The organism is Rhizobium mulingense, assembly GCF_029194105.1.
GTDB classification, from domain to species: Bacteria; Pseudomonadota; Alphaproteobacteria; order Rhizobiales; family Rhizobiaceae; genus Rhizobium; species Rhizobium mulingense.
Window position 1 is genome coordinate 55,109 of record NZ_JARFVE010000006.1, and the last position, 111,091, is coordinate 166,199.

112 protein-coding genes, 8 tRNA genes and 6 pseudogenes (1 of these 126 only partly in view) are annotated in these 111,091 nt (G+C 60.8%); 75 read left to right on the forward strand and 51 right to left on the reverse strand.

Annotation, left to right across the window (positions count from 1 at the left end; genetic code table 11):
* Both PYR71_RS15205 and PYR71_RS15210 read left to right on the forward strand, forming a co-directional pair.
* Positions 1-471 (forward strand): annotated as a pseudogene (locus tag PYR71_RS15205) (cupin domain-containing protein) (it extends 174 nt beyond the left edge of the window).
* Positions 472-569: 98 nt separating this feature from the next.
* Positions 570-1,403, forward strand: coding sequence for an SDR family NAD(P)-dependent oxidoreductase (locus tag PYR71_RS15210; RefSeq protein WP_275619942.1), 834 nt, complete (start codon positions 570-572; stop codon positions 1,401-1,403).
* On the opposite strand, the pseudogene PYR71_RS15215 reads toward PYR71_RS15210, so the two are convergent.
* Positions 1,404-1,601: pseudogene (locus PYR71_RS15215) on the reverse strand (class I SAM-dependent methyltransferase); the annotation flags it as partial.
* An 84-nt stretch (positions 1,602-1,685) separates the two neighbouring features.
* Positions 1,686-2,012: a hypothetical protein gene (locus PYR71_RS15220; protein ID WP_275619943.1), complete on the reverse strand. Its 327-nt coding sequence runs from the start codon at positions 2,010-2,012 to the stop codon at positions 1,686-1,688.
* 197 nt (positions 2,013-2,209) lie between these two features.
* Here PYR71_RS15220 and PYR71_RS15225 point away from each other — a divergent pair, with 197 nt between their 5' ends.
* Both PYR71_RS15225 and PYR71_RS15230 read left to right on the forward strand, forming a co-directional pair.
* Positions 2,210-2,530: a hypothetical protein gene (locus tag PYR71_RS15225; RefSeq protein WP_275619944.1), complete on the forward strand. Its 321-nt coding sequence runs from the start codon at positions 2,210-2,212 to the stop codon at positions 2,528-2,530.
* 116 nt (positions 2,531-2,646) lie between these two features.
* Complete coding sequence (locus tag PYR71_RS15230) at positions 2,647-3,324, forward strand: HAD-IA family hydrolase (RefSeq protein WP_275619945.1); 678 nt, start codon at positions 2,647-2,649, stop codon at positions 3,322-3,324.
* A gap of 28 nt (positions 3,325-3,352) precedes the next feature.
* On the opposite strand, the gene PYR71_RS15235 is transcribed toward PYR71_RS15230, so the two are convergent.
* The 7 genes from PYR71_RS15235 to PYR71_RS15265 form a co-directional block, all read right to left on the reverse strand.
* The gene (locus PYR71_RS15235) at positions 3,353-6,010 is read right to left on the reverse strand and encodes a nitrate reductase (RefSeq protein WP_275619946.1); all 2,658 of its coding nucleotides are present in this window, start codon (positions 6,008-6,010) and stop codon (positions 3,353-3,355) included.
* On the reverse strand, positions 6,010-6,345 hold the full coding sequence (gene nirD, locus PYR71_RS15240; protein WP_020921100.1) for a nitrite reductase small subunit NirD: 336 nt from the start codon (positions 6,343-6,345) through the stop codon (positions 6,010-6,012). The genes PYR71_RS15235 and nirD overlap by 1 nt, the downstream gene beginning before the upstream one ends.
* Before the next feature lie 4 nt (positions 6,346-6,349).
* Positions 6,350-8,800: a nitrite reductase large subunit NirB gene (gene nirB, locus PYR71_RS15245; protein ID WP_183916163.1), complete on the reverse strand. Its 2,451-nt coding sequence runs from the start codon at positions 8,798-8,800 to the stop codon at positions 6,350-6,352.
* Between the two features lie 18 nt (positions 8,801-8,818).
* Complete coding sequence (locus tag PYR71_RS15250; RefSeq protein WP_183916161.1) at positions 8,819-10,060, reverse strand: MFS transporter; 1,242 nt, start codon at positions 10,058-10,060, stop codon at positions 8,819-8,821.
* 390 nt (positions 10,061-10,450) lie between these two features.
* Entirely contained in the window at positions 10,451-11,734 is a 1,284-nt protein-coding gene (locus PYR71_RS15255; protein ID WP_275619947.1) for a CmpA/NrtA family ABC transporter substrate-binding protein, read from the reverse strand.
* 34 nt (positions 11,735-11,768) lie between these two features.
* Positions 11,769-12,356, reverse strand: a complete 588-nt coding sequence (locus tag PYR71_RS15260; protein WP_064825174.1) for an ANTAR domain-containing response regulator — start codon at positions 12,354-12,356, stop codon at positions 11,769-11,771.
* Between the two features lie 83 nt (positions 12,357-12,439).
* Positions 12,440-13,444, reverse strand: coding sequence for a LacI family DNA-binding transcriptional regulator (locus PYR71_RS15265; RefSeq protein WP_275619948.1), 1,005 nt, complete (start codon positions 13,442-13,444; stop codon positions 12,440-12,442).
* Positions 13,445-13,668: 224 nt separating this feature from the next.
* Between PYR71_RS15265 and PYR71_RS15270 the strand changes: the two genes are divergently transcribed.
* From PYR71_RS15270 to PYR71_RS15300, 7 genes are all read left to right on the forward strand, one after another.
* Positions 13,669-14,808: a sugar ABC transporter substrate-binding protein gene (locus PYR71_RS15270; protein WP_275619949.1), complete on the forward strand. Its 1,140-nt coding sequence runs from the start codon at positions 13,669-13,671 to the stop codon at positions 14,806-14,808.
* 76 nt (positions 14,809-14,884) lie between these two features.
* Positions 14,885-16,417, forward strand: a complete 1,533-nt coding sequence (locus PYR71_RS15275; protein ID WP_183916152.1) for a sugar ABC transporter ATP-binding protein — start codon at positions 14,885-14,887, stop codon at positions 16,415-16,417.
* Positions 16,414-17,409 (forward strand): ABC transporter permease, encoded by a 996-nt coding sequence (locus tag PYR71_RS15280; RefSeq protein ID WP_183916150.1) that lies wholly within the window; start codon positions 16,414-16,416, stop codon positions 17,407-17,409. The genes PYR71_RS15275 and PYR71_RS15280 overlap by 4 nt, the downstream gene beginning before the upstream one ends.
* Positions 17,406-18,389: an ABC transporter permease gene (locus PYR71_RS15285; RefSeq protein WP_183916148.1), complete on the forward strand. Its 984-nt coding sequence runs from the start codon at positions 17,406-17,408 to the stop codon at positions 18,387-18,389. The genes PYR71_RS15280 and PYR71_RS15285 overlap by 4 nt, the downstream gene beginning before the upstream one ends.
* Before the next feature lie 380 nt (positions 18,390-18,769).
* A complete protein-coding gene (locus PYR71_RS15290) occupies positions 18,770-19,429 on the forward strand; it encodes a peroxiredoxin (RefSeq protein WP_097579062.1) in 660 nt (219 codons plus the stop codon).
* Between the two features lie 155 nt (positions 19,430-19,584).
* Complete coding sequence (locus tag PYR71_RS15295) at positions 19,585-20,541, forward strand: lytic transglycosylase domain-containing protein (protein ID WP_275619950.1); 957 nt, start codon at positions 19,585-19,587, stop codon at positions 20,539-20,541.
* Positions 20,542-20,639: 98 nt separating this feature from the next.
* On the forward strand, positions 20,640-21,593 hold the full coding sequence (locus PYR71_RS15300) for an NAD-dependent epimerase/dehydratase family protein (RefSeq protein WP_275619951.1): 954 nt from the start codon (positions 20,640-20,642) through the stop codon (positions 21,591-21,593).
* A 12-nt stretch (positions 21,594-21,605) separates the two neighbouring features.
* On the opposite strand, the gene PYR71_RS15305 is transcribed toward PYR71_RS15300, so the two are convergent.
* The gene (locus PYR71_RS15305) at positions 21,606-22,871 is read right to left on the reverse strand and encodes a glycerate kinase type-2 family protein (RefSeq protein WP_275619952.1); all 1,266 of its coding nucleotides are present in this window, start codon (positions 22,869-22,871) and stop codon (positions 21,606-21,608) included.
* Between the two features lie 193 nt (positions 22,872-23,064).
* Here PYR71_RS15305 and PYR71_RS15310 point away from each other — a divergent pair, with 193 nt between their 5' ends.
* Positions 23,065-23,364: a DUF6074 family protein gene (locus tag PYR71_RS15310; RefSeq protein WP_183916140.1), complete on the forward strand. Its 300-nt coding sequence runs from the start codon at positions 23,065-23,067 to the stop codon at positions 23,362-23,364.
* A 149-nt stretch (positions 23,365-23,513) separates the two neighbouring features.
* Positions 23,514-23,921: a low affinity iron permease family protein gene (locus PYR71_RS15315; RefSeq protein ID WP_183916138.1), complete on the forward strand. Its 408-nt coding sequence runs from the start codon at positions 23,514-23,516 to the stop codon at positions 23,919-23,921.
* A gap of 15 nt (positions 23,922-23,936) precedes the next feature.
* Here PYR71_RS15315 and PYR71_RS15320 read toward each other — a convergent pair whose 3' ends face one another.
* The 4 genes from PYR71_RS15320 to PYR71_RS15335 all read right to left on the reverse strand — a co-directional run bounded on the left by PYR71_RS15320 (position 23,937) and on the right by PYR71_RS15335 (position 26,440).
* The gene (locus PYR71_RS15320; RefSeq protein ID WP_275619953.1) at positions 23,937-24,296 is read right to left on the reverse strand and encodes a low affinity iron permease family protein; all 360 of its coding nucleotides are present in this window, start codon (positions 24,294-24,296) and stop codon (positions 23,937-23,939) included.
* A gap of 186 nt (positions 24,297-24,482) precedes the next feature.
* Entirely contained in the window at positions 24,483-25,403 is a 921-nt protein-coding gene (locus PYR71_RS15325) for a hypothetical protein (protein ID WP_275619954.1), read from the reverse strand.
* 198 nt (positions 25,404-25,601) lie between these two features.
* Positions 25,602-25,871 carry a hypothetical protein gene (locus PYR71_RS15330; protein ID WP_275619955.1) on the reverse strand — a complete coding sequence of 90 codons (270 nt, stop codon included), beginning with the start codon at positions 25,869-25,871 and terminating at the stop codon, positions 25,602-25,604.
* Positions 25,868-26,440, reverse strand: a complete 573-nt coding sequence (locus tag PYR71_RS15335; RefSeq protein ID WP_275619956.1) for a hypothetical protein — start codon at positions 26,438-26,440, stop codon at positions 25,868-25,870. Before PYR71_RS15335 ends, PYR71_RS15330 begins: the two co-directional genes overlap by 4 nt.
* Here PYR71_RS15335 and PYR71_RS15340 point away from each other — a divergent pair.
* From PYR71_RS15340 to PYR71_RS15355, 4 genes are all read left to right on the forward strand, one after another.
* Positions 26,439-26,648, forward strand: a complete 210-nt coding sequence (locus PYR71_RS15340) for a hypothetical protein (RefSeq protein ID WP_246720377.1) — start codon at positions 26,439-26,441, stop codon at positions 26,646-26,648. The two genes, PYR71_RS15335 and PYR71_RS15340, sit on opposite strands and share 2 nt — an antisense overlap.
* 269 nt (positions 26,649-26,917) lie before the next feature.
* Positions 26,918-27,097 carry a hypothetical protein gene (locus PYR71_RS15345; RefSeq protein WP_275619957.1) on the forward strand — a complete coding sequence of 60 codons (180 nt, stop codon included), beginning with the start codon at positions 26,918-26,920 and terminating at the stop codon, positions 27,095-27,097.
* 197 nt (positions 27,098-27,294) lie between these two features.
* Positions 27,295-27,498 (forward strand): CsbD family protein, encoded by a 204-nt coding sequence (locus PYR71_RS15350; protein ID WP_011425094.1) that lies wholly within the window; start codon positions 27,295-27,297, stop codon positions 27,496-27,498.
* Positions 27,499-27,784: 286 nt separating this feature from the next.
* Positions 27,785-28,099 carry a hypothetical protein gene (locus PYR71_RS15355; RefSeq protein ID WP_275619958.1) on the forward strand — a complete coding sequence of 105 codons (315 nt, stop codon included), beginning with the start codon at positions 27,785-27,787 and terminating at the stop codon, positions 28,097-28,099.
* A 153-nt stretch (positions 28,100-28,252) separates the two neighbouring features.
* On the opposite strand, the gene PYR71_RS15360 is transcribed toward PYR71_RS15355, so the two are convergent.
* Positions 28,253-28,327: transfer RNA gene (locus PYR71_RS15360), tRNA-Asn, on the reverse strand.
* Between the two features lie 117 nt (positions 28,328-28,444).
* Between PYR71_RS15360 and PYR71_RS15365 the strand changes: the two genes are divergently transcribed.
* A complete protein-coding gene (locus tag PYR71_RS15365; protein WP_183915983.1) occupies positions 28,445-28,762 on the forward strand; it encodes a hypothetical protein in 318 nt (105 codons plus the stop codon).
* A gap of 94 nt (positions 28,763-28,856) precedes the next feature.
* On the forward strand, positions 28,857-29,144 hold the full coding sequence (locus PYR71_RS15370) for a hypothetical protein (RefSeq protein WP_183915981.1): 288 nt from the start codon (positions 28,857-28,859) through the stop codon (positions 29,142-29,144).
* 54 nt (positions 29,145-29,198) lie between these two features.
* On the opposite strand, the gene PYR71_RS15375 is transcribed toward PYR71_RS15370, so the two are convergent.
* Positions 29,199-29,537, reverse strand: a complete 339-nt coding sequence (locus tag PYR71_RS15375) for a KTSC domain-containing protein (protein ID WP_275619959.1) — start codon at positions 29,535-29,537, stop codon at positions 29,199-29,201.
* A 208-nt stretch (positions 29,538-29,745) separates the two neighbouring features.
* A tRNA-Cys gene (locus PYR71_RS15380) sits at positions 29,746-29,819 on the reverse strand.
* Positions 29,820-30,338: 519 nt separating this feature from the next.
* On the opposite strand from PYR71_RS15380, the gene PYR71_RS15385 reads away from it, so the two are divergent.
* The 6 genes from PYR71_RS15385 (at position 30,339) to exoR (ending at position 38,345) form a co-directional block, all read left to right on the forward strand.
* Positions 30,339-31,004: a protein-L-isoaspartate O-methyltransferase family protein gene (locus PYR71_RS15385; protein ID WP_183915978.1), complete on the forward strand. Its 666-nt coding sequence runs from the start codon at positions 30,339-30,341 to the stop codon at positions 31,002-31,004.
* A 359-nt stretch (positions 31,005-31,363) separates the two neighbouring features.
* Entirely contained in the window at positions 31,364-32,230 is an 867-nt protein-coding gene (locus PYR71_RS15390; protein WP_275619960.1) for a PopZ family protein, read from the forward strand.
* A 117-nt stretch (positions 32,231-32,347) separates the two neighbouring features.
* Entirely contained in the window at positions 32,348-35,191 is a 2,844-nt protein-coding gene (locus PYR71_RS15395; protein WP_275619961.1) for a valine--tRNA ligase, read from the forward strand.
* A gap of 397 nt (positions 35,192-35,588) precedes the next feature.
* Positions 35,589-36,836 (forward strand): OmpP1/FadL family transporter, encoded by a 1,248-nt coding sequence (locus PYR71_RS15400; RefSeq protein ID WP_275620212.1) that lies wholly within the window; start codon positions 35,589-35,591, stop codon positions 36,834-36,836.
* Positions 36,837-37,063: 227 nt separating this feature from the next.
* Entirely contained in the window at positions 37,064-37,528 is a 465-nt protein-coding gene (locus PYR71_RS15405; protein ID WP_275619962.1) for a hypothetical protein, read from the forward strand.
* Positions 37,529-37,547: 19 nt separating this feature from the next.
* Positions 37,548-38,345: an exopolysaccharide production regulator ExoR gene (gene exoR, locus PYR71_RS15410; protein WP_275619963.1), complete on the forward strand. Its 798-nt coding sequence runs from the start codon at positions 37,548-37,550 to the stop codon at positions 38,343-38,345.
* A gap of 59 nt (positions 38,346-38,404) precedes the next feature.
* Here exoR and xth read toward each other — a convergent pair whose 3' ends face one another.
* A complete protein-coding gene (xth, locus tag PYR71_RS15415) occupies positions 38,405-39,196 on the reverse strand; it encodes an exodeoxyribonuclease III (protein WP_275619964.1) in 792 nt (263 codons plus the stop codon).
* Positions 39,197-39,321: 125 nt separating this feature from the next.
* The gene (erpA, locus tag PYR71_RS15420; protein WP_183915966.1) at positions 39,322-39,654 is read right to left on the reverse strand and encodes an iron-sulfur cluster insertion protein ErpA; all 333 of its coding nucleotides are present in this window, start codon (positions 39,652-39,654) and stop codon (positions 39,322-39,324) included.
* A gap of 219 nt (positions 39,655-39,873) precedes the next feature.
* Here erpA and PYR71_RS15425 point away from each other — a divergent pair, with 219 nt between their 5' ends.
* The 13 genes from PYR71_RS15425 (at position 39,874) to PYR71_RS15485 (ending at position 55,311) form a co-directional block, all read left to right on the forward strand.
* Positions 39,874-41,091 (forward strand): deoxyguanosinetriphosphate triphosphohydrolase, encoded by a 1,218-nt coding sequence (locus tag PYR71_RS15425; protein ID WP_183915964.1) that lies wholly within the window; start codon positions 39,874-39,876, stop codon positions 41,089-41,091.
* A gap of 62 nt (positions 41,092-41,153) precedes the next feature.
* The gene (argS, locus tag PYR71_RS15430) at positions 41,154-42,911 is read left to right on the forward strand and encodes an arginine--tRNA ligase (protein ID WP_275619965.1); all 1,758 of its coding nucleotides are present in this window, start codon (positions 41,154-41,156) and stop codon (positions 42,909-42,911) included.
* A 61-nt stretch (positions 42,912-42,972) separates the two neighbouring features.
* A complete protein-coding gene (locus tag PYR71_RS15435) occupies positions 42,973-46,197 on the forward strand; it encodes an SPOR domain-containing protein (RefSeq protein ID WP_275619966.1) in 3,225 nt (1,074 codons plus the stop codon).
* Positions 46,198-46,307: 110 nt separating this feature from the next.
* Entirely contained in the window at positions 46,308-47,321 is a 1,014-nt protein-coding gene (gene nagZ / locus PYR71_RS15440; RefSeq protein WP_275619967.1) for a beta-N-acetylhexosaminidase, read from the forward strand.
* 19 nt (positions 47,322-47,340) lie between these two features.
* On the forward strand, positions 47,341-48,198 hold the full coding sequence (locus PYR71_RS15445) for a segregation and condensation protein A (protein WP_275619968.1): 858 nt from the start codon (positions 47,341-47,343) through the stop codon (positions 48,196-48,198).
* Positions 48,195-48,899 (forward strand): SMC-Scp complex subunit ScpB, encoded by a 705-nt coding sequence (gene scpB, locus PYR71_RS15450; protein ID WP_275619969.1) that lies wholly within the window; start codon positions 48,195-48,197, stop codon positions 48,897-48,899. Before PYR71_RS15445 ends, scpB begins: the two co-directional genes overlap by 4 nt.
* A gap of 180 nt (positions 48,900-49,079) precedes the next feature.
* On the forward strand, positions 49,080-49,271 hold the full coding sequence (locus PYR71_RS15455) for a twin-arginine translocase TatA/TatE family subunit (RefSeq protein WP_003538990.1): 192 nt from the start codon (positions 49,080-49,082) through the stop codon (positions 49,269-49,271).
* A gap of 50 nt (positions 49,272-49,321) precedes the next feature.
* On the forward strand, positions 49,322-49,948 hold the full coding sequence (gene tatB, locus PYR71_RS15460) for a Sec-independent protein translocase protein TatB (RefSeq protein ID WP_183915951.1): 627 nt from the start codon (positions 49,322-49,324) through the stop codon (positions 49,946-49,948).
* On the forward strand, positions 49,945-50,772 hold the full coding sequence (gene tatC / locus PYR71_RS15465) for a twin-arginine translocase subunit TatC (RefSeq protein ID WP_016732894.1): 828 nt from the start codon (positions 49,945-49,947) through the stop codon (positions 50,770-50,772). The genes tatB and tatC overlap by 4 nt, the downstream gene beginning before the upstream one ends.
* 98 nt (positions 50,773-50,870) lie before the next feature.
* Complete coding sequence (gene serS / locus PYR71_RS15470) at positions 50,871-52,154, forward strand: serine--tRNA ligase (RefSeq protein WP_275619970.1); 1,284 nt, start codon at positions 50,871-50,873, stop codon at positions 52,152-52,154.
* Positions 52,155-52,158: 4 nt separating this feature from the next.
* Positions 52,159-52,932 carry a 5'/3'-nucleotidase SurE gene (surE, locus tag PYR71_RS15475; RefSeq protein ID WP_275619971.1) on the forward strand — a complete coding sequence of 258 codons (774 nt, stop codon included), beginning with the start codon at positions 52,159-52,161 and terminating at the stop codon, positions 52,930-52,932.
* Positions 52,929-53,582, forward strand: a complete 654-nt coding sequence (locus PYR71_RS15480; RefSeq protein WP_275619972.1) for a protein-L-isoaspartate(D-aspartate) O-methyltransferase — start codon at positions 52,929-52,931, stop codon at positions 53,580-53,582. The genes surE and PYR71_RS15480 overlap by 4 nt, the downstream gene beginning before the upstream one ends.
* Positions 53,583-53,721: 139 nt before the next feature.
* Positions 53,722-55,311, forward strand: a complete 1,590-nt coding sequence (locus PYR71_RS15485; RefSeq protein ID WP_275619973.1) for a peptidoglycan DD-metalloendopeptidase family protein — start codon at positions 53,722-53,724, stop codon at positions 55,309-55,311.
* A 57-nt stretch (positions 55,312-55,368) separates the two neighbouring features.
* Here the strand turns inward: PYR71_RS15485 and PYR71_RS15490 are convergent, their stop codons facing one another.
* Complete coding sequence (locus PYR71_RS15490) at positions 55,369-56,241, reverse strand: ATP-binding protein (protein ID WP_275619974.1); 873 nt, start codon at positions 56,239-56,241, stop codon at positions 55,369-55,371.
* Between the two features lie 202 nt (positions 56,242-56,443).
* Here PYR71_RS15490 and yajC point away from each other — a divergent pair, with 202 nt between their 5' ends.
* The 5 genes from yajC (at position 56,444) to PYR71_RS15515 (ending at position 61,166) form a co-directional block, all read left to right on the forward strand.
* Complete coding sequence (gene yajC / locus PYR71_RS15495; RefSeq protein ID WP_004678848.1) at positions 56,444-56,791, forward strand: preprotein translocase subunit YajC; 348 nt, start codon at positions 56,444-56,446, stop codon at positions 56,789-56,791.
* Between the two features lie 44 nt (positions 56,792-56,835).
* A complete protein-coding gene (gene secDF, locus PYR71_RS15500) occupies positions 56,836-59,376 on the forward strand; it encodes a protein translocase subunit SecDF (RefSeq protein WP_275619975.1) in 2,541 nt (846 codons plus the stop codon).
* Positions 59,377-59,380: 4 nt separating this feature from the next.
* On the forward strand, positions 59,381-59,767 hold the full coding sequence (locus tag PYR71_RS15505) for an Mth938-like domain-containing protein (protein WP_097579095.1): 387 nt from the start codon (positions 59,381-59,383) through the stop codon (positions 59,765-59,767).
* A 2-nt stretch (positions 59,768-59,769) separates the two neighbouring features.
* A complete protein-coding gene (locus PYR71_RS15510) occupies positions 59,770-60,627 on the forward strand; it encodes a phytoene/squalene synthase family protein (RefSeq protein WP_275619976.1) in 858 nt (285 codons plus the stop codon).
* 71 nt (positions 60,628-60,698) lie between these two features.
* Positions 60,699-61,166 (forward strand): hypothetical protein, encoded by a 468-nt coding sequence (locus PYR71_RS15515; RefSeq protein WP_010028810.1) that lies wholly within the window; start codon positions 60,699-60,701, stop codon positions 61,164-61,166.
* A gap of 9 nt (positions 61,167-61,175) precedes the next feature.
* On the opposite strand, the gene trmFO is transcribed toward PYR71_RS15515, so the two are convergent.
* From trmFO to PYR71_RS15530, 3 genes are all read right to left on the reverse strand, one after another.
* Complete coding sequence (trmFO, locus tag PYR71_RS15520; protein ID WP_275619977.1) at positions 61,176-62,609, reverse strand: methylenetetrahydrofolate--tRNA-(uracil(54)-C(5))-methyltransferase (FADH(2)-oxidizing) TrmFO; 1,434 nt, start codon at positions 62,607-62,609, stop codon at positions 61,176-61,178.
* A gap of 100 nt (positions 62,610-62,709) precedes the next feature.
* The gene (locus tag PYR71_RS15525) at positions 62,710-62,853 is read right to left on the reverse strand and encodes a DUF1127 domain-containing protein (RefSeq protein ID WP_183915929.1); all 144 of its coding nucleotides are present in this window, start codon (positions 62,851-62,853) and stop codon (positions 62,710-62,712) included.
* Positions 62,854-63,151: 298 nt separating this feature from the next.
* Entirely contained in the window at positions 63,152-63,298 is a 147-nt protein-coding gene (locus tag PYR71_RS15530) for a DUF1127 domain-containing protein (protein WP_004678838.1), read from the reverse strand.
* Positions 63,299-64,182: 884 nt separating this feature from the next.
* Here PYR71_RS15530 and PYR71_RS15535 point away from each other — a divergent pair.
* From PYR71_RS15535 to PYR71_RS15555, 5 genes and pseudogenes are all read left to right on the forward strand, one after another.
* Positions 64,183-65,286 (forward strand): DUF2157 domain-containing protein, encoded by a 1,104-nt coding sequence (locus PYR71_RS15535; RefSeq protein WP_275619978.1) that lies wholly within the window; start codon positions 64,183-64,185, stop codon positions 65,284-65,286.
* The gene (locus PYR71_RS15540) at positions 65,283-65,873 is read left to right on the forward strand and encodes a GDYXXLXY domain-containing protein (RefSeq protein WP_275619979.1); all 591 of its coding nucleotides are present in this window, start codon (positions 65,283-65,285) and stop codon (positions 65,871-65,873) included. Before PYR71_RS15535 ends, PYR71_RS15540 begins: the two co-directional genes overlap by 4 nt.
* Before the next feature lie 152 nt (positions 65,874-66,025).
* Positions 66,026-66,110 (forward strand) — tRNA-Leu (locus PYR71_RS15545).
* Positions 66,111-66,313: 203 nt separating this feature from the next.
* Positions 66,314-67,798, forward strand: coding sequence for a trigger factor (gene tig, locus PYR71_RS15550; RefSeq protein WP_275619980.1), 1,485 nt, complete (start codon positions 66,314-66,316; stop codon positions 67,796-67,798).
* Between the two features lie 154 nt (positions 67,799-67,952).
* Positions 67,953-68,375: pseudogene (locus PYR71_RS15555) on the forward strand (nuclear transport factor 2 family protein).
* A 64-nt stretch (positions 68,376-68,439) separates the two neighbouring features.
* On the opposite strand, the gene PYR71_RS15560 reads toward PYR71_RS15555, so the two are convergent.
* From PYR71_RS15560 to map, 7 genes are all read right to left on the reverse strand, one after another.
* Positions 68,440-70,209 carry a B12-binding domain-containing radical SAM protein gene (locus tag PYR71_RS15560; protein WP_275619981.1) on the reverse strand — a complete coding sequence of 590 codons (1,770 nt, stop codon included), beginning with the start codon at positions 70,207-70,209 and terminating at the stop codon, positions 68,440-68,442.
* A gap of 158 nt (positions 70,210-70,367) precedes the next feature.
* Complete coding sequence (locus tag PYR71_RS15565; protein ID WP_275619982.1) at positions 70,368-71,171, reverse strand: endonuclease/exonuclease/phosphatase family protein; 804 nt, start codon at positions 71,169-71,171, stop codon at positions 70,368-70,370.
* A 55-nt stretch (positions 71,172-71,226) separates the two neighbouring features.
* Positions 71,227-72,633 carry a Si-specific NAD(P)(+) transhydrogenase gene (gene sthA / locus PYR71_RS15570; protein ID WP_275619983.1) on the reverse strand — a complete coding sequence of 469 codons (1,407 nt, stop codon included), beginning with the start codon at positions 72,631-72,633 and terminating at the stop codon, positions 71,227-71,229.
* Between the two features lie 96 nt (positions 72,634-72,729).
* Positions 72,730-72,912 (reverse strand): JAB domain-containing protein, encoded by a 183-nt coding sequence (locus tag PYR71_RS15575; protein WP_416340336.1) that lies wholly within the window; start codon positions 72,910-72,912, stop codon positions 72,730-72,732.
* On the reverse strand, positions 72,881-74,068 hold the full coding sequence (locus tag PYR71_RS15580; protein WP_275619984.1) for an alpha-hydroxy acid oxidase: 1,188 nt from the start codon (positions 74,066-74,068) through the stop codon (positions 72,881-72,883). The genes PYR71_RS15575 and PYR71_RS15580 overlap by 32 nt, the downstream gene beginning before the upstream one ends.
* Positions 74,069-74,171: 103 nt before the next feature.
* Complete coding sequence (gene radC / locus PYR71_RS15585) at positions 74,172-74,996, reverse strand: RadC family protein (RefSeq protein WP_275619985.1); 825 nt, start codon at positions 74,994-74,996, stop codon at positions 74,172-74,174.
* A gap of 7 nt (positions 74,997-75,003) precedes the next feature.
* Positions 75,004-75,840, reverse strand: coding sequence for a type I methionyl aminopeptidase (gene map, locus PYR71_RS15590; protein ID WP_275619986.1), 837 nt, complete (start codon positions 75,838-75,840; stop codon positions 75,004-75,006).
* Positions 75,841-76,076: 236 nt separating this feature from the next.
* Between map and PYR71_RS15595 the strand changes: the two genes are divergently transcribed.
* The 3 genes from PYR71_RS15595 to PYR71_RS15605 all read left to right on the forward strand — a co-directional run bounded on the left by PYR71_RS15595 (position 76,077) and on the right by PYR71_RS15605 (position 77,369).
* Positions 76,077-76,736 (forward strand): TetR/AcrR family transcriptional regulator, encoded by a 660-nt coding sequence (locus tag PYR71_RS15595; protein ID WP_275619987.1) that lies wholly within the window; start codon positions 76,077-76,079, stop codon positions 76,734-76,736.
* A gap of 130 nt (positions 76,737-76,866) precedes the next feature.
* Positions 76,867-77,040 carry a hypothetical protein gene (locus PYR71_RS15600; protein ID WP_275619988.1) on the forward strand — a complete coding sequence of 58 codons (174 nt, stop codon included), beginning with the start codon at positions 76,867-76,869 and terminating at the stop codon, positions 77,038-77,040.
* Positions 77,037-77,369: a DUF6105 family protein gene (locus PYR71_RS15605; RefSeq protein ID WP_275619989.1), complete on the forward strand. Its 333-nt coding sequence runs from the start codon at positions 77,037-77,039 to the stop codon at positions 77,367-77,369. Before PYR71_RS15600 ends, PYR71_RS15605 begins: the two co-directional genes overlap by 4 nt.
* Here PYR71_RS15605 and ruvX read toward each other — a convergent pair.
* The gene (gene ruvX / locus PYR71_RS15610) at positions 77,306-77,800 is read right to left on the reverse strand and encodes a Holliday junction resolvase RuvX (protein WP_275619990.1); all 495 of its coding nucleotides are present in this window, start codon (positions 77,798-77,800) and stop codon (positions 77,306-77,308) included. The genes PYR71_RS15605 and ruvX overlap by 64 nt on opposite strands.
* 112 nt (positions 77,801-77,912) lie before the next feature.
* Here ruvX and PYR71_RS15615 point away from each other — a divergent pair, with 112 nt between their 5' ends.
* From PYR71_RS15615 to PYR71_RS15635, 5 genes are all read left to right on the forward strand, one after another.
* A complete protein-coding gene (locus PYR71_RS15615) occupies positions 77,913-78,617 on the forward strand; it encodes a metal-dependent hydrolase (protein ID WP_275619991.1) in 705 nt (234 codons plus the stop codon).
* Positions 78,618-78,686: 69 nt separating this feature from the next.
* A complete protein-coding gene (gene gatC / locus PYR71_RS15620) occupies positions 78,687-78,974 on the forward strand; it encodes an Asp-tRNA(Asn)/Glu-tRNA(Gln) amidotransferase subunit GatC (RefSeq protein ID WP_183915902.1) in 288 nt (95 codons plus the stop codon).
* Between the two features lie 59 nt (positions 78,975-79,033).
* Positions 79,034-80,515 carry an Asp-tRNA(Asn)/Glu-tRNA(Gln) amidotransferase subunit GatA gene (gatA, locus tag PYR71_RS15625; protein WP_275619992.1) on the forward strand — a complete coding sequence of 494 codons (1,482 nt, stop codon included), beginning with the start codon at positions 79,034-79,036 and terminating at the stop codon, positions 80,513-80,515.
* Positions 80,506-81,006 carry a GNAT family N-acetyltransferase gene (locus PYR71_RS15630; protein WP_275619993.1) on the forward strand — a complete coding sequence of 167 codons (501 nt, stop codon included), beginning with the start codon at positions 80,506-80,508 and terminating at the stop codon, positions 81,004-81,006. The genes gatA and PYR71_RS15630 overlap by 10 nt, the downstream gene beginning before the upstream one ends.
* A gap of 22 nt (positions 81,007-81,028) precedes the next feature.
* A complete protein-coding gene (locus tag PYR71_RS15635; protein ID WP_275619994.1) occupies positions 81,029-81,304 on the forward strand; it encodes a hypothetical protein in 276 nt (91 codons plus the stop codon).
* Between the two features lie 51 nt (positions 81,305-81,355).
* Here PYR71_RS15635 and PYR71_RS15640 read toward each other — a convergent pair whose 3' ends face one another.
* On the reverse strand, positions 81,356-81,613 hold the full coding sequence (locus PYR71_RS15640; RefSeq protein ID WP_097579117.1) for a YjhX family toxin: 258 nt from the start codon (positions 81,611-81,613) through the stop codon (positions 81,356-81,358).
* Between the two features lie 310 nt (positions 81,614-81,923).
* Between PYR71_RS15640 and PYR71_RS15645 the strand changes: the two genes are divergently transcribed.
* Positions 81,924-82,430 carry a GNAT family N-acetyltransferase gene (locus PYR71_RS15645; RefSeq protein ID WP_064683537.1) on the forward strand — a complete coding sequence of 169 codons (507 nt, stop codon included), beginning with the start codon at positions 81,924-81,926 and terminating at the stop codon, positions 82,428-82,430.
* Positions 82,431-82,508: 78 nt separating this feature from the next.
* Here PYR71_RS15645 and PYR71_RS15650 read toward each other — a convergent pair whose 3' ends face one another.
* Both PYR71_RS15650 and PYR71_RS15655 read right to left on the reverse strand, forming a co-directional pair.
* Positions 82,509-82,883: a VOC family protein gene (locus PYR71_RS15650; RefSeq protein ID WP_275619995.1), complete on the reverse strand. Its 375-nt coding sequence runs from the start codon at positions 82,881-82,883 to the stop codon at positions 82,509-82,511.
* 7 nt (positions 82,884-82,890) lie between these two features.
* The gene (locus tag PYR71_RS15655) at positions 82,891-83,067 is read right to left on the reverse strand and encodes a hypothetical protein (RefSeq protein ID WP_275619996.1); all 177 of its coding nucleotides are present in this window, start codon (positions 83,065-83,067) and stop codon (positions 82,891-82,893) included.
* A 263-nt stretch (positions 83,068-83,330) separates the two neighbouring features.
* On the opposite strand from PYR71_RS15655, the gene gatB reads away from it, so the two are divergent.
* From gatB to PYR71_RS15680, 5 genes and pseudogenes are all read left to right on the forward strand, one after another.
* Positions 83,331-84,833, forward strand: coding sequence for an Asp-tRNA(Asn)/Glu-tRNA(Gln) amidotransferase subunit GatB (gene gatB, locus PYR71_RS15660; protein WP_275619997.1), 1,503 nt, complete (start codon positions 83,331-83,333; stop codon positions 84,831-84,833).
* A gap of 3 nt (positions 84,834-84,836) precedes the next feature.
* Complete coding sequence (locus tag PYR71_RS15665; RefSeq protein ID WP_275619998.1) at positions 84,837-85,340, forward strand: GNAT family N-acetyltransferase; 504 nt, start codon at positions 84,837-84,839, stop codon at positions 85,338-85,340.
* Positions 85,341-85,343: 3 nt separating this feature from the next.
* A pseudogene (locus tag PYR71_RS15670) lies at positions 85,344-85,817 on the forward strand (GNAT family N-acetyltransferase).
* 102 nt (positions 85,818-85,919) lie between these two features.
* On the forward strand, positions 85,920-86,318 hold the full coding sequence (locus tag PYR71_RS15675; RefSeq protein ID WP_004671258.1) for an NADH:ubiquinone oxidoreductase subunit NDUFA12: 399 nt from the start codon (positions 85,920-85,922) through the stop codon (positions 86,316-86,318).
* Between the two features lie 112 nt (positions 86,319-86,430).
* Positions 86,431-86,871: a DUF2155 domain-containing protein gene (locus PYR71_RS15680; protein WP_183915889.1), complete on the forward strand. Its 441-nt coding sequence runs from the start codon at positions 86,431-86,433 to the stop codon at positions 86,869-86,871.
* 224 nt (positions 86,872-87,095) lie between these two features.
* On the opposite strand, the pseudogene PYR71_RS15685 reads toward PYR71_RS15680, so the two are convergent.
* From PYR71_RS15685 to PYR71_RS15710, 6 genes and pseudogenes are all read right to left on the reverse strand, one after another.
* A pseudogene (locus PYR71_RS15685) lies at positions 87,096-88,024 on the reverse strand (DUF2167 domain-containing protein).
* A gap of 76 nt (positions 88,025-88,100) precedes the next feature.
* The gene (aat, locus tag PYR71_RS15690; protein WP_275619999.1) at positions 88,101-88,715 is read right to left on the reverse strand and encodes a leucyl/phenylalanyl-tRNA--protein transferase; all 615 of its coding nucleotides are present in this window, start codon (positions 88,713-88,715) and stop codon (positions 88,101-88,103) included.
* Positions 88,716-88,722: 7 nt separating this feature from the next.
* Positions 88,723-90,078, reverse strand: coding sequence for an acetyl-CoA carboxylase biotin carboxylase subunit (gene accC / locus PYR71_RS15695; RefSeq protein WP_183915886.1), 1,356 nt, complete (start codon positions 90,076-90,078; stop codon positions 88,723-88,725).
* A 4-nt stretch (positions 90,079-90,082) separates the two neighbouring features.
* Complete coding sequence (accB, locus tag PYR71_RS15700) at positions 90,083-90,556, reverse strand: acetyl-CoA carboxylase biotin carboxyl carrier protein (protein ID WP_275620000.1); 474 nt, start codon at positions 90,554-90,556, stop codon at positions 90,083-90,085.
* Positions 90,557-90,576: 20 nt separating this feature from the next.
* Positions 90,577-91,014, reverse strand: a complete 438-nt coding sequence (gene aroQ, locus PYR71_RS15705; RefSeq protein ID WP_275620001.1) for a type II 3-dehydroquinate dehydratase — start codon at positions 91,012-91,014, stop codon at positions 90,577-90,579.
* A 151-nt stretch (positions 91,015-91,165) separates the two neighbouring features.
* Complete coding sequence (locus tag PYR71_RS15710; protein WP_183915880.1) at positions 91,166-91,924, reverse strand: DsbA family protein; 759 nt, start codon at positions 91,922-91,924, stop codon at positions 91,166-91,168.
* A 209-nt stretch (positions 91,925-92,133) separates the two neighbouring features.
* Here PYR71_RS15710 and PYR71_RS15715 point away from each other — a divergent pair, with 209 nt between their 5' ends.
* Positions 92,134-93,300: a pyridoxal phosphate-dependent aminotransferase gene (locus PYR71_RS15715; protein ID WP_275620002.1), complete on the forward strand. Its 1,167-nt coding sequence runs from the start codon at positions 92,134-92,136 to the stop codon at positions 93,298-93,300.
* 204 nt (positions 93,301-93,504) lie between these two features.
* Positions 93,505-94,029 (forward strand): hypothetical protein, encoded by a 525-nt coding sequence (locus PYR71_RS15720; RefSeq protein WP_275620003.1) that lies wholly within the window; start codon positions 93,505-93,507, stop codon positions 94,027-94,029.
* A gap of 81 nt (positions 94,030-94,110) precedes the next feature.
* Here PYR71_RS15720 and PYR71_RS15725 read toward each other — a convergent pair whose 3' ends face one another.
* On the reverse strand, positions 94,111-95,454 hold the full coding sequence (locus PYR71_RS15725) for a DUF2778 domain-containing protein (protein ID WP_275620004.1): 1,344 nt from the start codon (positions 95,452-95,454) through the stop codon (positions 94,111-94,113).
* 208 nt (positions 95,455-95,662) lie between these two features.
* Positions 95,663-97,528 carry a PHA/PHB synthase family protein gene (locus PYR71_RS15730; protein ID WP_416340335.1) on the reverse strand — a complete coding sequence of 622 codons (1,866 nt, stop codon included), beginning with the start codon at positions 97,526-97,528 and terminating at the stop codon, positions 95,663-95,665.
* A gap of 149 nt (positions 97,529-97,677) precedes the next feature.
* Here PYR71_RS15730 and PYR71_RS15735 point away from each other — a divergent pair, with 149 nt between their 5' ends.
* The 5 genes from PYR71_RS15735 to recJ all read left to right on the forward strand — a co-directional run bounded on the left by PYR71_RS15735 (position 97,678) and on the right by recJ (position 103,301).
* A complete protein-coding gene (locus PYR71_RS15735; protein WP_275620005.1) occupies positions 97,678-98,091 on the forward strand; it encodes a hypothetical protein in 414 nt (137 codons plus the stop codon).
* Between the two features lie 222 nt (positions 98,092-98,313).
* Entirely contained in the window at positions 98,314-99,531 is a 1,218-nt protein-coding gene (locus tag PYR71_RS15740; protein ID WP_064683553.1) for an LL-diaminopimelate aminotransferase, read from the forward strand.
* A gap of 61 nt (positions 99,532-99,592) precedes the next feature.
* The gene (locus PYR71_RS15745) at positions 99,593-100,918 is read left to right on the forward strand and encodes a homoserine dehydrogenase (protein ID WP_275620006.1); all 1,326 of its coding nucleotides are present in this window, start codon (positions 99,593-99,595) and stop codon (positions 100,916-100,918) included.
* A gap of 255 nt (positions 100,919-101,173) precedes the next feature.
* Entirely contained in the window at positions 101,174-101,419 is a 246-nt protein-coding gene (locus PYR71_RS15750; RefSeq protein WP_275620007.1) for a hypothetical protein, read from the forward strand.
* 79 nt (positions 101,420-101,498) lie between these two features.
* Positions 101,499-103,301, forward strand: a complete 1,803-nt coding sequence (gene recJ / locus PYR71_RS15755; RefSeq protein ID WP_275620008.1) for a single-stranded-DNA-specific exonuclease RecJ — start codon at positions 101,499-101,501, stop codon at positions 103,299-103,301.
* A 47-nt stretch (positions 103,302-103,348) separates the two neighbouring features.
* Here the strand turns inward: recJ and PYR71_RS15760 are convergent.
* The 5 genes from PYR71_RS15760 to PYR71_RS15780 form a co-directional block, all read right to left on the reverse strand.
* A tRNA-Glu gene (locus tag PYR71_RS15760) sits at positions 103,349-103,423 on the reverse strand.
* 280 nt (positions 103,424-103,703) lie between these two features.
* Positions 103,704-103,778 (reverse strand) — tRNA-Glu (locus PYR71_RS15765).
* A gap of 327 nt (positions 103,779-104,105) precedes the next feature.
* Positions 104,106-104,432 (reverse strand): hypothetical protein, encoded by a 327-nt coding sequence (locus tag PYR71_RS15770; protein ID WP_275620009.1) that lies wholly within the window; start codon positions 104,430-104,432, stop codon positions 104,106-104,108.
* 5 nt (positions 104,433-104,437) lie between these two features.
* Positions 104,438-104,632 (reverse strand): hypothetical protein, encoded by a 195-nt coding sequence (locus PYR71_RS15775; RefSeq protein ID WP_275620010.1) that lies wholly within the window; start codon positions 104,630-104,632, stop codon positions 104,438-104,440.
* Positions 104,633-104,634: 2 nt separating this feature from the next.
* Positions 104,635-104,841: a hypothetical protein gene (locus tag PYR71_RS15780; protein ID WP_275620221.1), complete on the reverse strand. Its 207-nt coding sequence runs from the start codon at positions 104,839-104,841 to the stop codon at positions 104,635-104,637.
* Here PYR71_RS15780 and PYR71_RS15785 point away from each other — a divergent pair.
* On the forward strand, positions 104,795-105,481 hold the full coding sequence (locus PYR71_RS15785; protein WP_275620011.1) for a tyrosine-type recombinase/integrase: 687 nt from the start codon (positions 104,795-104,797) through the stop codon (positions 105,479-105,481). The genes PYR71_RS15780 and PYR71_RS15785 overlap by 47 nt on opposite strands.
* Before the next feature lie 79 nt (positions 105,482-105,560).
* Here the strand turns inward: PYR71_RS15785 and PYR71_RS15790 are convergent.
* The 3 genes from PYR71_RS15790 to gloA form a co-directional block, all read right to left on the reverse strand.
* Positions 105,561-105,635 (reverse strand) — tRNA-Glu (locus PYR71_RS15790).
* Between the two features lie 198 nt (positions 105,636-105,833).
* Positions 105,834-106,904, reverse strand: coding sequence for a D-Ala-D-Ala carboxypeptidase family metallohydrolase (locus PYR71_RS15795; RefSeq protein ID WP_275620012.1), 1,071 nt, complete (start codon positions 106,902-106,904; stop codon positions 105,834-105,836).
* Positions 106,905-107,070: 166 nt separating this feature from the next.
* The gene (gloA, locus tag PYR71_RS15800) at positions 107,071-107,511 is read right to left on the reverse strand and encodes a lactoylglutathione lyase (protein ID WP_275620013.1); all 441 of its coding nucleotides are present in this window, start codon (positions 107,509-107,511) and stop codon (positions 107,071-107,073) included.
* Between the two features lie 195 nt (positions 107,512-107,706).
* On the opposite strand from gloA, the gene PYR71_RS15805 reads away from it, so the two are divergent.
* Together PYR71_RS15805 and PYR71_RS15810 are read left to right on the forward strand one after the other, a co-directional pair.
* On the forward strand, positions 107,707-108,285 hold the full coding sequence (locus PYR71_RS15805) for a cold-shock protein (RefSeq protein ID WP_004675946.1): 579 nt from the start codon (positions 107,707-107,709) through the stop codon (positions 108,283-108,285).
* A gap of 1 nt (position 108,286) precedes the next feature.
* Positions 108,287-108,769, forward strand: a complete 483-nt coding sequence (locus PYR71_RS15810; RefSeq protein ID WP_275620014.1) for a DUF192 domain-containing protein — start codon at positions 108,287-108,289, stop codon at positions 108,767-108,769.
* 70 nt (positions 108,770-108,839) lie between these two features.
* On the opposite strand, the gene PYR71_RS15815 is transcribed toward PYR71_RS15810, so the two are convergent.
* Positions 108,840-108,916 (reverse strand) — tRNA-Pro (locus PYR71_RS15815).
* 628 nt (positions 108,917-109,544) lie between these two features.
* Here PYR71_RS15815 and PYR71_RS15820 point away from each other — a divergent pair.
* The 3 genes and pseudogenes from PYR71_RS15820 to PYR71_RS15830 all read left to right on the forward strand — a co-directional run.
* Positions 109,545-109,850, forward strand: coding sequence for an ETC complex I subunit (locus PYR71_RS15820; protein ID WP_010004800.1), 306 nt, complete (start codon positions 109,545-109,547; stop codon positions 109,848-109,850).
* A gap of 57 nt (positions 109,851-109,907) precedes the next feature.
* Positions 109,908-109,984, forward strand: a tRNA-Arg gene (locus PYR71_RS15825).
* Positions 109,985-110,499: 515 nt separating this feature from the next.
* Positions 110,500-110,610, forward strand: a pseudogene (locus tag PYR71_RS15830) (IS66 family transposase); the annotation flags it as partial.
* Positions 110,611-111,091 lie beyond the last annotated feature (481 nt).

Below are 111,091 nucleotides of genomic sequence, written 5' to 3' on the forward strand. Positions count from 1 at the left end.
GGAAGCCGCCATTGCCGATCGCGACCAGCGGCTTGCTGCGACCTTTTCCTCTGCGCCTCCTGACCCCGAACGCCATGTGTCCACGAGGCCAGAAAGGGCGCTGTTTCCGCAGGCTTTGCGCCATCTCCTTGGGTTCGAAGCCGAGGACGTGCCCTCGCGCAGGCGCTTGCCCGGCTTCAAGAAATATTCGTTCGGCATGGAGGGCTGCGAGGTCAGCCTGACATGGATCCGTCTGGGCCGGGCCTTACCGGCTCACACTCATAAGGCATGGAACTGATCCTGATCCTTGACGGTGCGTTCATCGATGAACGCGGCCGTTTCGGTCCCGGCGACATCTCCATTGCTGACGAGACGGTCGAGCATCGGCCGTTCGCCGAAAAGGACAGGCCCTGCATCGCCTTTGCCGTTTCCGACGGGCCGATCAAGCTCGCCGGATCCCTCCGTCAGATGATCGGCGACCTGATCGGCTGAAAGCAGCCACAATGGTGTGATAGAGCCGTAAATCCGGGAGGAGATGTGAACTTCCGGATCTGTCTCGTGTTGGTCAGGCTGAGCCGGAGGAACATGTCATGCGTGATTTCATCGCCCGTCCCGAACATGGTATCGTCTGGATATCGGGCGCGAGTTCCGGCATCGGCCGGGCGCTTGCGCTGAAGCTCGCCGGCGAGGGATACAAGGTCGCCGTCACCGCCAGAAGCCATGAAAAATTGGTCGAACTGCAGGCCGAAGCCAGCGGCCTTGACGGCAGCATCGTCGTTCTCGACGGCGACGTCACCGATGCCGAGGACATGGAGCACGTCATGGCCTCCATCGAATACGAGCACGGGACGCTCGCCATGGTGATCCTCAATGCCGCCGTCTATCTGCCTGTTCATGCCGAGGACCTGCACCGCGCCGATTTCGAAACGAGCTTCGCAGTCAATCTTTCCGGCGTCGTCAACTGTCTCTTGCCGGCGATCCGCCATATGAAGGCGAAAGGGCAGGGGCAGATCGCCATCGTCTCCTCCATCACTGGCTATGGCGGCCTGCCGATGGGCGCTGCCTATGGCGCCACCAAGGCGGCGCTGATCAACATGGCCGAAAGCCTGAAATTCGATCTCGACAAGATGGGCATCCGCATCCAGCTCGTCAGCCCGGCCTTCATCGATACCCCGGCGACAGACAAGAGCGCCTTTCCGATGACGGCGCTGGTGTCACCCGAGGAGGCTGCCCGGCAGATTGCAGCCGGACTGAAATCGCAGGCGTTCGAGATCACTTCCCCCGGGCGATTCACCACGCTGCTGAAGCTTGCGCGTCTGCTTCCCTACGGCGCTTATTTCCCGCTGCTGAACCGCTTGACCGGCTGGCGCGAACGGCCGTCATCGGCAGGTCGCCATCCGGCGACACCGCATCCGGCGGAATGATCAGCTGCGCGAGAACACCACCTGGCGTACATCGATATTGCAGGCCCGGAAGCCGGCTTCGCAATAGAACAGATAGAATTCCCAGAGCCGCTTGAAACGCTCGTCGAAGCCCATCGGGCGGATGCGTTCCCAGACCCACCGGAAGCGCTCGCGCCATGCGACAAGCGCATGGGCGTAATCGAGCCCGAAGCTATCGTCCGAAGAGAAAAGCTTTTGGTGATCGCCGCGACATGAAAAAGGCCGGCGTGAACCGGCCTTTTCTCAAAGCGGGCGACGGTCTGCTCAGTTGTCGTATTCGCGGCAGGCTTCGCTGATCGAAGCGCCACTCTCGCCGCCACGCGTGTCGACGCCGGACATCTGTTGTGGCATGCCGGGGCATTCCATCGTCTGGGTTCGGCCGATGCTCTGTGTCGTGGTCGGATCGACCGGGGCGACCTGCACAGGATGCATGCCATTGTCGCTGTTGGTGTAATCGGACGAATAGTTACCCGAACTCGGATCGGTCGAGCCGCCATTCGTCGGCCCGATCGGATCGGGATTCGACTGGGCAAAGGCCGACGATGCCATGCCGATCGCGAGCAGCGAAGCGGCGATAAGAGATCTGGTCATGAGGATATCCTCCTTTGATTTTCATCTTGGATGACCTTGGTGTAACTGCGTCACGGAATCATTGTTCCGAAATTCGCGAAAAACCTGCACGCTCGCCTTGCATGTTACGCATAAACCTTAACGGGCGAAGCCGCTGGATCACTGCCACTGCCTGTCTTAGGGCATGACGAAACGCCGATCCGTAGCATGAGGCCACTATGTTCGTTTCTGCCCGTGAGGCCGCAGATATCGGTCTGCAGATTGCGCTTTCACTTGCGTTGACGGCAGGTGGCATGGCAATCGCCTCCGCGGCTATGGGCGGCGAAAAAGCCGGTATGTCCGCGATCGACGTCAGCCGCCCCTTGTTATGGGCCGCCATTCCGACGCGCGTCGATCCGACAGCACAGTCCTATCTCCGGGCCGACGCGCCGGCCGAACTGGAGCTTGCCGGCCGCACCGGCGACCGCTGCCATGACCGGATCGGCCTTCGTCTCTCCTGCGACCTGATCGCGGCTTCTGGCGCCGCCGCTTCTTTTTAGGATAGATTTGCGACATCGTCGCCGTCACGATCGTAAGCTTGCAAAACATGGCGATTTGCCGTTTCATCCCGTCCAGCGATCGTCACCCGACTCTTTTTCCCGAAGGATTCAGCCTTTTGTCCCAGCCGATGCGTCATGGCTTCGAGAAGCCTTATGCCGCCTTCCTGTTCGATATGGACGGCACCATCCTTAATTCGATTCGTGCGGCCGAACGTGTATGGAGCGACTGGGCAAGGCGCCAGGGGCTCGATGTCGCCGACTTTCTGCCGAAGATGCATGGATCGCGCGGCGTCGACACGATCGCCCGGCTGAATTTGCCGGGGGTCGATCCCGAACATGAAGCGAGGCTGGTGACCGAGGCCGAAATCGCCGATGTCAGCGATGTCGTCGCCATATCAGGTGCGGCGGCATTCCTGAGTTCGCTACCGCCGGATCGCTGGGCGATCGTGACCTCCTCGCCCTTGCGTCTTGCCCGCCGGCGGCTGGAGGCCGCAGGCCTGTCGCTGCCGAAATTCATGGTGACGGCGGAGGACGTCAAGGTCGGAAAGCCCGATCCGCAATGCTATATTCTGGGCGCCGAACGCCTCGGCGTTAGCACGCAGGACTGCCTGGTGTTTGAGGATGTCGCAGCCGGCATCATCGCCGGTGAGGCGGCGGGCGCCGATGTCATGGTGGTGACGGCAACCCATCATGCCCGGATGGAGACGGCGCATCCGACCCTGTCATCCTACGATGAGATCTCGGTGCGCATCTCGGCCGACCATAAGATGCTCATCGTCCCGAACGCGGCCTGATCTCAGGCCGCGCAACCGTTTCTGCCTTTCACTCCGCGGCCGCGGCCAGACAGCGATCGATGATTCTGCCGATTTCGCCGCGGCAGGAGCCGCAATTGGTTCCGGCGCTCGTTTGCTTGCCGACCGCCTGGACACTGTGGCATCCCTCGCGTACGGCGGCGGCGATCTGGTTGACACCGACGCTGAAGCAGGAGCAGACGGTGGCGCCCGGATCCGGTCTGCCGGCCCCGGGACGGCCCGCGACGAGCGCGAAGCGCTTCCTGAGGTCGCCATGCACGGCGGAGAGCTGAGAGATCGCCCAGTTGCGCGCCACGGCAACCGGCTCGCGGGCGAGGAACAGCGCGGCGAGCAAGGTCTCGCCGTCGAAGAAGGCGAGCCTGAGGTCGCCGGATTGCCGGTCGGCATAACCCAGCGGTTCGATCTCATCAGGAATGGCGAAAACCGCCCGGCACCAGGCCGTCCAGTCTTCGACAGTCTGGTCGAAGGCGAGCTCCAGCCGCCAGCCGCCGTCGGCTTTCGCCAGCGCCCAATAAGCCGCGTCAGGCGTGGCCGGTCTGACGGCCGAGACTGCGAAGCCGTAATGCGCGGCACGGAAGGGGCGAACGGCGACCGCAACATTCTTCGATGCGGGCTGACCGGAAATCGGATCGGTGATCGGCGCGACCACGGCGTCGATCCGCGCTTTTGCAGCGAGCTGGTCGTTCCAGTGCATCGGCGCGAAAATGCCGCCGCGCGCCTGGCGATCGGTCACCAGCGCCCGGACGATCGCCTTGCCGTGCGGGCTGTCGATCTCGACGAGGCCGGCGCTCGATATCCCGATCTCGATCGCGTCGCGCGGATGGATCTCCGCAAAGGGTTCGGCGATATGGGCGGAAAGCCGCGCGCTCTTTCCGGTACGCGTCATCGTGTGCCACTGGTCGCGGATGCGCCCGGTATTCAGCGTGAAGGGGAAGTCTGCATTGGTGCGATCGGTTGCCGGCGCTTCCACTGCAACGAAACGCGCCTTGCCGTCGGCATGGTAGAAACCGCCATCGGCGAAGAAGCGGGTGACGCCGGGCGCGCTTCCTGCCGGCTGCGGCCACTGGAACGGCGACAGTTCGTCATAGGCGGCGCCGGTGATGCCGGCGCGGGCGCCGATATCGAAATCGCGGCTGCCGTTGTTTTCAAAGGCGGACAGGGCGGCGTGTTCGGCGAAGATTTCGGCCGGCGCATCGAAATCGAAGGCGGCGGCAAATCCCATGCGGCGTCCGACCTCCGCAAGCTGCCACCAGTCGGCCTTCGCATCGCCGGGCATGCCGAGAAACGGCCGCTGCCTGGAAATGCGCCGTTCGGAATTGGTGACGGTGCCGTCCTTCTCGCCCCAGCCGAGCGAGGGTAGAAGCACCTGCGCGTGCCGGGCCGTATCCGTCTCTCTCAGTATGTCGGAGACGACGACGAAAGGACAGGCGGCGATGGCGCTTTCGACGCTGTTTGCATCCGGCATCGAGACGACGGGATTGGTGGCCATGATCCAGAGTGCCTTGATGCGTCCGTCGGCGACTGCGCGGAACATGTCGACCGCTTTCAAACCAGGCTTTGCAGCGATGACCGGCGATTCCCAAAAGCGCTGAACGCGGTCACGGTCTTCTGGATTTTCGATCGCCATATGGGCGGCGAGCATGTTGGCGAGACCGCCGACTTCGCGCCCGCCCATCGCGTTCGGCTGGCCGGTCAGCGAGAAGGGGCCCATACCCGGGCGGCCGACGCGGCCGGTCGCCAGATGGCAATTGAGGATGGCATTGACCTTGTCGGTGCCGGAGGAGGATTGATTGACGCCCTGGCTGTAGCAGGTCACCACCTTCGAGGTCATCTCGAACAGGCGGAAGAACTCCCGGATCTGCATGGCCGGCAGGCCGGTCCGCTCGAGGAGATCGTTGCTATCAAGTGCTGAGGCGGCCGCAAAGGCGCCGGCGAAGCCTTCCGTATGGGAGGCGATATAATTCTGGTCGATCGCAGAGCTTGTCGAAAGATGGGCGAGCAGCCCCATGAACAGCGCGACATCGCCATCCGGGCGGATAGCCAGATGCAGGTCGGCGATATCGCATGTCATCGTCCGGCGCGGATCGATGACGACGATGCGCATGTTCGGCCGCGCCGCTTTTGCGGCGGCCAGCCGCTGGTAGATGACGGGATGACACCAAGCGAGGTTGGAGCCGGTGAGCACCACCAGATCCGCAAGTTCGATATCCTCATAGGTCCCCGGCACGGTATCGGCGCCGAAGGCGCGGCGATGCCCGGCCACCGACGAGGACATGCAGAGCCTGGAATTGGTGTCGATATTGGCCGAGCCGATGAAGCCCTTCATCAGCTTGTTCGCGATGTAGTAATCTTCGGTCAGCAACTGGCCGGAGACGTAGAAGGCGACGGAATCAGGCCCGTGTTCGGCGATCGTTTCGGAGAAGCGCCGGGCGACCAGATCGAGCGCCTCGTCCCAGCCGCTGCGTTCACCTGCGATTTCGGGATAAAGTAGCCGGCCGTAGAGATCGATGGTTTCGGCAAGCGCCGAACCCTTCGAGCAAAGCCGGCCGAAATTCGACGGATGCTCCGGATCTCCCTTGACGCTGACCGCGCCGGTTTCGTCAACCGTGGCGATAACGCCGCAACCGACGCCGCAATAGGGGCAGGTGGTCTTGACCTCAGCCGCCATTATTCAGCCGCCATCAACAGGCTTTCGAGCGCGATAAACAGGGCGCCGTCCTCGTTGCGGACCGGTATGGTCCGCACTTCGCCCTCGTCGGCGCCGAGTGCCTTGCCCGTTTCGAGGGAGATCACCCAATTATGCAGGGGGCAGGTGACGGCCTTGGCATGCACGATGCCCTGGGATAGCGGGCCGCCCTTATGCGGGCAGTGATCCTCGATGGCAAAGACCTCGTTTTCGGCCGTACGGAAGACGGCGATCTTGCCTTGCGGCGTCTTCACGCAGCGCGCGCCGCGCAGCGGAATATCGGAGATGTCACCGATTGCGATCCAATTCATGTCCATCTCCTTACTCGGCTGCCTGCGGATAGCCGATCGTCGCCATCGGCTTGAATTCGTGCTTGTCCTTGCCGGAAACACGCTCCGACCAGGGATCAACCTGGGCAAATTTCTGGGAGAAGACGAAGCGGTCGTAATAGGCCTTGCGCTTTTCACCATCATCCATGATCTGGCGGCGGATTTCGTCCAGACCGACCCGCTTGGCCCATTTGTAGATGCGCTCGAGATAGCGGGCCTGCTCGCGATACATCTGCGTCAGCGCCACGATATGCTCCAGCGCCTCGTCCTCGGTCTTCACCAGGCCGAGCACCTCGGTGCCCTTGATGTCGAGACCGGCGGCACCGGCGAAATGGATCTCGAAACCGGAATCCACGCAGATCACCCCGATATCCTTGCAGGTCGCTTCGGCGCAATTGCGCGGGCAGCCGGACACGGCCATTTTCAGTTTGGCCGGCGTCCATGATCCCCACATGAATTTCTCAATGCGGATGCCGAGACCCGTCGAATCCTGGGTGCCGAACCGGCACCAGTCCGAACCGACGCAGGTTTTCACCGTACGCAGGCCCTTGGCATAGGCCTGGCCGGAGACGAAGCCGGCCTTTCCGAGATCGGCCCACACGGCGGGCAGGTCTTCCTTCTCGATGCCGAGCAGATCGATGCGCTGGCCGCCTGTCACCTTGACCATGGGGATCTCGAACTTGTCGACGACATCGGCGATGGCCCGCAGCTCGTTCGAATTGGTGACGCCGCCCCACATGCGCGGCACGACGGAGTAGGTGCCGTCCTTCTGGATGTTGGCGTGGACGCGCTCATTGATGAAGCGCGACTGGTAGTCATCGGCGTATTCGTCCGGCCAATCGCAGACAAGGTAATAGTTGAGCGCCGGCCGACACTTGGCGCAGCCGCAGGAGGTCTTCCATTCCAATTCCTGCATGACGGCGGGAATGCTCTTCAGACCCTTTGCCTTGATCAGGCGGCGAACATCGTCATGGCCGAGTTCGGTGCAGGTGCACATCGGCTGCACGGCGGCCGGATTGTAGCCGTCGCCGAGCGTCAGCGCCATCAGCTGTTCGACGAGACCAGTGCAGGAGCCGCACGAGGCCGATGCCTTGGTATGGGCGCGCACATCGTCGAGCGACGTCAGTCCTTTGCTCGTGATCGTCGAGGTGATCTTGCCTTTACATACGCCGTTGCAGCCACAGATTTCCGCGTCATCCGGCAAGGCTGCAACGGCCGCCATAGGGTCCAGCGGTGACCCTCCCTGATAGGCCTGACCGAAGATCAGCGTCTCGCGCATCTCCGAAATATCGGTCGCCTTCTTCTTCAGATCGTTGAACCACGCGCCGTCGGCGGTCTCGCCGTAAAGCACGGTGCCGATGATCTTGTTGTCCTTAAGCACCAGGCGCTTGTAGACGCCGGCGCTGGCATCGCGCAGCACGATCTCCTCGCGGTCGTCACCGTCGGCAAAATCCCCGAGCGAGTAGAGTTCGATGCCGGTGACCTTGAGCTTGGTCGGCGTGTCCGCATGCACAAAAGCCGGCGAACGGTCGCCGGAGAGATGCGCGGCGGCGATGCGAGCCATTTCGTAAAGCGGCGCGACCAGGCCATAAACCATGCCGCCGACCTCGGCGCATTCGCCGAGCGCAAAGATATCGCCGTCCGAAGTCTGCATGCCGTTATCGACGACGATGCCGCGATTGACCGCAAGGCCGGCGTCCTTCGCCAGGCCGACGCTCGGACGAATGCCGACGGCCATGACGACGAGAGTTGCCGGGATGATGCGGCCATCGTCAAGTTCGATGCCTTCGACCTTGCCATTGCCAATGATCGCCTTGGTATTGGCCTTGCAGATGACCTTGATGCCGCGTTCCTCGACCGCCTTCTGCAAGAGATAACCGGCGGCGGGATCGAGCTGGCGCTCCATCAGCGTCGGCATGACGTGCAGAACGGTGACGTCCATGCCGCGCTGGGCGAGGCCGGCCGCCGCTTCGAGGCCAAGCAGACCGCCGCCGATGACGACCGCCTTTTCGCGCGACTGGGCGGCAAGCAGCATGGCCTGCACGTCGTCGAGATCGCGATAGGTGATGACGCCGGGCAGATCCTTGCCGGGAACCGGGATGATGAAGGGCACGGAGCCGGTGGCAATCACCAGCTTGTCGTAGCTTTCGGTGACGCCGTGGTCGGAGGTGACCGTCTTGGCGGCACGATCGATGTTGACGATCTTGTGGCCCTTGTAGAGCATGATGCCATGCTTGATGTACCAGCCGTCACCGTGAATGATGATCTGCTCGTAGTCCTTCTCTCCCGAGAGAACCGGCGACAGCATGATGCGGTCGTAATTGACGCGCGGCTCGGCATTGAAGATCGTGACTTCATAGCGTCCGGGCGCCCGTTCGAAGAGGTGCTCCAGCATGCGCCCGGGCGCCATGCCATTGCCGATGATGACGAGTTTTTCGGTCATGCGTTCAAGTCCCTTGGATTAGGTTGCAGCCACGGGCGCGGAGTGCCCTTGACGCGACAATTGCTTGACGGACAGGTGCATCCAGATCAGCGAGATCGCGACGATCGCGAAGAGCAGCAGGAAGCAGCTGGACCAGAGGCCGGTCATGTCCTTGAGGAGGCCGAAGGCGATCGGCAGGATGAAGCCGCCGAGACCGCCCATCATGCCGACGATGCCGCCGACGGCGCCGACGCTGTCGGGGTAATAGGCCGGAATGTGCTTGTAGACGGCGGCCTTGCCGAGGCTCATGAAGAAGCCGAGCACGAAGATGACGACGATGAAGATGACGGGCGTGATGGTCGCAGCCGGCAGCGACAGAATGAGCGTGGCCACGGCCGACACGGCAAACATCGCATACATCACGCTGCGTGCGCCCTTCTTGTCCGACAACACACCACCGAAGGCGCGGAAGATGCTGCCCGGGATGGAGTAGGCGGCCGCGATCATGCCGGCAGTTTCGAGGTTGAAGCCGTAGACGCCGACCAGATAACGCGGCAGCCACAGCGACAGGGCGACGAAGCCGCCGAAGGCGAAGAAATAGTAGAGCGAGAAGCGCCAGACCTGGACGTTCTGCAGTGGCGCGAATTCCTGGGCGAGGCTCTTCGAGGAGACGCCGCGCTCGCGGCGAATACGGAAGGCCGGATCGTCCGTGGTGGTGAACCAGAAGACGATGGCCATCACCGCCAGACAGACGGCCCAGATTTCCGCAACCGCCTGCCAGCCCCAGGCGAGCAGAACGAAGGGAGCGGCGAATTTGGTCACAGCCGCGCCGACATTGCCGGCGCCGAAGATGCCGAGCGCCGTGCCTTGCTTTTCCGCCGGGAAGAAGGGCGAGACATAGGCGACGCCGACCGCGAAGGAGCCGCCGGCAAGCCCGACGCCGAGGCCGGCGATCAGCATCTGCGTATAGGTGTGGGCATAGGAGAGCAGAAAGGTCGCCACTGCGGCGGCAAGCATCGTCAGCGTGTAAACGAGACGGCCGCCGTAACGCCCTGTCCAGATGCCGAGGACGATGCGCACGAGCGAACCGGTGAGAACCGGGGTGCCGATCAGCAATCCGAACTCGGCCTCGTTGAGGTTGAGCTCCTGTTTGATGCGGACGCCGATGATCGCAAAGATCGTCCAGACGGCGAAACAGAGAGTGAAGGCGACCGTGGAGATCCACAATGCTTTGGCTGGTTCGCCGGCGGACATGGGCTGCGCTTTCTCGATGACAGACATGGCTTCTCCGTGGCCCGACAAAGTCGTGCCGATCCATCGCTGGGGGTTAAAAACAAAAAGCCGCTGGTCAGGCTGCGCTGCACGAAGTGCGCGAATATCCTGATCAGCGGCTTTGCTGGTGGCGCCCTCCGTTGGACGCCGAATTCATGGTCTTCTGTGAGGGCTAGTGCGCCCTCATACTGCGCTGATCGCCATTGATCTGTGCGTTAAAAGCCTTGCAAGCTGCGTGCCAGTTCTGTTTCTTTGCTTTAAGCGCTTGAACAGATACAGAATTCGAACGGCTACTCGTCTGCACGTTTTTGCGGCTACCAAGAAACGTGCAAATCTTTTGTGCGTTGCGATGATGGGGAGTGTCGAACTTTGCTGGCGTTTTGTGCAGGCCGGCATGGATCAGGTCTCATCGCTATGGGAGTCGAGGGGCAGGGCGCTCTTGACGGCAAAGCGCGCCACATAGTCCGGCAGTTCGGTCGGATCGAAAACGTGGCCGTCCATGAAGCGGTCGCCTTCGTCATTGCCTTCGATGCGGATATCGGCGTCGTCAGGTGCGTTGGCGTCGCCGAGAGCCGTGCGATAGAGATCCGGGCGGTAGGCGGATGCGGCGGCCCGCGCCTTGTTGAGGCTGGCCTCGGCCTGCCCCCAGCGTATCATCTGGCTGTAGATCCAAAGCGCATGGCTCGGCCTCGGATAATTGGCGAAGGCGGAATGAAACTGGAAATAATCGGCGATGATGCGCCGGTTTCCCCTTCCATCGAGGCTGAATTCGCCGGCGAGAACGCGGCGAATGATATCGTCGGGGGCGGCAATGTATCGCGGATCGGCGAGAGCGGCGGCCAGCGCATCGTGATTGTCCGGACGGTCACACCAGCGGGCTGCCGCATCGAGCGCCACGATCAGCCGGGAAACAGTCTCCGGATGGCTTTCCGCCCAATCCGGCCGCATGCCGATCACCTTTTCCGGCGCCGACGGCCAGATATCATGTTTGGCGGCGACGATGCGGCCGAGACCCCGCTCCGAGGCGACCATGTTCCAGGGAGCGCCGACGCAGAAACCATCGATTGCCCCGGCTGCCAGTGCGTCCGATGTCAGCGGCGGCGGCACGACGACGAGCCTGACATCCTTGTCGGGATCGATGCCGCCAGCCGCCAGCCAGTAGCGGAATTCGTAATTATGCGAGGAGAAGGGATAGGTGACCCCGAAGGTCGGCAGCGGCTCGCCGCGCGCCTTTATCGCCGCGATCGTTTTTGCCAGGGCATGCGCGTTATCCAGCGCGGTTGCCGGTTCCGGCAAGCCGGCGTCATCGCGCATCCTCTGGAAGAGCTGCGCCGACAGCGTGATCGCATTGCCGCCGCGCCCAAGGGAAAACGGCGTAATTGTCGGCGAGGGATTAGAGCCGAGGCCGAGCATGGAGGCGACCGGCATCGGCGACAGCATATGGGCGATATCGAATTGGCGGAATGCCAGACGGTCACGGACATTCGCCCAGGAGACGTCCTTGACGAGATCGAGCGTCAGGCCTTCCTTCTGCGCGAAGCCGAATTCCGCCGCCGCGATCAGCACCGACGCATCGACGAGCGGAATGAAACCGGCCCGCAGCACTTTCGGCCCTTCATGGTTGATATGCGCGGGCGAGGGCAGCCCGCCGCTGGAACTGACGGTCTTCGTCATCATATCCACTCCGGTTTCCTCCGGAAATTTAGGCGGCCCGCCATCACATCAAAAGTCCCGCGGCGGTGACCACGCTCTGGGCGATTTCCGACATCTTCTTCTTTTCGTTCATCGCCGTCTGCCGCAGCAGGGCGAAGGCCTCTTCCTCGGACAGGCCGCGTTTCTTCATCAATATGCCCTTGGCGCGCTCGATGAGCTTGCGTTCTTCCAGCGCCGAGCGGGCATCGGCAAGCTCCCGCCGCAGCCGGCTGAAGGCGTTGAATCGGCTGACGGCCATGTCGAGGATCGGTTTGACGCGTTCCTTCTTCAATCCGTCGACGATATAGGCGGAGACCCCGGCATCGACCGCAGCCTCGATCGAGGCCGTGTCGGAGCGATCGACGAACATGGCGATCGGACGGCTGACCGTGCGCGTCAACTGGAACAGATGCTCCATCATGTCGCGGTTGGGGTTTTCGATATCGATGATGATCACGTCCGGCATTAGCGTTTCGATGGTTCGGGCGATACCATTGACCTCATGCACCACGGTGACGCGCGCATGCCCTGCCTCGCGCAGCCCTTCTTCGATGATGGAGGCGCGAATGGCATTTTCGTCGATCACCAGAATCGTCAAATCGAGATGCGTCATTGCTCTATTTATGACGCACTGCAGCAATTTTGGCAAGGTGGCCGCCTCAAAACTGTGCGGAAAAACCAGTGCACAAATAATAATCAGACTGCCGTACTTTCGCGCGCAATCAGCGTGTAGCCCAGATCAATTTGCTCCGCCGCGGGCGTCCGGGAGGAGTTCAGGGCGGCAAGCACGCGCTCTGCAGCCAGCTTTCCGGTCTCGAATCGCCGGGTCGCGATTGAGGAGAGGGAAGGAGCGGCGCAGGCGGCGAATTCAAGATCGTGGAATCCCATGATCGCGATGTCATCGGGCACGCGCATCCCGCGTTTGCGGCATTCCTGCATGGCGCCGAGTGCTAGATTGTCGTCCGTGCAGAAGATGGCCTCCGGCATGTCGCCGCTTTCGTGCGTCATCGCGAAAAGATCGGAACCCAGCGCAACGGAGCTATGGCGCGGCTTCCGCGCAATGATCTCGGCAGGTCGTAGTCCCGCCTGCTCCATTGCCAGCCGACAGCCGTCCAAACGTGACTGTGCACGGTGATCGAGATTGCCGGTCAGAAAGGCGATCCGCCGGAGGCCGAGTCCAATCAGGTGTTGTGTGGCCGTCTGTCCCGCGTTTTCCTGCGACATACCGATATTCAGATCGATGGGTTCCGGTGAAAGTTCGAAGGTTTCGACCACCGGCAGGCGTGCCTGGGAGAGAAGCTGCCGCGAGAGCGGTGTGTGATGGGTGCCGGTGATGATGATCGCCTCCACCCTTTGCCCGAGCAGAGCCTTGATGGCATTTTCCTCCTCGATCTGGGAATAACGGCTGTTAACGACGAGCACATGAAAGCCGGCGGCCACCAAAATGTCGTGCAGCGCGAACAAATATTCGGCAAAAATCACGTTGTAGAGGGTCGGAACGATCACACCGATTGTATGCGTGCGCGAGGAGGCCAGTCGGCTTGCCGCAAGATTGGGAACATAGCCAAGTTCCTTGACGGCGGCGTTGACGCGCACGCGCAGGGCCGGAGAGACCGCATCGGGCTTGCGCAATACCCTTGACACCGTGATCGGGCTAACGCCGGCAAGGCTTGCCACATCATCGAGTGTTATTCGCCGCATCGAAGCCTCACCGTGGTTATAGAATATTGATTCTCATATTCTTTCGACGTCAAGAATATTTTCTGATCTACAGTTGGTAGCGCTAGCAAATGCGATTTGACAGCGCTGTCAACTATGTTAGTTTCAAATTGTACCGGAAATGACGGGATGGAGCCTTCCGGGACCAAGAAGCCAATCAAAAGCATAGGAGAGGCGGCTCGGTCCGCCTGAGGAGGAGGACATTTATGCAAAAGGTGAAAAAAGCCAAGTTGGCCCGTATTGCCGCGTTTTCCGCGCCCGCGCTCATTCTGTTCTGCGGCACGGCCGGCGCGGAACCGAAGATCGTCTCCGGCCCCGCCGCCGACCCCGGCTGCATGGTGCCTTGGGCCGCGGACACGCAGTTCCTGCAATATCCAAAAAAGAACGGCCCTTACCGCATCGCGCTTGCCAATGGCTATATCGCCAATACCTGGCGTATCCAGATGGTACAGACGGCTAAGGCCTATGCTGCTCAGCCCGATGTCGCGGCCAAGCTGAAGGAATTCAAGGTCGTTTCGACCGGCGAGGACGTGCCGGCGCAAATTTCTGCCATCAACAACTTCATCGATGCCGGTTACGACGCCGTCGTGGTCAACGCGCAGAATCCCACCGCCTTCGGCCCGGTAATCAAACGCGCTAAGCAGGCCGGCGTCATCCTCGTCGCCTTTGACAATATCCTCGACACCAAGGATGCGATCAACGTCAATGTCGATCAGAAGGGGCTCGGCGTCATCTGGGCCGACTGGCTGATCAAGCATCTGCCAAACGGCGGCAAGGTGCTGGAAGTGCGCGGCGTCGCCGGTACTTCCGTCGATACGGATCGTCACAATGGCATTCATGAAACTCTCGATGCTTCAGGCAAGAAATTCACGGTAACGGAGGTGGTTGGAAAGTGGGACGACGGCGTTGCCCAGAAGGCGACCGCCGATGCGATTGCCACCAACGGTCCGTTCGACGGTATTACCGCCCAGGGCGGCGATACCGGCGTCGTGCAGGCCATGATCGACGCCAAACATCCCTTCGTGCCATTCGGCGGCGAGACGGAAAACGGCTTCCGCAAATTCTGTGCAGCCCATGCCGCCGATGGCCTGAAGTGCTCATCCGCCGGCACAGGTCCCGCCCAGGTCGCTGTTGCCATCAAGACTGCGATCGCTGCCCTCGAAGGTCAAGTGGTGCCGCAAGCGATCAAGCTGCCGACCGCACTTGTGTCCGACCCGGACTTCAAGGAAGGTCAGGACTATTATCCCACTCAATCCGACAACTTCTTCGTCGGCAATTCCTTCCCCACCTGCGGCATCAATTTCACCGCCCAGGAGATCATGGGGCAGTCCAAAGAAAATCAATAGCAGCCGTCCTCGGATGTGATTGCGGGTGTTCGCGCCCGCAATCTCGACCATGGTAGACCGAAGGGAGGCTGAACGTATGACTTTGCCCGAACCGCTTTTCCGCATGGAAGGCATATCGAAGCGCTATGGCGGAGCTGTTGCGCTCAAGAATGCCGATATCGTCGTTCGGCCGGGCGCGATCCATGCCGTCCTCGGCGAGAACGGCGCGGGAAAATCGACGCTGATCAAGATCATGGCCGGCGTGGTGACGCCGGACGAAGGGCGCATGTTGCTCGATGGCAAGGAGATCACCTTTGCCTCGCCGGCAGCCGCCAATGCGGCGGGCATCGTCTGTGTCTTCCAAGAGCTTTCGCTCATTCCCGATCTGTCGGTTGCCGACAATATCGTCATCAGCAATCCGCCGCAGAGGTTCGGCATGATCGACCGGCGCAGGCAGCGGAGGATCGCCGAGGAAGCGCTGGCGCGCGCCGGCGCCTCCGACATTCATCCCTCCGTTTTGGTCAAAGACCTGCCATTGTCGCGGCGGCAAATGGTCGAAATTGCCAAGGCGCTCGCCCGAAAGCCGCGGCTGATGATTCTCGACGAGGCGACGTCGGCGTTGACACAATCGGATGTCGAAAAGGTATTTGCCGTGCTGAAGCGCCTGCGGGCCGAAGGGATGGCGCTGATCTACATCTCCCACCGCATGCATGAAATCGCCCAATTGGCGGATGAGTGCACGGTCTTCCGCAACGGCCGCAGCATCGAATCCTACCCGGCCGGCACCAAAACCGATCAGCAGGTGGTCGAACTGATGATCGGTCGGGAATACAACAATGTTTTTCCGCCGAAACCGCCGCACCGACGGGAAGAAAAACCGATCCTTTCGTGCCGCGATCTTTCCTGGGGCGAGCGGCTCTCCGGCGTCACCTTCGGCATCAGGCCCGGCGAGATCATCGGATTTGGCGGTCTGGACGGGCAGGGGCAGCGCGAATTGCTCCTGGCCCTCTTCGGCGTACTGCGCGAAGTCAAGGGGGAAATCGTAATCGACGGCAGACGGATCAGGCTCAAGAGCCCCCGTGATGCCAAGTCCGCCGGTATTTCGATGGCGTTGATTCCCGAGGACCGGAAAACCGAAGGCTTGATGCTGCCGATGACAGTACGCGAAAATCTATCGATTGCCGCGCTCGATCGCATTTCGCGCAATGGCGTCATTGACCGGGCCGCCGAGCGACGCGAAATCGATGAACTGTTCAAGGTCCTGGCGATCAAGGCCGCGAACTTCGACATGCCCGTTGCCGCCCTGTCAGGCGGAAACCAGCAGAAGGTCGTCATCGCCAAATGGCTGATGAACCGGCCACGTATCATCTTGCTCAACGATCCGACACGCGGCATCGACGTCGGCACCAAACAGGAAATCTATCTGCTGCTGCGCAGGCTTGCGGATGCGGGAGCGGCGGTCATCTTTTACTCCACCGATTATGACGAGCTGATTGGCTGCTGCGACCGCGTCCTCGTCATGTATGACGGCAGCATCATCCGCGAGCTTGAAGGCGCAAACATCAACGAACATGAGCTGATCAGCGCGGCTCTGAACATCGCCGGCGACCAGCGAAGGACAGTTCAATGAACAGACTTGTTCTCGGCGAACGGCGATTCTGGTATGCGCAGCAGAAGGGAACGCTGTTTGCCGCTCTCCTCTTCGTCACGATGTTTGCCCTCTATGTCTCAAATCACCCGGCGGGGTTCACGCCCAACGTCGTGCAAACTGCCTCTAACAAGGCGACGCTGCTAGCATTCGTCGCGATGGCACAAAGCCTTGTCGTCATTACTGCCGGCATTGATCTCTCTGCCGGGATGGTTTTGGTCCTGTGCAATTGCCTCGCCTCCTGGCTGGTCGTCGGCACGCCGCTGCAGACGGGCGCGGGTGTCGTCGTCGTGCTGCTTGCCGGGCTTGGCTGCGGCATGTTGAATGGGCTCATTATCATCTTCGGCCGGCTGCAGCCGATCGTCACGACCATCGCTACCAGCGCGATCTTCTACGGTTTGGCGCTGCTGCTGCGTCCAACGCCCGGCGGCTCGGTCAATGAGGAGTTGGCCGACGCGTTCACATCCAAGCTTTTCGGGATCGTTCCGGCCAGCTTTGTCGTGCTTCTAATCACGATCATCGTCATTTGGGTGCCATTCAGCCGCTCGGCGATCGGCAGGGCGGCTTACGCCGTAGGCTCGGCCGAAAATGCTGCCTATATGTCGGCAATGCCCGTCAAGCTGGCAAAATTCGCGGCCTATGCGCTCGCGGGATTGCTTTCGGCGATTGGCGGTCTGTATCTCACCTTTTTCTCCTATACCGGCGAGGCGGCACTTGCCAGCGGCAACGCCTACACCCTCTACTCTATCGCGGCGGTGGTGCTCGGCGGCGTGTCCCTTGCGGGTGGCAAGGGAAGCGCCGTCGGCGCCGTCTTCGGCGCCCTGGCATTTCGGACGATCGGCGACTTGCTGTTCGTCTTCGATTTCGATCCGCTTTGGCAGCCGCTGTTCCAGGGCGTGGTTTTGATGCTGGCGATCAGCATCGGCTGCATCGGGCTTGTACGGGTTCGCAATCGGCTGGAGTGGTTTCAATGAGCGAGGAAGCGTCCTCCATGCGCCAGCTTCGAGTGCCTGCCCGCCTGCGCGGCGTCGATCCGGCGGTGGCTACTGCCTTCGGCTGCATTATCCTGCTCCTGCTCGCAGGATCGATCTATTCGCCGAATTTCCTCTCGCCTGATTATCTGTTGCAGCAGTTGAAGGTGGCCTCATTCCTCGGCGTCATTGCCACCGGCATGATGGCCGTCATCCTGCTCGGCCAGATCGACCTGTCAGTGCCGTGGGTCGTAACGACAGGCGCGATGATGGCCTGCGCTGCGACCGCTTACGGCACGGCAGGCTCGGTTCTGGCCATCCCGTTCGGCATCCTGTGCGGCGCCGCGATCGGTCTGGTTAACGGTTTGGCGGTCGGCTATCTCCGTATTCCCTCAATGATCATCACGCTGGCGACCAACGCGGTCGCTCAAGGTCTTATGGTCGTCTATACCGGCGGCTTTTCTCCACAAGACTCGGCCTCATCGGCCATGCGGTTCCTGGCCACCGGCTATACTATTTCCGGCCTTCCGAACGGTGTTCTCGTCTGGCTGGCCGTCGGTCTGGTCGCCGTCTTCGTTTTGACGCGCACGACCTTTGGGCGGTCGCTCTACGCCATCGGAAACCGAGAGCGCGCCGCCTATCTGTCCGGCATCGACACCCGGTGCATCACCTTGCTAGCCTTCGTCATGTCAGGCGGGCTGAGCGCACTCGGTGGCGTCCTGCTGGCAGGCTATGCGTCAAAGGCGTCGCAATCGATGGGGGATGCCTATCTCCTGCCCTCGATTGCTGCCGTGGTCCTCGGCGGTACGCATGTGCTCGGCGGCAAGGGTTCCTACCTCGGAACCGTGGCAGGGGTCATCCTGATCACGCTCCTCCAATCGATCCTTTCGGTGATGCAGATCGAAGAGGCTGGCCGTCAGCTCATCTACGGCGCCGTCATCATCGGCATGCTTCTGCTCTACGGTCGTCAGAAGTTGGCCTGATTGTGTCGCCCCTCGGCAATTGTTTGCGCGTCGTCAAAGTCTCCTACAGCCGACGGTCCGTTCAACCATGTAAAGGACGCAGCCCCGTCCGCGCGTTCAGTGGCTTGTGCAGGATCGATATTTGCTGCCGTGGTCTCTTCATCGCGCCAGCCTGCCGGAAAAATAAATGCCGGCGCAGGCTGCAAATCGAAAGAGCATGCCTTTGGTTCTCGTGCTATATACTTTAAAGAAATGCAGCGAAAACCTTGGGATCGGGGGAGTTTTTTTGCTCGCAGCTGATGCGTCGTTGGCGATCGTAATTTTATCACGACTGCGGCAGGCAGTTCCCATGACCGCCATCTGAGATAACGAAATCCAACAACGGCTTTGGAGGGCCGACCATGAGCTTACGTATCAACGACATCGCTCCGGACTTTACTGCCGACACCACGCAGGGACCGGTCAGCTTCCATGACTGGATCGGCAACGGCTGGGCCGTTCTGTTCTCGCATCCGAAGAATTTCACGCCTGTCTGCACGACCGAGCTCGGCGTCATGGCAGGCCTCGCAGGCGAATTTGCCAAGCGCGGCGTCAAGATCATCGGCATCTCGGTCGATCCGGTCGAAAGCCATGCCAAGTGGAAGGGCGATATCAAGACCGCGACCGGCTTCGACGTCGATTATCCGCTGATCGGCGACAAGGACCTCAAGGTCGCCAAGCTCTACGACATGCTGCCGGCCGGCGCCGGCGAGAGCTCTGAAGGCCGTACGCCCGCCGACAATGCGACGGTGCGTTCGGTCTTCATCATCGGCCCGGATAAGAAGATCAAGCTGATCCTGACCTATCCGATGACGACCGGCCGCAATTTCAACGAGATCCTGCGCGCGATCGATTCCATCCAGCTGACGGCAAAGCACCAGGTGGCGACGCCGGCAAACTGGAATCAGGGCGAGGATGTCATCATCACCGCGGCAGTGTCCAACGAAGACGCGATCACGCGCTTCGGCTCCTTCGATACGGTTCTGCCCTATCTCAGGAAGACGAAGCAGCCGACAGCCTGATGGCTGTTTTTATTCAAGCTGTTTGCAAGCCGCCGCGGCCATATGGTCCGGCGGCTTTTTTCATGCCGGCATTGCGGAAAATGGGGAAGCTTCACGCCTCGATTGATGTTATCTAGGGTCAGCGTCGCGATGGAAGTCGAACCTGCCGAGATCCGATGATAGGGCGAAAACGTCAGTCCGACATGGGGAGGAGATTGGCGAAGGCCCTGCTTTCGCTCTGCTTCCTGTTTTCCACGGCGGAGACGCCAAAGGCCCAACCGGAAGGAAGCGACGCGCCACCGGCCTGCCTCTATTCCGGGCCTGCTGCCTCGGGATCAGGCGAGATGCTCTGCATCCGCCAGGACAGTTTCAATCGCGACCTCTGCGCTGCGATCGAGCATTTCGCCGAGGCCAATCAATTGCCGCCGGCTTATTTCGCCCGCCTCATCTGGCGCGAAAGCACCTTTCGTCCTGACGCGGTGAGTTTCAAAGGAGCACAGGGCATTGCGCAGTTCATGCCCGGAACGGCGAAACTGCGCGGTCTCGAAGACAGCTACCAGGTGCTGGAAGCCCTGCGGAAATCGGCGCAATATCTCGACGAATTGCGCAATCGTTTCGGCAATCTCGGCCTTGCCGCCGCCGCCTATAATGCCGGCGAAAACGGCCTTGCGGCTTATCTTACGTCAGGAAGATTACCTCACGAGACGCGCGGCTATGTGATGGCGATCACCGCCCATACGGTCGAGGAATGGAAGGATAATCCGCCGGAAAATGCGGCAGCCCCGCTCGACAAGGAGAAGCCCTTTCTCGATGGTTGCGTGGCGCTTGCCGAGAGGCGGACGTTGAAAGACACGCCCTGGCGTCAGGAAGGCAACTGGGCGCCGTGGGGCGTCCAACTGGCGGCAAACGCCGATGTCGCGGTTGCCCGGCGTCTGTTTCTGGAGGCCCTGCAAGATCTGCCCGCGCCGTTGGATGCGGAACAGCCGCTGATCCTGCGCCAGCGCGACCGCAGCTTCGGCTTTCGCCCGCGTTATGTCGCCCGCATCGCTCGGCAGACGCGTGTGGAAGCCAACCATGTCTGCAACCAGATCCGAAAGCACGGCGGCACCTGCCTTGTCTTCAAAAATCGATAGCAGGGGCGGCTTCCGCATTCTGAGACGAAAAGTCCGCTTGCGGCATCGCCGGATGGAGCAGCATAGTCTCGCGGGATCGCGGCTAAGGAGGAACGACAATGCGGGTGTTGGTCATCGGGGCGACGGGCCATGTCGGAACCCATCTCGTTCCCCGTCTGGTGGAGGCCGGTCACGACGTCGTCACCATTAGCCGCGGTGCGGCAAAGCCTTATACGGCAAGCCGCGCCTGGGCCTTCGTCGATCAGCGGCAGATCGACAGGGCGGCCATGGAGCGGACGGGTGCTTTCGGCCAGGCCGTACGCGCATTGAAAGCCGATATCGTCATCGACATGATCTGCTTCACGCTGGAAAGTGCCGAGCAGCTGGTGACGGCCCTGTCCGGGCATGTCGGCCATTTCCTGCACACCGGCACGATCTGGACGCACGGCTACCCCACGACGGTGCCGACACGCGAGGAAGTCCCGAAGTCCCCGTTCGGTGACTATGGTATCCAGAAGGCGGCGATCGAAACCTATCTGCTGCAGCAGGCAAGGCTGCAAGGCTTCCCGGCAACCATCATCCATCCCGGCCATATTGTCGGCACCGGATGGGCGCCGCTCAATCCGGCCGGCAATTTCAATCTGCAGGTCTTCTCGACCCTTGCCCGCGGAGACACCCTGGCCCTGCCCAATTTCGGGTTGGAGACCGTTCATCACGTCCACGCCGATGACGTGGCGGCGATGTTCATGGATGCAATTGCCCACTGGAACGCGTCGATCGGTGAGAGTTTCCATGCGGTTTCCGAGCAGGCGCTGACCCTTCGCGGTTATGCGGAAGCCATGTCGCGCTGGTTTGGGCGGGAGCCGAACCTCACCTTCGCGCCGTTCGACGCCTGGGCCGTAGGTCAGACGGCCGAGGATGCGGAGGCGACATGGGAGCATATCGCCCGCAGTCCGAATTGCTCGATCGCCAAAGCCGCACACCTGCTCGGCTACACGCCGCGATATACGTCGCTGCAGGCGGTGCAGGAATCGGTCGGCTGGCTGATCGGGCAGGGGCGGATCAAGACCTGATCCGGCCGGGTCTTATGCGATCAGGATAGCCCTGAAGTCATTGACGTTGGTTCCGGTCGGGCCGGTTTCGAAGAGATCGCCGACGGCCGCAAAGCCCGAATAGCTGTCATTGCCGTCGAGCAGTCGGCGCGCATCGAGACCGGCGGCGCGAAGGCGCTTGAACGTGCCGCCATCGGCAAAGGCGCCGGCATTGTCTTCCGAACCGTCGATGCCGTCCGTGTCGGCGGCAAGGACATGAATGCCCTGCTGTCCGTCGATCGCGAGCGCCATGGCGAGCGCGAATTCGCCGTTTCGTCCGCCCTTGCCGCCCTTCGCCCGCAGCGTCACCGTCGTCTCGCCGCCGGACAGGATGACGACCGGCTTCGAAAAAGGCCTGTTACGGCCGAGCACCTCGCGGGCGATTGCCGCATGCACCAGCGCCACATCGCGCGATTCACCTTCGATCGCATCCGAAAGGATCGCCGGTTCGATCCCTTGCGATTTGGCCAGGGCGGCAGCAGCCTCCAGCGATACGCCGGCCGAGGCAATGATGTGGTGCTCGTGCCGTGAAAACACCGGATCATCCGGCCGCGGCGCATCGGCCTTTGGCGAGTTCAGATGATCAAGGGCGGCCCGCGGCAGCTGCAATCCATATTGCTTGATAATCTCCAGCGCTTCGTGCCGCGTTGAATCATCAGGAACCGTCGGCCCGGACGCGACATGGGCTGGGTTGTCGCCCGGAATGTCGGAAACAATCAGGCTGACGACTCTCGCTTTCGTCGCTGCCGCCAGCCTTCCGCCCTTGATAGTGGAGAGATGTTTTCGCACGACGTTCATCGCCGAGATCGGCGCGCCCGAAGCAAGCAGCATTTCGTTGAGCGCAATTTCGTCTTCGAGCGTCAACCCTTCCGGCGGGGCGGGCAGCAGTGCCGAGCCGCCGCCGCAGATCAGCGCGATCATGAGATCGTCTTCCGTCAGCCGGTTCACCGTTTCCATCAACCGTCTCGCGGCAGCAAACCCAGCAGCGTCGGGCACCGGGTGGGCTGCCTCGATGATCTCGATGAAGCGCGTTTCGCAGCCATAGCCGTATCGGGTAACCACCAATCCCTCGATCGGTCCCTCCCATGCGCTTTCGAGCGCCTGCGCCATTTGCGCCGCACCCTTGCCGGCGCCAATCACCACAGTTCTTCCTTTCGGTTTCTCCGGCAGGTGCGATTTGATGCCGGTCAGCGGATCGGCCGCGCGAACCGCCGCGTCGAACAGGCTTTTCAGGAAATCGCGGGGGGCGGTTATCGTCATCGGTGGTCTCTGCTGCCTCAATCTGTCAATTATGATGGAGACTGTCGGCGCATCGGCGTGGCGGCGTCAAGGGCGAAGATGCGATGATCTGACGGCAGTGACGCAGAGTCTGCAATTGAAAGAGGCGAACGAATAGAAAGCATTAACCATCGTCCCGTAGACAGCATATAGGATCAAAGGAAACCTGTGTTCGATGGCCACTGAAACGACCTGCCGCCCCGCCGCCTCTCACGAAGGCAAGGTTATTGCCTTTCCCTCCGCAACCGGAACTGCCAATGTCGAGCGCTGCGCTCGGGAACTCGGCCGCCGGCATGGCGCGGAGGCGATCGAATTCTGGAAGGCCGAGTGCCGCAGGCTTGCCGATCAGCTTCTAGCCGCGGGAATGCCGGAGAGCGATGTCGGCCAGCGGGTGATGGAGTTTCAACAAGATGTCCAGATCGAACTGGTCCTCAGCCACCAGAAACAGGCCGTTGCCAAATCGCGGAAACGTTGATTCATCAGGTTGAATCCAACGCCTCTGACCTGCAATCTCATGCATCGAGCATGCGGTCCGGATCGACCTCGTCAGCATGAGGAACTTCCGCCCGGATCTGGAGTTGATGTTGTCGATTGACAGCATTGACGCTGCGGGAGCCTTCTCGAATGTCGAACAAATCTAACTTTTTCTCATCCTTCGCAACCGCCGTCGCCGAACTGTCGGGAAGGCCATTCACCTTTGTCGCAGCTCTGATGCTCGTACTCCTCTGGGCGATTTCCGGGCCTTACTTCGACTATTCCGAAACGTGGCAGCTTGTGATTAACACCACGACCACCATCATCACGTTCCTGATGGTGTTTGTGTTGCAGAACAGCCAGAATCGAGACGGAAAAGCTCTGCAGGCCAAGCTTGACGAACTCATTCTCACGAGCCAAGCCGCCAACAAATTTGTCGGCATCGAGAAGCTGGACGAGGGCGAGCTCAGAGAAATGAGCAAGGCGCTTGCAGAAAAGGCTGAAAGCGTTGAAGAGAAGGCGGACGAGAAATCTACGATAGAGGCGACAGCTGATTAAATGCGCGGCACTACGTCAGGCTCGCTTCTGTAAAACTTGGTCTTGATGCTTCTGCCGCATGCCTTCAATCGCGTCGACATCTTTCTTCTCCGCCGCGATCCAATGGTTTCCTGCCTCACTTGATCGGATCAGTTCGTCGACCTTGGTATGGAGCGCCTTCATGTCCCGATTTTGAGAATGCTGCACTAGTAGCAAGATGAAGAATGTGATGAGTGTCCCCGCCATGTTGGTCAGCAAAAACCACTGCCGGGGGAAGGAAAAGCTCAAACCCACCGCGATCCATATAGCTGTGAATGCGATCAGCGCGGCAAGAAGCACGCGATGCCCTGCCCATGCTACGGCGAGGTCGGAAATCAGTCGAAAGCTCCAGCGCATATGGCTCTCCACAGCCCGTACGAGGGAAGATGGAGCAGATCGGACTCGTTTCCATTACCAGGCATGTCGCGATTTTTGAAATTGCTTGTGCCGCTTCTAGCGTGACGCGTATTCTTACTCCTAGGCTCATTGCAGAGCCGAGGTATTCAAATAACGGGGCGCAGCAAAGCCAGCGCCCCCGCTTAATTAAAGGCGGGAAGTGACGACGAGATCTTCCTCTGCGTCGCGTTGCGACCCTCCCAGAGCTGCGGCCGCAGCGGCTATGAAAGCGCCCACCAGAAGCGACAAGGACCCAAGCAATGCCGTGGTCGAGGCGGCTTTTCGTGCCTCGTCGGCAGCCTTCTGGGTGGCCACCTTGGCGTCTTCGATACGTTTCAGCACCGTATCGACCCGGGTGCGTGCATCGGCTTCGGAAAGACCGGTCCGCGCAGAGACGATTGTCGCAAGATAGGCCTTGTCGTCATCTGGAATTTGCCCTTCGGCAGCGCCATTGAGGAGGATGCGGGAGACTTCCGATGTTGCCGCAGCATCGTTGGATGTCGCTGCCGCGCGCGCCTGATCGGGACGCAGCAAGGCGTCGGTAAAATAGGCGGTGGAAAGATCCAGCGGCGAGTTTGCCGACGACGCCGCTGCCGTACCGGCGGCCGCGGCGGTTGAGCCTACCGCTGACGCGGCCGATCCCACCGCCTGCGCACCGGCACCCGCCAGCGCTGTCAGCGACGATGCAAGGAACCCGGCGACAAAGATCGTCGCCAGAGCCCAGCTTATGAAACCATGCGCGGTGTCGCGGAAGAAAACCTCATCAGTGTGGACGGCCGCCCATTTTGTGCGCAGGCGGCCGGTAACATAGCCTCCGAGCGCCGAGGAGAGCCATTGCACCAAGACGAGCCAGATCGCCGCCGTAATGCCGAGTGTTCCGAGCGAACTGCTTTGTCCTGACCAGGGCGACACCATCGTCAGCCCAAGCCCGGATCCCAGAAGCAGAAGGATGAGGGTCACTCCGATCGCGGCGGCTGCGCCACCGAAGATGGGCCCCCATGTCATGGCTGAATTGGAGGATTCGACCGGAGCAGCAACCTCTCCGGACTCTGTCATTGAAACCGACATGATCCGTTCCTATCGCATAAACAGAGCCAAAAGGATGATGATAGGCAGTGGAACGCCGAGCAGCCAAAGTAGAATACCGCGACCCATGAGAGACCTCCTGTTAAAGGCGACGTTACGTGGTTGATGCCACACAACTTTTAAGCACGGCATTTGTTCCCGGCCGGTGGGAGCGGTCGGTTTGAAGTGGGCGATTTCCTGTCAATCGCGCGGCAGCATTTGAAGGAGCAGCAGATTGCCGGAGCGGTTGCCGCATCCTTGGCATTGAAGGCGTTTGGCCAGACTGGCGAGAGACAGGTTCTGGCCGCAGCGCCGGGCAATATCCCAGCGGTCGATAAACATCTGGCGGCGACATGCGCGGCAACGGGCATAAATGATGCACCACTCCGGTAACGTCGCCAATGTTGCCTTTTCGATTTCGACGGCATGGCGATCAGGGGGCGCGAGGCCGATGCCACGACGATGTCTCATGGCCCTTCAAAACGTGTTGTCCGTTCACATGCGATGGCGCGGCTCACGTCTTTATCTCGCAGGGCAAGCTGAAGTCGCAGATGATGGCAATCCAGCAGCAGCGTCGTAATGGCGGCACGGACGTCCCCTTGATGAAAAGCGACAACTGCGTCGACTTCTTCTCTCAATGTTTCTTCTGCCAATTTCTCGGCTGCCTGCGGACGCACGACCTCGATCTCCTTCAGAGCTTTCAATCCGATTTTCACCTGCCGCCTCGCCGATGTTCCTATTATGTTCTCATCGACCTCCGAGTCAAGAATGAAGGCGTTTCCGCGGACCTTTCGGTCAGCCACGGAGGCGGTGCGCGACGCAGGCACGTTCCTGTACGCTTCCGAACCGAAACAATCTCTAGAGGCTTTTGTTTGCTGCCTATCGGCAATGAAGCAGCGAGGAGGATATCCAATGCTTCTGAAAGTGATGGCAGTAACAGCAATCACGATTGGTCTGGCAACGTCGGCAATGGCGCAATCAGGTGGAGGCTCGGGATCGGGCAGCGGCAGCGGAGCTTCAGGTTCGGGCAGCGGCACCATGTCTGGTTCGGATACTGGCGGTTCCGGCAACACCAACTCCAACGGTGCCGGCGCAAATACGACTATCGGCGCCGGTGGGACCGGTGCGACCGGCTCCGGCGGCGATCCGAACGATTGTCAGCGCCAACAGGCCGGCGGCACCGGTAACCCGGCTCCCACCTCCGGCAATAACTCGACACAGCCTGATGCGGCAAATGCTTGCCGGTGAAAGCTCGCCTCGCTTATCAACTTGCCCCGGAAGTCAGTACCGCTTCCGGGGCAGATGCGTCGGGTGCTCTAGCTGGCGATATCCTGCTGTCTTGCATAGTTTTATAAAGGTCGGCAAGAATTTTTGCGGCTGGAGCTGACGTCCGTCGAGGCGAGCGCCTATATCTAATCGCAGAGTGACTTCAGGGGATGAGCTCGGGAAACGCTTCCACTTTTCTCGAGGGAGGCGCTCTCGCTTACCGAGCGAAGCGGCGATGGGAGAAGTAATTTATGAACAAATTTCGGGCATCTTTGACAGCCGCAACAGTTATTCTGACGGTCCTTGCTTCAGCCTGTTCGACGCCGCCAAATTCCTATGGCTCGGCATCAGGGTATCAGCCGGGCGATTCCATGAACCGCGCCTGCGACGACGGCTTCCGACCCGGCGACGGGCGTTCGTGCAGCTATTAGAGACGGCCGCTTCAATCCGATGCCGAGCAACTCAACGCCATGTCGAACGCTCCGGCGGCATGACCGACCGACGGCAAACTTTATCACTCGATGCCCCTATGAAAAAATGTCGGTTCCTCGATGGTCAGCGGCTTGCCGAAGCGGAACCCTTATCGCTCCTCTCCGTTCCTCTATCCTAACGAACAGGAGGAATACGCATGGATTGGAACCGCGTCGAAGGTAATTGGAAGCAGATGAAAGGCAAGGTCAAGGAGCAGTGGGGCAAGCTGACGGACGACGATCTTGACGTCATCAACGGTAAGCGCGATCAGCTCGAAGGCAAGATCCAGGAGCGCTACGGCTACGAGAAAGACCGTACCCGCAAGGACATCGATGATTGGTACAATCGCCAGACCTGGTAAGTCGCATCAGGGAACGGATTGGAACTCGGCACGCCCAATTTGATGGGCGTGTCATTTTCACATCTTTATCCAACAGATACCAGCGGCAAGGCAGCAGCGCACTGCGCGCAGCGTAGATAGGGGGCCGCTGACTAACCGTGCGCTTGCTCTCTCGCCTGCGCGCAGCATGAAACACCAATGGCTCGGCTCTAGCACCACCCGCGACCACACCAGCGGCGCGTCGGGCAGTCGTTCATCGAAGGTTAATGCTTATTAACCCAGAATCGCATCTTGAAAGGATGCGCCGATGAAGATGCTTTTTTCCTCGCTTGCAGCCATTGTCATGTCTGCATCTTTCGCCCTGCCGCTAAACGCCACGCCGATTGTCGTGCCGAAAGCGGTAGCTATGCACACCGCCGACGTCGAGCAGGTCCATTACCGTCGCCACGGTCATGGTCATGCGTATGGCCACTGGAAAAAACACCGATACGCTTACCGCCACTGCCGGTATTACGGCTCGTGCTATCGTGCGCGGTATTACGGCAGTCGCGACTATTACGGCTATCGCGACCACTACCCCTATCGCCGTCGGTCAGGTGTGACCGTGTATTTCGATTTTTAGTCGGCAGTGCCACGGAAGCCAACCTTGGCGCTCTACAAGCGCGCCGCCGGACTCACCTGCCGGGCGGGGGTTCTTTTGCATTTCGGCCGTCTTGGAAAGCGGGAAGTAAGTGCCTGCTTTCGGATCAAACAAAAACAGCACTTATTCTAGAAATGGCTCCCCGGGCCGGATTCGAACCGGCGACCTGTCGATTAACAGTCGAATGCTCTACCGCTGAGCTACCAGGGATCACTGCTTGGCGCGGTGTGAGTGGGCTAATACAAATGCTTGCCCGATTTGCCAAGCGGTTTTTTCAAAAAAATGAAATGAACTTGTAATTGGACGGTCTGCGCCCATCTCTGGGAAATGACAAATAGCAATGATCGCCAAGAGACAAGGGGCAACGAGAAGCGCAGACGGCGGGCAGGGCGCTTCGGTATCGACCACATAAACCACAGGCTTGTGCTCGGCTCCTTCAGCATCGACATGCCGCGCTCACGCATCGGGCGGATGGCAATCGGTGCGGCCCTCGTCTTGTGCGGCTTGCTGGGCTTTCTTCCGATCCTCGGTTTTTGGATGCTGCCGCTCGGCCTCCTGGTGCTCTCGCATGATCTTTCCATAGCGCGCCGGCTTCGGCGCCGGCTGGCCGTCTGGTGGCACCGGCGGCGAGGACCGGCCGGGTAACGGCGGCGCCGCAGAGCTCCGCGGAACTGTGGATCGCTTTTCGCACTCGTAATTTATGGAGCTCCAAACGCGCCGCAAACCCCGGGGTGAGGTAATGAAGGTGTTCTTGATTGTCGTCCTGTCAGCGGCGGCGATTCTTTCTGCAAGCTCCGCCGGAGCCCAGGCCGTCGACAGCCGTGGATTTGATGCCAGCGGTATCTGCCGTCGTCCGGAAGGCTGCGTTATCGACCAAGGCCAGGGCGGCGGCTATAGCGGGCCTCGCAACTATCGCAATTTTAACGGCCGCAATGAGCGCGATGGCGAGAACGACCGCGGCCGGGACGATCGCCGCTACCGCTCCCGGAGCAGGAGTTCGCTTGCAACGGTCAGCATCGTTGCCTGATTGCGCCCTGACGGCTGTCGGGATCGAGAGGCATGGATCCCGGCGCATGCGGTTCTAATTCGATCTCAGTTGGCTTTCCTCGAAAATCCCGCCATGGCCCGGATCGAGGTCGGTTGCCATCAACAGGCTGCAGGCGGCCAGAAGCAGAACGAGCTTCAGTCCGTAGGAGACCATTGAGATCGGCCCTCGACGCGCCGGCGAGACGCGTGATGGCGCGATATAGTACTGGTAGTAGAAATGTGGATCGTTCGTTTCCAGCAGGTTCTGGTAGACATGCGGGGGAATGTCGGCATGTCGTACCGCCGCGGATCCGGAGAACTTCACGCGGAGATCGCCGGTTTCGGCATTATACGCCGCACGTCCCTGATTTGACTTGAGGGCAGCCCATTCCATACAGCAGCTCCTATACCCTCCCGGGGCGGAAGATGGCGGGCAAGCGTTCGAAGTCAAGTTAAGAGTTGGTTCAAATGCTGTGGTTGGTTCGAAACAGGGCGTGATCGCCGAGAGGAAGTTTCAGCGCCGGCCGAGCGGCGGCTGCATTCGGGCGATCGTCTCGAAATTATCGAGGTTTCACAATTATTTATCAGCGGTGGGGAGAAATTGGAGGCCTCGCCCGGAATTGAACCGGGGTACAAGGATTTGCAGTCCTCTGCGTCACCACTCCGCCACGAGGCCTCACGTGCTCATTATCTGAGCCGTGGCGAGCGTTTAGAATGATCGTAAGGAAATCGCAAGAGGGCATTTTGCAAAAACGCCATTCCGCGGCAGCCGAGAAGACCATTTTTCCATCAGGGACAGGCCTCGCTCCAGCTTATTGCAAGCGGCGTGCGTAGCACACCTCCGCCCGCATGAGATTGCGGCTGGCAGAGCCATGCCTGAGCGCGCGCTCCTCAGGTCGTTTCACCGTCCAGCAGGCCGCAGCAGAAGATGCCGATGAGCGCTGCGAGGATGAAGAAATCGAACAGCGTGAGATATTCGAAAATCGCAGACATGGGCTCCTCCCATTTCCTCCGCTGCAAATCATACCATGAAGGGGCAAGGGATTCCACGTTTGGGCTGCAGCGTCTTGTCCCTCCCGTGGCGCGAAAGAGGCGTCGCCGGATTCTTTTCGCCGACTGCTGCCAAGCCTTGAAAGCATCCGTGTCGGAGATTAAGAGACATGGGACAGGAACCGCTTTTCAAGAGCGAGAGGACATGATGGATTTCGAAGCAGCGCGCGCAAAGATGGTCGACAACCAAGTTCGCACGACGGACGTTACGTCGCATTCCGTGCTGACGGCGTTTCTCACGGTGCCGCGTGAGGCTTTCGTGCCGGAGAAGGCAAAGCTCCTGGCGTATGTCGACAACGACGTCGAGATCTCCGCTGCCGCACCGGGCAAGCCCGCCCGCTTCCTCATGGAGGCTTCGCCACTCGCCAAGCTGCTGCAACTGGCGGCCATCAGCAAGGATGATTTCGTACTCGAAGTCGGTTGCGGCACCGGTTACACATCGGCGCTGCTGTCGATCATCGCCGGCTCCGTCATCGCGCTCGAATGCGATGAGGCGCTGGCCGCCGAGGCGAAGGCAAAGCTTGCCGGCTACGGCAAGGTCGAAGTTGTGACCGGCCCGCTCGAAAAGGGCTATGCTGCCGGCGCTCCTTATGACCTGATCTTCATCAATGGCGCGGTCGAGGAAGTTCCGGTCGCTCTTCTCGGTCAATTGCGCGATGGCGGCCGTCTGGTCACGGTCGAAGGCCATGGCAATGCAGCCCGCGCCAAGGTCTTCGTCGCCGAGCGCGGCGCCATTTCGGAGAATGTCTTCTTCAACGCTTCGGTCAAGCCGCTGCCGGGTTTTGCCAAGGCGCGCGAATTCGTTTTTTGACGCTGTTCTCCTCGGTGAATTTCAGAAACTGGCGCCGATGGACCCGTTTTATTGCGCTCCGCGTGTCTTTTCAGGCGCGCAAATGACGCTGTGACGGCTTGTATCGACGCATCGCCCTCAACCGATTCCGATTTCAGGGGCGATTCGTTCGCGCTGCCGGAAACCCTTCACAAATATCATTTATCCTGGCGCCTTGGCCGCGAATTGCGGACGGCAATCATTGGGTAACAAAACTGTGCATGGCCGCATTCATTTGATTCGCGATGATTTTTTTCACGTCTGGGGTATTCTAAGGTCGTGGTGATTCGGATGAACGCTCCACACCATCCGGTCGTTGTTTTGGGATAACGGGGATAGATATGGCTCAGCCAAGTGTAGCGCGTGAACCATCCATGGAAGAAATTCTGGCGTCCATCCGCCAGATCATCGAAAGCAATGAACCCGGCGCCGGCAAGGCGATATCCGCATCCCTGCCGCCGGTTTACGGCGCCGATGGGGACGTAAACGGCTCCGAGATCCATCTGACGGTCGATGACGCCTATGCCGGCGTGGAGTTTCCCGAACCGGCCATGCGCTCTTCCGATCCGCGTTTTGTCGCCGCCAATTCGGCGGGCACTGCCCCCGAGACAGAAGCGCCGGCCCGCGCGCTGTCGCTGGCCGATGTCGCCGCCCGCGTGCGCGCCGCCTCCGAGCGCAGCGCCGTGCAGGCTGGCCAGGCCCTGCGCGAAATTCCGAGCGGCTTCCGCCAACCCGAACCGCAGCCCACCGTGATGCCGGAACCGCCGCGCGCCGCAGCCCCGCAGCCGCCGGCACAGTCTATCTTCCCGGCTGCCGCTGCACCCGTTCCCCCTGTTGCCCCACAGCAGCCAACCGAGCCGGCGTTTGTCGAAACGGCACGGGTCGCCGTCGCCGAGCCGGCCGGCGCCGTCGAAACAGCGCCGCCGGCTTTGGAACCCGCTGGTTCGTCGACCGAGCGTTTCCTGCCGAGCGTCGTCGAGGAGGTTCAGCCGACGCTGCTTTCGGAAGGTGCCGGCCTGCAGATCAGCCGCTCCTTCGAGGAGCTTGCCGCGGCGATCGACGGTGCGGAGCGCCGCTCTCTGGATGAAATCGCCGAGGACATGCTGCGCCCGATGCTGCGCGAATGGCTCGATGATAATCTGCCGACGCTGGTCGAGCGGTTGGTGCGCGAGGAAATCGAGCGCGTGGCGCGCGGCCCGCGCCGCTGATCGGATTGCATTTTCTTGGAAAGGTCGCTCCGGTCTCCGGGGCGGCTTTTTTATTGACTTGGCCGTGGCCATCCTATTTACAAACGCCCATCCTCGAACCTCGAAATTGGTCAGAAAATGCTCGACAAGACCTATGATTCCGCTGCCGTCGAACCGAAAATCGCCGCCAAATGGGATGAAGCGGACGCTTTCCGCGCTGGCGCGAACGCCAAGCCCGGGGCCGAGACCTTCACCATCGTGATCCCGCCGCCGAACGTCACCGGTTCGCTGCACATGGGTCACGCGCTGAACAACACGCTGCAGGACATACTGGTGCGGTTCGAGCGCATGCGCGGCAAGGACGTGCTCTGGCAGCCGGGCATGGATCACGCCGGCATCGCAACCCAGATGGTCGTCGAGCGCAAGCTGATGGAACAGCAGCTGCCGGGCCGCCGCGAAATGGGCCGCGAAGCCTTCATCGACAAGATCTGGGAGTGGAAAGCGGAATCGGGCGGCCTGATCTTCAACCAGCTGAAGCGCCTGGGCGCGTCCTGCGACTGGTCCCGCGAGCGCTTCACCATGGACGAAGGACTGTCCCAGGCCGTTCTCGAGGTTTTCGTCACGCTCTACAAGGAAGGCCTGATCTACAAGGATAAGCGGCTCGTCAATTGGGACCCCAAGCTCCTGACGGCGATCTCCGACATGGAGGTCGAGCAGCACGAGGTGAAGGGCCATCTCTGGCATCTGCGTTATCCGCTTGAGCCGGGCGTCACCTATCAATATCCGATTGCTTTCGACGAGGAAGGCAAGCCGACTCAATTCGAGACGCGTGACTATATCGTCGTCGCGACGACGCGGCCGGAGACGATGCTCGGCGATACCGGCGTTGCCGTGAACCCCGAAGACGAACGTTACAAACAGATCGTCGGCAAACATGTCATCCTGCCGATCGTCGGCCGCAAGATTCCGATCGTCACCGATTCCTATGCGGATCCGACGGCCGGCACGGGCGCGGTGAAGGTCACACCGGCCCATGATTTCAATGACTTCGACGTCGGCAAGCGCGCCAGGCTGCGCGCCATCAACATCATGAACGTCGACGGCACCATTGCAATCAAGGACAATGAGGATTTCCTCGAGGGCCTCGACAATCCGGCCGCACTGCACGGCGCCTGGGATCGCCTGGAAGGGCAGGACCGTTTCTATGCGCGCAAGGTCATCGTCGAAATCTTCGAAGAGGCCGGCCTCCTCGAGAAGATCGAACCGCATAAGCATATGGTCCCGCATGGTGACCGCGGCGGCGTGCCGATCGAGCCGCGGCTGACGGAACAATGGTTTGTCGACAACAAGACATTGGGGCAGCCCGCCCTGGATGCTGTTCGCGAGGGAAGAACCCGGTTTATTCCGAGGAACTGGGAAAACACCTATTTCAACTGGCTGGAAAACATCGAGCCCTGGTGCATTTCCCGCCAGCTCTGGTGGGGGCATCAGATTCCCGCATGGTATGGTCCCGACGGTCAGGTCTTCGTCGAAAAGACCGAGGAAGAGGCGCTGCAGGCGGCGATCCAGCATTATCTCTCGCACGAAGGGCCGATGAAGGCGTATGTCGAGGACCTGCTCGAAAACTTCAAGCCCGGCGAAATCCTGACGCGTGACGAGGACGTGCTCGACACCTGGTTCTCTTCTGCGCTCTGGCCTTTCTCGACACTCGGCTGGCCCGAGGAGACGCCGGAACTTGCACGCTATTATCCGACGAATGTTCTGGTCACCGGATTCGATATTATCCCGTTCTGGGTGGTTCGCATGATGCAGATGGGTCTGCATTTCATGAAGGACGAAAACGGCGATCCCGTCGAGCCCTTCCATACCGTCTACATTCACGCGCTTGTGCGAGACAAGAACGGGCAGAAGATGTCGAAGTCGAAAGGCAACGTCATCGACCCCCTGGAACTGATCGACGAATACGGCGCCGACGCACTGCGCTTCACCCTGGCGATCATGGCCGCACAGGGCCGCGATGTGAAGCTCGATCCGGCCCGCATCGCCGGCTACCGCAATTTCGGCACCAAGCTCTGGAACGCCACGCGATTTGCCGAGATGAACGGAGCAAAGAGCGATCCGCATTTCGTGCCGGAGGCGGCCGAACTCACCATCAATCGCTGGATCCTAACGGAACTTGCCCGCACGGAACGTGACGTTACGGAAGCGCTTGAAGCCTTCCGTTTCAACGATGCCGCAGGCGCCCTTTACCGCTTCGTCTGGAACCAGGTCTGCGACTGGTATCTCGAGCTTCTGAAGCCGGTCTTCAACGGCGAGGACGAGGGCGCCAAGGCCGAAGCCCAAGCCTGCAGTGCTTTTATTCTCGAAGAGATCTACAAGCTGCTGCATCCCTTCATGCCCTTCATGACCGAAGAGCTCTGGGCGCATACGGCAGGTGAAGGCAAAGAGCGCGACACGCTGGTCTGCCATGCCGAATGGCCGTCGCCGTCCTATGCCGACGACGCGGCTGCCGACGAGATCAACTGGCTGATCGACCTCGTCTCCGGCATTCGTTCCGTGCGCGCCGAAATGAACGTGCCGCCGTCGGCCACCGCGCCGCTCGTCGTCGTCAAGGCCAACAACCTGACGCGCGAAAGGCTGTTCCGCCACGACGCCGCCATCAAACGGCTCGCGCGTGTCGAGGCGATCTCGCTCGCTGACGATGCGCCGAAGGGAGCAGCCCAGATCGTCGTCGCCGAGGCCACCGTCTGCCTGCCACTCGGCAGTCTGATCGACCTGTCCGCCGAAAAGGCGCGTCTCGAAAAGGCGATGGCTAAGATGGAAGGCGAGATGTCGCGCGTTGACGGCAAGCTCTCCAACGAGAAGTTCGTCGCCAATGCCAATCCCGAACTGGTCGAGGCTGAGCGCGAGCGTTTAGAGGAACTGAAGGGTCAGATGGCGAGCCTGAAGATCGCCCTTTCCAGGGTGAGCGAAGCCGGATAAGCTTCGTCGCCCATTTTGGTAGTTATTTCAAAGACGCGCCTGGCCTCGGGCGCGTCTTTTGTCGTTCGGGCGGTCGTGATTCGGTCCTGAAAGCGGTTGATTTCAGGCGCTCAGCCTGTGGATTGTGGCCCTGCTGGCATCCAAAGGGCGAAAACTGGTACTGTTGTCGGATTGATACAGCTTCCGCAATGTTTGGAATGAAAACCCAAAAGCTCCGCGAATAACCAATAACGCTGGAATAAAATTTTATTAACCAGATTTTTTGACGTGTCCGTCAATTTCTTTACGTAAGTTGGCTCTTGCAATGGCCGGGAGCGCTGCCGTTGGGCGCGTTGCCATGTCAGGCGAACACTTACTAGAGTGGCGTCACATCAATTGCTGGAGTGGGGGAGACGCAATGGCATCGCGTAGGTTTTCCAAGGGCGTAACGTCGCTCGTTCTTCTTTCGTCGCTCGCATCGCCGTCCTTCGCCGGCGGTCTGGAGCGCGGCGGCTATAATATCGATCAGCTGTTCGATACGTCGCCTTTTTCGTTCCAATCGGGCGTTACCTACGTCACCCCGCAGCGCAAGCTGAAGGACGTCCGCGACACGAATACGTCGATATTTACGGGTGGTGGCAATCTGAACAGCCGCCCGAACAGTGCCGACGAGACCTCGAATTACACTATCCCCTATATTGGCTTTAAGGCTGGTTTCGGCGACGCAATCGACTGCCTTGTCGATTATTCCGAACCCTTTGGTGGCCATTCCGATCCGGGTTTGAACTGGGCTGGCGCCAACGACAACATCGAAACGGAAATCAAGACCCGCAATTATGGCGGCACTTGTTCCTATCGTTTTGACGTCGGTCCCGGGCAGCTTCGCTTTATCGGCGGCGCCTTCTATCAGGAAGTCGAAGGCTTCAAGGAACGGTTGGTTTCAACGCTTCCGCTTCTGCTCGGCACCGGCACCGGCGTCGGTCGCCTTGACCTCGAAGACAGCGGCTGGGGCTGGCGCGCTGGTCTTGCTTACGAGATCCCGGAATATGCTATGCGTGCAAGCTTGGTTTATAACAGCCGCGTCAAGTACGACGACCTGACCGGAACTGTTGATCTGCGTCAGGTTCCGGTTGTGCCGGTATATGGAGGCCTAATCACGCCCGTGTCCGGTTCCGCAGAGGCTCCGGACTCTCTGGAGTTGAAGGTTCAGACTGGTATAGCTCCGGATTGGCTTACATTCGGATCGGTTAAATGGACGAATTGGAGCGTCCTGCAGTCGGTAGCATTCTGCCCGACCAACGGCCTGTCGTGCCCCGCGGGTGGTCTGACCTCGCTTGACCTTCTTTATCGTGACGGCTGGACGATCTCCGGTGGTGTCGGCCACAAGTTCACCGATCAATGGGCCGGTGCGGTAAGCCTGACCTGGGACCGCGGCACCAGTCAGGGCTACGGTTCGCAGACAGACAGCTGGACGCTGGGTGTCGGTGCAGCCTACACGCCGTCCGAACATATCGAATGGCGCATCGCTGGCGCCGTGGGTCTGGTGACGAGCGGTTCGTCCGGCGTTGTGACCCAGGACGGCGTCACCTATGGAGAAAAGGTCTCCTATTCCTTTGGCAACGATCTGGTCACTGCACTGTCTACGAGCTTAAAGGTTAAGTTCTAATACTCCGATTTGAAGAATTGAAAGCCCGGCACTGCCGGGCTCTTCTATTTTTACGTCCGTTAATCATACTATTCCCATGCCGATTTGTGACGATTCAGCAACACTTTTTTACGACGGTTGGCATATGGTGGCTGCGCGGCGAATTTGTCTATTTCCCGCCACAAAGAGAGCGCAGCGCTATTGGCAGGCAAGAAGACGGCAGACGTAGGGTGCGTGTAAAGAGTAGCATGGGTCAATTTTTTTCCGGCAACAGCAGGTCATGCGGCGCGATTGGCGACAGTCGTTCGATTGCGGACGTTTCGCTTTTTGGACAAGGCTGTTCCGGCCGCAGATCCAGCCTTGCAACGAGGTTGTCGATCCGTTCAATACCGGTTTTTTCGACCCGTGCGCCTGAGCAGCGCGGCTTTGGCGGAGAAGCCGATACCGGTTTCGTCACATTTGCTGTTTACCAAAGCGATAAGGGCAGGAAGGCGGATGCCGCGCCTGCCAAAGGAATGCCAGGCAGATTGCAGTCGGGCCATGCCGGGAGCCGGGTGGTTCTAGATGACATGCTGAAAATTCCGCCTTTCGGAAAAGGCCAACGGGCTGGATGCGACGCGGGCAAAGGGGCCATGGAGCCCACCGCGGGATCGCTCGCCTCGAATGAATACATCCATCGTCTGTCCGGCGCCGGCGCCGGCTGCGTGCGATGAACGAAAGAAATCGGTTGAAATGGTAACGTCCGAGTTCAAATTGTTCAAGTTCATGCTGATGGGCTTAGGGATCGCGCTGGCAATGTCCGGCCCGGCTCGCGCTTTCGACATCAAGAGCGACGTCAGCAAGGAATCCGGTCCGTTCGACCTCTTCAAGTTCGGCTTCAAGGCCTACAAAAACGGACAGAAGGAGGAGGCGGTCGAAGCTTACAAATACGCCGCCGAAAAAGGTCATACCGGTTCGCGCTGGGCGCTCGCCAATATGTATGCCGACGGCGACGGCGTGACCCAGGATGATTTCGAAGCCTTCAAGATCTACAGTGAGATTGCCCAGCAGGGTGTCGAACCCGGCTCGGAAGACACCGGCTTCTTCGTCAACGCGCTTCTCTCGCTCGCCAATTACTACAAGCACGGCATATCGGGCAGCCCGGTCAAGATCGATCTCACCCAGGCCCGCCAGCTTTATTTCCAGGTAGCCTCCACCTTTGGCGTTCCCGAGGCGCAGTTCCAGCTGGCGCAGATGATGCTGGCCGGCGAGGGCGGCAATGCCAGCCCGCAGCAGGCGAAGAAGTGGTTGAACCAGGCGCGCAAGAGTGGCCATCCCGGCGCCATGGCGGTTTTCGGAAATATTCTCTTCGACGAAGGCCAGACGGCCCGCGGTCTCGCGCTGATGACCGCCGCTCTCGACCGCTGCAAGCCCAAAGACTGCAGCTGGATGGAAGCGCTGCAGGAGCAGGCTTTCTCGGTTGCGAACGAGGCCGACCGACGCACGGCGGTATCGCTCTCGCACGCCATTGCGAGCGGCTCCGACGACTGAAGCCTGCCTGCAGCGCCCTGTCGCGTGTTGCGATGACGCGGTGCTACGGACTGCGGATGTCAGGCCGCAAAATCGAAATACGCGACGACAGGCACGTGGTCGGACGGCTTTTCCCAGGCCCGCACATGTTTTTCGATCGCCGCCGACGTCATCCGGTCGGCAGCCTCCGGTGACAGCAGCAGGTGGTCGATGCGGATGCCGTTGTTCTTCGGCCACGCCCCCGCCTGATAATCCCAGAAGGAATAGAGCCGCGTCGCATCCGTCGTCGCGCGCACCGCATCGGTCAGCCCGAGATTTTCGAGCCTGCGGAATGCCTCCCGCGTCTGCGGCAGAAATAGCGCATCGTTTTCCCAGACCTTGGGGTCGAAGCAGTCGTGCGGCTCGGGGATGACGTTGTAGTCGCCGGCGAGCACCAGAATCTCCTCATAGGCGAGGCGCTCGGCCGCAAACATCCGCAGCCGCTCCATCCAGGCGAGCTTGTAGGGATATTTTTCCGTTTCAACAGGATTGCCGTTCGGCAGATAGATGCAGCAGACGCGCAGAATGCGCGTGTCCGGCAGCGTGAACACCGCCTCGAGGAAACGGGACTGTTCGTCCAGCGCATCACCGGGCAGGCCGCGGTTGACTTCGGAAGGCGAAGTCTTGGAGAGGATCGCCACGCCGTTGAAGCCCTTCTGCCCGTGCGTCTCGACGTGATAGCCGAGCGCCTCGATCTCCAGCCTGGGAAAGCCTTCGTCGATCGTCTTGATCTCCTGCAGGCAGACGATATCGGGATCGGAATCCTTGAGCCATTGCGTCAGATTGTCGATGCGCGCCTTGACGCCGTTGATGTTCCAAGTCGCGATCTTCATCTCTTCGTCCTGTTCCGCTGCGTGCGCTTCTTTTATCGTGGTCTTTCACAAATGGACAAGACGATAAACCGGCCGAAGACACTTCTTCGGCCGGTTCATTGGGACAGTGCGATTCGTCTGGATATTCAGATCGAGAAGCTGGTGCCGCAGCCGCAGCTTGCCACCGCATTCGGGTTCTTGATCTGGAAGGATTGACCAAGCAGATTATCGACGAAGTCGATTTCCGAGCCAGCCATGTAGACGAGCGACAGGCTGTCGATCAGCACTTTCGCGTCGTTCTTTTCGACGACGACGTCGTCGTCGCCCGCGCTGTCGGCAAGGTCGAACTTATAGGAAAAGCCCGAACAGCCACCGCCTTCGACCGAAACGCGCAGCGCGCTCTTGCCGGCCTCCGCGCCGATGATCGCAGCGATACGCTTTGCCGCGGCATCTGAAAGGGTTACACTCGTATCCGTCATGTTTCCTCCTGCCGGGGTCAAGATCCGGAGAGAATGGGTTTTGGCACTGAAATGTTCAAATGCCTGATATCAAAAGAACTTACCATGATCTTCGCAAAAAGGCCATGATGTGCGAAACGGTCGGCAGGCGCCTCTATGGCGTTTGTCGGGCTATAAGTATGAACAGGGCAGAGCGGCGTCAATGGGCAGATGCGGCAACAGGCAGAATGACGGTGAAGAATGACGGTTGACAGGCGGGCTTTGGGTTTCGGCGGCAGCGAAAGGGCGGTCTATGCAGCAGACCCCTGGACGACGCGCGGGCGTCTCTATCCGGAAGACGGCAGCCCGACGCGCTCGGACTTCCAGCGCGACCGCGACCGCATCGTCCACACGACAGCCTTCCGCCGCCTGAAGCACAAGACCCAGGTCTTCATCGCCCAGGATGGCGATCACTACCGCACCCGGCTGACGCATACGATCGAGGTGGCGCAGATCGCCCGCGCGCTCGCACGCGCCCTGAAACTCGACGAGGATCTGGCCGAAGGCGTAGCGCTCGTGCACGATTTCGGCCACACGCCGTTCGGCCATACCGGCGAGGATGCACTGCACGAGGTGCTGCTGCCCTATGGCGGCTTCGACCACAATGCCCAATCGCTGCGCATCGTGACCAAACTCGAGCGGCGTTATGCCGAATTCGACGGCATCAACCTGACATGGGAAAGTCTCGAAGGCCTCGTCAAGCACAATGGTCCGCTGCTGACGCCCGAGGGTGTCGGCACACGCGGCCCGGTTCCGCAGCCGATCCTCGATTATTGCGAACTGCACGATCTCGAGCTTGCGACCTACGCCAGCCTTGAGGCCCAGGTCGCCGCGATCGCCGATGACATCGCCTACAACACCCACGATATCGACGATGGTCTGCGCTCCGGATACCTGACCTTCGACGTGCTGGAGGAAATCCCGTTTCTGGCCGGGTTGATGGCCGAGGTGAGGGCGCGGTATCCGCATCTGGAACCGAGCCGCTTCACCCACGAGATCATGCGCAGGCAGATCACCCGCATGGTCGAGGACGTGATCGGCGTCGCCCAGCAGCGTCTTTCAATTCTTCGCCCTGAGAGCGCAGGTGACATTCGCGCTGCCGACCGGGTCATCGCCACCTTCTCCGACGCGATGGCCGAAACCGACAGGCAGATCAAGGCGATGCTCTTCAAACGCATCTACCGCAATCCCGATATCATGCGTATCCGCGCTGGCGCTGCCCAGATCGTCACCGATCTTTTCGGCGCATACATGGCGAGCCCCAAGGAGATGCAAAGCCATTACTGGGTCGATCATATCGCTGGCCTCGCCGATGCGCCGAAGGCTCGCCATGTCGGCGACTATTTGGCCGGCATGACCGACACCTATGCAATCAGTGCCCACAGGCGATTGTTTGACCACACTCCGGATTTGCGATAGGCAGCGGTCGCCCGCCGAAGGCCGATTTGCGCCCTTGGCACAGCTATGCATGGAAGAGTGCGATGAACCTTTTTACCGACTTCGAAGCCAGGATCAAAACCGCCCTTGAACAGCTCGATCTGGTCAGGGAAAAGCGATCCGACCTCGATTTCGGCCGCATCACCGTCGAGCCGCCGCGCGATGCGAGCCATGGCGACGTTGCGACCAACGCTGCGATGGTGCTGGCAAAGCCGCTCGGGTCCAACCCTCGCGCGCTTGCCGACGTCATCATCGCCAAGCTCAAAGAGGATACCGACGTCGCCGATGTCTCGGTCGCCGGTCCCGGCTTCATCAACATTCGTCTCGCCGTCGGCTACTGGCAGCGGCTGCTCGCCTCGATAATCGCCTCCGGCACCGACTACGGCCGCTCGACCCTCGGTGCAGGCCGCAAGGTCAATGTCGAATATGTCTCGGCCAATCCGACCGGGCCGATGCATGTCGGTCATTGCCGTGGCGCCGTCGTCGGCGACGCGCTCGCCAACCTGCTCGCCTTTGCCGGTTACGGCGTCGAGAAGGAATATTATATCAACGACGCCGGCTCGCAGATCGACGTGCTCGCCCGCTCGGTTTTCCTGCGTTATCGCGAAGCGCTCGGTGAGCGGATCGGCGAAATCCCCTCGGGTCTCTATCCCGGCGATTATCTCGTCCCCGTTGGCGAGTCGCTTGCCGCCGATTACGGCGTGCGACTGCACAACATGCCGGAAGAGCAATGGATGCCGATCGTCAAGGATCGCACCATCAGCGCGATGATGGTGATGATCCGCGAAGATCTGGCTGCGCTGAACGTCCATCACGATATCTTCTTCTCCGAACGCACCTTGCACGCCAATGGCGCGGCCGCGATCCGCACGGCTATTAACGACCTGACCTTCAAGGGCTACGTCTACAAGGGCACTCTGCCGCCTCCGAAGGGCCAGCTTCCCGAGGATTGGGAAGATCGCGAACAGACGCTGTTCCGCTCGACCGAGGTGGGCGACGACATGGACCGTCCGCTGATCAAGTCGGACGGCTCGTACACCTATTTCGCCGCCGACGTCGCCTACTTCAAGAACAAGTTCGACCGCGGTTTCGACGAGATGATCTATGTGCTCGGCGCCGACCATGGCGGCTATGTCAAGCGCCTGGAGGCGGTGGCGCGTGGCGTTTCGGACGGGCAGGCGAAGCTGACGGTATTGCTCTGCCAGCTCGTCAAGCTCTATCGCAACGGCGAACCGGTGAAGATGTCGAAACGCTCCGGCGATTTTGTAACGCTTCGGGACGTCGTCGAGGAAGTCGGCCGTGATTCGGTCCGCTTCATGATGCTTTACCGCAAGAATTCTGAGCCGCTGGACTTCGATTTCGCCAAAGTGACGGAGCAATCGAAGGACAATCCTGTTTTTTACGTGCAGTATGCGCATGCCCGCTGCATGTCGGTCTTCCGGCAGGCGAGGGAGGCTTTCCCCGGCCTCGATGTTTCGCCTGACGATCTTGCGAAAGCCGTTGCTGGCGTTGGCGATCCGACCGAATTGCAGCTCGTCGCCAAGCTTGCCGAATTCCCACGTATCGTCGAAGCGGCGGCCCAGTCGCAGGAGCCGCATCGCATCGCTTTTTACCTCTACGACCTTGCCAGTTCATTCCACGCGCACTGGAACAAAGGTAAAGATCAGACGGAATTACGATTTGTTAATGATAAAAACCGAGAATCAAGTATTGCCAGACTTGGGCTGGTGTACGCCGTCGCGTCGGTTTTGAAGTCGGGACTTGCCATTACAGGCACTGCCGCACCTGACGAAATGCGATAACGTCACCATTTCCCCACAATGCGCTGGCATTTGAGCGTTGGCGTTTGCGAGTGGGATAGGCATGGCTGAGAAACAACTTGCGTATGATACGCGCGGAAAAGACGATCTGTTTGCTGACGACGATCCGTTGGCCGAGCTTGCTCGTATCGTCGGCTTCGAACCGCGTGTTGCAGCGAATACGGTAAGCGAAGCCGCACGGCGCGAGCCTGCCCTCAATCTTGAGGACGAACTCGGGCGCGAGTTCGACCGTTACGACTCACCGCGTCCGCTCGCAGATCTCGACCATCCGGCCGAGCCGATTTCCGACGGCATTGCGCCTGAAGATTATGTCGAGCCCGTTCTCGATGTTGCCCCTGCTGTCCAAAGCCCGCGGGCTCCGGAGCCTGTCTCCGCTGCTCCCGCCGCCGCCGAAGAAGCAGCGCAACCTGCAGCAAGAAATTGGGACGTTGCCGCTGCCGACTGGCCGGCCGACCCGCAGCAGCTTTCCATCGATCGTGATTCCGAGGCGCCCATTCAAGCCGTCTTCGGTGGCGCCCGCGATCTGATCGAAGAGCTCGAATTGTCGATCGGTGCGGCGCCCGTCTCTTCCGTGCCACAGTCCGCCAAAGCCCCGCAATGGTCGGCTGCCAGCATCCGGCTGCCGCTTGCCAATTTCCACGCTGCGAAACGCGAGGAGCCGGTTGCTCCGCCGGCGGATGTGGTCGAGCCGGCGGCCGAGATTGTCGCCGCGCCGGTGGCAGAGGCAGCCGACGAACCGGTGGCGGAATCATCGCTCGCCGATCCTGTGGCGGTAGAGCCGCAGCCTGCGGTCGAGCAGTCGGCGCCCGTCGCCGCTGTCAAGCCTGCCGAGGAATTCGTTTCCGCTTCGCCGTCATTTGGGTTTCCCGCCGAGCTCGATCGTCACGATGAGGCGGTAGCGCCGCAAGAGACTGCCGAAACTGAAGAATTCTTTGACGTCGAGGACGGTCCGGAGGAGTTCAGCTCCGACGCCGGTTTCGATCTCGCTGCCGCTGTGGAAGGCGATATCCAGGCTGATGCCGCCCTCACCGAAGTCGTACCGGAAGTTCCGCACACCGCCGGCACTTTCGATCTCGACGATCTGCTGGCCGACGTCTCGCGCTATCCGGTGCCGCATCCGGTATTGCAGCGCGCCAATCTGGCGCCTGTCTCGCCGCAGCCCGCTGCCGAGGCTGCCCTGGTAGTCACCGCACCGGTTCAGCCTGCGCCGGTCGTCGCTGCACCGGTCCCGTCCGCTCCCGTTGAAACGGTTCCTGCCCATGTCGCCGAAGCGGCAAAGCCGGTTCCGCCCCAGCCTGCCGAGGTCACCGCGCTCCAGCCTGCCGCAACGGCATATACCCGGGCGCCGCAGCCCGCGCCGGACGCTGACGATCCTTTTGCCGGCCACGATTTCGAACTGGATCTTGCCGGCATCGAGCTGGAACTTGCCGATCTCGATTTTTCCGAGGCGTCCGAGCCTGCACCGCAGCCGAAGCCGCAGCCGGCACCCCCTGCGGCCCCGCAGGCGGCCGCGCCCATGCGGTCCGCGCCGGTCTTTGCTGCCGAACCGCCGGCCCCAGCTCCGTCGCCTGTTTTCAACTGGACGCCCGCCCCAGAAGCGCCCGCCCCAGAAGCGCCCGCCCCAGAAATGCCCGTCGCAGAATCGACGGAAGACCTGCCTTTCGATCCGGCGATGATCTCTGATCCGGAGGAACGTCCCGAGACCGTCGACGATATGCACGTGCCGGCGCTGCCGCCGGTCGAGCAGCCCGCGCCGGTGGCGAAAACGGCGGATTTCGATTTCGATCTCGACGCAGAGATCGCGAGCTTCTTTGAACCGGCCAAGCCGCGGGAAATGCCGGCGCCGCCCCGTGATACCGCTGCCGCGGCCAAGCCGGTCAAGCCGACCATTGCCGACGGCCTCGATGATTTCGAACGGGCGCTGGAGGAGGATTTCCGCCGCAGCGTGCGCGAGCCGGTCGAGCGCCGCCAGACCTCCGAGGTCCACATCGAATCGGCAAGCCAGGCCGCCGATTTCAGCCGCGCCCGCTCGATGCGCCGGCTGCTTGCCGGGGCTGTCGTGCTGGTGGTCTTCGCCGGCGTCGGTTATGGCGTCTATTCCTCCGTCTGGAACGGCGAGGGACTTGGCATTGTCGCATCCGGCGAGCCGCGCGTGATCACCGCCGACAAGGAGCCGGTCAAGGTCGTTCCGGAAAATCCCGGCGGCAAGACCGTGCCCAACCAGGACAAGGCCGTTTATGACCGCGTAGCGGGTTCTGCCGAGGAGCCGAAGCAGAAGGCGCTCGTGTCGTCCGACGAGGCGCCCGTCGATGTCGTCCAGCGCACACTGACACCGGAAGCGCTGCCCGAGGACGACGAGAACGCCGGCGCCGACGATCGGGTCGCGCCGACCGCGGTCGGTGAGACGGAGGATCCGCGTCTGCTGCCGAACCAGGCCAATGCCGACGACGCGGCCGCAAGCGGCGCCGACAAGACGCCGTCCGTTTCGCCGCGCAAGGTCCGCACGATGATCGTCAAGCCTGACGGCACCCTGGTCGCTCGCGAGGAGGCTGCGCCCGTCGATCAGCCGGAGCCGCCGGTACAGTCTGCCCAGACAACGCCGTCCGCCCAGCCGGTGCCGTCTGCCCAGCCGCCGGTCACGGCCCAGTCCACGCCGTCGACCCCGGTCGTGCCGCCGGTCGGCGGAACGGCTGCAAGCTTCCCGGCAAGCACCGAGGTCGCTTCCGCCGATTCGCGTTCGGCAGCACCTGTTGAAGCAGCGCCGGCTCAGCCGTCGCCTGCGGCAATTGCCGATGTGCAGCAGGCAAATCCCGCCCCGGTCGATGCGCCGGTACGACCGGTCAAGACGACGGCGGTCGCCGATAAGGCCCCAGTTCCGATTGCCCGCCCGGCCGATCAGCCCGTCAATGTCGTCAGCACCGTCACCGACAAGGGTAATGTCCGCACGCCGGCGCAGCAGCCGAAGCCGACGCAGGTTGCTTCTGCCGCCCCGGCCGCCGCCCAGCCGCAGCAGGCCGCATCCACCGGAGGTTACGGCCTCCAGATCGCGTCACTGCCGTCGGAGGACGAGGCCAATAAATCCTATGCCAACCTCTCGAAGAAATTCGCCGGGGTGCTGGGTGGCCGCGCTCATGAGATCCGCAGGGCCGATATCGCCGGCAAGGGCACGTTCTACCGTGTTCGCATCCCGGTCGGCTCTAAGGATGAGGCCGCGGCACTTTGCGAACAGTATCGCGCAGCCGGTGGAAGCTGCCTGATCTCCAAGTAAAATCAGGTCACGGAATTATGAGAGCGGCGGGCCGATCGGCCCGCCGCTCTTTTTTGTGCATCGCGCCCGCGCTTGCTCGCATTTGGCGGGGGGCGGTCTATGATTTCTAAATGACCGAATCAAAAGCGATGATACTTGGCTGCAGCGGCCTTGCCCTAACATCCGAAGAGAAGGCCTTCTTTCGGGGCGAACGGCCCTGGGGCTTCATCCTCTTCGGGCGCAACATTTCCGAAGCCTCGCAGATCACCAATCTCGTCGACGAACTGCGCGACAGCGTCGGTTGGCATGCGCCGGTGCTGATCGACCAGGAGGGTGGTCGCGTCCAGCGCATCCGCCCGCCGGTCTTGCCGCGTTATCCCTCGGGTCAGGCGCTCGGCGATCTTTATCGCCGCGACACAGCACTCGGCCTGCGCGCCGCCTGGGTGATGTCGCGGCTGCATGCTTTCGACCTTTCGAAACTCGGCATCAATGTCGATTGCCTGCCGGTGCTCGACGTTCCAGTCGAAGGCAGCAGCAATGTCATTGGCGACCGTGCCTATAGCGGCGATCCTGAGACCGTCATTGCCATGGGGAGGGCGGCTGCCGAAGGGCTGAAGGCCGGCGGCCTGCTGCCTGTGATGAAACACATGCCCGGCCACGGCCGCGGATTTGCCGATTCCCATCTGGAACTGCCTGTCGTTACCGTCGCGCGCGATGAGCTCGAGGTCCATGATTTCCCGCCCTTCATCGGCATGAAGGACGAGCTCATGGCGATGACCTGCCACGTCGTCTTCACCGCCATCGACCCGGATAATCCGGCAACGACCTCACGCAAGGTGATCGACGGCGTCATTCGCGAGCATATCGGCTTTACCGGTCTGCTGCTTTCCGACGATAGCTCGATGAACGCTCTTTCGGGCACGATCGGCGAACGTGCGGCGAATATCATTGCAGGCGGATGCGATATCGTGCTGCATTGCAATGGCCATATGGACGAGATGCGGGATGTCGTGGCAAATGTTCCGCGGCTCGCCGGTGCGTCGCTCGCCCGAGCGAAAGCGGTGGAAGCGGGTTTCGCCGCGCCGGACAGCGCCGATGAGGCGGAGTTGAGAGCGGAATTCGAGGCGATGTTTGCGATCGTCTGATCGCAGAGGGAGCAGCGTGGTGAACACGGTCAAGGGCACGGAGCGTCCGCAGGCGGCAACGCCGATGGACAAGCTGTGGCAGGATAACGGCGCCGAGCGCGCCAGCCACGAGCCGGCGCTGGTGATCGACGTCGCCGGCTTCGAAGGTCCGCTCGACCTGTTGCTCTATCTCGCCCGCAATCAGAAGGTCGACCTGTCGCGCATTTCGGTGCTAGCGCTCGCCGAGCAATATCTGCAGTTCGTCGAAAGCGCCCGCCGGATCCGCATTGAGCTCGCCGCCGATTATCTCGTCATGGCGGCCTGGCTTGCCTATTTGAAGTCACGGCTGCTCATTCCCCAACAGGTCAAGGATGATGGGCCCTCGGGCGAGGAGATGGCGGCAACGCTGGCCTTCCGCCTGAAACGCCTCGAAGCCATGCGCCAGGCGGCCGAAGGCCTCGTCAACCGCAACCGCCTCGGCCGCGATATCTTCGCGCGCGGCGCGCCCGAGCATATTCCCGACCGACAGCAGTCGGCTTACGCGGCGAGCCTCTATGATCTCCTGACCGCCTATGCGGCGCTGCGCCAGCGCCACGCCGTCACCCAGGTGACGATCGAGAGGCGCAATGTCTGGTCGCTGACCGACGCGCGCGAGCTACTGACCCAGATGATCGGCGAGGTCGGGGACTGGACGGCGATGGAGCATTATCTGCTGCGTTATCTCGCAGCCCCCGAGGAGCGCGTCACGGCCATCGCCAGCGCCTTCGCCGCCTCGCTGGAGCTGGTGCGCGAGGGCAAGCTCGAAATCCGCCAGGACGGCGCCTTTCAACCGATCTATATGCGCCGGGGCCCGAAACATGCGACGCTGCAGGTGGTGGAACAGGAGCGGCCGGTTTGATCGATCTGAAGAGCGAAGAGGATTACGAGAACGAAGGTCGCAACCTGCAGGCCGAGATCGAGGCCGAGCGCATCGCCGAGGCGCTGGTTTTTGCCTCCTCGCAGCCGGTGCCCGAAAGTTTCCTCGCCGAGCGCCTCCCCAGGGATGCCGACGTTCGCGCGATCATGCTGCGCTTGAAGGAGCAATATGCGCCGCGGGGCGTCAATCTCGTACAGGTGGAGAGCGCCTGGGCCTTCCGCACCGCCGCCGACCTCTCCTTCATCATCCGCCGCGATGACAACGAGGTGAAGAAGCTGTCGCGCGCCGCGCTGGAAGTGCTGTCGATTATCGCCTATCACCAGCCGGTGACGCGCGCCGAGATCGAGGATATCCGAGGCGTGCAGACCTCACGCGGCACGCTCGACGTGCTGATGGAAGCGGGCTGGGTGCGGTTTCGCGGCCGCCGGCGCACGCCGGGCCGGCCGGTGACATTAGGCACCACCCGTGATTTTCTCGACCATTTCGGCCTCGAGGAACTGCGCGATCTTCCCGGTCTCGAAGAATTGAAGGGAGCAGGCCTGCTCTCGGGCCGCATTCCGGCGAATTTCAATATTCCCTCGCCATTGATGAAGGACGAGCTGAGCGAGGACGAAGACCCCATTACCCAGATGGATCTCGAAGAACTTGGGTTGCTCGCCCCGCGTTCTACCTCCGAAGATTGAAGGACTTCGTCTTGCTTTCGCCACGCATGACGAAAACAATGGTGCTCACGATTTTTCGGGGGCTGTGGCTTGTCACATGGGGCGATACCGTGACATTAAGCGCAGTTCAAAGGGCTTGATGTTGGAAACGGTGTGGGAAATTCTTACATCGAGGGAACATCGAAACAGGGAGTTAGGGTAATGGGTTCTTTTAGCATGTGGCACTGGTTGATCGTTCTGGTCATCGTGCTGTTGTTGTTCGGTCGCGGCAAGATCCCGGAACTGATGGGCGATGTCGCCAAGGGCATCAAAAGCTTCAAGAAGGGCATGACGGACGAAGACGCGCCGGATACGGCCAAGACCGTCGATCACAAGGCCGACGAAACGAAGTAACCAAGTGCGGGAAAAGGCGCAGCCCCCGCGCTTCCGCCCAGGAGCCTTGCATGTTCGATATTGGCTGGACCGAGCTTTTGGTCATCGCGGTCGTGCTGATCGTCGTTGTCGGTCCCAAGGATTTGCCGCCGATGCTGCGCGCTTTCGGCAAGATGACGCAGCGCGCCCGCAAGGTAGCAGGTGATTTCCGCGCGCAATTCGACGAAGCGTTGCGCGAGGCTGAGCTCGACGATGTCCGCCAGACGATCAGCGATGCGCAGAAGCTCAATCCGGTCAACAGCCTGCGCGAGGCGATGAACCCCCTTCGCCAGATGGGCAACGAGATCAAGGCAGACCTGCAGAAGGCGAGTGCTGCGCCCGAGAACAAGACCGAAGTGCCGCTGGCTGCAGTTTCTGCCCCGACGCCGTCAATGAGCCTGCCGGAAACGCCGCCGCTGGTACCGGCGCCCGCGCCGACGCCGGAACCCGTTGCTGCAGCCGTCGCTACGGCCGATGCGGTTGCCGCCAAGCCGAAAGCGGTGCGCAAGCCGCGCGCCAAGGCCGCAGATAAGGCAGCCTTTGCGATCGCCGCGCCCGTGGAAAGCGCGCCTGCGGAAAAGCCGAAGCGCACGACGGCTGCCAGAAAGCCCGCAGCACCGAAAGCGTCCGTGCAGAAGAACAAGAAGGACGAGGCATGAGCGGTGATATCGAAGACAAGCCGCAGCCGCTGATCGAGCATCTGATGGAGCTGCGCACGCGGCTGATCTGGTCGATCGGCGCGTTTTTCGTCGCCTTCATCGCATGCTTCTTTTTTGCTAAGCACCTCTTCAACTATCTGGTCATTCCTTACAAGACGGCGGTGGAGTGGGCGCATCTTGACGTCGAGAAGGCCCAGCTGATTTATACGGCGCCGCAGGAGTTCTTCTTCACGCAGGTGAAGGTGGCGATGTTCGGCGGCCTGGTGGTCGCGTTCCCGATCATTGCCGCGCAGGTCTACAAGTTCGTGGCGCCCGGCCTTTATAAGAACGAGCGCCAAGCCTTCCTGCCGTTCCTGATCGCGTCGCCGGTTCTGTTTCTGATGGGCGCGGCACTCGTCTATTTCTTCTTCACGCCGATGGTCATGTGGTTCTTCCTGTCGATGCAGCAGGCGCCGGGGCATGACGAGGTGGCGATCTCGCTGATGCCGAAGGTCTCGGAATATCTGAGCCTGATCATGACGCTGGTCTTCTCCTTCGGCCTCGTCTTCCAACTGCCCGTCATCACGACCCTGCTCGCCCGCGTCGGCCTGCTGACGTCGCAATGGCTTGCCGAAAAGCGCAAGTTCGCCATCGTGCTCGCCTTTGTCGTCGCCGCCGTGCTGACGCCGCCGGACCCGATGTCCCAGATCGGTCTTGCACTGCCGACGATCCTTCTCTACGAGATTTCCATCCATGCGGCGCGACTCGTGGAGCGCCAGCGTGCCCGGCAGGCGCTCGAAAAGGACACCGAATCCGCGGACGTTGCCAAGACGGACAGCGTCTGAGCGGTCATCCGGAAATCCCTTCATGAACGCCGTCTCACCCGTCCGAAGCCCGGTCAGGCTTTGGCCGGGTCACTTCTGTTGCAACGACTGGAACGACGATGCTCGATATCAAATGGATCCGTGAGAATCCCGAAGCGCTCGATGCCGCCCTTGCCAAGCGCGGTGCGGAGCCTCTGGCCCAAAGTCTCGTCGCCCTCGATGAAAAGCGCCGTTCCGCCGTGCAGAAGGCGCAGGACCTGCTGTCCCGCCGCAACCTCGCTTCCAAGGAGATAGGTGCGGCGCTGTCCCAGAAGAACGCCGAACTCGCCGAGAAGCTGAAGGCCGAAGTCGCTGAGATGAAGACTTTGCTGCCGATGGTCGAGGAAGAGGACCGGCAGCTGACGGCCGAGCTCAATGACGCCCTCTCGCGCATCCCGAACGTCCCTTTCGACGATGTCCCGGTCGGCAAGGACGAGCATGACAATGTCGTTACCCGCGTTGTCGGCGAAAAGCCGCGATGGAACCATACGCCGAAGGAGCACTTCGAAATCGGCGAGGCGCTCGGCTATATGGATTTCGAGCGCGCCGCCAAGCTCTCCGGCTCGCGCTTCACCGTTCTCACAGGGCCGCTCGCCAGGCTCGAGCGGACCCTTGGCCAGTTCATGATCGATCTCCACACGCGCGAGCACGGTTATACCGAAGTCAGCTCTCCGCTGATGGTTCGGGCTGAAGCGGTGTTCGGCACCGGCAGCCTTCCGAAGTTCGAAGAGGATCTCTTCAAGACGACGGACGGCCGCTATCTCATTCCGACGGCTGAAGTGACGTTGACCAATCTCGTGCGCGAGGAAATCCTCGAGCAGGAAAAGCTGCCGCTGCGCTTCACCGCCTTGACGCCGTCCTTCCGCTCGGAGGCAGGCTCGGCCGGCCGCGACACGCGGGGCATGCTGCGCCAGCACCAGTTCTGGAAATGCGAACTCGTCTCGATCACCGACGCCGAGAGTTCGATCGCCGAGCATGAGAGGATGACCGCCTGCGCGGAGGAGGTCTTGAAGCGCCTCGGCCTGCATTTTCGCACGATGACGCTTTGCACCGGCGACATGGGCTTCGGCTCGCGCAAGACCTATGATCTGGAAGTCTGGCTGCCGGGACAGAACGCCTTCCGCGAAATCTCCTCCTGCTCGGTCTGCGGCGATTTCCAGGCCCGGCGGATGAATGCGCGCTACCGCGGCAAGGACGATAAGATCAACAAGTTCGTACACACGCTGAACGGCTCCGGCACCGCCGTCGGCCGCTGCCTGATCGCCGTCCTCGAAAATTATCTGAACGAGGATGGCTCCGTCACGATTCCGGACGTTTTGCTGCCCTATATGGGCGGCTTGACCAAGATCGAACGGGCGGCCTGAGGCGATGCGCATCCTGCTTACGAATGATGACGGCATTCACGCGGAAGGCTTGGCCGCATTGGAGCGGATCGCGCGCACGCTGTCGGACGATGTCTGGATCGTGGCGCCCGAGACGGACCAGAGCGGTCTTGCCCATTCGCTGAGCCTCTCCGAACCGCTGCGGCTGCGCAAAATCTCCGACAAGCATTTCGCCTTGCGCGGCACGCCGACTGATTGCGTCATCATGGGCGTCCGGCAGGTGATGGACATCAAGCCCGACCTCGTTCTCTCCGGCGTCAATTCGGGCTCGAATGTTGCCGACGACGTGACTTATTCCGGCACGATCGCCGGCGCCATCGAGGGCACCATGCAAGGCGTGCGCTCCTTCGCGCTGAGCCAGGCCTATCTCTACGAGGACGGTGCACGCATCGTGCCCTGGGAGGTCTGCGAGACGCATGCGCCGGCTCTTCTGGAAAAGCTTATGGTTCTGGATCTGCCGGAAGGCACGTTCCTTAATCTCAACTTCCCGAACTGCCGTCCCGACGAGGTCGATGGCGCCGAGGTGACCATGCAGGGCAAGCTCGCCTTCAATCTGCAGGTCGATGCCCGCTCCGATGGTCGGGGCTTTCCCTATTACTGGTTGAAGTTCGGCGAACGGGCCGGCGCCTTCATCGAAGGCACCGATATTCACGCCCTCAATCATAACAAGATTTCGGTAACGCCTTTGAAACTGGATCTGACCGATTATTCCGTAACGGACCGCGTGGCGCGGGCCCTGGGATACGGAGCACAGGTTTGACGGCAAGACTGGCGGAGAAGGAGGGCTTTGCGGCGCTCGTCCTCAGACTGCGTGCCGAAGGCATCTCCGACCTCGATCTGCTGACGGCGGTCGAGCAGACGCAGCGCTCGCTGTTCGTGCCGGCGCAATTTGCCGACGACGCCTATTCGAGCCGCACGATTCCGATCGAATGCGGTTCCTTTCTCGAAGGCATCGATTTTGTCGTCCGCATCCTCCATCACCTCAAGCTCAAACCGGGACAGCGCGTTCTGGAAATCGGAACCGGCAGCGGCTTCACTGCCGCCGTCATGGGCCGCTTGGCCGAACGCGTTCTGTCGATCGATCGCTACAAGACGCTGACGACGGCAGCACACCGGCGCATGGAATCGCTTGGCCTGCGCAACGTCGTCATCCGCCAGGCCGACGGCAGCGCGGGCATGCAGGGTGAGGGCACGTTCGATCGTATCCTGGTGACGGCGGCCTTCAATGCCATGCCGCGTTTTTACACAGACCAGCTCGTTTCCGGCGGCTCGATGATCGCGCCGCTGATGATTTCCGAGAACGAGTGTCGCATGGTGCGGCTGACGAAAACCGGCAGTCGTTTCGAACGCGAGGAACTGTTCGAAGCCCCTTATCTGCCGATCGTTCCGCGTCTTGCCTCGCTGCTGTAGGCACTGCGATTTTTCACCCGTAAGCTATGGTTATCAACTTCTCAAAAATATCGCACTGATTCCAGCATCTTAACCGCGTGGTAATACTAACGCGCTTTAATAGACTCACAAATGGTTGCGTTCTCAGTGGGTCGAGTCAATGCGTTTCAGTCTTTCGCCGAAGTTCGGTAAGTCGGCCGGTAATCTTCTGGTTGTGGGCCTGCTGGCGAGTGCCGCAACGGGCTGCAGTTCCGATGTGACACGGTTTGGCGGTTTGTTTTCCTCCTCCGGCCAGGATCAGATCACCACAAGTTCCATTCCGCGCAGGGGCGGCGTCCAGGGCGATCCGGTGCCGCGTGCCGATCTCGACGGTGCGGCCGTCGCCAGCCAGTCCGGTTACGGTGGAAACAATGCGCTGAACCAGCCCTATCCGGCAAGCCCGGGCTACGAGCCGATCCGTCCATCGAGTGCACGCCTGGCTTCCTCGCCGGTCTCGATACAGCGTTCCGAGCTTGCGGCGCCGACGGCTGCCGCACCGTCCCGGCAGCGGGAAAAGGAAGTCGCGCTCGCCCAGCCGTTCCCAGCTTCGCCGCAGGCTGAAAAGCCGCGGCTCGTCGCGCCGGCAGCACCCAAGGCGACGCCCGATTCGCTGACGACCAGCACGACGCCTAAAGTTTCCGGCTGGTCGGCGACGAATGCACCTTCCGTGACGCTGCGTCCGGGCGAAAACATCGCTACGCTGTCCAGACGTTTCGGCGTTCCGGAAAAGGAAATCCTGCGCGTCAATAATCTGAAAACGGCCTCTGCCGCCCAACCCGGCCAGGCGATCCTGATTCCGACTTTCAATGGCGGCAATGCCGCCAAGGCAGCTTCGCAGGCAGCCGATCTTTCCAAGCCCGGCAATATGCCGGGGCCGGCCAAGGCGCCGGAACAGAAGGTCGCGGTCGTCCCAGGTGGCAATTCCGCCCGCGACAAGATGATGGCGAGCGCCGACCCGGCCGGTAAGCTTCCGGCGGGCGCCGGCAAGGATCCGAAGGCGCCTCCCGGCACCTATGTCGTCAAGCAGGGCGATTCGCTGGCAAAGATCGCCAAGGCGACCGGCGCCAATATCGACGATCTCAAGGCCGCCAACAATATTTCGGCGAGCTCGCTGCGTGTCGGCCAGGCCCTGAAGATCCCGACCGGCAGAACCGACACGATCAAGACCGCCTCTATCCCGGCTGAAAAGGTCGAATCGAAGCCGGCTGATCCGGCGTCTGCCCAGCAGACGGCTTCCGTTCAGCCCGCGCCCTATAAGGCGCCGGCCGCCACCCAGACCGTCGACGAGGTCGAAAAGAAGGCCGACGTCAGCTCCGACGCGCCGGAATCGACCGGCATCGGCAAATATCGCTGGCCGGTGCGCGGCCAGGTCATTGCCGCCTATGGCGCCAACGTCAACGGCAGCCGCAATGACGGCATCGATATCTCGGTGCCGCAGGGCACGCCGATCAAGGCCGCCGAAAACGGCGTCGTCATCTATGCCGGCAATGGCCTGAAGGAACTCGGCAACACCGTCCTCGTCCGTCACGACGACGGTACCGTCACGGTCTATGGCAATGCCGACACGCTGAGCGTTGCCCGCGGCCAGAAGATCCAGCGCGGTCAGACCGTCGCCGTCTCCGGCATGAGCGGCGACGTCAAGCAGCCGCAGGTCCATTTCGAGGTGCGCAAGGACGCGTCCCCGGTCAACCCGATGACTTTCCTGGAATAGGTAGAGCGTACCAGGAAGCGCAAAAGCCCGGCCAACCGCCGGGCTTTTGTTATTTAATCAGACTCTATCGATATGGACGCGCATGCGCCCCGCCAGATCCTGAATATATTGCCAGGCGACGCGGCCCGAGCGAGCACCGCGCGTTGTTGCCCATTCCAGCGCCTCGGCATGCAGTGTGTCGCGCGCGAGCCCAAGCTTGAAGTAATCGGCATAGCCGTCGACCATGCCGAGATAGTCTTCCTGGCTGCATTTATGAAATCCGAGCCAGAGGCCGAAACGATCGGACAGCGAAACCTTCTCCTCGACGGCTTCGGACGGATTGATCGCTGTCGACTGTTCGTTTTCCATCATGTGGCGCGGCAGCAGGTGGCGCCGGTTCGAGGTGGCGTAGAAGAGCACGTTGTCCGGCCGTCCTTCGACGCCGCCGTCGAGCGCTGCCTTCAGCGATTTGTAGGCGGTGTCGTCGTGATCAAAGGAGAGGTCGTCGCAGAAAACGATCACCCGGTAGGGCGTATCCTTCAGGAGGTCGAGCAGGTTGGGCAGGCTGGCAATATCCTCGCGGTGAACTTCGACCAGCTTCAGCGCGACGCCGCTTTCGCGCCTGACATCCTCGTGCACGGCTTTGACCAGCGACGATTTGCCCATGCCGCGCGCACCCCAGAGCAAAACGTTGTTAGCGGCATAACCCTCGGCGAACCGCACCGTATTTTCGTGCAGGATATCACGCACGTGGTCGACGCCGCGGATGAGCTTCAACGCCACCCGGTTGGGTTTCTTAACGGGCTGCAGATGCTGGCGCACCGGCGCCCAGACGAAACAGTCTGCCGCGTTCCAGTCATTGACGGCGGGTGCCGGTCCGGCAAGACGATGGACGGCATCCGCGAGCCGCTTCAGCTCGGCAAGCAAGGCAGTGTTGATTTCCTCGGTCATCGCAAGCTCCTGATTTCTTGCTGCGGCAATCCGCTTTATCTTTCGATGCGGGTAGCATGGCGTTTTGCCGGCGGAAAGGTTATGAGGCAGCGGAATCGGTACTGTTTCCGGCTGTTTCTGTTGCATTCATCGAAGCGGCAACTATAGTCCGGCAACCTGAAAAATGAGGCGGAGTTCCGCCGCCAAGCCTGAGGAGTTTAGCATGTTCATCACCCCGGCATTCGCCCAGAGTGCGACCGATACCGCAACCGGTTTCGGCGGCTCCGGTTTCGAAATGATCATTCTGTTCGTGCCGCTGATGGTCGTCTGGTACTTCCTGCTGATCCGTCCGCAGCGCGCCCAGGCCAAGAAGCGTGAGGAAACCCTGAAGGCGATCCGTCGCGGCGACCAGGTCGTGACCGGCGGCGGTCTCGTCGGCAAGGTGACGAAGGTCGTCGACGACAAGGAAGTCGAAGTCGAGATCGCCGAAGGCGTTCGCGTCCGCATCGTCCGCAGCGGCATTTCGGAAGTTCGCGTCAAGGGTGAACCTGTCAAGGCCGACGCGGCGTAACAGGCGATAACGGCAAACCGCCGGATCGGAAGATCGACGAGAGAATGTTGCATTTTTCCCGCTGGAAAACACTTCTGATTTGGCTGGTTGCGTTTGCGGCCGTCGTCATCGCTACGCCCAATCTGGTGGGCGAGGCACAGCGTGCCTCTCTGCCGGATTGGCTGCGAAACGAGCGCCTGATGCTCGGCCTCGATCTGCAGGGCGGTTCCCATATCGTTCTGAAGGTCGAGCGTTCCGATATCGTCAAGGACCGCCTGGAAGAGGCGGTCGCGAATGTGCGCAACGCGCTGCGCGGCGCCGGCATCCGCTATACCGGGCTGACCGGCAACGACCGGACCGTTACTGTCCGGATCACCGATCCTGCCGAGACGCAGAAAGCGGTCGATCGTCTGCAATCCCTGACGACGACCGGCGGAGATTCCGCCCCTGGGCTCGCGCTGCAGCAGGGCGGCGAGGGGCAGCTCTCACTGCAGATTTCCGACGCCGGCATTACCGCTGACGTCGCCTCCGCCCGGACCCGGTCGCTTGATATCGTCGCCCGCCGCATCGCCGGATTCGGCTATGAGAATTTGCTCGTTCGTCCCGATGGCGACGACCGGATCACCGTGCAGGTGCTGGGATCGGTCGATGCCGAGCGGCTGAAGAACCTTCTCAACCAGCCGGCCAAGCTCTCCTTTCATCTGATTGACGAGAGTATGTCGGGGCAGGAGGCGCTGAACGGCCGCTGGCCGGCGACATCGCAGGTGCTCTATTCGCTGGACGATCCGCCGATTCCCTATCTCGTCGACCGTACGGCGTTCGTCACTGGCAGCAACATGATCGACATCCAGCCTGTCGTCGATCCGCAGACCCAGGATGTCTCGATCACCTATCGCCTGGATGCGGAAGGCACGCGGCGGCTGGCTGAGGCGACGGGGCAGAACATCGGCAAGCATCTTGCCATCGTCTTCGACGACCAGGTCATGTCGGCGCCGGCCATCGATGCAGCGATCACCGGCGGCGAAGGTCGGATATCGGCGAACTTCTCCGAGGATGGCGTCCGCGACCTGGCGGTGATGCTGCGGGCAGGGGCCTTGCCGGCAACGCTGACGAGCGTCGAGGAACGCAGCGTCAGCCCGAGCTTCGGCGCTGACTCCATCTTCTCCGGCCTCATGGCCGGCCTCGTCGCAGTCCTGCTGGTCGCAGCACTGATGATCGCGCTTTATCGGATTCTCGGCCTCGTCGCTGTCGTCTCGCTCTTCTTCAATCTGATACTGATCATTGCCGTGCTGAGCCTTGCCGGCGCGACGCTGACCTTGCCTGGCATTGCCGGCATCGTGCTCATCGTCGGCATGGCGGTCGATTCCAACGTGCTGATCTACGAGCGCATCCGCGAGGAGGAGAAAATCGGCCCCCCCTTTGCGCAGGCGGTCGGCCGCGGCTTCTCGCGCGCCTTCGCAACGATCATCGATGCGAATGTCACGATCTTCATCGCCGCCGTCATTCTCTTTTTCCTCGGCAGCGAATCCATTCGTGGTTTCGCCGTGACGCTGGCGGTTGGCATTCTGACGACCGTCTTCACGGCATTCACGCTGACACGCTCGATCGTCGCCGCGTGGCTGGCGCGACGTCATCCCCGGCACCTGCCGAAAAGCGTCCTGACCCATCTCTTCGAGCACGCCAATATCCGGTTCATGGGCATCCGCCGCTATGTCTTCACGGCGTCGGCTGCGATCTCGCTGATCGCCATGGCGGCCTTTGCCACCGTCGGCCTGCAGCTCGGCATCGACTTCACCGGCGGCTCGCTCATCGAGGTGACGGCGAAACAAGGCAATGCCGACATGACCGATCTCAGATCGCGTCTCAACGATCTCAATCTTGGCGAGGTCGGGGTCGAACGCACCGGCGGCCCGGCGAACGCGCGAATCCGCATCGCGTCCCAGGGCGGCGGAGAGAATGCCGAGCAATCGGCAGCGACGCTGGTGCGCAGCGAGCTCGAGGCGGATTATGATTTCCGTCGCGTCGAAGTCGTCGGCCCGGCCATCTCCGGCGAATTGACGATGACGGCGACGCTTGGTGTCGTTGCCGCGCTCGCGGCAATCCTGCTCTACATCTGGATCCGCTTCGAGTGGCAGTTCGCCGTCGGCGCCATCGTCGCAACGCTGCACGACGTCATCATCATGCTGGGGCTTTTCGTGTTGACCGGCATCGAATTCAATCTCACGAGTATCGCCGCCGTGCTGACCATTGTCGGCTATTCCCTGAACGACACCGTCGTCGTCTATGACCGGATGCGCGAGAACCTGAAGCGATACACAAGGATGCCGCTGCCGATCCTGATCGATGCCTCGATCAATCAGACATTGTCGCGCACCGTCCTGACGGCGGCGACGACGCTGCTTGCCTTGCTGGCGCTCTACCTGTTCGGCGGCGACGTCATGCGCTCATTCGCCTTTGCGATGCTCTTCGGCGTCGCTCTCGGCACTTTCTCTTCGATCTATATCGCCGCTCCCGTGCTGATCGTCTTCCGCCTTCGGCCGGAGAGCCCCGACAGGGAAGAGAGCAACAAGACGGATGCCGGTATAAACTCCGGCACGGTGGTTTGAAAACATGGCAAAAGGCATAGAAATCCGCGCCGCGCATTTTCCCGGGCGCGCTCCGATCGATACTTACGGCAATGGCGGCTTCCGTTTTGCCGACATGTCGCATCGCGGCTCGATTCTTTGCCTGCCCTCCGGCATTCATGGCTGGGACATGGACATGTCGAAGCCGCTGTCGCCTGAAAATTTTCGCCGTGTGCTGGAGGAGGCCGCCGATATAGAGGTTCTGCTCGTCGGCACGGGAACCGAGCTTCGCCGTCTGCCCGACGATTTGAAGCAAGCGCTGAAGGCGCGCGGCATCTCCTCCGATCCGATGAGCACGGGTGCCGCAGTGCGCACCTTCAATATCATGCTGTCCGAGCAGCGCGCCGTCGCGGCGGCCTTGATTGCGGTCTGACGATGGTTGACGCGAATATTGCGACGAACCAGGATATCTGCCTGGCGATGCTACGCGACAATGATCGCGACCGCTATCTTGCCTGCCTTCTATCGCCGCAGGACAAGCGCGGTGCGCTTGCGGCGCTTTACGCATTCAATGCCGAGCTTGCCCGCATCCGCGACCTGGTGCACGAGCCGCTGCCCGGCGAGGTGCGCATGCAATATTGGCACGATCTGCTGGAGGGCAGTGCGCATGGTTCGACGGCGGCCAATCCCGTCGCCGCAGGGCTTCTGGAGGCAATCGAAATTTATCGCCTGCCGCGTAAGACGCTGGTCGACATGATCGAGGCCCGCACATTCGACCTTTATGACGACCCGATGGAAACGCGTCTGACGCTCGAAGGTTATGCCGGCGAAACCGCCTCCGCGCTGATCCAGCTTGCAAGCCTTGTGCTTTCGCCGGAGGAAGCCCCACGATCGGCCGATGCCGCCGGCCATGCCGGCGTCGCCCAGGCGATTGCCGGCCTGCTGCTTTTGATGCCGCTGCATCGCCGCCGCGGCCAGCTCTATATTCCGCTGCAAATCCTTTCGGCCACCGGCCTCGACCGCGATGCCTTCCTTGCCGGCGAAGACCGACCGCGCATCTCCGCCGCCATCGAGGCCTTCGCCGGCCTCGGCCGCGAGCATCTGGCAAAGGCGAGGGGGGCAGGGCCGATTGCGCCCGCCGTCTTTCCGGCCTTCCTGCCGGTCACGCTGGCCGAGCCGGTGCTCCGCAAGGCGCAGAGGCGGGGCGCCCTGCTGTTCAACCGGCCGTTGCAGCCGCCGCAATGGCGCCGCCAGCTCGCAATGGCGCTGGCTGCATCGCGCAGTAAAATCTGATTTCGGTCAAATTCGCGCAAGTCTCGCGCGCTACAAGGTCCTGACCGCTACCCTTTGAACGGAGACTCGGCGTGGGCATTATCGTTTGGTGCGTCCTTTTCGCCATCGTCATTTTCTTTGCCTTCGTGGCAACACGCATGGCTGCGCAAAACAAGGAAGACGGCCTGCACGACACCGGTCTCGCCATTATCGAGTTCGGCCGCGCGTTTCCCAACGAGGCTATCCGCCAGCTGCAGGCGACCGAAAACGGTCAGGCGATCTTCGTGCGCCTCCACGACAACAAGGCCGGGCTGATGCGCAACATGGCGCGCCATTTCTCCTGCCATCTGATCGAGCCCGGCCGTGTGCGCGTGGTAAGCTCGGAGACAGGCAGGGGGTTGGCGATCGAATTTCTCGATGCGCCCGGTCACAACGGAAAATTCGAGTTCGCTTCACCGAAGGAGGCTTCCGAAGTTGCGTTGTGGCTGCTCGGCAACTACATCGCTGAGCCGGACAAGGACCTGCCAGCCGGCCATATATCCGCGGCCAACAAGCAGTAGGACGGCTGCTCAGGCGCTTTCGGCAAACCCTTGTACCTGGCCGAGCCAGGCGGCGCAGTCCGCAAGCGCGCGACGCGCGATCAACTGCCGTTTCATGATCGTCTTATCCTTGCCGCGGAAGCGCTTGACGCCTTCGGGCTTGACGATCGAGCCGGGCTCAAGCTCCGGAAACAGCCCGAAATTGATGTTCATCGGCTGGAACGAGCGTTTGCCGGGCTCTTCGTCGGTGACGATGTGGCCGCCGGTGATATGACCGAGCAGCGAGCCGAGCGCCGTCGTCGCCGGCGGCAGCAAGATCGCTTCGCCCTTGCGTTCGGCGGCGGCAAAACGCCCTGCCATCAGCCCGACGCTAGCGCTTTCCACATAACCCTCGCAGCCGGTGATCTGGCCGGCGAAACGCAGGCCGGGCCGCGACTTCAGCGTCAGCGACGGATCGAGCAGGGTCGGGGAGTTGATGTAGGTGTTGCGATGCAGGCCGCCGAGGCGGGCGAATTCGGCATTTTCCAGTCCCGGGATCATCCGGAAGATTTCCGCCTGCGCGCCGTATTTCAGCTTCGTCTGGAAGCCGACCATGTTGTAAAGCGTGCCGAGCGCATTGTCCTGGCGCAGCTGCACGACGGCATAGGCCTTGACTGTCGGATTATGCGCGTTCGTCAGCCCCATCGGCTTCATCGGCCCGTGGCGCAGCGTCTCGCGGCCGCGCTCGGCCATCACTTCGATCGGCAGGCAGCCGTCGAAATAGGGAGTGCCTTCCCATTCCTTGAAGCCGACAGTGTCGCCAGCGATCAACGCGTCGACGAAGGCATTGTACTGCGCCTCGTCCATCGGGCAGTTGATGTAATCCTTGCCCGTGCCGCCGGGGCCGACCTTGTCGTAGCGCGACTGATACCAGCAGATATCCATGTCGATGCTGTCGCGGTAGACGATCGGCGCGATGGCGTCGAAGAAGGCGAGCGAATCCTCGCCCGTCTGCGCCTGGATGGCGCTGGCGAGCGACGGCGCGGTCAGCGGTCCGGTGGCGACGATGGCAAGATCCCAGTCGCGCGGCGGCAGACCGGTGATTTCCTCGCGCACGACGGTGATCAGCGGATGGTCGTGGATCGCCTTGGTCACGGCTTCGGAAAAGCCATCGCGATCGACGGCCAGCGCGCCGCCGGCCGGCACCTGGTGGCGGTCGGCGGCAGCCATGATCAGCGAGCCCGCCATACGCATCTCGGCATGGATGACGCCGACGGCATTGCTGGTCGCATCGTCGGAACGGAAGGAATTGGAGCAGACGAGTTCGGCAAGACCGTCGGTCTTGTGCGCATCCGTGCCGCGCACGCCGCGCATTTCATGCAAAATGACGGGAATGCCGGAGCTGGCGATTTGCCAGGCGGCTTCCGAACCGGCAAGCCCACCGCCGACGACATGAATGGGGGAATAAGAGGAGATCGTGTTCATCCCGGGCTGATATCATGTCGGTAGGTGCGATCCAACACCCCGAATCAAAAACGGCGCCCTAATAGCGCCGTCTTGAAGCATCGTGCCCGTTTGCCCGCGATTAGCGGAACGAGCGGGATGCGATGTTACGGATGTCGTAGCGGCTGACGCCGATGTCGGACAGGGTCTGGTTCGACAGGCTGCCGAGTTCGTTGAGCGTACGGCGGTAGTTGAGCCAGCTTTTTGCAATGCGGATCGGGTTCATTGTCATCTTCCTCGAACAAATTCCGCTGGACGGCGGGATCGCCTGTCTCTCTGCGGTTGATGTTTATATAGGCGAAAACCCTCTCATTGTGCAGTGCAATTAAAAGGCGTCTGCCATGCAAATGTGCAATATGATGCTCGAGAATTAAGCGGTGAACATTTTTTGAGCGGGCTAAGGAACCGGGAAGATCCTGCAACCGCGGCCACCGTCGATCGCCACAAATGAAAACGCCCGCTGCGGTGCAGCGGGCGTTTTAATCATGGGCGGATCTGCTTGGGAGGAAGCAGAAACCTTTGAATTAACGCGAAGAAGCTTCGCGGGCGACGCGATGGATGTCCGAACGGTCGATGCCGAGGTCATGCAATTCGCGGTTGGTCATGCGGCCGAGTTCGGTGACCGTCTGACGATACTTGCGCCAATTGTTGAAAGAGCGGGTGATGTTCATATTAAGCCCCTTTCCGAGGGTTTGATCTGCCAGCAGCCACCCATCGGCGCTGACCTCTATTTGATGACCGGAATATATGTTGCGGCGCGAAGGACGAAAATAGACAAGTTTTCAGGTCACCTATGCGATAGATGCAATGCTTTACACAATCTTACCGCAGTCTGGTCAACGAATAGGCAAAGTGACTTGAGCGAATACCAGAGCTTTGAAATGGCGAAGGGCTGCGATGAGGAAAAACCCCGCTCCCGCCGGTTGTGCCGCTGGACACGCGGTTCGTCGCCGGTTCGACGAGCCATCAATCATTACGATGGCCCCGCAAAGCGGCGCGATCACGAATGCGGCACCACGGCTAATACGAAGAAAAATCCGGTGCTCTCCCGGTGGCACCGCCCAGCCAGTATCGGATGTGCTAACGCGTTGAACCTACGCATTATGTTGTCATCAAATAAAACGCCCGCCGGGGGAGGATCCGGCGGGCGCATTATAGTGACTGGCAACTGGGAGGAGGAGTGTCACCAGTCTATCGCAGCGCGCTTGGGAGGAGGTGTGCGCGGCTGCGAATCTCGTCACGGACAAAGCAATCCGCGGGCGTCCGGCAGTGCCGGGCCGGGGCGCCATCCCCGTGCTTCGATAGTCGGTAAATAGTATGATTAATTGGCATTTTGCAGTGCAATAATTACATGAGAGACATGCGGAAGGTGCATACCTCTTCCTTCGTATGCTGATATTAGCAGTTCCGACGTTAGCGTCCGGTTAACATCTGACCCAAATTAGACCAATGAGGAATTTGCATATTTAGCGCTGAGGCGTTTGCGAAGCTGCCTGCTGCGTCTATAAATGACGGCAGCCGCAGCGCGTGCGTCGCGGAACTGAGGGGTGGAAGCATGTATCGCGGCAGATTGGAGCGGGATCTCTTGCTCTGGGTGGGCAAGGGTCTGCTGGCAAAGGAAACGGCCGGCGCGCTTCTCGCCGAATATGACAGCCGCCCGGCCAGCTTCAGCCTCGGCCGGGTGCTGATGGCGCTGGCGGCGGTGCTTCTTGCCGCTGCCGTTCTGCTGGTGATCGCCTCCAATTGGGAAGCCATTCCGCGCCTGATCCGCGTCGGCGCCATCCTCGCTCTGATCTGGGCGGTGCATATTGCCGCCGCCCTGATGCTCGCTCGCGGTGCGGCGGCGGCCGCAGGCGGGCTGCTGGTCATCGGCGCGATGAGCTTCGGGGGTGCCATTTCGCTGGTCGGGCAGATGTATCATCTCTCCGGCGACGAGCAGACGGTGATGTATCTCTGGTTCGCCATCGCGACGATCTCCGCGATCCTGTTCCGTTCGGGCGCGGTGGTGGTCGTTGCGGGCTTTCTCTCCTGGGCGTCCTTTGCCGTTTATCTCGAGAACCATGACACGCATTGGATCGGGGTTGATCCCTGGATGGCGCCGGTCATGGCGGTGATTGTCATTGCGTTGGTGCGTTACACCGGCGCTGCGCGAGCGCGTCATCTCGCCTATTTGCTGCTGATCGGCTGGCTTGCATGGCTCTACACGCTTTATGAGGAGATGGCGGTGGCGCTTGCCTTCGCCGTCGGCGGCATGGCGGTTTTCGTGCTGACGGCGTTGCCGCATCCCCGTATCGCGCCACTGGTCAGGAGTGCCGGCGCGGCCCCGGCATTCTACAGCTTCCTCGTCGCAGCAATCGGCTTCCTGCTCCTGCATATCGAGATTGAGCAGGGATGGCGGCTGGTGGTGCTCGGTCTGGCGACACTTGCCGCCGCCGTGCTGGCGATCGCGCTGCAAGGCAGGAACAACGGCGCCGTGCGTTACCTCGCCTATACAGCCTTCGCTGCAGAGATGCTCTATCTCGCTTCCGTCACCGTCGGCTCGATCCTCGGCACGTCGAGCCTCTTCCTGTTTTCCGGTCTCGTGGTTGCGCTGGTCGCTTGGATCGTCATCCGTCTCGAGCGGCGCTTTTCCGCAACTGCACGGGAGGAGCTCGCATGAGCTCGTTGATGGCAAGGCTGCAGTCCGGAAAGGGCTACCTGCTTTCGGCGGTTATCGTCGCCGGCCTGCAGACTATAATCCTCGGCACGATCATCCAGAGCCGGGCTTCGATTCTCAGTAATGGCGCCGAAGTGCTGCTGAAGACGGCCCCGGTCGATCCGCGCGATTTCCTGCGCGGCGATTATGTCGTCCTGAACTATGACATTTCCACCGTGCCGGTGCAGACGGTTTCCGGCGGCATTCCGGCTGAGCCGGCCGAACGCACGCTGTGGGTCCGGTTGAAGAAGCAGGCGGACGGTTTCTGGACGGTGAGCGAATCGTCCTTCCACGCGCTGCCGCCGCAGCCGGAGACGGTGATCCTGCGCAGCCAGCCATTCTATAGTGGCGGACTGGCTGCGGGCGACAGCATTCGCGTCGAATACGGCATCGAGCGTTATTATGTCCCCGAGGGTCAGGGTAAACCACTGGAGGAGGCGCGCAATGATGGCAACGTCGCCATAGCGGTGCGCGTTTCGGCGGACGGAAGGGCGCAGATCCGCAGCCTGCTCGTCGATGGCAAGCCGGTTTACGACGAACCGCTCTACTGATCCCGCAAGCCTTGGGGCAGGGGCGCTTTTCCGGCGCAAATCCACTGTCATTCGCCGTTCATTTTTCCTTTGCCTCGACCAAATCGGGTGATATAGAGACGCCGCGCTCCGGAAGGCCTCATGCGCAGGCATAGGCATGCGGTTCTGTGGACGCGGGTATGGTGAAATTGGTAGACACGCCAGATTTAGGTTCTGGTGCCGCAAGGCGTGGGAGTTCAAGTCTCTCTACCCGCACCAGGCTGTTTGCAGGGGGAGACCAAGAACTTGGTTGTCCCCGAATGACCGAAGGTTGTTCCGAATACTCGGAAGTGAGTGCCGTTCCGCTTTGGGCGGAATGATACAGGAATTGGGAAAAGCCACGCGCGGCACGCAGCCGGCGTCGTGCTCATCGAAACGAACGGCGTCTGGGCACGGCCGCCACGACATGAAGGTAGGAAGACATGCAGGTTATCGAAACGCTGGCTGAAGGGCTGAAGCGCGAAATCAAGGTCGTTATCCCGGCCAAGGACATGGAAGACAAGATGAATGAGCGTCTTGCCGATGTGAAGGACAAGATCCGCATCAACGGCTTCCGTCCGGGCAAGGTCCCCGCAGCTCACCTGAAGAAGGTCTATGGCAAGTCGATCATGGCCGAGCTCGTCAACGAGATCGTCCGCGAACAGCCGACCGCCATCCTGTCCAGCCGCGGCGAAAAGTCGGCCACGCAGCCGGAAATCGCCATGACCGAAGACAAGGACGAAGCCGACAAGATCCTCTCCGCCCAGCAGGATTTCGAATTCACGCTTTCCTACGAAGTGCTGCCGCCGATCGAGCTGAAGTCGGTCAAGGGCATCAAGGTCACGCGCGAAGTCATCGACATCTCGGATGACGAAGTCAACGAGCAGGTGCTGAAGGTTGCTGAAAGCGCCCGTTCCTACGAGAGCAAGACCGGCAAGGCCGCCAACGGCGACCGCATCACCATGGATTATGTCGGCAAGGTCGACGGCGAAGCCTTCGAAGGCGGCACCGATCAGGGCGCCGAACTGGTAATCGGTTCCGGCCGCTTCATCCCGGGCTTCGAAGACCAGCTCGTCGGCGTCAAGGCCGGCGAAGAAAAGAACATCACCGTGACCTTCCCGGCCGACTATCCGGCCAAGAACCTCGCCGGCAAGGAAGCGACCTTCGACGTCACGGTCAAGGACGTTGCAGCGCCTGGCAAGGTCGAGATCAACGACGAACTGGCCTCCAAGCTCGGCATCGAATCCGCCGATCGCCTGAAGGAGATCGTCCGCGGTCAGATCGAATCGCAGTACGGTTCGCTGACCCGTCAGAAGCTGAAGCGCCAGATCCTCGACCAGCTCGACGAGATGTACAAGTTCGACACTCCGTCTTCGCTCGTCGACGCCGAATACAACGGCATCTGGAGCCAGGTGAACAACGACCTCGCTCAGTCCGGCAAGACCTTCGAGGACGAAGACACGACCGAAGAGAAGGCGCGTGAGGAATACAAGACGCTTGCAGAGCGTCGCGTCCGCCTCGGCCTCGTTCTCTCCGAAATCGGCGAAAAGGCCGGCGTCGAAGTCACTGAAGACGAAATGCAGCGCGCCATCTACGAACAGCTGCGCCAGTATCCGGGTCAGGAAAAGCAGATCCTCGAATTCTTCCGCAGCCAGCCGGGTGCAGCCGCTTCGATCCGCGCGCCGATCTTCGAAGAGAAGGTCATTGATCACCTGCTGACGGAAATCGATGTCACCGACAAGAAGGTGACGAAGGAAGAGCTGCTCGCCGAGGACGAAGGTGAAGCCAAGGCCGAGACCAAGAAGGCCGCTCCGAAGAAGAAGGCTGCCGCCAAGACCGAAGCCGCCGAGGCTGGTGAAGGCGAGGAAGTCGCTCCGAAAAAGAAGGCTGCTCCGAAGAAGAAGGCTGCCGACGAGAGCGCCGAATAATCGCTTCCCGGTTCTGAAATTTGCAAGGCCCCGCCATCGTGCGGGGCCTTTTCGTTTTTTGCCTTCCGGCGGCTCAGGTTTATCTGCAGCAACAAATAGTTGAAAGAGAGTATAATTCGATGCAGATTTGTATATGGTGGGAGGGGCCTGAAAAATGACTGCAAAACACGACATGAAGAAATTGGTGGAGGAAATCTATGCTGTGCGCGACCGCGGCGATATCGAGGGCACGCTGGCGCTGATCGGCGATGATTGTACCTTTCGGATGGCCGGCAATACACGGCTGGCGCCTTTTTCGACTGAAGCGGGCGGCCATGCCTTTCGCCAGGTGATAGCGCAGCTCATCACGGCGTGGGATCTATCTAAGATCAGTACGACCGGCATCCATGTGGACGAGGATGAGCAGATCGTCTTCGCCCACCGCGAAGGGGAGGTCACACATATTCCGTCCGGCGTGAGCTTCCATACGTAATTCGTCGACAAGATCCATTTCAGGGACGGGAAACCGGTCAAGATCGTCGAATTTGTCGACACGCTACAGGTGGCCGAGACAACGCTGATAATCCAGGTCGCTTAAACTGCCACCAGAGCGCCTCGCACCAACCTTGCTTCAAGCGAGGCGCTTGGGGGGGAGCTGCGGCTCAATGCCGTGTCAGCTCCGCGACTTTCCGGACATGGCTGACGGCCGCGGCTCCACCGGCGGTTTTGGTGAAGAGGCTGAGCGTCTCTTCCTCGTCGTCCGCGACGGGTGTGAGGGCCTGATCCGTGTAGCTCTTGGACTTCGCATCCCGTGAAATCAGGAATGCCGAAATCGTCAGGCCGATGATCGTGCCGGCTAGCGAAACATGTTTGCTCAAGGTTTCCCAGGCAAAGCGCGGCCAGAAGATCAGCGGGTTTTCACGCGGCAGTTCGGGGCGCCGCTCCGATGGCGTCTTCAGGCGCAGGAGGCCGCTTTGCAGCGGATGCACGTTTTCCAGCGGTACGGTGGTCGCGAAGGAGACGAGAACCTTGACAAGCCTTGCCACCGGCACGCCGGTCGCCACGGCCCGGCGCAGCAGCGTCTTCATATGATCAGGCGAATAATAGAGCGACCAGGCCTCGTGGTAGATATCTTCCCATTGCTGCTTGCTCATCTTGGGGTGCGCAGTGCAGACGTGCTCGACATCGTAAATGTTGAGATCGCCGTCCATCTCGACGCCCTTCTTCCACAGGACCTGATGGTCCTCGGAACCCGGCAGCGGTGTCAGGATGAAGAATTCGATGACGTCGAGCGGCAGCTCTTCCTGAATGATCGTGATATCGCGGCGGATCGATTCCGGCGTGTCGGCCGGGAAGCCGAGAATATAGCCGGCCAGCGTCATGATGCCCTCAGCCTTCCAGGCGAGTAGCATCTTGCGGTATTCGGTGATTTTGTTCTGATTCTTCTTGGCGGCGGTCAGATTGTCCGGATTGACGTTTTCGAGGCCGATGAAGACGCGGGTGACGCCGGCGCGCCGGGATTTCTCGATGAAGTTCGGGATCTTGTGGCAGAGCGTGTCGACCTGGATCATCAGACCGAGCGGAATGCCGTCGCGCTCCTTGAGCTCGATCAGCCGATCGAAGATCGCCTCCCAATCCTTGTTGCGGGCGAAATTGTCGTCGGTAATGAAGAATTTATGGATGCCCTGCGCCCAGTTCATCCGCACCAGCTTTTCGACGTCGTCGGCCGAGCGGAAGCGCGACTTGCGCCCCTGCACGTTGATGATGGTGCAGAACGAGCACTGGTAGGGACAGCCGCGCCCGGCATCAAAGCTGGTGCTGAGGCCGAGCGTGCGCTGGATATTGTCCTTCGGCAGGAAGGGAACCGGCGTGCCGCCGATACCGGGAAGGTCGTTCATGAAGTTATAGAGCGGCTTCAGTTCGCCGCTAGCGGCGTCACGCAGCACCATGTCCAGCCGCCCCTCGGCTTCGCCGGCGAACATCGAGATGCCCATGTCGCGGCAGGCGTCGAGCCCGACCGCCTTGCCGTCGAGCATCGACAGGCAACCGGAGACATGAAAGCCGCCCATCGAAACCGGCAGGCCGGCATCGCGGAAGGGGCGGGCGATATCGAGCGCGCGCGGATATTGGTTGGACTGGACGCCGACCAGCGCGACCATGCCGAAATTGCCGTGGCGCCTGAACTGGGCGAGCAGTCGGGGGAAATCGATGCGCGTATTGGTCTCGTCGATCACGGTGATGTCGATCGCCGTATCGGGCCCGAGCACCTGGCGCTCGGCGCATTCGGCGGCGATGCCGTAGAGAGCTGCGAGCGAATTGGAAGGAATCATCGCCCGCCACCAGCGGATGACGTAACCGTCATCGTCATAATGCGACGGCTTGATCAGGATCAGCTGAAAACGTCTGCGCGCGGCTTCCAAAGCATGGGACAAGAGTATCTATCTTTCTCTAGAAACGTCTGCCCGGAGGCAAAATGGAGATGAGCACAAATGAGGCACGGCGTTCGATGCGATTGATCAGGGCTTAAACTAAGGCGTAAAAATCGGGGGTGCGCGCAAAAGTTTTGCGCAGCCCATCCTTCCTTAATATACTACCCGACATCGAGCAGCAATGCGCGGTGGTCGGAGACCTCGGGCGCCTCGACCACCTCGAACCTGCCAACCTTGACCCCCGGTGTGACCAGCATGTAGTCGGCAAAGCGGCCCTCCTTCAGATAGTAGGAGGTTCGCGTGTCGACAAGGCCGTTTCCTGTGACCAGATCGGAAAGGCCCAGTCGAGCGAGGATCTTAAAGATCTTGCTGTCGGGCAGGACGTTGAAATCGCCGCAGACCACGAGCCCTTCGTCGCCGGGCCAGACCCGTTCGATGAGCCCGGCCAGCGCCAGCGCCTGCTCTTCGCGCGCCGCCGTATCGCCCTTGCCGGCTGGGTCCCGCAGGCCATGCATATGGGCGATGGTAAGCGCGGAAGCGTTCCCATGGCTGAAGAGACGGATGCAATGCGCGTTTCGCGGGCGGGGATGTTCGCCCCAGCCGCCGGCGGAAAAACTGCCGTGCACGAAGTCTATCGCCTGAGCGATGACGGAATGCGATTTGCGAACGTAGGTCGCCAGCCCAAATTCGGCGACAATCGCGGCATCGCCGTCGAAGAGTGCCCCTCTCGATGTCGGGCAGAAGAAGCCGTCATGGCCGGGCAGGGCGGCGCTGATCTCCGCAAACAGATTGGCGCGCTGCGGCAATTCCAGCCCGGCATCGCGATAGACCGACCATCCGGGGCTCGCACCCGGCGCCCGCAGCACTTCCTGCAGGCACAGCACGTCAGGATCGGCCTGCCTGACATAGGCGATCAGCGCCTCATGCAGCCTGCCGCCCCATGCATTCAGCGAAATGATGCGCAATGTCTTACGCTCCCTTGGGTGGCCGGATCGAGATGGCTGCCCTGTCGCTTTGCGCCTACAATTCCGACTTGATATCGCCCATCCGGTTCCAGGCGTCGAGGCCGGCGATCTTGTAGGCTTCGGCGAGCGTTGGATAGTTGAAGGTGTTTTCGACGAAATATTCGACCGTGCCTTTGAGATTGAGCACAGCCTGGCCGATATGCACCAGTTCGGTGGCGCCTTCGCCGACGATATGCACGCCGAGCAGACGGCGCGTCTTCAGCGAGAAGATCAGCTTCAAAAGCCCGGTGTCGAGGCCCATGATATGGCCGCGCGAGGTCTCGCGAAAGCGGGCGATGCCGCATTCATAGGGAATGCCGCGCTCCTTCATCTCTTCTTCGGTCAGGCCGCAGGTCGAGATCTCCGGCACGGCATAGATGCCGTAGGGGAAATATTTCGGCGGCTCCTTGGCGACCGCGCCGATCGCCACACGGGCGGCAATACGGCCCTGTTCCATCGAGGTCGAGGCGAGGCTCGGAAAGCCGACGACGTCGCCGGCGGCGTAAACGTTCGGAACCGATGTCTGAAACGTCTCTGGGTTGACCTTGAGACGGCCGCGGTTGTCGGCCTCGAGGCCGATGGCCGCAAGGTTCAGTGCGTCCGTCGCCCCCATGCGGCCGGCCGCAAAGAGCACCATGTCGGTCGTCAGACGCCGGCCGCTGTCGAGCGTCAGTTCGACCTTGCCGTTATCGAGCCTCTCGACCTTGTCGGCCTTCTGCCCGAGCAGCAGTTTCATGTTGCGGTCGCGCAGCTGGTAGGTGAAGTCCTCGACGATTTCCTTGTCGATGAAGTCGAGCATCGTCGCCTTCGGGTCGATCACGGTGACGGCGGTGTCGAGTGCGCTGAAGATCGTTGCATATTCGATGCCGATGACGCCTGCACCGATGACGATCATCGAGCGCGGCAGCTCCTGGATGTCGAGCAGCTCATCGCTGTCGAGAACGGTCTTGCCGTCAAAAGGAATGTAGTCTGGGCGGAACGGCTTGGTGCCGACGGCGAGCAGCACGCTGGCGGCGGTGACCTGGGTGACCTCGCCGTCATCCTTGATCACCTGCAGCGTTGAAGCATCGACGAAGCTCGCCTTGCCGCGAATATGGTGCACGCGGTTGCGGGCAAACTGGTGCTCGAGCACCTCGACCTCGTGGTCGAGGGTAATCAGCAGGCGGCGGCGCAGGTCTTCGGCGCTGATCTCCTGCTTGACGCGGTAGGATCGGCCGTAAAAGCCGCGTTCCCGCCAGCCGGACAGATTGAGCGCGGTCTCGCGCAACGTCTTCGAGGGGATGGTGCCGGTATGAACGGACACGCCGCCGACGCGCTTACCCTGCTCGATGACGAGCACTTTCTTGCCGAGTTTCGCAGCCTGGATCGCGCCGCGGCGCCCTGCGGGACCGCTCCCCACCACAACGAGATCGTACTGAAACATCCTCTAGCCCCGGATTGGAATGGAATCATTTGCGACAAAAATGTCGCCCCTCATCGCTAGCCGGTCAATGTTACAGATTGTTTTACGACTGCCGATTCAGCCGGACCTGTGTTTAATCAGCTTCAGCATCTTCAGGTCAGTTTGGCTGTTCTTGCCGACGATGACATAATCGTGGACGATCATATCAAGTGCGTAAGCTACGCCGATGATCACTTTCGTCAAATCGATGTCAGCGCGCGACGGCTTTTCATGCGCGGGTGATGTAATCCGCGGAAATATCGGTCACGCTGGTAACGCCGAGCAACGCCATGTTGCTATGCAGTTCCGTCCTGAGGATATCCGCCGCCTTCAGCACGCCGGGCAGCCCCGCGACGGCTGCGGCATAAAGGAACGGCCTGCCTACGAACACGAAACAGGCGCCGAGCGCCAGCGCCTTCATGATATCAGTTCCACGCCTGATGCCGCCGTCGACCATGACGGCAATGCTGTCTCCGACACGTGCCGCAATTTCCGGAAGGACCTGAAGGGGAGATGCGGTGCCGTCGAGCTGGCGGCCGCCATGATTGGAGACGATCACTCCATCCGCGCCCGTATCAGCCGCCAGTGCCGCGTCTTCGGGATGCATGATCCCCTTGACCACGAGCTTGCCGGACCACCTCCTGCGTATCCGCTCCAAATGGCTCCAGTTGAGATGGTCACGCTTGCCGAAATCGCGGGTGACGTTCGAGGAGATGATCGGCGCGCCTCTTGTGGCATAGGAATTTTCAAAATGCGGAATGCCGTGCCGGGCGATCGTGCGCAGGAATGTGCCCGTGGTCCAACGAGGGTGCGAGATGCCCTGCCATGCCAAGCGGAGACCGGGACGCAAAGGCGTCGAAAATCCAGCCCTGACATTGTTTTCGCGGTTGGGCAGCGTGGCCGTGTCCACGGTCAGCAGAAGCGTGCCGATGCCGGCCGCACCGACGCGATCTATGAGGGCATCAATACGATCGGGTTCGCCGGGCAGATAGGCCTGAAACCATACTTGTGGCGAAACAGCAGCGATCTCTTCCAAGGGGATGAGCGACGAACCACTGATGATCATCGGGATTCCCGATTGGTCCGCGCCTTGCGCGAGCACGATGTCCCCCCGATAGGCCATCAGTGCGCTGATCCCCATCGGCGCAATGCCGAACGGTACGGCGTGCGTTCTATCGAAGAGCTTCGTCTCGGTGCTGCGGGTCGAGACGTCCCGAAGCACACGCGGACGGAAGGCATAGGCCTGGAAGGCCTCTGCGTTATGTCGCAGCGACGCATTGGTCTCGGTCGCGCCGGCGATATAACCGAACAGCGGCTTGGGCAGATGCTGCCGCGCCTTGGTTTCGAAGTCGTCGAGGCAGAGCACGCCACGGCAGAGCCGGGTCGATCGATCAGTGTTACCGCTGCGGGTCGTCATGAGCTTTATCTTCTCGGTATCCCCAGCGGGCATTGTTCAGCGAATGGGGCGCAGGTTGCATACAATCGCGCACCACCGACTACTGTCAACTCCAGCCTTGCTATCAGATCAGCTTAAGTCCCTTCAGGCTGACATGGCCGTCCTTGCCGATGATGATATGGTCGTGGACGGTGATATCGAGCGCCTTGGCCGCCTCGATGATCACCTTCGTCATGTCGATATCGGCGCGCGAAGGCGTCGGGTCGCCGGAGGGGTGGTTGTGGACGAGGATGATCGCCGTTGCCGAAAGCTCGAGCGCGCGCTTGACCACTTCGCGCGGATAGACCGGCGTATGGTCGACCGTGCCGCGGCCCTGGACCTCGTCGGCGATCAGCACATTGCGCTTGTCGAGGAAGAGGATGCGGAACTGTTCGCGGGTCTCGTGCGCCATGGCGGCGTGGCAGTACTGAATGACCGAGGACCAGGAGGAGAGCACCTGCTTGCTTCTGATCTCGCTTTTCAGCGTCCGGTGGGCGACGGTCGAAATCAGTTTCAGATCGAGGGCTACATTCTCGCCGACGCCCTTCACCTCGGTCAGCAGCGCCGCCGGGGCGCCAAAAACTCCGGCAAGCGAGCCGAAGCGTTCGATCAGCGCCTTGGCGATCGGTTTGGTGTCGCGTCGCGGGATCAGGCGGAAAAGCAGGAGCTCGAGGATTTCATAATCGGCAAGCGCCGTGTCGCCCTGCTCGCGGAAGCGGTCACGCAGCCGCTCGCGATGACCGTGGTAATGTTCCGGTGCGGAGAGCGAGGCGGGCAGGGCGGTCCGGGCATTCGGCGCGGTTGGTTTTTGCGGCCGGTCGCCGAAGAATAAACGTTCGTCGGCAATAGGCTCTTCGGTCGCGAAAGGCAGCTCGTCGTCGGAAGATGTCGCTGCGGGCCCCTTCACCATCGGATCGTCACCTGGCAAGCGACGGCAGTCCGGGCCGGTCGAGCCCAGCAGGTGACAGAGTGAATATCTCGCAGCCGTCGGCCGTGACGCCGACCGTATGTTCGTATTGCGCCGAAAGCGAGCGGTCGCGGGTGACCGCCGTCCAGCCGTCGGCCAGCACCTTCACATGCGGCCGGCCGAGATTGATCATCGGCTCGATGGTGAAGATCATGCCTTCGCGCAGTTCCGGCCCTTCATTGGCGCGGCCGTAATGCAGAATATTCGGTGAATCGTGGAACAGCCGGCCGACGCCGTGGCCGCAGAAATCGCGCACCACCGAACAACGCTCGGCCTCGGCATAGGTCTGGATCGCCTCGCCGATCGCGCCGGTGCGGGCGCCGGGCCTGACGGCGGAAATGCCGCGCATCAGCGATTCATAGGTCACTTCGAGCAGTCGCTCGGCGGCGCGCTTGACCGTGCCGACGGGATACATCCGGCTGGAATCGCCATGCCAGCCATCGAGCACGAAGGTGACGTCGATATTGACGATATCGCCTTCGCGCAGCGGCTTGTCGTTCGGAATGCCGTGGCAGACGACATGATTGATCGAGGTGCAGGTCGATCTGGTATAGCCGCGATAGTTCAGCGTCGCCGGATAGGCGCCGTGGTCCATGCCGAAATCGAAGACGAACCGATCGATCTCATCGGTCAACAGGCCGGGCTTGACGATATCGGCCAGCGCATCGAGGCAGCGGGCGGTCAGCTGGCATGCCTTGCGCATGCCTTCGAATGCTTGCGTGTCGTAAAGCCGGATGGCGCCGGTGTTCTTCGGCGGCGCGGAAGAGGCTTCGATATAGTTCACCATTGCAGGGCCTTAGCGGAGAATATTAGCTTTGTTCATAATGCAGCTATGACGGGTTCGTCCATCGCGATCAACCGTCGCGGCGAGATTTCTCAAGGGATTTGGCCGCCTCCCGCAGCCATTGCCCGCCGAATTATTCGCGCCGAACGAAATATCCACAGTCTTCCCAAAGGGATAGGATTGATCGCATGAAACCTCCTCGCTACTCACCGATTGGTGACAGCGGGGAAGGGTCGGTCATGCTGAATGAAGCGGTAAATCTTGAGAGTTCGCCCGGTGCCGAGGCGGCGTCAGAACGGCGGGTGCGCGATCGCGGCGCCACCGAGCGCGCCATCCTTGCCGCCGCCAAGGGCCTGCTGGCGGAAGAAGGCTTCCAGAATTTCGGCATCAATGCCGTCGCCCGCCGCGCCGGTTGCGACAAGCAGCTGATCTACCGCTATTATGGCGGCCTTGACGGCTTGGTCGAGGCGATCGGCGCCGACCTCGGCACATGGGTGAGGGATCGCATTCCGGAAGATGCCGGCGGCATGTTCCTGCTCACTTACGGCGATCTGATGGAGCGGCTGGCGCTGCTTCTGCTCGACGCCTTGAAAAATGATCCGCTGATGCGCCGCATCCTCGCCTGGGAGGTCTCGGAAAATACCGAGCAGGTGAGGCGGCTTTCAGAAGCCCGTTCGAAGGCTCTCGCCCTGTGGCTGGATCGCATGCGCGGCTCGCTGGCGCCGCCGAAGGGTGTGGATGCCGCCGCCGTCAATGCCGTCGTCATCGCTGCAATCCAGCATCTCGTGCTTGCCGGGGCCGCCGGCGGCCAATGCGCCGGCCTGTCGCTCAAGACATCAAAGGACTGGGAGAAGGCGGCACTAGCGCTGAAGCGTCTCGTGCGCGGCGTCTACGGCTGACATTCGCGTTATCCACAGGAGGCGGGTCCGGCGTTAACCCTAACAAATGGTTTACGTTGCGTGGGGCGGGTTAAGCCGACACTGTGCTATCAGCAGAGATGGTACGAGTGAGAGTCCCGAGTTGACATTCATGGGAAGCAAGATCGCCAAAGCCGCATTTCTGGTGACGGCAATGTTGTTCTTCGCAATCCTGGCGCTGGATATTGCAATTCCGACGCTGGTGCTTTGCACCATGGCATTGTCGACGTGGTTGGTCTCCCTCGATCTGCCCGTCGCGCGCAAGCATGGAGGAGAGGCCGCATGAAGTGGTTTCTGATCTTCTGGGCCGGCCCCATCGTCTTTCTGGGCGGATGGTACTGGCTTTCCTATTACGACATTAATTTCGGTGTGCTGATGCTGACGCGTCAGGTCCATGACCTGACGTTCCAGCTCTACGGCGAGGCGCTCGGCATGCCGCCGGAGGCTATCCCGCCGCTCGTTGCCCGGACAATCGCCGTCGACAGTCTCATCGTCTTCGCCCTCCTTGGCTTCAGAAAGCGTAAGTCGATCATGGCCTGGTGGCAGGCGCGTCAGGCGCTGAATTCCTCTCCTGCAGATCTTGCCAGCAAGGAAAGCCTGTCGAGCGCACCCTGAAGGATGAAGCTGGCCGCGGCCGAATCGATCCGTTCGGCGCGTTTGGCGCGCGAGACGTCCATCTCGAGCAGCGTCCGTTCAGCCGCAACCGTTGAAAGCCGCTCATCCCAATAGACGAAGGGCAACGCCGTTTTCTGCTCCATGTTGCGTACGAAGGCACGCGTCGCCTGCACGCGCGGGCCCGCCGACCCGTCCATGTTCATCGGCAGGCCGATCACGAAGCCTGCGACCTTTTCCGTTGCCGCGAAATCCAGCAGCGCCTGCGCATCGATGGTGAATTTGACACGGCGGATCACCGGCCGCGGCGTGGCGAACCGCCGTCCAAGATCGGACATCGAAAGCCCGATCGTCTTGGTGCCGAGATCGAGGCCGGCAATGGCCTGCCCGGGGGCGAGGGTCGCAGCCATTTCCTCGATCGTCAGCACAGTCATTCCATTTCATCCCGTCAAAAGAAATTGAGGCCGCCGCGGCTTTTCTTCGCCGGCGCATGAGATATGTCCTTACCATCGAAATTGGATTTTGCATCACGTAAGGAGAGATTTCATGAAGATCACCTGGCTTGGCCATTCCGCCTTTCGCATCGAGACCGGCAAGGCGAAGATCCTGCTCGACCCGTTCCTCAATCATAACGCTTCATTTGCCGGCCAGGATATCAAGGATGTTTCTTCAGGCATCACCCATATCCTGCTGACGCACGGCCATGGCGACCATGTCGGCGATACGATCGCGCTCGCCAAGGAAACTGGCGCCGTCGTTCTCGCGAATGCCGATCTCGCCGCCTGGCTGAGTTCCAAGGGCGTCGATAGGATCGAAATGGGCAATACCGGCGGCACGATCACCTTCGGCGGCTTCTCGGCAACCTTCACCAATGCGCTGCATTCCTCCGCCCAGATCACCGAGGATGGCGTCTCGCATGCGCTTGGCAATGCCAACGGCCTGATGCTGCATTTCGACGACGAGGCCTCGATCTTCGCCATGGGCGACACCGACATCTTCTCCGACATGGGGCTGATCAACGAATTGCACCAGCCCGAGATCGGTTTCGTGCCGGTCGGCGACCGCTTCACCATGGGCGGCGCGGTGGCGGCACTCGCCTGCCAGCGTTATTTCAGCTTCAAGACCGCGATCCCCTGTCATTTCGGGACCTTCCCGATCATCGATCAGACCGCTGATAAGTTCATTGACGGCATGGAGGGATCGAAGACGCAGGTGAAGGCGCTGAAGCCTGCCGAGAGCCTGTCGATCTGACGAAACCCCGTTGCACCGGGCGGACATGGCCTTTATAGCGGGTAGGAAAAATCCTATCCGGAGAATGCCATGTCCGTCGATCTTGCCACCGTGAAGCGCGTCGCCAAACTTGCCCGTATTGCCGTCTCCGAGGACGAGGCAAATCGCATGGTCGGCGAGCTGAACGGCATCCTGGGCTTCGTCGAGCAGCTCTCGGAAGTCAATGTCGACGGCGTCGAGGCGATGACGTCGGTCACCCCGATGGCGATGAAGAAGCGGAGCGATGAGGTGACCGATGGCAACAAGGCGGCCGATATCGTCGCCAATGCGCCGGTCACCGACCATAATTTCTTCCTGGTGCCGAAAGTCGTCGAATAGGGCGTCGAAAGCCTCTTTCCGACCCTGTTGCCATTCTAAAGATCTGAAGCGAAAACACGATGAGCGAACTCACCAGCCTGACCATTGCCGAAGCCCGCCGGAAGCTGCGCGCCAAGGAAATCACCGCACTCGAACTCACCGACGCCTATATCTCGGCGATCGATGCGGCCAATGAGCGGCTGAACGCCTATGTGAAGGTCACGCCGGATCTGGCCCGCGTCATGGCCAGGAGATCGGACGAGCGCATCGCCGCAGGCACGGCAGGCGAGCTGGAAGGCATTCCGCTCGGCATCAAGGACCTTTTCGCCACCGTCGGTGTCCACACCCAGGCCTGCAGCCATATCCTCGACGGGTTCGAGCCGCGTTATGAATCAACCGTCACGCAGAACCTTTGGAATGACGGCGCCGTCATGCTCGGCAAGCTGAACATGGACGAATTCGCCATGGGCTCGTCCAACGAGACCTCCTACTACGGCCCGGTGATCAATCCCTGGCGGGCTGAGGGCTCCAACCAGCAGCTCGTTCCGGGCGGCTCCTCCGGCGGCTCGGCCGCGGCCGTCGCCGCGCATCTTTGCGCCGGCGCCACCGCGACCGATACCGGCGGCTCGATCCGCCAGCCCGCCGCCTTCACCGGTACCGTCGGCATCAAGCCGACCTATGGCCGCTGCTCGCGCTGGGGCACCGTGGCTTTCGCCTCCTCGCTCGATCAGGCCGGTCCGATCGCCCGCGACGTGCGCGATGCCGCGATCCTTTTGAAGTCGATGGCAAGCGTCGACGCCAAGGACACGACCTCGGTCGATCTCCCCGTGCCCGATTACGAGGCCGTCCTCGGCCAGTCGCTGAAGGGCATGAAGATCGGCATCCCGAACGAATATCGCGTCGACGGCATGCCCGAGGAGATCGAGACCCTGTGGCGCCAGGGCATTGCCTGGCTGAACGATGCCGGCGCCGAGATCGTCGATATTTCGCTGCCGCACACCAAATATGCGCTTCCTGCCTATTACATCGTCGCCCCCGCCGAGGCATCCTCGAACCTGGCGCGGTACGACGGCGTGCGCTACGGCCTGCGCGTCGACGGTAAGGATATCGTCGACATGTACGAGAAGACGCGCGCCGCCGGCTTCGGCCAGGAGGTCAAGCGCCGCATCATGATCGGCACCTATGTGCTGTCGGCCGGCTATTATGATGCCTATTACATCCGCGCCCAGAAGGTCCGCACGCTGATCAAGCGCGATTTCGAGCTCGCCTTCGACGCTGGTGTCGACGCCATCCTGACGCCGGCCACCCCGTCCTCTGCCTTCGGCGTCGCCGACGAGAACCTCGCCGCCGATCCGGTGAAAATGTATCTGAACGACATCTTCACGGTGACGGTCAACATGGCGGGCCTGCCGGGCATCGCCGTGCCGGCGGGTCTCGACCAGAAGGGCCTGCCGCTCGGCCTGCAGCTGATCGGCAAGGCTTTCGACGAGGAAACCCTCTTCAAGACCGCTTACGTCATCGAGCAGGCTGCCGGCAAGTTTACGCCGGCCAAGTGGTGGTAACGGATCTTACGATCCGAATAATAGTACCCGCCGACCACGAAGCGGTCGGCGCCATCGGCTTTGCCGCATGGGCCGCCGGCGAGGCGTTCGAGGATTGCTATCGCGATCCTCATGTGATCGCCAAGGTACAGCAAGAGTTCGCCGCCTTTCCACATGAGACGAAGGGCGAAATTTTCGTTGCCGAACTGGCGGGCGAAATCGTCGGCTGGGGTGCGCGGGAAGGCGAACGGAATTATGTGTCCGATCTCTGGGTGCATCCGCTTTATCAGGGAAGGGGTGTCGGCCGGGCTCTGCTGTTGCATTTATGTGAGCTGATGGCGAGCGAAGGGCTGGCGACGGTCCGGCTCGACACACATGCAAGGAATGAGAGCGCAATCCGTCTTTATGAACGCTGCGGCTTCACCATCATCTGGCATGGTGTCGAATTCTCCAAGAGCATGGGCGTCCCGCTTGAAAAGGTGCATATGGAGAAGCAATTGGCTGATCGATAGCCAAACCAGAGATGAGGGTCTTATGGCGAATAATGATCTTGTGCGACTGATCGAGGCGATCGATCGTCTTGCGGCCGGCGGTTTCGTCATGGGCGCGGATTGGCAGGCGGCTCACGATATCTGTCAGCGCCACGAAGGCGAATGGCCGTTCGACTGGGGCCATGCCCTCTACCATCGCATCGAGGGCGACAACTGGAATGCCGATTATTGGTATCGCCGCGCCGGCAAGACGCGCGGAACCGGCACGATGGCCGACGAATGGTCGGCGATGCGAGCGATATTGTCTCAGAAGGATTGAGGCCGAGCCCTGACCGCGCCGGTTTAAGGCGCGATCAGGTTGATTGCCCGATTATCTGTTGTCCAGCTGCGATCTGACCAACTTCAACCCTCTTTCGGTAATCCGGTAGGGCTGGCCGCCTGACGATTTGATCGCCTTCAGCCGCTTCAGCCTGCGGAAGAGATCGAGGTCGACGCCGGGATAGAGCCAGCCGTCGCGGGTAAAGCAACTGACGTTCTCGATCTTCCTGTCGTCGTCGCGGATGATTTCGATGCGGCCGCCTTGGGCCATGAGATGCAGGATGCGCTGCTCCGTGCGGGAAATGTCCATGTGTTGAGATCCGGTACCGCGCCCGGCAGGGCGCACAAAAACGGTCTGACGCTCCATCGAACGTCAGGGCTTCGTTTTTTCGGGCCCATGCGCGCAAGAAAACTCGCGGGCAGGGCCTTTACCGGGTCTCAGACAGGTTCAACATAAAACACCTCGATAGGGTTTTGTATTGAGGTCGCAAAAAGCGGTCAAGAGCGCCTTTGCCGGTCAAAACCGGTCGAAAACCATGGTTTCCACCGATCATCCCTTTGGGGGCACTGGTAATATCCGCGACTCAATGGTCTAGTTGAGGGCTAACGCGGAGGTGTCGTTGATCCACATTCGCAATGCCCGCGACGGGGAAGCGGAACTTTTGAGTGAGATCGGGCTGAGGGCCTGGCAAAAGGCGATGGCGTCGATTGGCGAATCGGACGCGATGATCGACGCAGCGCGCAGCGCCTTTCGCAACTTCGTGGAAAACGACTGGCTGACAATCACCGTCGTCGAACAGAACGGCCAGGTCGCCGGCTGGGCGGCGCGCGAGGGCCTGGATGAAACCATCTCGGATTTCTGGATCGACCCAGTCTTCACCCGCCAGGGGCTGGGTTCGGCGCTTCTCGAGCGCATCGAAACGGAGATCGCCGAACAGGGCTTCGCGAAGGCGGCGATGCAGACCCATTCCGGCAACAGCGAGGCGATCGGCTTTTTCCGGAAACACGGCTACAGCATCCACTGGCTCTCGGTCGCCTATAATCCGAAGCTCGACCGCGACGTGCCCTCCGTCGGGCTGACGAAGCAGCTCGTCTCCGACGGCGGCGGATACGGACAGGAATTCTGAGGTTTCAAAAGCCCCGCAGAAGGCCGATGATTGCGTGCGGCACGCATGTGCAAATGCCGCCGGGCGCCGTTCGCGAGGCTATTCGGAGGTGACGCAGAAGTTGTTGCCTTCGGGGTCATTCAAGACCGTGTATGCATCCGTCTCACGCACGAAAGTCGCGCCAAGGGATAAGAGCCGGTCCACTTCTTGTCTGCGATCCGAAGCGGCGATATCGAGGTGGACACGGTTGCGGGCGGGACGCTCTCCCTGGCGAAGGTGGAAGCAGAGGCGTGTTCCAGGGCCGTCGACCATCACGGTCGGGTCCGTTTCAGGTGTCAGCCCTATCGCGGCAAGGCGAGCGAGCTCCGCATCGTCATAAGGCATCACTTGGTAGCCATCGAGCGCCGCCGCCCAGAAACGGGCGACACGCGAGGGAATGTCGCAGTCGATGACGATCTCCTTCAGCCTTCCCATGGCGCTTCTACGACTTGCGGGATCGACGCTGGGAAACGCGCTCGACGATCGCGCCACCGATGGCCGGTAGCAGTGCGAAAAGCATGAGCTGCGCTGTTCCCTGCAGCGTCAACAAGGCGGAAATGATGAGCTCGACCAGCACCCCAAGCAGGGCTCCGGCAAGATAGGGCAGATAATCCTTCAATCGAGCCTCCGTGCTTGAGGGCCTCAAATCGCCGTGGCGTTCTTGGACGAAGATAGAGAAGACTGCGCTATCGACAATTGGGACCTCGAAACGCTTTTCGATCGACTGGCCGGTGCGGAATACAGCCTCCGACGCAAAGCGGCCTTGCGACCTTAGAGGAAACGGCCAGCGGCAGCTGCTATGCAACGCCGCGAAAGCCTTGCATCGGCACGCCATTTCCTTTACCTCACCAGTGGAAAAGAACAGCCTGCAAAGAGTATCAGATGACCCTTGTCGACGTCCGCACGCCCGATCCGAAACGCTTCATCCCCGGCGCCACCGGCGACTGGGAAGTCATCGTCGGCATGGAAGTCCATGCCCAGGTGCTGTCCAATTCGAAGCTCTTCTCCGGCGCCTCGACGGAATTCGGCAAGCCGCAGAATTCGAACGTATCGCTGGTCGATGCCGCCATGCCCGGCATGCTGCCCGTCATCAACGAGGAATGCGTGAAGCAGGCGGTGCGCACCGGTCTCGGCCTCAAGGCTCGGATCAACAAGCGCTCGCTCTTCGACCGCAAGAACTATTTTTACCCCGACCTGCCGCAGGGCTATCAGATCTCGCAGTTCAAGGATCCGATCGTCGGCGAGGGCAAGATCGTCATTTCGCTCGGACCGGACCGTCAGGGACAGTTCGAGGACATCGAGATCGGCATCGAGCGCCTGCACCTGGAGCAGGATGCCGGCAAGTCGATGCACGACCAGCATGCGACCATGTCCTATGTCGATCTGAACCGCTCCGGCGTGGCGCTGATGGAAATCGTTTCCAAACCCGACATGCGTTCATCCGACGAAGCCAAGGCCTATATGACCAAGCTGCGTTCGATCGTGCGTTATCTCGGCACTTGCGACGGCAACATGGACGAGGGCTCTATGCGCGCCGACGTCAACGTCTCCGTCCGCCACCCGGGCGAGGCTTTCGGAACCCGTTGCGAGATCAAGAACGTCAACTCCATCCGCTTCATCGGCCAGGCGATCGAATACGAAGCCCGCCGTCAGATCGGCATTCTGGAGGATGGTGGCGAGATCGAGCAGGAGACGCGACTCTTCGATCCGAACAAGGGCGAGACGCGGTCCATGCGTTCCAAGGAGGACGCGCACGACTATCGTTACTTCCCCGATCCGGACCTGCTGCCGCTCGAATTCGACGATGCTTTCGTCACCGCGCTGGCAGCCGATCTTCCGGAACTGCCGGACGACAAGAAGGAGCGTTTCGTGCGCGAGCTCGGCCTGTCGGTCTATGACGCCTCCGTGCTCGTCTCCGAAAAGGCGATCGCCGATTACTTCGAGGCCGTGGCTGCGGGCCGCGACGGCAAGACGGCGGCAAACTGGGTGATCAACGACCTGCTCGGCGCGCTGAACCGCACCGGCAAGGACATCGAGCAGACGCCGGTTTCTCCGGCCCAGCTCGGCGCCATCATCGACCTTATCAAGGCTGGAACCATATCAGGCAAGATCGCCAAGGACCTCTTCGAGATCGTGCTGACCGAAGGCGGCGACCCCGCCGAGATCGTCGAAGCGCGCGGCATGAAGCAGGTGACGGATACCGGCGCGATCGAAAGGGCCGTCGACGAGATCATCGCTGCCAATCCCGATCAGGTGGAAAAGGTCAAGGCGAAGCCGACCATGGCCGCATGGTTTGTCGGCCAGGTGATGAAGGCGACCGGCGGTAAAGCCAATCCGCAGGCCGTCCAGGCGCTCGTCAAGGCAAAGCTCGGCATCGAGGAATAAGCAGTGTATTTCGTCCGCACCGCCGGCGAGGGCGACCTGCAGAAGGTCCGCGCCTTGCTGGTGGAGAGCTTTCACGCCACCTATGACGACCTGCATGGCAAGACCAAGGTCGATGAGCTGATCGCCGATCTCTTCACGCCGGCGGCGTTGAAGGCGCGCCTGGCGCGCAAAGATGCCGAATTTCTCGTCGCCGACGACGGCCGCAAGATCGGCGGCGTGGGTTATGCGGCGATGTCGCAGGCGTTGACGAAAACGGTCATGCTACACCTTCTTTATGTAAGCCCGGCGCTGCAGCGCCAGGGCATCGGTCGCGATATCTTCGCCGAGCTTGAAACGTGCTTTCCCGCGGCCGAAATCATGCGTCTCGAAGTGGAGCCGCAGAATGCGACGGCGATCGCCTTCTATCAGGCGCACGGCTTCACCGAAGTTGGCCGCAATGAGTATAGCGGGCCCGGGCAATCCGGCATTCCGGCGCTGATTTTCGAAAAACCGCTCGAGGGCCACTGAGCCATGCAGGTCGGGGTGCCTGATATTCTCGTTCGTCAGGCGCGGAAGGACGATCTGCCGGCTCTCGTGGCAATCTTTGCCGCCGATGCGCTCGGCGGTCACGGCGATACGACGGATCCTGAGGCCTTTGCCGATTATGTCAGGGCTTTTACAGCCATCGAGACCTCGCTCAACTAGACGCTTTACATTGCCGAGCGCGGCGGCGAGGTCGTCGGTACGTTCCAGATCATGCTGACGACGGCGCTGACCGGCCGCGGCTCCTCGGCGATGATCATCGAGGCGGTGCAGACGCGCTCCGATATGCGCGGGCAGGGGATCGGCGCTCGGATGATCGAATCCGCCATCGCCGAGGCAAAAGGCCGCGGTGTGCGCCTTGTGCAATTGACCTCGAATGCGATACGCAAAGACGCCCATCGTTTCTATGAAAGGCTTGGCTTCAAACCTTCGCATCTGGGCTTCAAGATGGCCTCGAAATGACCCTTGGCTCTCGTGGAATCGCTGGACAATTCGGCTTGGCGACGGCATAAGCGAGAAAACGAATTCTGGTTTGGTCCGCATGGGCGGGCACAAGGAAAAGACATGTGGAATCTTCTGGTTCAGACCTTCACCTGGTGGAACAGTCAGACGATGGGCACGCGTTTTGCGACCTGGCGTTTCGGCAAGCGCGTCGGCGAGGATGAATTCGGCAACGTCTATTATGAAGGTGGCATGTCCTCCTACGGTCTGCCGAAGCGCTGGGTAATCTACAAGGGTTATGCCGAAGCTTCGGCCATTCCGCCGGGCTGGCACGGCTGGATGCACCATCGCACCGATGTTCCTCCGTCCAAGGAAAACTACGTCGCCAAGGAATGGCAGAAGACGCACCGCCCCAACCTCACCGGATCGCCACAGGCTTACCGCCCGCCGGGCTCTCTCGCGGTTCCCGGCGAGCGTCCGCGCGTCACCGGCGATTACGACGCCTGGACGCCCGGCAACTGAGACGGCTGACCGGGCGATCCACAAGCCCGGCTTTTGGCCACAATTGGCCTTTACCCGCAGGTTGGCCGCGCTTGACCGCGGATGAAACTGAAAATTATCTGGAGACGGGTACATGAAGCTCTTCACGCGGAACATGGTCCTGCGTGCCGCCGGATCGCTGCTGGCGCTCTCGGCCTTGCTTCCGACCGGTGCGGCACATGCCGCCCGCATCGAAAACCCGGTTGCCGTCTTTTCCGGCCTCGACAAGATTACCGGACGAATTACGACCTTCGACGTCTATGTCAACGAGACGGTGCAGTTCGGCGCGTTGCAGGTGACGCCGAAGGTCTGCTATTCGCGCGATCAGGCCGAAGCGCAGAAGATCGACGGTTTTGTCGAGGTTGATGAGATCACCCTCGACCGCAAGATCCGCCGCATCTTCACCGGCTGGATGTTTGCCGCCAGCCCCGGCCTCAACGCCGTCGAACACCCGATCTACGACGTCTGGCTGAAGGATTGCAAGACGAGCTCCGACGTCCCGGCTCCTGACGGAGCCAAGGCGACGGCGCGCTAGGCCGGATCGGCATTCACGCATCCAGGTCATGTCTCGGTGATGCCGGCGAAATTACAGTGCGTCGCCTTGACGTATTAAACGCCGTAAGTGCGTCAGCCGATTAGAGCATCGCCTATGATCCACTGGCATTGGCATCGGCTGGCCCCTCGTCACCACAAAACAATCCCTTCGGTGAATCGTATCCGCGTCGCGCTTGTCCATTCCTCAACCGAACTGCCCCGAGCCTATACAGTCGGCGGCTTGTTCCTGTTGAAAAGTCCCTTGGCAAAGCGAAGCACACCGCCGGCCAAGACGACGATAAGGATGCCGGCCTTTTTGAAGAAGGCAAGGGCAAGGGCCAGCACTCCTACCTTTGCGGCAATCTTGGCGCCAGCGCCTGCGGCGATCATTCCTGCCATGCCGTAGGCCGCGATCTTGTCACCGTCGACATAGTCGCCATAGGTCATCCCGTTGTCGAACTGCACGAGCTTCGTGACCGTCGGAATGACCGCCTCGATCTCCTTCAGCTGTCCGAGTCCGGCAACGAAGTCGAATTCAAAGACACCCTCGCGCCCGAACACCCGCACGGAATAATTCAGCGTGTGCTCAGCTTGCGTGTCGTTGCCGAAAACCAGATCGCGCGCCCAGTGCATCGCATGCTCCGGCTTGTCATAATGCGGCGCTGAAGCCCAGCCAACTAGGGTGATCTTCGGGAAGCCTTGTTTTTCGCGCTCAGGATTCCTTTCGCTGATCGCATCCTTGATGTTCTGCAGCAGTTCGTCGTAATTCGTCGTGGCGGCATCGCTGTCCGAGACATAACCGTCCGCGTTGTATTCGACGATCGATCCCCAGGATTGCGGGTCGGTCGGCGCGTATTTCGCCGGGAAGATCATCCCCAGCATTCCATCGGCCGCCGCAGGAGGGTTTCCCCAGATATCGACAAGCACCGTCTTCGTGTCGGCCGGGCTGAGATAGTAGAAGTTGGCAGGCAGGTTCAGCGTCGCCTTCGCCTTAGGCAGCTTGATCACACCCTGCTGAAAATCGAGCTTTTCCAGTAACGTTTTTCCCCATCGGAAAAATCGGTCTTGCCAGGGAACATCTCTTGATAGGGACGTGCCTCGGCCTGAGCTGCAAGTGAGTCGAAAAGCATCGCCGCCGCAAAATACCGTCTCAAAAATCTATCCCCCATTGCATTTCCGGAAGTTACTTAAATCGGTCGGAAAATCAACGCAGGGATGAATCGAACGCGTCTAAAACTTCAGGTGTGGCGATTCCATCGCGGCGGCAAGCAGCGCGGCATAATCGGCCTTCGGAACGTCGATCGCTCCGAACGTCTTCAGATGCTCGGTGGTGAACTGGGTATCGAGCAGGGTAAAGCCCCTTTCTCTCAGCCGGTCTACCAGATGCACGAGGCAGATCTTCGAGGAGTCCGTGCGGCGTGAAAACATGCTTTCGCCGAAGAAGGCCGAGCCGAGCGAGACGCCGTAGAGACCGCCGACCAGTTCATCGCCGTGCCACGCTTCAACGGTATGGGCGTGGCCCATGTCGAACAGCGTCGAATAGAGCGATCGGATTGTCTGGTTGATCCAGGTGCTCGGGCGCCCCGATGTCTCCTCGGCGCAAGCCGCGATCACCTGCTCGAAGGCGTGGTCGATGCGGATCTCGAAGGGATGTCGGCGCACCTTCTTGGCGAGGCTCTTCGATACATGGAAACGATCGAGCGGCAAGACGCCGCGCAATTCCGGCTCGACCCAGAAGATTTCCGGGTCGTCTGCGGATTCGGCCATCGGGAAGAGGCCGATGGAATAGGCGCGCAGGAGAATGTCAGGGGTGATGCCTGGTGACTTCCCGCGCGGTCCTGCCATTCCTGTCCTATGCCGCCGGCGTGTTGGCGAGATGGTGTTCCAGCCAGTGAATGTCGTAGTCGCCGTTGGCGATATCCTGATTGGAGACGAGTTCCTGAAACAACGGCAGCGTCGTCTTGATGCCGTCCACGACGAATTCATCGAGCGCGCGGCGCAACCGCATCATGCACTCGACGCGGGTGCGACCGTGCACGATCAGTTTGCCGATCAGGCTGTCGTAATAGGGCGGGATCTTGTAGCCCTGATACGCGCCGGAATCGATGCGCACGCCAAGGCCGCCCGGCGCATGGAAATGCGTGATCGTGCCGGGCGAGGGCACGAAGGTGCGCGCATCCTCGGCATTGATGCGGCATTCGATGGCGTGGCCGGAAAAATGCACATCGTCCTGCGTCACCGACAGGCCGCCGCCGGAAGCGACACGGATCTGCTCGTGCACGAGGTCGATACCGGTGATCGCTTCGGTAATCGGATGTTCCACCTGCAGGCGGGTATTCATTTCGATGAAGTAGAACTCGCCGTTCTCGTAGAGGAATTCGATCGTGCCGGCGCCGCGATATTTCAGCTTCTTCATGGCGTCGGCGCAGATCTGGCCGATCTTCATCCGCTGCTCGACATTCAGCGCCGGCGAATTCGCCTCTTCCCAGACCTTCTGGTGGCGGCGCTGCAGCGAGCAGTCCCGTTCGCCGAGATGGATGGCATTGCCTTCGCCGTCGCCGAATACCTGGATTTCGATGTGGCGCGGCTTGCCGAGATATTTTTCCATGTAGACGGCATCGTTGCCGAAGGCGGCTGCCGCTTCCGTGCGCGCTGTCGACCAGGCCTCGATCAGATCGGCTTCGCTTCTGGCGACCTTCATGCCGCGCCCGCCGCCGCCGGCGGTCGCCTTGATCAGTACGGGATAGCCGATTTCGGCGGCCGTCCGCAGCGCATCCTCTTCGGTCTTCACTTCACCGTCCGAGCCGGGAACGACGGGAATGCCGAGCTCCAGCGCCGTCGTCTTGGCGGTGATCTTGTCGCCCATGATGCGGATGTGATCCGCCGTCGGCCCGATGAAGGTGATGCCATGGGCTTCGAGAATATCTGCAAACTTGGCATTCTCCGACAGAAAGCCGTAGCCCGGATGCACGGCGTCGGCACCGGTGATCTCGCAGGCGGCGACGATCTGGTGGATATTGAGATAGCTCTCGCGCGAAGAGGGCGGACCGATGCACACGCTTTCGTCGGCAAGGCGCACATGCATGGCATCGGCGTCGGCGGTGGAATGCACCACGACGCAGGCAATGCCGAGCTCCTTGCAGGCCCGGAGCACGCGAAGGGCGATTTCCCCGCGATTGGCGATGAGGATTTTCGAAATCATGGGCATGGGCCTATTCGATGACGACGAGGGCTTGGCCGTATTCGACGGGATGTCCGTCATCGACGAGAATTTCGGTCACCTTGCCCGACTTCGGCGAGGGGATCTGGTTCATCGTCTTCATCGCTTCGATGATGATCAGCGTTTGGCCTTCCTTGACGGTGGCGCCGATCTCGATGAAGGGGCGCGCGCCGGGAGCCGGCGCCATGTAGACGGTGCCGACCATCGGCGCATTGACGACATTGGCAGGATTTCGGGCGGGGGCAGCGGCCGGCGCGGCACCTGCCGCTGCCGGAGCGGCGGCTGCGGGCGCAGCAAAGGCCGATGCTGCGATCGGCGCCTGCACATATTGCGTCGCGCCGTTGCGCGAAACGCGGATGCGCAAGTCATCCTGCTCGACCTCGATCTCCGTCAGATCCGTCTCGTTGAGAATGTTGGCGAGATCGCGGATCAGTGCCTGATCGATACCCGATTTCTTTTCAGCCATGGTGTTGCCCTGTCTTCTTCTTATGCCGTGATGTTCTTCAGCGCATGCAGCGCCAGGATGTAGCTGTGAGGCCCGAAACCGCAGATCACGCCCTTGCATGCTGGCGCGATCATCGATTTGTGGCGGAATTCTTCCCGTGCATGGACGTTGGATAGGTGGAGTTCGACGACGGGAATGGAAATAGCGCGGATCGCATCATGCAGCGCGACCGAGGTGTGCGTATAGGCGCCTGCATTGATGGCGACGCCGACGGCCTTTTCATCGGCCTCGTGAAACCAATCCACAAGTGTACCTTCGTGATTGCTCTGGCGGAAATCGATATCGAAGCCGAGTTCGCGACCGGCGGCCTTGCAGTTCGCCTCGATGTCCTTCAGCGTCTTGCCGCCATAAATGCCGGGTTCTCTTTTACCCAGCATGTTCAGGTTGGGGCCGTTCAGGACAAAAATCGTTTGCGTCATCGAATGTTCCGTAAAATGCGCGACGGCAACCTATAGACTCCGCGAAGGCTGAATGAAAGCCCTTACGGATTGCCCGGCAGGAATCGCGCCACATTTGTCCACATGGCTGAAACGCTTCGATTTTGGCGATTCGATGGGACGGCCGTCTTGCTCAGCAGGCGGTCTTGCCGCAGCTGCGCATATTCTTGACCTTGGCTTCGAGATCGTCGAGCCCGACGGCGCCCGGCACCAGTTCATTGCCGATTACATAGGACGGCGTGCCGCTGATGCCGAGGCTGGAGGCGAGCTGGTAGGTTGCCTGGACGATGCCGTCGTTCGGGCTCTTCGCCATCTCGGCGCGGATCTTGTCTTCGCTGACGCCGAGCGAGGCGGCAACCGCGATCGCGCTTTCGTCCGAGGCGCGGCCTTCGCTGCTGAGCAGGGCGACATGGAAATCGGCGTATTTTTCAGGTGCCAGTTTGCGGAAGGCGTCCGCCACCTTGTGCGCGGCGACCGAATCCGGCCCGAGGATCGGAAATTCCTTGAGCACGAATCGGACGTTCTTGTCCTTCTTCAGCATCGCCTGCATATCGGGAAGCGCATGACGGCAATAGCTGCAATTATAATCGAAGAACTCGACGACGGTAACGTCGCCCTTCGGATTGCCGAGGGTGACGTCGTTCTTCGAATCGAAGATGTCGGTCGTGTTCTCTTCGATCGCCATGTTGGCTTTCGCCAGCCGCTGGGCTTCTTGCTTCTTCTGCAAGGCCTCCTGGACATCGAGCATGATCTCGGGATTCTCGATCAGATATTGCTTGATGAACTCGCCGAACTCCTTCTTCTGCTGGTCGTCGAGCGCAGCCGCTGGAAACGGAAGAGCGATCGATGCGGCAAGCGCCAGTGCGGTGAAGGTTTTCAGGAAGAAGGCCATGATATCCTCGTCAACGGCGATGGTGGTCTTCCGATCGAGAAGACCGTCGCCGGGTTAATGGACTTGAATGCGTCGCGTCAAGGTAGAGGGCGTTCGGTTCCGCTCAAACAGGAATTTTTCATCCCCGCGTTACGCTCGCGGGATTGTGATGAGCCGATTAATGCGGCAATTGTCGGGCCGTCATTGAAGAAGCCGAGCGAGAAACGATCTTGTTTTCCATATCCAAACGCAGCGAAGTCGAACCTTTTCATGCCATGGACGTGCTGGCGGAGGCGACGAAGCGGCGTGCGGGCGGACATCCCGTCATCTCGATGGCGGTCGGTCAACCCTCGCATCCAGCCCCTCAGGCGGCCCTCCAAGCGGCGCGCGAAGCCCTTGCCGAAGGCCGGATCGGTTACACCGACGCGCTGGGAACGGCGCGGCTGAAATCGGCACTTGCCTGGCATTACCGGGATCGCCACGGCCTGGAGATCGATCCGGCGCGCATTGCCGTCACCACAGGTTCCTCGGCCGGCTTCAATCTCGCCTTTCTCTCCCTCTTCGATCCCGGCGATGCGGTGGCGATCGCAAGACCGGGTTATCCCGCCTATCGCAATATCCTTGGCGCCCTCGGTCTGAAGGTCGTCGAGGTGCCGGTAACGGCCGAGACCCATTTCACCCTTACCCCCGAGAGCCTTGAGGCGGTGCAGAAAGAAAGCGGTGTCAGACTGAAGGGTGTGCTGCTCGCAAGCCCCGCCAACCCGACCGGCACGGTGACGGGCCGCGAGGGGCTGAAGGCGCTTGCGGATTACTGCGCGACCCATTCCATCGCCTTCATTTCCGATGAAATCTACCACGGGCTGACCTTTGCCGGCGAGGAGGCGAGCGCGCTCGAACTGACCGACGAGGCGATCGTCATCAACTCTTTCTCCAAATATTATTGCATGACCGGCTGGCGAATCGGCTGGATGGTGCTGCCCGAGCGCCTGGTGCGGCCGATCGAGCGGGTGGCGCAGAGCCTCTACATCTCCCCGCCCGAACTCTCCCAGATCGCCGCCACGGCCGCTCTTGGTGCAAGCGACGAGCTCGATCGCGTCAAGGCAAGTTACGCCGCCAACCGCGACCTGCTGCTCGACCGCCTGCCGAAGATTGGCCTTACGCCGGCTTCGCCGATGGACGGCGCCTTCTACGCCTATCTCGATGTCTCCCGCTTCACCAATGACAGCATGGGTTTTGCCAAGCGGATGCTCGCCGAGATCAACGTCGCCGCAACCCCCGGGCTGGACTTCGATCCGCTGGAGGGACATCGCACCCTGCGTTTGTCTTACGCGGGTTCGCAGGCAGAGATCGCCGAGGCGGTGGAGCGAGTCGCTGGCTGGTTGAGGCAGGGCGCGTAAGGGCAAGCGGCTGGCAGCAAGCACACCAATGCCCACTGTCGGCTCAATTCTGCCGAAACGAACCATCATCGAGCCAAGAGGGCATAGTCACCCGATCGAAGACGTCATCACCTAAGCGAAGGTTTAATTCGCGGCTTCACGTTAAGACATGCATTGATCAATGTTTTATCGGCAGCATTTGACCTTAATAGAGAGCATTTGAGCATGCGACCCTATACCTTGATCTCTTGGTCCGTTGTGTCCTTCTTTGTGATCGTCATTTTTACCTCGCTGCCAATAGCGACGGGACGTCAATGGGCCTCGGTATTGCCGTCACAATATAAGATTAATCAGCGGCAGGCCTATGGTTCGACACAACTGCCAAATGGCGCCGGAACGTGTGGAGCAGTGATTTATCAGTTGTCTTGGGCGCAAACCCAGGACATCCGCCGCAATGGCGTCGCTGCACTTCCGGCTGGTCTGCAAGGACCGGATGGATTTATGTATGGGGACTGGGCAAATACGCCAGTGCCCAAAGATATTTTCGAGCGATATGTCTTGAACACCGCCCATCCTCCAGTCGGACTGAATTGCAGCCACGGCAGCTGGGAGAAGGAGTGGCGTGCTAACACGCAGAAGGCGGGTAACTACTATTCGACCAATGGAAAGGCCTTGATCCTGTTACAGGCCTCAGAATTGCAACGCAATCCGATGTATTTGGCAGCGGTCGGATATTTCTATAATCCTTAGAGCCATCGCAAATCGGATAGCGTTGGCGACCCAGATGCATAAGTGCGGCCGGCAGCACCCTGATGACACATGCATATTCGCTTAGCCGCGCGATGAAAACAGCGAGGCAAGCGTCGAAGCCGGCTTGTTGTTCAGCCGCGGCACGACCACCAGCTGCTTGATCTCGCCGCGCTTGTAGGCGGCCAGGAAGCGCTTGTAATCCCTGAAGGAGACGCAGCCGTTGGAATCGCCGTTCTTGCCGAGCATGTAGGTATGGGCGAGCAGGCCGACCCGGTCGTAGATGGCGTCCGAGCCCTCGACCGGCGTCAGCCGCAATGCTTCGACGCCGTGAAACAGGGCCTCGCGCATGGTGAGGACGTAGGTGTGCGGCGGCGTCGGTCCGCGCATCTTCTTGTTGGCGTAGCGCGGATTGTCGCGCATCTTGCCGAGGCCGGAATGGGCCTCCAGCCGCTCGCCGTTCGGCAGGTAGACGGTGCTGTTTTCGATATCGTAGATGGCGACGCCTGCGCGCAGCTGCGGCGAGAAGACCGGCTTGTCGTAACGCGGGACTGCGTCGTCCTCATCGTCGTCGATCAGCGCGTTCGGCTTGGCATAGGCAAGGACGGGCGCGGCGGAACGCTGCGCCTTCTTGGAGCCTGGGGCCGGTTTGCCGATCAGTCCGTCCGGGCGCGCCATCGGCAGCGGCACGGAACCGGCATCCGGCGCCAGCACGAGATCGAAGGGCTGCTGTTCTTCGGCCTCGGCAACTTCCACGGGCGCAGGCTTTTCCTGCGGCAGCGACGCCGTCTTGAGGGCGGGTGCGGCCGGCTCGACCGGGGCTGGCGCGATCTGCTGCGGCCCGGCATCGGCAAGGGCGAGCAGGGCAGGAAGTTCAACGGCTGCGACGGCTTCCTTGGAAGGAATGATGATCCGGTCGTCCTCGTTCTCTTCGGCCTCCGCGCGGGCGAGCTCGACCGGCGGCGTGACGATATCGTCCTTGACGAATTTCGCGGTGTCGGAAGGTGTTGCCGCGGCAACGGCGACCGGCGGTTCGGCAGGGGTGACAAGACGATTCTTTGCAAGCGCCACCGATGCCGATGCGGCAGCATTGGTCTTTTGCGCATGCGATTGGATGAGATGAGCCGTCAGGGCAACGACCGGCTTGGCATTGAAGGCGGCCAGCCGGTCGGCTTTGCCGACATGGATCAGTCGTTCGTGGGACGTCGCCGGCTTTAGCTTCGGGGCCGACGCGAGGTGCGTGAAGCTCTCGGACGCGGAAACGGGCGCGCCGATCGAATGCATTGTCGCGAAGGTCGCGATCAACCATGTCGAGGTCAGAAGTCCGGCGCCGACGACGCCGTAAAGAAAGCCGCGAGATCTGCGCAAACGAAAAGCAGATCCGTCAAGAGAGGTGGCGCCATCAAACGCCCCGACCGCAAACGCCATACTGAACTCGTCTTTCAAACTCGCTACGCAGGCCGGCGGCACTGACTGACTAAACTTCGCCGGGGCCGGTAATGGCGCAAATGGGCCGAATTTAGACCGCCTGCGACATCCGACTGTTTCGCAAGGATGACGAATTATGGTTTCTAATTTGTTTACGCGGCGCCGTACTTTCTCATGGCGTCTCAAAAAGAGATGCGTTCGGCGTTTGTCAGACGCGTTTCATCACGTAACTTCCCGGCGCTTCCTCGATCGCATTCAGCGCATCGCCGCCGGGTTTGCGCGCCGCAACGCGTCTGCCGTCATGCGTCTCGATCCAGGCCCGCCAATGCGGCCACCACGATCCCGGCGTCTCGGTCGCCTGCTCGAGCCAGGTTTCGTACTCGCCCTTGGCCGGGCCGCCCGTCCAGAATTGGTACTTCTTCTTGTCGGGCGGGTTGACGACGCCGGCGATATGTCCCGAACCGGTGACGACGAATTCCACCTTGCCGCCGAAGAACCGGCTGCCGAGGAAGACGGATTTGGCAGGCGCGATGTGATCCTCGCGGGTGGCGAGATTATAGATCGGGATCTTCACGTCCTTCAGCGACACGGGCTTGCCGTCGAGGATCATCTCGTTCTGCGTCAGCGCATTGCGAAGATAGCAGTTGCGCAAATAGAAGGCATGATTCGCCGCCGCCATGCGGGTTGAATCGGCGTTCCAGAACAACAGGTCGAAGGGCAGGGGCTCCTGGCCCTTGAGGTAGCTGTTGACGAAATAGGGCCAGATCAGCTCGGAAGCGCGCAGCATGTTGAAGGCCATCGACATCTTCGAGCCGTCGAGATAACCGGCCGATTTCATATGCTCTTCGAGCGCGACAAGCTGCTCCTCGTCGACGAAGACCTTCAGGTCGCCGGCATGAGTGAAGTCGACCTGAGTGGTGAAGAGCGTAGCCGTCTTGATGCGTTTGTTCTTCTCCTTGGCGTGCAGCGCCAGCGTTGCCGCCAGCAGCGTGCCGCCGACGCAGTATCCGACGGCATTGACCTCCTTCTCGCCGGTCGCCTTCTCGATTGTCTCGAGCGCGAAATCGATGCCTTCGCGGGCGTAGGCCGCCCAGTCCTTTTCGGCGTGGCGCGCATCCGGGTTGACCCAGGAAATCACGAAGACGGTCTGACCCTGGTCGACGCACCATTTGATGAAGGATTTCTGCGGGTTGAGGTCGAGAATATAGAATTTGTTGATCCAGGGCGGGCAGATTAGCAGCGGCCGCTTCAGCACCGTCTCGGTCGACGCCTCGTACTGGATAATCTGGCAGATGTCGTTCTGGGCGATTACCTTGCCCGGCGTCAGCGCCATGTCGCGGCCGACCGCGAATTTCGTCATGTCCGTCTGGCGAAGGCGAAGCTCGCCGTGGCCGGCGGCGATGTCCTCGGCGAGCATCTTCATCCCGCGTACCAGGTTTTCGCCGTTGCTGGCAATCGTCTCGCGATAGAGCTGCGGATTGGTGGGGATGAAGTTGCTCGGCGACAGCGCTGCCGTGATCTGCTTCACGTAGAAGCCGGCCTTGTGCTTGGTATGCTCGTCCAGGCCGTCGGTCTCCGACACCAGCTTCTCCACCCAGTCTGATGTGACGAAATAGACCTGGCGCAGAAAATCGAAGAACGGATTCTTCTCCCAGTCCTCGTCGGAGAAGCGCTTGTCCTTACGGGTGTCGGGCTCGGGCGGCAGGGGCTCGCCCTGCAGTCCGCTCATGCTTTGCATGCGCTGCATCGAGCGCATCCAGATGCCGAAGAACGAAGACATCAGCTGCGTCTGCGCCTCGAAGGTGCGGCGGGGATCGGAAATCCAGTATTCACTGACTTTTGACAGCGTCTTGACCATGTCGGCCATAGGATCAATGGCGGTTTCGGTGATCTCGCCGCGTTCGCGCGGCGCAAGCCAGGCCGAAGCGGCCTGCCCGAGATTTTCGAGCGCCCGGGCGAAATTCATCGCCATGGTCTCGGGATCCTTCAGCACATAGGGATCGAGATCGGTTGCATCGAAACCGGTCTTGCCGCCATTTTTCTGGCTGCCACTCTCCTGCTTGCTGTCGGTCACCATTTCCTCCGGCGGCAGCACCCTTTTTATCTCTTCGTTGTACATCGTGACCGAACGAGAAAACAAGTTCCACCCGCATCGGCTCGTGCTATTGCTTTGTGGCTGCGACAAATTTAACAGTCGAAGCAGTCAGAACTGGATTTTGAGGCATGACGAAGAACGGCATCCGGCGCATCGCAACCTTCAACCGCACCGCATTGATTTGCGCCGCGGCGGCGATGGCACTTGCCGGATGCAATCTGACGGCGGAGGAGAAGGCCGCGGCCGCTGCCAAGCGAGCGGCGCCGACCGCCGTCGTCATGCCGGCCACCAAGGGCGAGGCGGTCGAAGGCGGTCTTGCGAAGTCGCCGGACGGCTATCCGAATTTCGGCGCGCCGCTGACGGCCGCCAACGTCCAGATGAGCGACGAGCAGGCGGCCGAACTGCAGCATCAGCTGACGGCGCTTGCCGCCCGACGCAAGGCCGGCACGATCTCGGAAGCCGAATATCAGGCCAAGGTCACCGAAATGCGCCGTCTGGCCGCCGAGCACGGCGAGCAGACGCTCTCCGAAATCTCCAAATAGACCTTGCCTTTCAGGCAATTTGGACGCAAAGCCTTCGGCAAGGATCGGAAGATGCAATTTTCCTGATAATGCGCTTTGCGCGGCCTTTTCGTCAAAGATTTGCCGCGCGGCTTGGGTGTGATGAATACGGCGCTGCGATTGTTGAAGTTCGTGTCGCAGCCGCCGGGAGACGGAACGAACTTCGACTGCGGCCCAAAATGCCGCCTTTCCATGGGGAATGAAATGGAAGAGTTTCACAAAGTCCGGCGTTTGCCGCCTTATGTTTTCGAACAGGTCAATCGTTTGAAAGCAAGCGCGCGAGCGGGCGGCGCCGATATCATCGATCTCGGCATGGGAAACCCTGACCTTCCCACCCCCCAGGCGATCGTCGACAAGCTGTGCGAGGTCGTGCAGGACCCGCGCACCCACCGTTATTCGTCCTCAAAGGGCATTCCGGGCCTGCGCCGCGCCCAGGCCGCCTATTATGCCCGCCGTTTCGGCGTCAAGCTCAACCCGGATACGCAGGTGGTCGCCACCCTGGGCTCCAAGGAAGGCTTCGCCAATATGGCGCAGGCGATCACCGCGCCCGGTGACGTCATCCTCTGCCCGAACCCGACCTATCCGATCCACGCCTTCGGCTTCCTGATGGCGGGCGGCGTGATCCGTTCGATGTCGGTTGAGCCGGATGAAAGCTTTTTCCCGCCGCTCGAGCGCGCCGTCCGGCATTCGATCCCGAAGCCCCTGGCGCTAATCCTCAACTACCCCTCGAACCCGACCGCCCTCGTCGCGACGCTCGATTTCTATAAGGACGTCATCGCTTTCGCCAAGAAGCACGACATCATCGTGCTCTCCGACCTTGCCTATTCGGAGATCTACTTCGACGGCGCCCCGCCGCCGTCGGTTCTCGAAGTGCCGGGCGCGATGGATGTGACCGTCGAGTTCACCTCGATGTCGAAGACCTTCTCCATGCCCGGCTGGCGCATGGGCTTCGCCGTCGGCAACGAGCGGCTGATCGCGGCGCTCACCCGCGTCAAATCCTATCTCGACTACGGCGCCTTCACGCCGATACAGGTAGCGGCGACCCACGCGCTGAACGGTGACGGCTCCGACATTGCCGAAGTCCGCAACGTCTATAAACGCCGGCGTGACGTCATGGTCGAAAGCTTCGGCAAGGCCGGCTTCGACGTGCCGCCGCCGGCTGCGACGATGTTTGCCTGGGCGAAAATCCCGGAAAAGTTCCGTCATCTCGGTTCGCTGGAATTCTCCAAGCTCTTGGTCGAGAAGGCCGACGTCGCCGTTGCCCCGGGCATCGGCTTCGGCGAGATGGGCGACGACTACGTCCGTCTGGCGCTTGTCGAGAACGAACACCGCATCCGCCAGGCTGCGCGCAACATCAAGAAGTTCATGTCGACGGCGGACGAAACGATGCATAACGTCATTTCGCTGAACGCACACCGCTAATCTCAACTCTCGGCAGCCGCTTTCCGCGGCTGCCGACACACAGACATTTCAGGATCGATCCATGGCAGATGCCCTCAAAATCGGCATTGCGGGCTTGGGCACCGTTGGCGCCTCGCTTGTCCGCATCATTCAGCAGAAGAGCAACGAGCTTGCCGTCACCTGCGGGCGTCCGATCATCATCACGGCGGTCTCCGCGCGTGACAAAACGAGAGACCGCGGCATCGATCTTTCCGCTGTGACCTGGTTCGACCGGCCGGAAGAGCTTGCCGAAAATGGCGACATCGACGTTTTCGTCGAGCTGATGGGCGGCGCCGAAGGGGCGGCCAACGTTTCGGTTCGCACGGCACTGCAGCGTGGTCTCCACGTGGTGACAGCCAACAAGGCGTTGCTTGCCTATCACGGCGTCGAGCTTGCGACGATCGCAGAAGAGAAGGGCTCGCTCCTGAATTTCGAAGCGGCGGTCGCCGGCGGCATTCCCGTCATCAAGGCGCTGCGCGAATCGCTGACGGGCAATGCCGTTTCTCGCATCTACGGCATCATGAACGGCACCTGCAATTACATCCTGACCAAGATGGAGAAGGAAGGGCTTTCCTTCGCCGAATGCCTCAAGGAAGCGCAGCGGCTGGGTTATGCCGAGGCCGATCCCGCCTTCGATATCGAAGGCAACGATACCGCCCACAAGCTTGCCATCCTGACGACGCTCGCCTTCGGCAACCGCATCGCGGCCGACGACATCTATCTCGAAGGCATCACCAACATCTCGATCGAGGATATCCACGCCGCCGCCGAACTCGGTTATCGCATCAAGCTCCTGGGCGTTGCCCAGCGCACCGATACCGGCATCGAGCAGCGCGTGCACCCGACCATGGTGCCGGTCGATTCGGTCATTGCCCAGGTCGACGGCGTCACCAATGCGGTGGCGATCGAATCCGATGTGCTCGGCGAGCTGCTGATGGTCGGTCCCGGCGCCGGCGGCAATGCCACCGCCTCGTCTGTGCTCGGCGACATTGCCGATATCGCCAAGAGCCAGCCGGGCGCCCAGCGCGTGCCGGTGCTCGGCCATCCCGCAAAGGCGCTGGAGCCCTATCGCAAGGCGCAGATGCAGAGCCACGAAGGCGGCTATTTCATCCGCCTGACTGTGCTCGACCGCACCGGCGTCTTTGCCAGCGTCGCAACCCGCATGGCCGAAAACCACATTTCGCTCGAATCGATCGTCCAACGCTCCAAGCAGCATCTGGCGCCGTCCCATCACCAGACGATCATTCTGGTCACCCATGCGACGATGGAGGAATCGGTGCGCAAGGCCGTCGCCTCGATAAAGTCGGAAGGCTATCTGTTCGGCGAGCCGCAGGTCATCCGTATCGAACGGCCGAAAGAAGAAGCCTAGCGCATCCGCACGAGAATCGATTTTCGGAAAGCGCGATGCGTAGATTCAGAGTGTTGGCGCGTGCTTTGTGCGTCCGAAATGGAGGTACGGCGCTCTAGGCATTTCCCGCTCGGAGTATGAGGCGCCCTGTCTCTGCACAGGGCGGTTTTTTCTGTCAATTGTTCAGACTCCCCTTGCGGAAGTCTATATTACCAACCGCCGAAATATTGATATAAATAAAACCATAAATGGTGAGTCGTCGGCGTGGAGCATTTCATGAGCAAGGACAGCCACGCCGGAAAAGAGCATGGCAGCCCGAGCAAGGTGCCGCCAGCCCGCCCTGAGATGTTTGCACACATCCTCAAGCCGGTACGCCGTGACATTCGTGAAGAGAGTCACGACGAGGCGCTTGACGACGAACATACGGAAGGCCGCAACTGGGCCATTCTGCTGACGCTGTTTTCGTTCTTGCTCGTCCAGATCGGCGGCATCGCCATGATCGTCTGGGCGATCTTCTGGTAAAAATCCGTGTCTGCAAGTCTATCGCTATGTTATCTCCGCTGCTCTTGTAAAAAAACAGATGACATCAGCGGAGTTTGGCATGGCAGATCTCGTCGATCCGGTACAGCGCGCGTTTCTCGGGGTGGAGAAATCCGCGCTCGATAATCGCTGGGTGGCGCGGCTTGATCAGGCCGGTCAGAATCGGGCACTCGCCATGTCGCAGGTTCACGGGCTGCCGGATCTGATCGCTCGCGTTCTCGCCGGGCGCGGCGTCCCGGTGGACGAGGCGATCGAATTTCTCGATCCGACGATCCGCAGCCTGATGCCCGATCCCCACACGCTGACCGATTGCGAGAAGGCGGCGTCCCGCCTCATGCGCGCGATCGAGAGGGGCGAGAGCGTGGCGATTTTCGGCGACTACGATGTCGACGGCGCGGCTTCATCCGCGCTGATGTTCCGCTTTCTCAGCCATTTCGGCGTCAAGGCGAATATCTACATCCCCGACCGGATCTTTGAAGGTTACGGCCCCAATCCGGCGGCGATCAGCCAGCTGATCGACAATGGCGCGCGGCTGATCGTCACCGTCGATTGCGGATCCACCAGTCACGAGGCGCTTGCGGCTGCTGCCGCGCGCAATATCGATGTCGTGGTTATCGATCACCACCAGGTGACACATGAGCTGCCGCCCTGCCATGCGCTTGTCAATCCGAACCGTGAAGACGATCTGTCGGGGCAGGGGCATCTTTGCGCGGCGGGCGTCGTCTTCATGGTGCTGGTGGCGACGCTGAGGCTGCTGCGCGCGGCCGGCAATAAGCGCATCCTGGCCATCGACCTGTTGCAATGGCTGGATATCGTCGCGCTTGCGACCGTCTGCGATGTTGTGCCGCTGAAGGGGCTCAACCGCGCCTATGTGGTCAAGGGGCTGGTCGCCGCCCGCCACCAGAGCAATGCCGGGCTAGCCGCACTCTTCCGCAAGGCTGGGCTCGCCGGCCCGGTGACACCCTATCATTTCGGCTTCCTGATCGGCCCGCGCATCAATGCCGGCGGACGAATCGGCGATGCAGCACTCGGAAGCCGCCTGTTGACGCTCGACGATGCCGGCGAAGCTGAAATGATCGCCCAGCGCCTCGACGAGCTCAATCGCGAGCGGCAGGCGATGGAGGCCATGATGCTGCAGGAGGCGGAAGCTGAGGCGCTCGCCGAATATGGTGACGGTGAGGGCGCCTCCGTCATCGTCACCGCCCATGAGAAGTGGCATCCCGGCATCGTTGGGCTGATCGCGGCGCGGCTGAAGGAAAAGTTCAAACGGCCGGCCTTCGCGATCGCCTTCGATCCCTCCGGCCGCGGCACCGGCTCCGGCCGCTCCATCAACGGCTTCGACATGGGCAGAATGGTGCGGGCGGCGGTCGACGAGGGGCTGCTCGTCAAGGGCGGCGGCCACGCCATGGCTGCGGGGCTGACCGTCGAGCGCGCCGATCTCGGCAGGCTCAGAACCTTCTTCACCGAAAAGGCGGCAAGGACGGTGGCGAACCTGGTCGCCAACGAGATGCTGAAGATCGACGGGGCGATCGGCGCCAGCGGCGCCACGCTCGAGCTGATCGACCGCCTGGAGGCGGCCGGCCCCTATGGCTCCGGCCACGCCCAGCCGCTCTTTGCCGTGCCGGCGCACCGCGTGCGCGACGCCCGACTGGTCGGTGAGAAACATGTGAAGGTGACGCTGGAGGCAATGGACGGGTCGCGGCTCGATGGAATCGCCTTCCGCGCCGCCGATACGGCGCTCGGCAATCTTCTCGTCAATTCACGCGGCGCCAGCCTGCATGTCGCGGGTACGCTCGGCGCCGAGCATTACCAGGGCGCCCGCCGCATCCAGTTGCGCGTCTGCGATGCCGCGCCGGCAAAATAGAAGGCGGCGCAAACAGGCTGATGATGAGGAATTCAAAGGGAAGAAAGTGGCACGCCCTAGGGGAGTCGAACCCCTCTTCCCAGAATGAAAATCTGGTGTCCTAACCGATAGACGAAGGGCGCTTCCTTCGTGGTGGCGCCCTTATAGTCAGCACCTTCAAAAGCCGCAAGCGCCAAGACGCGAAAAAATCATCGTTTTCGCCGATTTTTTTGTGGCTGTGGAAAATCGTGGCGAACGGTATGGCGGACCGGAAGAATTCAAGCCTGGCGGATCGTCCGGCAGCGTTACGCGCCCACGACAAGAGCTCCACGCGACGCCTTGCGACATCGGAGCGAGCTGCCTCGTCGATGAAACAGATTTAATGCGACGCGCCTTCGCCATAGGAAGGGTATAGCCCGAATGTGGTACGCCCTAGGGGAGTCGAACCCCTCTTTACAGAATGAGAATCTGTCGTCCTAACCGATAGACGAAGGGCGCAGGCCGGTTTTTGTTAAAATAGGAGCGCACGATGGCTTCTGCAAGCAGATGCGTTGGTCTCGATGTCGAGAGTGGCACGCCCTAGGGGCGTGTCATCTTTTTTGAAATCATTGACTTTTTTTATGAGGGGTTAGGGGTTTCGTTCTCGCCGCGTTCCGTAAAACCCCTTTCCCCCTTTTGGCAAAGGTCCGAAAAGTTGGACGTTCAACCGGGCAAAAATGCCCGGTTCGAGGTTAGGGGTTTTTCAGAACATCGGAGGAACGAAACCCCTAAAAACCCCAAACCCCTAAAAACCCGTTTTGCAAATCGCACGAATAATATTCAGTTTCAATTCGGCGGCGGCGGGATCGCGATTCCGGCCTTGGCGAGTCTGTCTTCGAGCAACGCGCAATGGCGGCGAAGCTTCCGCAGGGCGGCGGCCTGGCGCGCGCCCGCCCGTTCGGCCTCGGCCAAATCCTCACGCTGCCGGCGGATGATTTCGGAAAGTTGGTTTCGCTCTTCTTGAAGCTGATCGGTCAGCTCGCGAAAGCCGGTCGTGATCGAGGCGCCGACGTCAACGCGCGTCCGCGTCCTAGCGACATAGATGGTTCCGATAACAGTAATTATCGCCGTGGTTAAAGCACCGACGAAGGTTAGCCAGGGCGCCAGATCCACCGCATTTAATCCTTGCCGTCGCCACCCTGCACCGCCTGCACAAACTCTTTGTGTTGATTGTGCATCTTCTCGATATGCTCTTGAAACGCGGCGGCAATCTCCGCCTTAACCTGCCGGATCGACACGCGATAAGTGATTATGCCGCAAACAATAGCGACGGCTACTGTAGAAACCACGGTTGCGAAGGCCTCCGCATCCATTTTTATCCGTTCCTCATTTGCCGCCCTTGAAAATAATCATGAATAACTGAAATGGCCGTCACCACGGAAACGGCGGCCATCGCCGCCCGCACAAGGATATCGAGGCGGTAAACGCCGGTGAAAAGCGTTACGACTGAAGTTAGATGCGAGAGGCCGCAAAAGGTGGAAAGATGGATCGCACCGGAAAAAGACCCGTCGCTTTCGATCAAGGTTCGGCCGCCGAAGTCGGCGAAAAACCCCGCCTGGCCGCTGTCGATCCGTGAGAAATTCGAGGCCCGCCACCCGCCCGGCACTGCCGCCCGCACCTGCTACGCTTTGGCCTTTTGGCTTGGTTCGCGTCGCGGCGACGTCGCCGGCCTCGAATGGTCAGCCCTCGACTTGCACGAAGTCGAACTATTCACCGGTGAAATCGTTGCCGTCGAGGCCTTCACTTTCAGCCAAGGCAAAGGCGGTGCGGAAATGTTTATCCCGCTTGTCTCGAAGTTGGCCGACGCCCTCCGCGTCTTCAATCACCGCGAAGGAACGGTATTAAAGACCGCCTATGGCACGCCGTTCTCAGAGAAGAGCCTCACGAATCAAATGGCCGTTTGGTGCAGACAAGCCGGCATCCCGGCCGGCTATACCATCCACGGCCTACGCCGCACCTTCGGCTCGTATCTGGCCGAGTGCAACGTGCAAGCCCGCGCCATCATGACCGCAATGGGTCATTCGTCTATGGCCGTGACAGATATCTATGTCCGCGACGCCAACAAGAAGCAGGCGATGGTCGATATCATGAAAACGATCAACGAGCGCGAAGAGCGGCGCGACGGGATGAAGCGGCGCGGCAATATTCGGATTGTCAGTTAAGGGGGAAAAATGGGGTTAGGGGAAACCCCTAAAGAAAACCCCTTATTGAGACGAAAAAACATAATAAAATCAATCACGTTGGCACGCCCTAGGGGAGTCGAACCCCTCTTCCCAGAATGAAAATCTGGTGTCCTAACCGATAGACGAAGGGCGCTTCCTTCGTGGTGGCGCCCTTATAGTCAGCACCTTCAAAAGCCGCAAGCGGCAAATTCGATTTTTTTCAAAAAAACGACAGATATTTTCGAGGCGCCAGCATTGGAGATTACCGCTGACGAATCAACGACTTGTATGGCTTGTCGGAAGCGCCGCAAACCAGGTTGACGTAACGTGACGCCGTTTCACGCGCGCGATATCAGATTGCTCTGGCGGTCGTCATGGGCGCGCGTTTGCCGCCGCAGCCCCAGTTCCAGTCGCGGCTCTTGCCAGTGTCGAGATGAACGGAATCCGTGTGGCAATAGGTGCCCACGCCGCCGCGATCTGGCAAGGAGCGGATATAGGCGGCGATATCCCATTTCGAGACGCCGTCGATCTGGATGTCGGCGGCCTCGCAGCTCTTGTGCATCGATTCGTCAGCGCCGCCGACCAGGCGGTTATGTTCTTCGTCGCGGTAGCCTGAGGTGACGATGACAGGCCGGCCGAAGTGGTTTTCGACCGTTTTGATCACTTTCAACAGGTCGGGCTTGAAGCAGCCGACCTCGACATGATCGTTCTGGACGTGCAGCCCGTTCGGCGCGACACGCGTCATGCCGGGCAGGGCAGCCTTGTGCAGAAGGCCGGAGAGGCTGCCGAGCAGGTTCTGCTTCGGCGCGCTGTAGAGCGCGTTCGTCGTTATTGCCGGAATGCCGCCTGTCGCCAGCGACGCGGTTTGAACGGGCAGAGGTTGCGTGCCGGAGTTCTCCGAGGATTGCTGCGGCAGCACCGGCGCCGCCTGCTGTGCAGGCACGGCAGGCTGGCTGTAGACGCTGCTTCTTGTCGGTGCCACGCCTTGCGTCGGCGCATAGGCTTGCGGCTGGATGATGGTGGACGTGCTGTTGTTTTGCGGCGGCGGCTGGTGATCCGAAAAGATGCTCATCGCCTGCGCGTTGATCCGTGTCGACTGCATGACCAGCCCGCCGATATTGGCAGGCGCTGCCATTGCCGGATCGGCCGGCGGAACGGCGGCATTCGGATCCGGCGCCATGCCCTGGGGTGTGGCCTGGGCGCCGGAGACATTCACGAGCCGGGGGTCGGTATGTCGCGGCGCAGATTTCGCGGGCGCTGTCGCGCCAAGCTGGGGCTCTGCGGCCGCGGTTGCCGGAGCCACCGGAAGCGCGGCAGCTGAATCGAGCGCCTTCTTGTTCGACGCGCAGCCAGACAACGCCAGCAACGAGGTGGCGATCAGCAAAGCGCCCGTTACAGGCATTCGCATCTCATTGTTACGCAAGCAACCGGTCTCCAGTTGATGCGGAAAACGGCCGAAAATCGCCATCTTCCGCGTCGAGTCAGCTGGAGCTTGCCTGCAGGGCCGGGTTGCGGCAAGCGCCAAGGCGCCGGCCGGATCCGAAATCGCAAAAGCCGCAAGCTTCGCAAAAGCCTTGCGGCAAAAACCCTTACCAGGCGCCGGTATTGCCCATGGAAGCCCAGGGCTCAGTGGCTGGAAGCGGGCTTCCCTTCTGCAGGATTTCGATCGAGATGCCGTCGGGCGAGCGCACGAAGGCCATGTTACCGTCGCGGGGCGGCCGGTTGATGGTGATGCCGTTGTCCATCAGCTTCTGGCAGATTGCATAGATGTCGTCGACTTCATAGGCGAGATGGCCGAAGTTGCGTCCGCCGCTGTAATCTTCGGTATCCCAGTTGTAGGTAAGCTCGAGGCAGGGAGCTTTTTCGCTGCGCGCACGCTCGAGATCGTCGCGGGCAGCCAGGAAAACCAGGGTGAAACGGCCCTTCTCGTTTTCGTGGCGGCGAATCTCCTCCAGACCGAACAGCGTGGTATAAAAGGCAAGCGAAGCGTCCAGGTCTTTGACGCGAACCATGGTGTGGAGATAACGCATTCTATCTACTCCTTTATTGGGGCTGGCCCTTATCGGCAAGCCGTGGTCAGCTTCGGGCAAGTCAACATGATAAAATGTGCAGCTGGGAATAACCGAAAACTAGGACTTGCGCTTATCCGTTACCAAGATGTTAATCTTGATTTCAAGAATCAGTTAACCGTAACAGTGTGACGCGTATTCGAGGGGCTGGCGACTATGGCTGATAGGATTTCATCGAACGAATACACCGATCTCGACGAGCTGTCGTCAGAGACGGTCGATCTTGTTGAAATCACCGGGGTCGTCAAGTGGTTCGACGTCGCGAAGGGCTTCGGCTTCATCGTACCGGACAATGGCATGCAGGATGTTCTCCTGCACGTGACCTGCTTGCGCCGCGACGGTTACCAGACGATCCTCGAGGGAACGCGGATCGTTGCCCTTATCCAACGCCGCGAGCGCGGCTACCAGGCCTTCAAGATCCTTTCGATGGATCAGTCGACCGCGGTTCATCCCTCGCAGCTGCCGCCGGTCCGCACCCATGTGCAGGTCACCGCGACGAGCGGGCTCGAGCGCGCGCTCGTCAAGTGGTTCAACCGCACCAAGGGCTTCGGCTTCCTGACGCGCGGCGAGGGCACGGAAGACATCTTCGTGCATATGGAAACGCTTCGCCGTTTCGGCCTCACCGAGCTGCGCCCCGGCCAGGTGGTTCTCGTCCGCTTCGGCGATGGCGAAAAGGGCCTGATGGCCGCAGAAATTCACCCCGATATTCCGAGCCCGGCAAGCCGGTCGCATTGAGATGCGAGATCTCGTCCTTCATGCGATCAGAAGCGCCATCACGGCGCTTTTTTTCTTGGTCGCCCTGCCGGCCCTGGCTGAGGAGTCGATGCGGTTCGACAAGGAGCCGCTGCTCATCCAGACCGCCGCCGGGAAGACGCTGCATTTCACCGTTGAGGTCGCGGTAACCGCCGACCAGCGCGCCCATGGACTGATGTTCCGCAAAACGATGGCCGATGACGCCGGCATGATCTTCGATTTCGGCGAGCCGCGGCGCGTCGCCATGTGGATGGAAAACACCATCCTGCCGCTCGACATGCTCTTTGCCGACAATGCCGGCACGATCCGCCACATCAAGGAAAACGCAACGCCCTATTCGCGCGACATCATCGATTCGATGAGCCCGGTGAAATACGTCGTTGAACTCAATGCCGGCATTGTCCGCAAATTGGGGATCAAGGTGGGCGACAGGATCATGAGCGCCACGACGACAAAGGCGAAGTAAGCGCGCTCACGTTCCAACAATGCGGGCCACGATGCGCCTGTCAAAGATTAAAGAATATCAGGGAATTGAATGGTCGGAGTGGAGAGATTCGAACTCCCGACCCTCTGGTCCCAAACCAGATGCGCTACCAGACTGCGCTACACTCCGTGCCGTGGGCGGGGAGATACACGGTTCACCTCGCGCTCGCAACCCATAAATCCAGCTCCGGCCGAAGATTCGCGCGCGATATCTCGATGCATACGGAAAAATCTTGATGGGCCGCAAGTCGGCTCTGCTGGGCGCGGCTCGACGGCCAGGGGGAGGCTGCCTCAGCCGTGTTCGAGAAGGCCGATATATTGAGCGTAGCTGATGGCAAGGTAGAAGAAAGCCGTAATGGCAGCCCCTATCACTATGGCATTGAGCTCCGCCGGACGTCTCGTCATGAGTGCAAATCCACTGAAATTTATTGAGCTGTAATTACTGCGGAGGGCCGGCCGCGGCAATCGAGTTGCGATCACAACATGAGACAATCGGTAATATTGCGCAACTCGGCCGAAATCAGAAGAATATCCGCGGCGGCGCTGTCCGCCGATATCCGTATCGGCGGCATCGCCTCATTGTCGGCATGGGAGCGGCAGCGCGTCGCGCACCGCCTTTTTTCTTGAAAAGGCAGGGATTCGCAGATAAGCAAAATTCATCTCTTCGCGCCATCCTTGGCGACGAAGCGAGGCCCGGCGACGGGATTGAGACCATGAAAGGCGGGCGCTGTCCCCGCATATTCGGAGATGCCGCAGTCATGCCTGCCAAGATCTATCGTCCTGCTAAGACCGCCATGCAGTCCGGCAAGGCCAAGACCCATCTCTGGGTGCTTGAATTCGATCAGGAGTCCCCCCGCAAGATCGATCCAATCATGGGCTACACCTCCTCGGGCGATATGCGCCAGCAGGTAAAACTCACCTTCGAAACGCAGGCGCTTGCCGAAGCCTATGCCCAGCGCAACGGCATCGAATATCGCGTCATCGCCCCGAAGGACCCGGCGCGCCAAGTCGTGGCCTATCCGGATAATTTCCGCTATACCCGCACGCAGCCCTGGACGCATTGAGATTTCTCGTCCACATATGCCGCATCCGGTCGCGCTTCGTAAACGCGGCCAGCAGACGGCCCCTTAGCTCAGCTGGATAGAGCACCTGCCTTCTAAGCAGGTTGTCGCAGGTTCGATTCCTGCAGGGGTCGCCACCACTTTTCAATTATTTGTTTTTACGTGATTTCCCCCGTAAACCCCTCATCCGAGTTGTTTTGAGGGGTTAGCTTCTAACATGCATCCGGCACCGAAATGGGCGCAGTCGCTTTGACATTGATCGGCCATGAACTCGCAGGCCCCCATGCTGAGCACTGTTTTCTTTGGAGGGTGGGCTGACAAAGCGCGTAAGTATTATCTGTCTGGTAGGCTTCATCCTCTGTTTATTAGGCGTGCTTGCCCTTGGAATATTCAGTGGGGGTGTGAAATATATGCACGGGTTCGTCAGGTATGCATACGATATTCTTTGGGTTATTCCTGCCGTACTGTTCGCGCCGGGCCTTATGAGCTATTTATCTTCACGGTCGTGGCCGGAAGTTCGAAAGGATAAAGCCAATAGAGAATTCGTGCTTAAGAACCCATTGTTAAGATTTTTTATCTGGCGCGAAATCAGGGATGAAGGATAAACAACCGGCAGCATTAGTCGTGGTTATGCGGATTTGCCAGCGATAGCATGATGCCGATCGATAACAACATTCTGGAACGTGACATCCGCGTTTTTGCCACAGGCAGAAAGAGTTGGCTGTTCAGCGATACCGTCGACGGAGCCAAGGCCAACGCCTTGCGATCCTCGTCGAGCATGTGGACCCAGATAGGTATCCTTCTCCATCCACTCGCGGACGATATACCTGATGGCGTCTTCTCGCGTCAGCACAGCTCGCTGCAAAAGTTTCGGATTGCCTCTTCGATATCATCGTCGAGGGCCATCGACCCGGAACTGCGCGGCGCTGACATCTAGGCCGCCGTCAGGACAATCCCGCGTATGGGGGCGGGCCGGCGTCCCACAGCTTGAAAGATTGAGTCCGATCGTGCAGCGAACGGCCGCCCTTTCTCATCTCGCTGAGCAGTGGGCTTCGTCGGCGATCAGCAGCTTTCCTCGAGATGAACAGCGCCGCTATCGCCTCGCGTAAAGCGGCACCGGGAAGGCCGGCTGACACCCGTCGAAAAATTACAGCGCGTGGATGGGGTCGCCGCTCGGGCTATGCCCTCCCAGCTTGCTCAACCACGCGCTGAAGTAACGAAGTTTGCGCGCCGTGTGGCGGATT

What these genes read in the sequence shown, in the direction of transcription:
- PYR71_RS15210 (WP_275619942.1), top strand. Translation starts at nt 570, where the DNA reads ATGCGTGATTTCATCGCCCGTCCCGAACATGGTATCGTCTGGATATCG.
- PYR71_RS15220 (WP_275619943.1), bottom strand. Translation starts at nt 2,012, where the DNA reads ATGACCAGATCTCTTATCGCCGCTTCGCTGCTCGCGATCGGCATGGCA.
- PYR71_RS15225 (WP_275619944.1), top strand. Translation starts at nt 2,210, where the DNA reads ATGTTCGTTTCTGCCCGTGAGGCCGCAGATATCGGTCTGCAGATTGCG.
- PYR71_RS15235 (WP_275619946.1), bottom strand. Translation starts at nt 6,010, where the DNA reads ATGGCGGCTGAGGTCAAGACCACCTGCCCCTATTGCGGCGTCGGTTGC.
- nirD (WP_020921100.1), bottom strand. Translation starts at nt 6,345, where the DNA reads ATGGACATGAATTGGATCGCAATCGGTGACATCTCCGATATTCCGCTG.
- nirB (WP_183916163.1), bottom strand. Translation starts at nt 8,800, where the DNA reads ATGACCGAAAAACTCGTCATCATCGGCAATGGCATGGCGCCCGGGCGC.
- PYR71_RS15250 (WP_183916161.1), bottom strand. Translation starts at nt 10,060, where the DNA reads ATGTCTGTCATCGAGAAAGCGCAGCCCATGTCCGCCGGCGAACCAGCC.
- PYR71_RS15260 (WP_064825174.1), bottom strand. Translation starts at nt 12,356, where the DNA reads ATGACGCATCTCGATTTGACGATTCTGGTGATCGACGAAAATGCCATT.
- PYR71_RS15265 (WP_275619948.1), bottom strand. Translation starts at nt 13,444, where the DNA reads ATGCGGCGAATAACACTCGATGATGTGGCAAGCCTTGCCGGCGTTAGC.
- PYR71_RS15270 (WP_275619949.1), top strand. Translation starts at nt 13,669, where the DNA reads ATGCAAAAGGTGAAAAAAGCCAAGTTGGCCCGTATTGCCGCGTTTTCC.
- PYR71_RS15275 (WP_183916152.1), top strand. Translation starts at nt 14,885, where the DNA reads ATGACTTTGCCCGAACCGCTTTTCCGCATGGAAGGCATATCGAAGCGC.
- PYR71_RS15280 (WP_183916150.1), top strand. Translation starts at nt 16,414, where the DNA reads ATGAACAGACTTGTTCTCGGCGAACGGCGATTCTGGTATGCGCAGCAG.
- PYR71_RS15285 (WP_183916148.1), top strand. Translation starts at nt 17,406, where the DNA reads ATGAGCGAGGAAGCGTCCTCCATGCGCCAGCTTCGAGTGCCTGCCCGC.
- PYR71_RS15290 (WP_097579062.1), top strand. Translation starts at nt 18,770, where the DNA reads ATGAGCTTACGTATCAACGACATCGCTCCGGACTTTACTGCCGACACC.
- PYR71_RS15295 (WP_275619950.1), top strand. Translation starts at nt 19,585, where the DNA reads ATGATAGGGCGAAAACGTCAGTCCGACATGGGGAGGAGATTGGCGAAG.
- PYR71_RS15300 (WP_275619951.1), top strand. Translation starts at nt 20,640, where the DNA reads ATGCGGGTGTTGGTCATCGGGGCGACGGGCCATGTCGGAACCCATCTC.
- PYR71_RS15305 (WP_275619952.1), bottom strand. Translation starts at nt 22,871, where the DNA reads ATGACGATAACCGCCCCCCGCGATTTCCTGAAAAGCCTGTTCGACGCG.
- PYR71_RS15310 (WP_183916140.1), top strand. Translation starts at nt 23,065, where the DNA reads ATGGCCACTGAAACGACCTGCCGCCCCGCCGCCTCTCACGAAGGCAAG.
- PYR71_RS15315 (WP_183916138.1), top strand. Translation starts at nt 23,514, where the DNA reads ATGTCGAACAAATCTAACTTTTTCTCATCCTTCGCAACCGCCGTCGCC.
- PYR71_RS15320 (WP_275619953.1), bottom strand. Translation starts at nt 24,296, where the DNA reads ATGCGCTGGAGCTTTCGACTGATTTCCGACCTCGCCGTAGCATGGGCA.
- PYR71_RS15325 (WP_275619954.1), bottom strand. Translation starts at nt 25,403, where the DNA reads ATGTCGGTTTCAATGACAGAGTCCGGAGAGGTTGCTGCTCCGGTCGAA.
- PYR71_RS15330 (WP_275619955.1), bottom strand. Translation starts at nt 25,871, where the DNA reads ATGAGACATCGTCGTGGCATCGGCCTCGCGCCCCCTGATCGCCATGCC.
- PYR71_RS15340 (WP_246720377.1), top strand. Translation starts at nt 26,439, where the DNA reads ATGTCTGGTTCGGATACTGGCGGTTCCGGCAACACCAACTCCAACGGT.
- PYR71_RS15335 (WP_275619956.1), bottom strand. Translation starts at nt 26,440, where the DNA reads ATGGTGCCGCTGCCCGAACCTGAAGCTCCGCTGCCGCTGCCCGATCCC.
- PYR71_RS15345 (WP_275619957.1), top strand. Translation starts at nt 26,918, where the DNA reads ATGAACAAATTTCGGGCATCTTTGACAGCCGCAACAGTTATTCTGACG.
- PYR71_RS15350 (WP_011425094.1), top strand. Translation starts at nt 27,295, where the DNA reads ATGGATTGGAACCGCGTCGAAGGTAATTGGAAGCAGATGAAAGGCAAG.
- PYR71_RS15355 (WP_275619958.1), top strand. Translation starts at nt 27,785, where the DNA reads ATGAAGATGCTTTTTTCCTCGCTTGCAGCCATTGTCATGTCTGCATCT.
- PYR71_RS15365 (WP_183915983.1), top strand. Translation starts at nt 28,445, where the DNA reads ATGACAAATAGCAATGATCGCCAAGAGACAAGGGGCAACGAGAAGCGC.
- PYR71_RS15370 (WP_183915981.1), top strand. Translation starts at nt 28,857, where the DNA reads ATGAAGGTGTTCTTGATTGTCGTCCTGTCAGCGGCGGCGATTCTTTCT.
- PYR71_RS15375 (WP_275619959.1), bottom strand. Translation starts at nt 29,537, where the DNA reads ATGGAATGGGCTGCCCTCAAGTCAAATCAGGGACGTGCGGCGTATAAT.
- PYR71_RS15385 (WP_183915978.1), top strand. Translation starts at nt 30,339, where the DNA reads ATGATGGATTTCGAAGCAGCGCGCGCAAAGATGGTCGACAACCAAGTT.
- PYR71_RS15390 (WP_275619960.1), top strand. Translation starts at nt 31,364, where the DNA reads ATGGCTCAGCCAAGTGTAGCGCGTGAACCATCCATGGAAGAAATTCTG.
- PYR71_RS15395 (WP_275619961.1), top strand. Translation starts at nt 32,348, where the DNA reads ATGCTCGACAAGACCTATGATTCCGCTGCCGTCGAACCGAAAATCGCC.
- PYR71_RS15400 (WP_275620212.1), top strand. Translation starts at nt 35,589, where the DNA reads ATGGCATCGCGTAGGTTTTCCAAGGGCGTAACGTCGCTCGTTCTTCTT.
- PYR71_RS15405 (WP_275619962.1), top strand. Translation starts at nt 37,064, where the DNA reads ATGGGTCAATTTTTTTCCGGCAACAGCAGGTCATGCGGCGCGATTGGC.
- exoR (WP_275619963.1), top strand. Translation starts at nt 37,548, where the DNA reads ATGGTAACGTCCGAGTTCAAATTGTTCAAGTTCATGCTGATGGGCTTA.
- xth (WP_275619964.1), bottom strand. Translation starts at nt 39,196, where the DNA reads ATGAAGATCGCGACTTGGAACATCAACGGCGTCAAGGCGCGCATCGAC.
- erpA (WP_183915966.1), bottom strand. Translation starts at nt 39,654, where the DNA reads ATGACGGATACGAGTGTAACCCTTTCAGATGCCGCGGCAAAGCGTATC.
- PYR71_RS15425 (WP_183915964.1), top strand. Translation starts at nt 39,874, where the DNA reads ATGACGGTTGACAGGCGGGCTTTGGGTTTCGGCGGCAGCGAAAGGGCG.
- argS (WP_275619965.1), top strand. Translation starts at nt 41,154, where the DNA reads ATGAACCTTTTTACCGACTTCGAAGCCAGGATCAAAACCGCCCTTGAA.
- PYR71_RS15435 (WP_275619966.1), top strand. Translation starts at nt 42,973, where the DNA reads ATGGCTGAGAAACAACTTGCGTATGATACGCGCGGAAAAGACGATCTG.
- nagZ (WP_275619967.1), top strand. Translation starts at nt 46,308, where the DNA reads ATGACCGAATCAAAAGCGATGATACTTGGCTGCAGCGGCCTTGCCCTA.
- PYR71_RS15455 (WP_003538990.1), top strand. Translation starts at nt 49,080, where the DNA reads ATGGGTTCTTTTAGCATGTGGCACTGGTTGATCGTTCTGGTCATCGTG.
- tatB (WP_183915951.1), top strand. Translation starts at nt 49,322, where the DNA reads ATGTTCGATATTGGCTGGACCGAGCTTTTGGTCATCGCGGTCGTGCTG.
- tatC (WP_016732894.1), top strand. Translation starts at nt 49,945, where the DNA reads ATGAGCGGTGATATCGAAGACAAGCCGCAGCCGCTGATCGAGCATCTG.
- serS (WP_275619970.1), top strand. Translation starts at nt 50,871, where the DNA reads ATGCTCGATATCAAATGGATCCGTGAGAATCCCGAAGCGCTCGATGCC.
- surE (WP_275619971.1), top strand. Translation starts at nt 52,159, where the DNA reads ATGCGCATCCTGCTTACGAATGATGACGGCATTCACGCGGAAGGCTTG.
- PYR71_RS15485 (WP_275619973.1), top strand. Translation starts at nt 53,722, where the DNA reads ATGCGTTTCAGTCTTTCGCCGAAGTTCGGTAAGTCGGCCGGTAATCTT.
- PYR71_RS15490 (WP_275619974.1), bottom strand. Translation starts at nt 56,241, where the DNA reads ATGACCGAGGAAATCAACACTGCCTTGCTTGCCGAGCTGAAGCGGCTC.
- yajC (WP_004678848.1), top strand. Translation starts at nt 56,444, where the DNA reads ATGTTCATCACCCCGGCATTCGCCCAGAGTGCGACCGATACCGCAACC.
- secDF (WP_275619975.1), top strand. Translation starts at nt 56,836, where the DNA reads ATGTTGCATTTTTCCCGCTGGAAAACACTTCTGATTTGGCTGGTTGCG.
- PYR71_RS15505 (WP_097579095.1), top strand. Translation starts at nt 59,381, where the DNA reads ATGGCAAAAGGCATAGAAATCCGCGCCGCGCATTTTCCCGGGCGCGCT.
- PYR71_RS15510 (WP_275619976.1), top strand. Translation starts at nt 59,770, where the DNA reads ATGGTTGACGCGAATATTGCGACGAACCAGGATATCTGCCTGGCGATG.
- trmFO (WP_275619977.1), bottom strand. Translation starts at nt 62,609, where the DNA reads ATGAACACGATCTCCTCTTATTCCCCCATTCATGTCGTCGGCGGTGGG.
- PYR71_RS15525 (WP_183915929.1), bottom strand. Translation starts at nt 62,853, where the DNA reads ATGAACCCGATCCGCATTGCAAAAAGCTGGCTCAACTACCGCCGTACG.
- PYR71_RS15530 (WP_004678838.1), bottom strand. Translation starts at nt 63,298, where the DNA reads ATGAACATCACCCGCTCTTTCAACAATTGGCGCAAGTATCGTCAGACG.
- PYR71_RS15535 (WP_275619978.1), top strand. Translation starts at nt 64,183, where the DNA reads ATGTATCGCGGCAGATTGGAGCGGGATCTCTTGCTCTGGGTGGGCAAG.
- PYR71_RS15540 (WP_275619979.1), top strand. Translation starts at nt 65,283, where the DNA reads ATGAGCTCGTTGATGGCAAGGCTGCAGTCCGGAAAGGGCTACCTGCTT.
- tig (WP_275619980.1), top strand. Translation starts at nt 66,314, where the DNA reads ATGCAGGTTATCGAAACGCTGGCTGAAGGGCTGAAGCGCGAAATCAAG.
- sthA (WP_275619983.1), bottom strand. Translation starts at nt 72,633, where the DNA reads ATGTTTCAGTACGATCTCGTTGTGGTGGGGAGCGGTCCCGCAGGGCGC.
- PYR71_RS15580 (WP_275619984.1), bottom strand. Translation starts at nt 74,068, where the DNA reads ATGACGACCCGCAGCGGTAACACTGATCGATCGACCCGGCTCTGCCGT.
- radC (WP_275619985.1), bottom strand. Translation starts at nt 74,996, where the DNA reads ATGGTGAAGGGGCCCGCAGCGACATCTTCCGACGACGAGCTGCCTTTC.
- map (WP_275619986.1), bottom strand. Translation starts at nt 75,840, where the DNA reads ATGGTGAACTATATCGAAGCCTCTTCCGCGCCGCCGAAGAACACCGGC.
- PYR71_RS15595 (WP_275619987.1), top strand. Translation starts at nt 76,077, where the DNA reads ATGCTGAATGAAGCGGTAAATCTTGAGAGTTCGCCCGGTGCCGAGGCG.
- PYR71_RS15600 (WP_275619988.1), top strand. Translation starts at nt 76,867, where the DNA reads ATGGGAAGCAAGATCGCCAAAGCCGCATTTCTGGTGACGGCAATGTTG.
- PYR71_RS15605 (WP_275619989.1), top strand. Translation starts at nt 77,037, where the DNA reads ATGAAGTGGTTTCTGATCTTCTGGGCCGGCCCCATCGTCTTTCTGGGC.
- ruvX (WP_275619990.1), bottom strand. Translation starts at nt 77,800, where the DNA reads ATGACTGTGCTGACGATCGAGGAAATGGCTGCGACCCTCGCCCCCGGG.
- PYR71_RS15615 (WP_275619991.1), top strand. Translation starts at nt 77,913, where the DNA reads ATGAAGATCACCTGGCTTGGCCATTCCGCCTTTCGCATCGAGACCGGC.
- gatC (WP_183915902.1), top strand. Translation starts at nt 78,687, where the DNA reads ATGTCCGTCGATCTTGCCACCGTGAAGCGCGTCGCCAAACTTGCCCGT.
- gatA (WP_275619992.1), top strand. Translation starts at nt 79,034, where the DNA reads ATGAGCGAACTCACCAGCCTGACCATTGCCGAAGCCCGCCGGAAGCTG.
- PYR71_RS15635 (WP_275619994.1), top strand. Translation starts at nt 81,029, where the DNA reads ATGGCGAATAATGATCTTGTGCGACTGATCGAGGCGATCGATCGTCTT.
- PYR71_RS15640 (WP_097579117.1), bottom strand. Translation starts at nt 81,613, where the DNA reads ATGGACATTTCCCGCACGGAGCAGCGCATCCTGCATCTCATGGCCCAA.
- PYR71_RS15650 (WP_275619995.1), bottom strand. Translation starts at nt 82,883, where the DNA reads ATGGGAAGGCTGAAGGAGATCGTCATCGACTGCGACATTCCCTCGCGT.
- gatB (WP_275619997.1), top strand. Translation starts at nt 83,331, where the DNA reads ATGACCCTTGTCGACGTCCGCACGCCCGATCCGAAACGCTTCATCCCC.
- PYR71_RS15675 (WP_004671258.1), top strand. Translation starts at nt 85,920, where the DNA reads ATGTGGAATCTTCTGGTTCAGACCTTCACCTGGTGGAACAGTCAGACG.
- PYR71_RS15680 (WP_183915889.1), top strand. Translation starts at nt 86,431, where the DNA reads ATGAAGCTCTTCACGCGGAACATGGTCCTGCGTGCCGCCGGATCGCTG.
- aat (WP_275619999.1), bottom strand. Translation starts at nt 88,715, where the DNA reads ATGGCAGGACCGCGCGGGAAGTCACCAGGCATCACCCCTGACATTCTC.
- accC (WP_183915886.1), bottom strand. Translation starts at nt 90,078, where the DNA reads ATGCCCATGATTTCGAAAATCCTCATCGCCAATCGCGGGGAAATCGCC.
- accB (WP_275620000.1), bottom strand. Translation starts at nt 90,556, where the DNA reads ATGGCTGAAAAGAAATCGGGTATCGATCAGGCACTGATCCGCGATCTC.
- aroQ (WP_275620001.1), bottom strand. Translation starts at nt 91,014, where the DNA reads ATGACGCAAACGATTTTTGTCCTGAACGGCCCCAACCTGAACATGCTG.
- PYR71_RS15710 (WP_183915880.1), bottom strand. Translation starts at nt 91,924, where the DNA reads ATGGCCTTCTTCCTGAAAACCTTCACCGCACTGGCGCTTGCCGCATCG.
- PYR71_RS15720 (WP_275620003.1), top strand. Translation starts at nt 93,505, where the DNA reads ATGCGACCCTATACCTTGATCTCTTGGTCCGTTGTGTCCTTCTTTGTG.
- PYR71_RS15725 (WP_275620004.1), bottom strand. Translation starts at nt 95,454, where the DNA reads ATGGCGTTTGCGGTCGGGGCGTTTGATGGCGCCACCTCTCTTGACGGA.
- PYR71_RS15735 (WP_275620005.1), top strand. Translation starts at nt 97,678, where the DNA reads ATGACGAAGAACGGCATCCGGCGCATCGCAACCTTCAACCGCACCGCA.
- PYR71_RS15740 (WP_064683553.1), top strand. Translation starts at nt 98,314, where the DNA reads ATGGAAGAGTTTCACAAAGTCCGGCGTTTGCCGCCTTATGTTTTCGAA.
- PYR71_RS15745 (WP_275620006.1), top strand. Translation starts at nt 99,593, where the DNA reads ATGGCAGATGCCCTCAAAATCGGCATTGCGGGCTTGGGCACCGTTGGC.
- PYR71_RS15750 (WP_275620007.1), top strand. Translation starts at nt 101,174, where the DNA reads ATGAGCAAGGACAGCCACGCCGGAAAAGAGCATGGCAGCCCGAGCAAG.
- recJ (WP_275620008.1), top strand. Translation starts at nt 101,499, where the DNA reads ATGGCAGATCTCGTCGATCCGGTACAGCGCGCGTTTCTCGGGGTGGAG.
- PYR71_RS15775 (WP_275620010.1), bottom strand. Translation starts at nt 104,632, where the DNA reads ATGGATGCGGAGGCCTTCGCAACCGTGGTTTCTACAGTAGCCGTCGCT.
- gloA (WP_275620013.1), bottom strand. Translation starts at nt 107,511, where the DNA reads ATGCGTTATCTCCACACCATGGTTCGCGTCAAAGACCTGGACGCTTCG.
- PYR71_RS15805 (WP_004675946.1), top strand. Translation starts at nt 107,707, where the DNA reads ATGGCTGATAGGATTTCATCGAACGAATACACCGATCTCGACGAGCTG.
- PYR71_RS15810 (WP_275620014.1), top strand. Translation starts at nt 108,287, where the DNA reads ATGCGAGATCTCGTCCTTCATGCGATCAGAAGCGCCATCACGGCGCTT.
- PYR71_RS15820 (WP_010004800.1), top strand. Translation starts at nt 109,545, where the DNA reads ATGCCTGCCAAGATCTATCGTCCTGCTAAGACCGCCATGCAGTCCGGC.